This window comes from Paractinoplanes maris, from assembly GCF_023544465.1.
In the GTDB taxonomy this organism is placed as follows: domain Bacteria; phylum Actinomycetota; class Actinomycetes; order Mycobacteriales; family Micromonosporaceae; genus Actinoplanes; species Actinoplanes maris.
Genome location: NZ_JALPVL010000009.1, coordinates 224,651 through 339,993 on the forward strand (window position 1 = coordinate 224,651; position 115,343 = coordinate 339,993).

A 115,343-nucleotide genomic window follows, 5' to 3' on the forward strand; every position below is an offset into this window, starting at 1 on the left:
TCGGCGCCGCCGCGGGTCAGTTCGGCGGTCACCGCGAGCCGCAAGTTCTCGTCGTCCTCGACAACCAGCACCCGTGTCATCGGATCCTCATGTGTCTCGATGGAAGGTCGTGCCGACGGCCACCTTAGAGGCCGGCGCGACGGGGGGATGGGTCCATGTTGTTCCACGTGCTCGGACCGATCGAGGTGCACACCGCGGGGGTGCACCGCACGGTCGCCGGCAAGCCGGCCACCGTGCTGGCCACGCTGCTGCTGCACCGCGCCTGGGTCAGTCTCGACCAGCTGGCCGACGTGGTGTGGCCCGACGGGGGGCCGCCGTCCGCGGTGGCCAACCTCCGCACGTACGTCTGGCAGGTGCGCCGGGCGCTGCCGGAGCCGGGGCGGGTGGAGCGCCGGGGGGACGCGTACCGCCTGCTCCCGGCTCCGGACGAGGTCGACGCCGACTGCGCCGCCCGGGCCGCGGTGGAGGCGGCCCGGGCGGCCGACCCGGCCTGGGCGCTGGCCCGGTTGGACGAAGCGCTCGGGTGGTGGCGGGGTCGTGCGTACCCGGGTCTGGCCGCCGCCGCGGCCGCCGCCGACCAGCTCGACGAGCTCCGGCTCGACCTGCGGGAGATGCGGGCGGCCCGCCTGCTCGACCTCGGTCGCGGCGCCGAGGCGGTCACCGAGCTCCGGCAGGTCACCGCGGCCGCTCCGCTGCGCGAGGGCGCGTGGGCCGGGCTGATGCGGGCGCTGGCCGGGACCGGGCGGCGCACCGAGTCGTTGCTCGCGTACCGGCGGGCGTCCGACCTGCTCACCCTCGAGCTCGACGTGCCGCCCGGGCCGGAGCTGCGGGCGGCCCGGGCCGCGGTCCTGGCCCCGGCGACCTGACCATGGACGAGGACGAGCACGACCGCGAGTGGCAGATGCTCGGGCTGCTGGCCACCGGGCTGACCGACGAGTCGGTGGCGGCCCGCCTCGGCGTCTCCGAGCGCACGGTCCGCCGCACGATGGCCGCCGTGATGGCCCGGCTCGGCGCGCGCAGCCGGTTCCAGGCCGGCCTGATCGCCGCCCGTCAGGGGCTGACACCACCGGCTACCGTGTGTGGCTGTGCGGGTGCTGGTCATCGAGGACGACGCGAATCTGCTTCTGGCGCTGGACGTGGCGTTGCGGGGGGCGGGCTTCGCGGTTGACACCGCGGCCGATCTGCCCGATGTGGACGAGCTGCTGAGCGTCCACGCCTACGACTGCGCGGTCGTCGACCGGATGCTGCCGGCCGGCGACGCCCTCGACTACGTGGCGGCCCGCCGCCGCACCGGCTGGCGGGTGCCCGTGCTGTTCCTGACCGGCCGCAGCGTCCCGGCCGAGCGGGTGGCCGGCCTGGCCTGGGGTGACGACTACCTGGGCAAGCCGTTCGCCCTGCCCGAGTTGCTGGCCCGGGTCGGCAACCTGTGCCGCCGCGGCCCGGCCCCACCCGAGGCGACCACCGTGCGCCGGTCCGGCGTCGAGGTGGACAGCGGCCGCTACCAGGCCCGCCGCGACGGACGCCCGCTGGAGCTCACCGGCAAGGAGTTCGCCGTGCTGGAGGCGCTGGTGGCAGCCGGCGGCGACCCGGTGCGCCGGTCGGCCCTGATCGCGGCCGGCTGGGACGAGCTGGTCCCGCCGGCCTCCAACGTCCTCGACGTGGTGGTCGCCCAGCTGCGCCGCAAACTGGGCGACCCCCCGATCCTGCACACCGTGCGTGGGATCGGCTACCACCTCGGCCCCTGACCGTGCCACCTACCGGCCACCGGAGGCCAGCACATGCAGGACCGGTTCACCGGCGGCCCACTCACCGTCGTCGGCCGAGTCGCTCCGCCGGACGGTCAGGCGCGAGCAGGCGACCAGCCCGGTCTTGCCCGGACTCTCCAGTACAACCTGGAGCAGCGGTTTCGGCACCATGTCGACCTCGGCGAAGACCACGGTCTCGGCCTCCGTCGCCAGCCTCAGGGTCAGTAGCGGATAACTGCGCTGCAACTTCATCAGCTCGACGCCCTCGAAGTGGATCCCGTAAGCCGGCTCCCGCCCGTCGCCCGGTGAGCGCAGCAGCAGCTGGGAATGTCCGATGCCGTAGCGCCACACCCCGAAGCCGCGCTCACTGCGCCAGGGCAGGGTCCCGGCGTCATTCGAAGGGATTGTCAACGGGCTCACCGTCCAGATAGAACGTGACGCGATCCCAGCAGTTGGGTTCGGTGCTGATCCAAAATATCTCCCACTCGGTCAGGTGCTCGCCATCCGTCCTCGGATCCACCCGCCGACCGGCCTCGGCGGCTTTCTGGGCGATCTCCTTGGCGGTGGGAGCGTAGGGCAGACCGTCGAGGTTGACGTGGATCCGCGTCTTCCCGTCGTTCACGTACTGCTTGACCTGGTTGTACCACTCCGGTTCGGCCGGCCACTGCTGGTGGGACTGCGCACCGACCTTCTCGGCGAATTCCAGCAGCGCATCCTCGCTCTGCGGCGTCCAGTTCCGGCCGAGGGCAATGTGCCCGCAGTCCTCGACCGGGACGGGCGGCTCCTTGGTGCGGCAGGCGCGCAGACGCTCGGCCTTCTTCCGCAACCCCCACACGGTGGCGCCCGCGCCGCCCAGGTCGTAGACGAAACTGCCCAAGGTGAACGAGATGCGAGCCATCCGGAACAGCGCCACCTGCCCCGCGGTCAACGGCGTGAACGACAGCACGCTCCAGAGACAGGCCACCGCGTCGTGGTCGTAGTAGCAGGCGTTGAGGTCCGGGAGGGGTGACAGCAGGTCCAGGAAGCCGTCGCCGTTGCGCTCGAGCCAGCCCATGATGCCGCCCTCGAGCAGCGCCAGCTTCTCGCGGTAGAGGGCTTGCTCCTCCGGGCTCAGCTCGGCCAGGATGCCGTCCAGCGGGAAGTACTGCTGGGGATTCATCAACCACCGGATCTGCTGCTGGCGGTCGAGCTCCTCGTGCCGGTAGGCCGCCTTCTGCGCGTCGATCGCGTGTTCCAGCGCCCGCTCGGCCGCCACGGCGGCACTGTCGGCGGACTTGCGGGCCGCCTCGGCCGCTTTCTGAGCTTTGACCGCGTCGGCCTCGGCGGCGGTGGCCGCGGCCCGCGCCGCCGAAGCTTCCCGTTCGGCGGCGCCGGCGGCCGCGACCGCGTGATCCGCGTCGGCCTGCGCGTCCCGCGCCGAACGGCCGGCGATCGCGGCGTCGTCCGCGGCGGCGTTGGCCGCGTTGCGCGCGAGCTTGGCGTCGGCCTTGGCCTGGGCATCGGCGCGGGCCGCACTGGCCGCGGCCACCCGGGCGGCGGCACCCTCGCGGGCGGCGTCCGCAGCCGACTTCTTCGCCTCCGCGGCCGAAGCGGCCGCAGCGGCAGCGGATTGCGCCGCCTCCGCGGCGGCGGTGAAGGCCACCTTGACGTCGGTGTTCGCCGCCCGGGCGGCCTCGACCGCCACGCGCGCCGCGGCCGCCGCCTCGTCCGCGCGTTGCTGCGCGGCCGCGGCCTGCTCGGCCCCGATCACGCGAGCCTCCGCGGCCACCTGAACGACGAAGTCGGCGTCCAGGTCGGCGGTGGTGAACGGGCTGACCATCGCCAGCGCCGCGTTGTGCGGCTGGGCGATGCCGGCCGACGAAGCACGCGCGGCGGCGGCCGCGGTCAGCGCGATGTCGGCCTGCGCGGACGCGGCGACCGCCTCGGTGGTGGCCGACTCGGCCTCCTGCTGGGTGCGCTGAGCCGACCACAGCGCCTGCACCGACTCGTTCTGCGCCTGTTCGGCCAGCCGGACCGCGGCCCGGGCCGCCTCGGCGGCGCGAGCCTCTTGCGCGGTGGCCTCGGCGGCGCGAGCGTCGGCCTGCAACCGGGCCTGATGAGTGGCCTTGGCCTCGGCCTCGGCCCGGCCGGCGGCGGCGTCGGCCCGGGCCGCGGCGGCAGCTGCCGCATCAGCAGCGGCACGGGCCCGGGACGCCGCCCGGGTGGCCTCGGTGGCCGCCGCCCGGGCGTTCCCGGCCGCGCCGGTGGCGGTGTTCGCCTCCGACCGGGCGCTCCGGGCAGCCGTGCCGGCAACCCCGGAGTCGCGGGCCGCCTGGTCCGCCTGGCGTTGCGCCTCTTCCTTCTCCGCGCCACTCGCGGCGGCGGCCACCCGGGCGTACGCCTGCGCCCGCGCGACCTGGACCTGTGATTTGGTCTCGGCCTTGAAGGCGTCATCCCGGGCTTTCTTGGCCGCACCTTCGCGGGCCCAAGCGTTCTGCTCGGCGTTGGCGGCGGCGCCCGCGGCCTGCTGGCTGCGCTGGGCGGCCGCCCGCGCGATGTCGGCCTGGGCCGTCGCGTTGCGCCGGGCGTTCGCCGCCACCGCGGCCTGCCCCTCCGCCTCCTTGCGCTTGTCGCCGGCGGTCTTGCGCTCCTTCTCGGCGATCAGCCGCTGCTGCCGGGCGGTGGCCGCCTCGGCCTCGGCGGTGATCCGGTGCTGCCGGGTCCGCTCGGCGGCGGCCCACGCCCTCGCCTCGGCGGCCTGGGCCTGTTCGCGGGCCGTCTTGGCCCGAGCCGCGGCGGTCTTGGCCGCCTGGGCCTGTGCCTTGGCCGCGGCGGCCAGCTTGGCCGCCGCCGCGGCGTGCTCGAGGGCATGCTCCTTCCATTTCGCCGCCTGCTGCTGGTGGGCCTGGGCCCGCTCGGCGGCGCTCTGGGCGTTGTTCGTGGCGATCGTGGCGTCGACCGCGTGCGCGGCCGTGGTGGCCGCACCGACCGCCGCCACGGCGGCCTGGTGCATGCCCTGGACGATCAGCGACCATTCGGCGCCGTATTCCAGTCCGGTGTCGATCAGCGTGTCCGCCGCGGCGACGGCGGCCGCGGCGGCGGCCTGGGCGCGCTGGGCGGCCTGCTGGGCGGCACTGAGCTGGGCCGCCGTCTCGGTGCGGGCCGCGGTGAGCTGGGTGCCCTTGTCGGCGCCGGTGCCCCCGCCGGCCAGGATGCGCTCGGCCGACCGGGCGGCGTTCGCGGCGCCGCCCATGGCGTTCGCCGCGCGCTGCAGTTCCCGTACGGCGTTGCCGTGCGCCACCAGCAGGAGCCGGCGAGCCTCGGCGGCCCGGGCCGCACGCCGGGCCAGGTCGGTCAGGTCGTCGGCGGCCTTGGTGCGGGCCTCCAGATCGGCCAGGTACTGCTCGCGGGCGGCCGCGTCGGTGGTGGCCGCGGTCAGGTAGCCGCCGTTCCAGAAGGCCGCCACGGCGTTGTCGTCGCCGTCCTTCGCGGCCTCGGCCGCCCGTCTCATCTCGGAGCCGTCGGGGGCGGCGGCGGCCACGGCGGTCAGCCGCTCGCGCAGCACCCGGCGCCGGTCGGTCTCGGCCGCCGCGATCTGCTCGTCGCGGGTACGGGCGATCGTCGCGCCGTAGGCCAGGAACGCGGCCCGGTCGGCGTCGGTGCCCTTGAGGACCCGGGTGACCTCGGCGTTGAAGTTCGCTCCGCCGGTGCCGGCCATCCCCCGGATCGTCTCGAGGTTGCGCTGCGCAGTGGCCTTCTTCCGGTCGGCGATCTGCTTCTCGAGCGGCTTGTGCGTCTCGGCAAGGTAGCGCTGGACGGCGCCCGGCTCGGTCGAGGCCAGCGCGGCCGCCGCGGCCTGCCTGATCTCCGGCTCCTCGTTGAGCTCGGCGATGTCGACGACCAGGTTGCGCAGGAACGGGTCGTCGGGGAAGGTGACGCCGGATCGGCCGTCCCAGGGCTGGGTGACCAATGGCGGCACCTCGACCGGGGGTCCGCTCGACTGCCTGACCGCCGCGGGTGGGGCGGCGATCGCCGGAGCGGCCGGCGCGACCAGGAGGCCGGCCGCGACCAGCAGCGCGGCGCCGAGGGTGCCCAGCCGGCGTCTCATGCCGCACCGCCGGTCATCCGCTGCTCGCCGGCCAGTGCGTCGGCCAGCAGGTCCGACCAGTACGCGGCCTGGGCGGCGGCCTGCTCGCGCTCGGCCCCCCACGACTCCGCGGTCGTGCCGGCGCTGCCCAGGATGACGTTCCAGTTCAGGCCGCCGGCGCCACCGGCCGCGGCGGCCACCCGGTGCCAGGCGGCGGCCTGCTCCTCGGCCACCCGTTGGGCGTCGGCCCACACCACCCGGGGCGAGCCGGTCTGCGCGGCCACGGCACCCCACTCCCGTGCGGCGGCCGCGCGGGCCTGCTCAGCGGCCTCACCCGAGAGCTCCCGCGCCTGGGCCTCCGCGGTCCGGGCGGCGGTGACCAGGCGGGCCACGCCGGCCCGCCAGCGCATGTCCTCGTCGGTCACCCGGAGGCGGAACGCCTCCAGGTCGAGGCCGGCCGCGTTGGCCCAGTCGTAGGCGAAGAACTCGACCAGGTCGGCGTCGGTGGCGGCCGGCCGCAACGCGTAGGTCGCCGCCGCCCGCACCTGGGGGCCGGGGTCGTTGTCGCGCAGCAACACCACGAACTCGCGGTCGAACGGCTCGAGCGCGGCCGCCTGCTCGCCGGTGGCCTCGCGAGCCTGACGGTCGCGGGCCTTCGCCGCGGCGTACCCGGTGCGGGCGAATGCCTCTCGCTCGGCGACGCCGTTGTCGAGGGCCCATTGCGCGGCCGCGTGCACTTCCGGCGCGAACTCGGCGGTGTGGGTGGCCAGGACCCGGAGGCAGAAGTCGGTGTTGCGGGCGTCGTTCAGGGCGGCGCGCTTCTTGGCGTAGTCGAAACCGCTGGTGATGAAACGGGCGACCGCCGCCTCCACGTTGGTGCTGACGAGTGCGCCCCAGGCGGCGGCGCGCACCGACGAGCGCGGATAGAAGAGGGTGACCGTGCGGGTCATCGACCAGTTCGCCGAGTGCTGGTCGACGGCCGCCGCGGGCGTGGCCAGGCCGGTGCTCAGCAGGACGGCAACCGTCACGACGGACGTTCGCATTCTCGTTTTCATCGCATTCTCCACAGCAGACGACGAGGTGGCGGCGACAGACAAACATCGATGCTCAGGTGAATTGCCGAAATGGCCGGAAGCGGCCACCGGGCCCATTTCCGCGATGGAGCGGAAATGTATCGGCGTCGCTATAACCGAACTCGCCGACTCCGGGAGGAATGATGAGAACGTCGAGAACGAGACGAGTGGCGGCCGCCGCCGTCGCTCTGGTGACCGCTCTGGTGACCGCCGTCGTGACCGGGACTGCCACGGCGGCGAGCGCCGCCGACGGGCTCGAGTCCTCGCTGGAGGACCGGGTCCGCGCGGCCGCCGTGGTGGGGGAAGTCGCCCCGGACGACTGGCTGGTGCTGGGGGAGCGTGACTTCGTCTTCAAGATCTGGGAGTACGCGCAGGACCTGTCCGAGGTGCGCGGCGCGGCCGAGCTGGCCCTGGTCAACTGCACCACCACGTCGTTCGTGCAGTGCACGGTCTTCGTCGAGTCGGGCATCCACGACGCGAAGGCCCGTGACGTCGCCAGCCAGGTCCGCGATGCGACCGCCGCCCGCGAGGCGCGGCAGATCCGGCAGCAGGCGCTGATGGTGCTGGAGATCCCAGTGACGCCGGAGCTGCTCCTGCTGCCCGAACGCGACTTCGTGTTCGCCGTCTATCAGCGCGCCACCGGCCAGCGGGTGCGGGCGGCGGCGCTGGCCGCGTTCGGCGGAACCGCGCAGCAGCAGCGCGATTTCATCACCACCGGCGTCGTCCAGGCCCGCGAGCAGGACCGCATCGCCGAGATCGAGGCCGACCAGGAGCGGACCGAGGCCGAGCGGCAGGCGCTGATCGAGCGTGAGGCCCGCAAGCGGGCGGCCGCCGTGCTCGGGTTCGTGGCGACCGAGGCCCAGCTGGTGATCAGCGACGAGAACTTCGTGCGCTGGGTGTGGAACACGGCGGCCGAGCCGACCGAGGTCTACGCGGCGGCGATGGCCGCGCTGCGCAGTGCCGACCCGGTCGCCTGGAAGACGTTCATCCACACCGGGATCCATCAGGCCGACCACCGCGACCTGGAGGCCGCACTGCGCAAGAAGGGCCAGGAGGACCGTCGCCGGGTCAGCGCGATCGAGGCGGCGGCCGAGGCGGCCGGGAAGACCAACCTGGCCCGGGCCGCCCGCGACGCGCTGGCCGGCTCGGACACCGATGTCGACTACTTCCTGCGGGTCGGTCAGTACCAGATCTCCGACAACGAGTGCGCGAACCCGGTGCTGGGCACCGACACGGACGGCTGGGGAACGCTGAGCAGCAGCCTGACCGCGACCCGGCGGACGGTCACCGGGCACCCGGCCGCGCAGTGGGAACTCGCCGTGGCCAACGGCACCGCGACCACGGCCGGCATCTACCTGCCCCAGCAGCGGGTGCTGCCCGGCGCGATCTGGGACGTCGCCGCCGACGTCCGGACACCGGGTGACCCGTCCCAGGCCCGGATGGAGATCGACTGGTACGACACCGCGAGCACCTACCTGGGCCACACCAACGGCGGGTATCTGCCGATCGCCGGCGCCACCGGATTCACCCGGATCTCCGGGCGGTTCACGGCTCCGGCCGGTGCCGTGCGGGCCAACGTGCTGCTGCGGGCCACCGACCTGGCCGCCGGCGGCCTGTTCGCCACCACGGCCTGTGCCTACCGGGGGAATCCGACCCCGGACGTGAAGGTGACCGGCGTACCCGGGAACGGGACCGGATCGCTCACCTGGACCACCACCCGCACCGACATCGTGCGCTGGAACGTCGGGCGGGACGGCACGGACAGCCGCAAGAACGGGCCGTGGGCGACCGAGGTGGCGGCCGGCGTCCGCAGCCAGCAGTTCAACCTGCTGCGCAACGACGCCACGTACTCGTTCATTCTGATCCCGTTCACCGCGGCCGGCCCGCTCACCCCGGTCAGCGTGAGCGTCACCCCCAGCCTCAACCCGCCGCCGGTCGACGGGGGCGGGAGCACGGGCGACGGCGTCCAGGCGGCGGTCCGTAACGGGTGGGGCACGCCGCTGGCCCAGTACAGCGACGAGTTCGCCTACACCGGGCGGCCGGATCCGGCCAAGTGGAGCGACGCCGACGAGTGCTGGCGCAACCCGCACGCGTCCGGCGGTCAGCGTTGCGCCAGCGCGACCACGGTCGACGGCGGCAAGCTGGTGATGACCGGGGCGGCCAACGGCACGACGGGCTGGCTGCAGAACGACTGGAAGACCAAGTACGGCCGGTGGGAGGCCCGGGTCCGCTCGCGCAACACCGGCGGCAGCAACGGCCGTACCTATCACCCGCTGCTCATCGTCTGGCCGGACGGCGACAAGTGGCCCGAGGAGGGCGAGTACGACTTCCTGGAGAACAGTGCGCCCGGTGCCGCGTGCGCCGTCGCCTTCCTGCACTACCCGGTGACGCGAGGCGACACCCAGCAGGAGCGGGCCGAGGAGCGGAACTGCGGCGCGCCGCTGAGCGAGTGGCACAACGTCGCCTTCGAGTGGACCGCCGACCACGTGCGCGGATTCCTCGACGGCACCGAGTGGTTCCGCTACTCGGGCGGGGCGAGCTCGAGCCGCAAGGTCATGCAGGCCATGGCGTCCGGGCACCTGACGATCCAGCTCGACAACTTCGACGGTACGAACATGACCCCGGCCGCCTACGAGGCCGACTGGGTGCGTGTCTACCCGGTGTGATCCCCGGCCCGCGTCGCCACCGGCGGCGCGGGCCTTTCCGCTGACCAGCCTGTATTCACGTTCGTAACATTGACGAAACTCTCCGTCCTTGGTTAGCCTGCTGACACTCGGAGAGCGCTCTCTCCCCGCTTGTGCCCTCCGGGATCCCCCATCCCCAGGAGGCCTGTCCTGATGGTTCATCCTCGTTCCCGACGTCTTTCCGGCCTGCTCACGGCCGTCCTCGTCGCGCTCGGCGCGGGCGGGCTGGCGGTGGTCGCCGGTTCCGGCACCGCCGCGGCCGCCCCGGTCGGTGCCGGCAGCTACACCGAGACCCTTCCCGCCGGGCGCAGCCTGCCCACCGGCTGCGGCTCGATCTCGACCAACCCCCGGCAGTACGTGACCGGCAACGCCCCGGCCGGCCCGGTGCCCACCAACGACTGGTGGTCGTCGCTGCTCTACAAGCGGATCGACTGTCAGTTCTCCATGCCGCTGTTCGCCGGCCCCGTCGCCTACAAGCCGGGCCCGGGCGGCCTGGGTCTGTCCTATCAGACCGATGCCGCGATCAGCGGTTCGGCGACCGGAACAGGCGAATACCACTACCCGTACGCGGAACACGTGCGCGTCGGAGTCGACGGGCTCAACGCCACCCAGGCCCTGGTCGACGGCTGGAGCGACTGGACGGTCAGCACCACGCTCAGCGGCGGCGGGCGCACCCTGCGGGCCACCATCGGCCGGGGGCTGCCGCTGTCGTACTACCAGGTGACCGGCGGCGACGCGGTGATCACCACGACCGGGCCGGGCACCGCCTGGTCGACCGGCGGCAACCGCATCGGCTTCTCGATCGGCGGGCACGACTACGTGGCCTGGGCCCCCACCGGGGCGACGTGGTCGATGAGCGGCACCACGATCCGCTCCACCCTGGCCGGGCGCGGCTATCTCTCGGTGGCGGTGCTGCCGACCACCAGCGGCACCAGCACGGCCGACAAGATCGCGCTGGCCGACCGGTTCACCCCGTACGCGCACAACCACGTCACCGGCAGCCGCCTGGCCTACAGCTACAACCAGGCCAACGGCACCGTCAGCACCACGTACGCCCTGACCACCACCGCCCGCGAGGGCAGCGGGACCGGCACGGTCATCGCGCTCTATCCGCACCAGTGGCGCTACCTGACCGGGTCGACCCCGCTCGCGCAGAGCTACGTCTCGCCGCGCGGCGCCATGCGGATCCTCACCGGCACGCAGTTCACCACGTCGATGAAATACACCGGCGTGCTGCCCGAGATCCCGGCGGTGGGCGACTCGGCCGGCGCCGACCTGACGACGGTGAGCAACTATCTCAACGCCGAGCTGAACAACCCGGCCGACTTCCGCGGCGACGACACCTACTGGACCGGCAAGGGCCTCGGCCGGGCGGCCCGGATCGCCGAGATCGCCGACCAGCTGAACCTGACCGCCGTACGGGATTCCGCCCTCACCGTCATCCGCACCCGCCTGACCGACTGGTTCACCGCGTCGGCCGGCAAGACGTCCCGGGTCTTCTACTACGACCGCAACTGGGGCACGCTGATCGGCTACCCGGCCTCGTACGGCTCCGACCAGGAGCTGAACGACCACCACTTCCACTACGGCTACTTCGTCGCGGCGGCGGCCACGCTGGCCAAGTTCGACCCGGCCTGGGCCTCGGCCGGGCGCTACGGCGGCATGGTCGACCTGCTCATCCGGGACGCCAACAACTACGACCGCAACGACACCCGGTTCCCCTACCTGCGCGACTTCGACATCTACGAGGGTCACGACTGGGCGTCCGGGCACGGCTCGTTCGGGGCCGGCAACAACCAGGAGTCCTCGTCGGAGGGTCAGAACTTCGCCAACGCGCTGATCCAGTGGGGTCAGGCCACCGGCAACACGGCCGTGCGCGACGCCGGCGTCTGGATCTACACGACCCAGGCCGCGGCGATCAACGAGTACTGGTTCGACGTGCGCAACGAGAACTTCCCGGCCAGTTGGGGCCACAACTACACGGCCATCGTGTGGGGCTCGGGCGGGGCGTACGCGACCTGGTTCTCCGGGGAGCACGAGATGATCGTCGGCATCAACATGCTGCCGATCACCGGCGGCCAGTTCTATCTCGGTGACCACCCGGCGGCGGTTCGCAGCACGTACGCGGAAATGGTGCGCAACAAGGGCGGTGAACCCACGATCTGGCGCGACATGCTCTGGCAGTACCTGGCTCTCGGCGACCCCGACGCGGCCATGTCCAAGCTGCGCGCGGCGGGCAACTACACGCCCGAGGAGGGGGAGAGCCGGGCCCACACGTTCCACTGGATCCGCAATCTCCAGGCGCTGGGCCAGGTCGACTCCACCGTCACCGCCAACTCCCCGCTGGCCAAGGTCTTTGTCAAGAACGGCGCCAAGACGTACGTGGCCTCGAACATCACCAACGCGGCCCAGACCGTGACGTTCTCCGACGGCCGCATCCTGGCCCTGCCGGCCGGCAAGACCGTGGCCAGTGGCGCCACCAATTGGTCGGGCGGCAACGCCACCGGCGGCGGCACCACCCCGCCGCCGACGACCCCGCCCCCGACGACCCCGCCCCCGACGACGCCGCCGCCCACCGGCTGCGGCACCGGCACCCTGGCCTCCCAGGGCCGCCCGGTCACCGTGTCGTCCGTCGAGGCCGGCTTCCCCGGCGCCAACGCGGTCGACGGCGACGCCGGCACCCGCTGGTCGTCCGCCTTCGCCGACCCGCAGTGGCTCCAGGTCGACCTCGGCTCGTCCCGGGCCCTCAACCGGGTCGAGCTCAGCTGGGAGGCCGCGTTCGGCCGCTCCTACCGCATCGAGACGTCGGCCAACGGCACCACCTGGAGCCCGGCCGTCACGGTCACCGGCACCGGAGCCGGCGGCCAGACCACCCACGCCCTGAGCGGCGACGCCCGCTACGTGCGCATGTACGGCACCGAGCGCGGCACCCCGTACGGCTATTCGCTCTGGGAGTTCCGCGTCTACGCCTGCAGCTGACCCATCACCGCCGCCGCCGTCTCTCTCTCGGGAGGCGGCGGCGGACGTCTTGCAGCTCCAGGCCGAAATCCCAGGCCGCGAGCTTCGTCCGGCTGCAGCCCGGCCCCAGGGGATCACGCCAGGCCTGGTGAGTAAGCCCAGGTCGTGGGCAGCTGCAGGTCCGGGGTGGTCATCGCGAGGTCGTAGTCCTCCACCCGCCACCCCCGGCGCAGCAGCTCACCCACCATCGGATGGGGGCCCGGCAGCCGGACGGTGACCTGCGAGCCGCCGACTCGCGCGAGAGCGGCGACGACGGCGACGGCATCCTGGTCCGCGCCGGAACAGGTCAGGTGGGTCAGTTCGTCGTGGCGGCCGGCGCCGGCCGCCACGAGGCGGTCGCCGTCGTGGACGAGCAGACCGGTGCCGCCCGATCCGGCCCAGTACCGGTAGTCCGCGGTTCGTTCCCGGTTCGTGGTCAGGTGGGCGTCCGCGGCGGCGGCCTGGTCGGCGCCGACCACCGTCGCGCGCATGGCCGGCACAACCGGTAGGTGCTGCGGATCTCCCGTCAGGTACAGCAGAGGCCATCGAGGCAGCAGGCCGGCCTTGGCATACAGCGGAAGCGCGGACGGGTGCCGGGAACTGAACGTGAACCGCCCCGGCGTCCCGGGCCGGCCGGGCCACAAACGACGCAGGAGGCGCCCGCCCACGCCCCGTCCGTGCTGACCCGGATCGACGAACAGATCGCTGAGCATCGCGCCGACCGGCGTGGGGCGGGCTGCTCCCCAGCCGGCCACCACCCCGTCGGGCTGGACGGCGACGACGACAGATCCCTGGCCCAGCACCAGGTTCGTGTAGCGGGCGTCGGCACCGGAGTCGGTCGCCGGCTGACCGGCGGCCAGCGAAACCGTGGCGATGGCCTCCAGGTCGAGCGTGGTGGCGTCCCGGATGATCACCTAGAGGTATTCGGCCAGGGTGGTCGCGACCTCGGCCCTCATCGGGTCCGGGTCGGCCCAGCTCCAGTTGGGGTGGGCCCGGTTGGTCAGCAGCGACACCACCAGCTTGTGCTGCGGGGCGACCAGCAGGGACGTGCCGGTGAAGCCGGTGTGGCCGAACGTGGTGGGGGACGAGAGCGAACCCATGAACCACGGCTGGCGCAGCGTCACCCCGAGCCCGTGGTCGGACGGGCGGCCCGGCCGTTCCGGGTCGATCGCCGGCAGGCCGGCGTTGTGGTTGGTCAGCATGTCCTTGACGATCGCGGCCGACAGGATGCGCTTGCCGCCATAGACGCCGCCGGCCAGCAGCATCTGGCCGAGCAGGGCCACGTCGCGGGCCGTGCCGAAGAGGCCGGCGCTGCCGATCACGCCACCCATCTGGGCCGCGATGTCGTCGTGCACCGTGCCGCGCAACAGGCCGCGGGCCGTACGGGTGTCGGTGGCGACCAGCCGGGCCGCCTGGTCGGCCGCGGTGAGCCACTTGCGCGGGTTGAAACCCATGTACCGCGCGCCCATCGGCGCGGTGATGCCGTTCTTGACGGCGACGTCGAGGGCGGTGCCGGTCACCTTCTCGACGAGCTGACCGGCGACCATCAGCCCGGCACTCGAATAGCGGAACGTCCTGCCCGGGACGGCCCCGCTGACCAGCGGCGTGGCCAGCACCTTGGCCCGCTGGGCGGCGACTGTCAGGCCCTTGACCCCGGTGACGCCGACCGGCAGCCCGCTCGTGTGGGTCAGGAGCATCCGTACGGTGACCTTGTCCTTGCCCGTGCCGGTGAACCCGGCCAGGTAGCGCGCGACCGGCGCGTCCAGGTCGACCTTGCCCCGGTCGACCTGCTGGAGCAGCGCGACCGAGACCCACACCTTGGTCAGCGAGGCCAGGTCGAAGATGGAGTCGGTGCGCATCGCCACCCGCTTGGCCGTGGCCAGCTCGACCGGCCCGGCCCCGTAGCGCAGCGCGTGCCCGACCGCGAGGTTGGCCGTGGTCGAGTTGTTCACCATCACGACCAGCGCCGCCCCGGCGTAGGTGGGGTGCTTGGGGTTGGCCGTGGTGGACTTCAGGTATTTCGTCAGCACCGCCTTGAGCGGCGCGACATAGGCCGGGACCGCCGCCGCGGCCGTGCCTCCACCGCCGGTGCCGCCACCGGCCTGCCCGTCGACCCAGCCCGAGTCTCCCCGGCCGCAGCCGGCGACGGCGGCGGTGAGCGCGGCGGCTCCGGCACCCAGGACGTGGCGGCGAGTCAGCGACATGGCCGAGATCATGCCAAGACCGGCCACGGATCGACAATCGGCGGTGTGTCTCTGGACACGAATTCGTCATTCGGTCGTCACCTACCGTTGTTCGCCCGTAGCTTTGATCGCTGCCCCGGGCGGCTCGACGCCGTACGCCTGGCGACGTTGACCTTGTGGTGGAGATGGAGCACGCCCGGTGACCGCGACGACCGCTGACCTGCGACTGATCGGCCTGCCCGAGATCGACGCGGCGCCCGGGGCACCGGCCCTGTTCCGCTCCCACTCGGCCCCGCTGCGGCGCACGCTGGTCGACATCTTCGACGCGACGGTGCAGGCCCACCCGGGCGCCCCGGCGATCGACGCCGGCGGCACCGCCCTGACCTACCGTGAGGTGGCCGACGAGGTCGAGAGTCTGCGGGTCACGCTGCGCGGCCACGGGATCGGCCCCGGCGACCGGGTCGGCATCCGGGTCTCGTCCGGGTCGGCCGAGCTCTATCTGGCGATCCTCGGCGTGCTGGCCGCGGGCGCGGCCTACGTCCCGGTCGACGCGGACGACCCCGAGGAGCGGGCCGAGCTGGTCTTCGCCGAGGCGGGCGTCCGCGCGGTGCTCGGCGACGGGCTGAGCGTCTCCCCGCGCCGTGCGCCGGAAGACCGTACGCCGGAGGACCGTACGCCGGAGGACCGTACGCCGGAAGACCGTACGCCGGAAGACCGCGACGTCCGGCCGGGCCCGGCCGACGACGCCTGGATCATCTTCACCTCGGGGTCGACCGGCACCCCGAAGGGGGTCGCCGTCACGCACGGCGCCGCCGCCGCGTTCGTCGACGCCGAGGCGCAACTGTTCCTGGCCGACGACGACGCCGAGCCGATCGGCCCGCACGACCGCGTCCTGGCCGGGCTGTCGGTCGCCTTCGACGCGTCCTGCGAGGAGATGTGGCTCGCCTGGCGGCACGGTGCCTGCCTGGTGCCGGCCGCGCGCTCCCTGGTCCGCAGCGGTGTCGACCTCGGCCCGTGGCTGGCCGAGCAGCGCATCACCGTCGTCTCCACCGTGCCCACACTGGCCGCGCTGTGGCCGGTCGAGACGCTCGACGAGGTGCGGCTGCTGATCTTCGGTGGCGAGGCGTGCCCGCCCGAGCTGGCCGAGCGGCTGGCCGTCGAGGGGCGCGAGGTCTGGAACACGTACGGTCCGACCGAGGCCACCGTCGTCGCCTGCGCCGCCCGGCTGACCGGCGAGGGCCCGGTGCGCATCGGGCTGCCGCTGGCCGGCTGGGAGCTGGTCGTGGTCGACGCGGCCGGCCGGCCGGTGGCCATGGGCGAGACCGGCGAGCTGGTCATCGGCGGCGTCGGCCTGGCCCGCTATCTCGACGCGGCCAAGGACGCCGAGAAGTTCGCGGCGCTGCCTTCGCTCGGCTGGGAGCGGGCCTACCGCAGCGGTGACATCGTGCGCGCCGAGCCCGAGGGGCTGCTCTTCCTGGGCCGCGGCGACGAGCAGGTCAAGCTGGGCGGGCGCCGGATCGAGCTCGGCGAGGTCGACGCGGCCCTGCAGGCGCTGCCCGGTGTGGCCGGCGCGGCCGCCGCGGTCAAGCGCACCGCGGCCGGCAACCAGCTGCTCGTGGGTTACGTCGTGCCCCGCGAGGGCTTCGATGCCGCCGCCGCGGCGCTGCGCATCCGCGAGCAGCTGCCGGCCGCCCTCGTCCCGTTGCTGGCCGAGGTGGAAGCGCTCCCGACCCGGACCTCCGGCAAGGTCGATCGGGCCGCCCTGCCGTGGCCGTTGGCCAGTGCCCCGGCCCCGGGTGCGGCCGAGCTGACCGTGACCGAGGCCTGGCTGGCCGGTGGCTGGGAGGAGATCCTCGGCCTGCGCCCCGCGGCGCCGGACGCCGACTTCTTCAGCAGCGGGGGCAGCAGCCTCAACGCGGCGCAGCTGGTGGCCTGGATCCGCCGGGCCCACCCGCAGGTCGCGGTGGCCGACGTCTACCAGCATCCGCGGCTCTCGCAGATGGCGGCCGCGCTCGACGCGCTCGTCGTCACCGAGACGGTGCGCCGCGAGGTCCGGCCGACGCCGCGGCGGGCCGGGCTCGGGCAGGCCCTGCTGATCGCGCCGATGCTGGCGCTGGTCGGGCTGCGCTGGCTCACCGTGCTGGCCGCGCTGGCCAACCTGGTGTCCTGGGCCCCGCACGTCTCGTGGTGGTGGATCGCGGCCGGCTGGCTGGTGCTGTTCAGCCCGCCCGGGCGGATTGCCCTCGCGGCCGGCGGTGCCCGGCTGCTGCTGCGCGGTGTCGGCAAGGGCAACTATCCCCGCGGTGGCGGTGTGCACCTGCGGCTGTGGGCGGCCGAGCGGCTGGCCGAGCTGAGCGGGGCGACCGGCGTGACCGGCGCCAGCTGGATGATCACCTATGCCAAGGCGCTCGGCGCCCAGATCGGCCCGGACGTCGACCTGCACTCCGCCCCGCCGGTCACCGGCCTGCTCAAGCTGGGCCGCGGCGCGGCCATCGAGCCCGAGGTCGACCTGTCCGGCTACTGGGTCGACGGCGACGTCGTCCGGGTCGGCAAGGTCCGGGTCGGCGCCGGCGCCCGGGTCGGCTCGCGCAGCACCCTGATGCCGGGCGCCCGGGTCGGCAAGGGCGCGCACGTCAGCGCCGGCTCGACCGTGACCGGTGCGGTCGCGGCGGGCAAGCGGTGGCCCGGCAAGTCGGACGGGGTGGCCTGGCCCGCGCAGCGCCCGCCGCGCCGGTCGCGCCTCTGGGTGGTCGCCTACAGCCTGACCGCGCAGCTGATGGGCCTGCTGCCGGTGGTGGCCGTGCTGCCCGCCCTGGCCCTGCTCGGACTGGCCTTCTCCGGCGGCTTCGACCTCGGCGCCGCGCTCCTGGTGGCCCCGGCCGGGGCGGTCGCCTACTTCCTGACGTACGCGTTGCTCGTGCTCCTCGCCGTGCGGGTGCTCGGCCTCGGACTGCGAGCGGGCTACCACCCCGTCCGGGGCCGGGTGGCCTGGCAGGTCTGGGCCACCGAGCGGCTCATGGGCCTGGCCCGGATCGCCCTCTTCCCGATCTACGCCAGCCTGTTCACGCCGGTGTGGCTGCGCCTGCTCGGTGCCAAGATCGGCCGGAACGCCGAGCTGTCCACGGTCCTCGCGCTGCCCACGATGACCACGGTCGAGGACGGCGCGTTCCTGGCCGACGACACGATGGTGGCCACCTACGAGCTGAGTCACGGCTGGCTGCGGGTCGCCCCCGCCCGGATCGGCAAGCAGGCTTTCCTCGGCAACTCGGGGATGGCCGCACCGGGCCGGTCGGTCCCCAAGCGGGGCCTGGTCGGGGTGCTGTCGTCGGCGCCGCGCAAGGCCAAGAAGGGCTCGTCCTGGCTCGGCGCGCCGCCGATGCCGCTGCGCCGCACGGTCGAGACCGGCGACAGCGGACGCACCTACGACCCGCCGCTGCGCCTCAAGGTGGCCCGCGCGGCGATCGAGCTGTGCCGCATCGTCCCGGTGATGCTGGCCGGTGTCCTGGCCGTCCTGGTGCTGGCCGCGGTCGAAGGCATCTGGCAGGCGGCCGGGCTGGGGGCGGCCGCGCTGGCCGCCGGCCCGGTGCTGTTCGCCGCGGCGCTCGCCGGCGCGCTGCTCGCCACGGCCGCGAAGTGGCTGCTGGTCGGCCGGTTCCGGGTCACCGACCACGCGCTGTGGACGTCGTTCGTCTGGCGTAACGAGCTGGCCGACACGTTCGTCGAGGTGCTGGTCGCGCCGTGGCTGTTCCGCTTCGCGACCGGTACGCCGCTGCTGAGCATGTGGCTGCGGACGCTCGGTGCGAAGATCGGCCGGGGCGTCTGGCTGGAGACGTTCTGGCTGCCCGAGTACGACCTCGTGCGGCTCGGGCCGGGCGCCACCGTCAACCGGGGGTGCGTGGTGCAGACCCACCTGTTCCATGATCGGATCATGAGCATGGACGAGGTCACTCTGGGCGCGGGCGCCACGCTCGGCCCGCACGGGATCGTGCTGCCCGGCGCGAGCATCGGCGCCCGCACCACCATCGGCCCGGGCTCGCTGGTCACCCGGGGCGACGCCGTGCCCGAGGACAGCAGGTGGCTGGGCAACCCGATCGCGAACTGGGCATGACCCCAGCGGGCGCCGGCCACTCGCCCGACCCGTACCTCCCCGGGCACGGCAACGGCGGTTACCGGGTGCTCCACTACCACCTCGACCTCGACTACCGCGTGGTGTCCAACCGGCTGGCCGGGCGGGCGACGATCACGGCGCAGGCTGTGCAGTCGCTGTCCCGGTTCAGCCTCGACCTCGGCCAGTTCCGGGTGCAGGACGTGCGGGTCGACGGACGCCGGGCCAGCTGGACGCACCGGGCCGGCAAGCTCCGGGTCAAACCGGAGAAGGCGATCGACCACGGCACCACAGTCAAGATCGAGGTCCGGTACGCCGGGACGCCGGTGCCGATCTCGGGCCGGTGGGGCGACATCGGCTGGGACGAGCTGACCGACGGTGTGCTGGTGGCGAGCCAGCCCAACGGGGCACCGTCGTGGTTCCCGTGCAACGACCGCCCCGACGACAAGGCCACCTTCCTGGTGTCGATCACCGCCGCCTCGCCGTACACGGTGCTGGTCACCGGCGACCCGGTCTCCCGGCGTCGCGGGGCGGGCACCACCACCTGGGTCTACGAGCGGACCGAGCCCACCTCGCCCTATCTGATGAGCGTCCAGATCGGGCGGTACGAGATGGTCGAGCTGGCCACCGGCGGCGTGCCGCAGAAGGCGGCCATCCCGCCCCGGCTGCGCACGGTCTTCCGCCACGACTTCGGCCGGCACGGTGAGATCATGACGGCCCTGGAGCGCCTCTTCGGCCCGTACCCCTTCCGGGAGTACGTCGTGGTGGTGGCCGACGACGACCTGGACGACCCGGTCGAGGCCCAGGGCATGGCCGTCTTCGGCCGCAACCACCTCGACGGCCGGCGCACGCATGAGCGGCTGGTCGCGCATGAGCTGGCCCACCAGTGGTTCGGCAACAGCCTGACGGTCGCCGACTGGCAGCACATCTGGCTCAACGAGGGCTTCGCCACCTACGCCGAGTGGCTGTGGTCCGCCGTCTCGGGCGGCCCGTCAGCCGACATACACGCCACCCGCTGGCACATCTGGCTGCTCTCCCACCCCGCGACCGTCACCGTCGGCAACCCCGGCGTCGACCGCATGTTCGACCCCCTGGTCTACAAGCGCGGCGCCCTGACCCTGCACGCCCTGCGCACCACCATCGGCGACCCGGCGTTCTTCGCCCTGCTGCGCTCCTGGGTCGCCGAACACCAGCACCGCACCGTCACCACCGCCCAGTTCCGCACCCATGCCCAGCGCTTCTCCGCGGTGCCCCTGGACGACCTCTTCACCGCCTGGCTCGACCGCCCGGCCCTGCCCCCACTGCCGCGTTCGCTCTGACCATCGATCAGTCCGGGGGCCGCCGCCCCGGCTCGGTCATCAGAGGCTCTGCGGGATCTGGCCCAGCTGTCACCTGATGCCCATGCGGAGGGTTGCGCGTGAGCCGTTCGGCCGACTTGGTCGCGGTAGCGGCTGAAAAGCACCCGTCTGGCGGGCCCCTTGCTGCGGACCCGGCCGGTGGCATGGAAGATGGTTCTGATGCTCGCGTCGATGGAAGCCGTTCGCCGGCTCATGGATCTCAGGCACCGCGGGCGGGCTGAGGACCTGCCGGCGGTGCTGGCGGCGGCTGCGCCCCTGCTCGACGCGGAGACGGCCACCGTTCTGCTGGTCGACTACGCGCAGGAGGCGCTGCACCCGCTGCGCGGGACGGTCCCCGACATGACGACCGGCTTCACCGTGGACGGCACGCCCGCGGGCCTGGCGTTCACCACCGCCCGCCAGCAGTGGGACGGCGAGAGCCTGCTCTGGTTGCCGCTGCTGCACGGTGCCGAGCGGCTCGGCGTCCTCGAGTTCCGGGTCAAGGCCTATCCGTCCGACTCGGACCGGCACGACCTCGAGGTGATCGCCGCCCTGGTCGCGGAGTTGATCGCCAGCCGCCGGTTCTACGGCGACGCGGTCGAGCACACCCGGCGCCGGCTGCCCATGCAGCTGGCCGCCGAGATCATCTGGAACCAGCTGCCCCCGCTGACCTTCGCGGTCGACGGCACGATGGTCACCGCCGTCCTGGAGCCCTGTTACGACGTCGGTGGCGACGCCTTCGACTACGCGGCCAACGGCGACGTCCTGCACGTCGCGCTCTTCGACACCGTCGGGCACGGGATCAGCGCCAGCGCCCTGACCACGCTGACGTTGAACACGTACCGTAACGCCCGCCGGTCCGGGCTCTCGCTGCCCGACACCTATCGGTCCATCGACAAGTGGATCCGGGCGCAATATCCGGGGGCCTTCGTCACCGCGCTGCTGGCCGAGCTCGACATGGCGACCGGCACCTACCGGCGGATCAGCGCCGGCCACCCCGCCGAGCTCTTCCTGCGCGGTGACGGGGCGCTGCCGTCGCTGCCCACCCCCAACGCGCTGCCGCTCGGTCTCGGTCACATGGTCGCCCGGCGGCCGGGGGTCGTCGAGCAGCAGTTGGAGCCGGGCGACACCCTGGTGCTCTACACCGACGGCATCACCGAGGCCCGGGACGCGTCGGGGGCGTTGTTCGGCCCCGAGCGGCTCAGTGAGTTCCTGGTGGATGCGCTGCGGGACGGTGCCTCGGGTCCGGAGACGATGCGCCGCCTGATTCAGACGATCATCTCGTACGAGGCGGGCGAGCTCCGCGACGACGCCACCGCCGCGATGCTCCAGTGGCGGCGGCACACCACGACCTCCTGAGACCGGCGTCAGGCGTCGAGGAACATCAGGACGGCCAGGACCCGGCGGTTGTCGTCGTCGGACGGCGGCATCCCGAGCTTGGCGAAGATGTTGTTGATGTGCTTGCTGACCACCTTCTCGGTGATGAACAGCCGGGCCGCGATGGCGGCGTTGGAGCGGCCCTCGGCGATGTGCCGCAGCACCTCGTGCTCGCGGGCGGTCAGCCCGGCCAGCGGCTTACGGCGGGCCATCATCTGGGCGACCACCTCGGGGTCGAACGCGGTGCCGCCCGAGGCCACCTGATGCACCGTGGCGACGAACTGCTCGACGTCGGCCACGCGCTCCTTGAGCAGGTAACCGACGCCACCGGCGTGGTCGGTGAGCAGCTCCCGGGCATAGAGCGGCTCGACGTGCTGGGACAGCACCAGCACCGGCAGCCCGGGGATCTCGGCGCGGGCGGCGATGGCCGCCTTCAGGCCCTCGTCGGTCTGGGTGGGCGGCAGCCGGACGTCGACGATGGCCACGTCCGGCCGGTGCCGCAGCAGGGCGGGCAGCAGGTCCGGACCGTTGTCGACCGCCTCGACCACGTCGAAGTCGAACGCCTGGAGCAAGCGGGTCAGACCGTCCCGCAGCAGCATCAGGTCTTCGGCGAGGACAACGCGCACGGCAGCTCCAGGGTCACGACGGTGGGTCCGCCGGGCGGGGACGAGACGGCCATCGTCCCATCGAAGGCGTTGAGCCGGCGCTCGATGCCCAGCAGGCCGGTGCCGCGCCCGGGGTCGGCGCCACCGTCGCCGTCGTCCCCGATCTCGACGAACAGCACGCCCTCGGTGTGCCGCAGGCCCACCCAGGCCTTCCGGGCATTGCTGTGCCGGGTCATGTTGGTCAGCGCCTCGGCCACGGCGAAATAGACCGCCGACTCGACCGGTGTGTCGAGGCGCCCGGGCAGATGCGACCTGACGTCGGTGGGCACCGGGAGCATCATGGCCAGCGCCTGGACGGCCCCCTCCAGGCCGCGCTCGGCCAGGACCGGGGGATGGATGCCGCGGACCAGATGGCGCAGCTCGACCAGCGCGGTGGTGCTGGCCGCGCGGGCCTCGGCGAGCAGCTTGAGCGCGGCGGTGGGGTCGCGGCGGACGAGTCGCTCGGCGAGCCCGATCGTCATCCCGACCGACACCATCCAGGCCTGGGCCCCGTCGTGCAGGTCGCGCTCGATGCGGCGCAGCTCGGCGGCCTGCGCGTCGATCGCGTCGGCCCTGGTCAGGGTCAGGCGGGCGACCCGCAGACGGAGCTCGGCGGAGCGGGTCGGCGCGAGGAACAGCCGGCTGAAGCGCAGGTGGGTCGCCCGGGTCAGCGGGGTCACCGTGAGCCCGACGGCCAGGATCGCCAGGCCCTGGGGGAGGGCCAGCATCCCCTCGACGTCGTTGGCGGTCGGCCAGAACAAGCCGTACCCGACGTGCACCCCGCCCAGGACCAGCCACAGCGGCACGAGCAGGGCACCGGTCAAGCCGTAGACGGTGATGGCCAGGGCGATCAGGCTGAGCACCATCGCGATCAGAGCGCCCGGCAGCAGCCAGGCCGCGTCGCGCCAGGTGGCCGGGTCGGTGATGATCCAGCGCAGCCAGCGCCGGCTGCCCACCTCGGCCCCGGCCGGCGCGGGCAGATAGGGGCGGCGGATCGGCACCCCGGCCCGGGTGCTCAGGCGCCGCTCGAGGTCGGCCCGCCACCGCACCACCCTGGTGGTCACCCCGAGCAGCTCGGGACCGAGCGCCGGGACCGGGCTGAGCACCAGGCCGGCCAGCCAGAACGCGAGCATGGCCGGGTTGAGCAGCCCGAGACCGATGGCGAACAGAGCGTCCGGGGTGGCGCTCAGGCTCGCGGCCAACCGGCCTCGGAGTGTCATGACACCATTCTCGCTCGGCGGCCCGGCACGGCGGACGAGCCCCCGCAAGGGGTGCTGGCACCCCCAGGCCGGTGGGGTCCCGCACTCCTGATCTCGGGGCCCGCGGCGCCGACAATCAATGCATGACGGCAACCACAGTGCGACCACGAGCGGCCGCCGGAAGTGACTTCGCGGCCTTGAACCGGCAGGTGAGCGGGGCCGGCCTGCTGGAGCGGCAACCGCGCTACTACGCCCTGCGGATGACCGTCGTGGGCCTGATGGTGGCCGGCGGCTGGGCCGCCTTCTTCCTGGTCGGGTCGTCCTGGTGGACGCTGCTGGTGGCGGTCTTCCTCGCCGTCACCTTCGCTCAGCTCGGCCTGGTCGCGCACGACATCGCCCACCGGCAGGTCTTCCGCACCAAGCGCCCCAGCGAGATCTTCGGCCGGATCGCCGCCAACCTCGGCGTGGGCATGAGTTACGGCTGGTGGATGGACAAGCACACCCGCCACCACAACAACCCGAATCACGACGACCTCGACCCCGACGTGCAGCCGGAGGTGCTCATCTGGGCCACCAAGTCGGCCCTCGGACGCCGTGGTCTGGCCGCCTTCGTGACCCGCCACCAGGCCGGGCTCTTCTTCCCGCTGCTGACCCTGCTCAGCACCGACCTGAAGGTGTCCAGCATCAAGGCGTTGCGGGCCGGCGTGGTCAAGCGGCCCGTCCTCGAGGCCGGACTGCTGGTGGTGCACGCGGTGGCGTACCTGTCGGCTGTTTTCCTCGTGCTCTCGCCGCTGCAGGCGGTCGCCTTCCTCGTCGTTCACCAGGGCTTGTTCGGTCTCTACCTCGGCATGACGTTCGCGCCGAACCACAAGGGCATGCCGCACCCCGACGGCACCGAGGACTATCTGCGCAAGCAGGTGCTGACCTCGCGCAACGTCCGCGGCGGGTGGTTCACCGACCTCGCCCTGGGCGGCCTCAACTACCAGATCGAGCACCACCTCTTCCCGGGCATGCCGACCCCCAACCTGCGGACCGCGCAGAAGATCGTGCGGGAGTACTGCGCCGAGATCGGTGTGGCCTACGAGGAGACGAGCCTGGTCGAGTCGTACCGGCAGGCGTTGCGGCATCTGCACGAGGTCGGCGCCCCGTTGCGGGTGGCCCACCGCGGCCGGGCAGCGGCGCGCCCCTGAGTGCCCCGGTCCGTAGAGTTGGCCCATGGCAATCGAATTCGCCCCATCGGAGAGATCGCGCCTAGGGGTCGAGTGGGAGATCGCCTGTGTCGACCGGCGCAGCGGTGAGCTGTCGCCCGCGGCGCCCGAGCTGCTGTCCCGGCTCGGCGCCGCGTCGACGTTCCCCCACGTGACGAACGAGTTGCTGACCAACACGATCGAGATCGTCAGCGCGCCGCACCATCGGGTGCGGGACGCGGTCGCGGATCTCACCCGGCTCGTCGAGCGGGTCCAGCGATTCGCCGAGCCGATGGGCGTCGACCTCATCTCGTCGGGGACGCACCCGTTCAGTCAGTGGTTCCAGCAGCAGGTGACGCCGGGCAAGCCTCGATACGACACCCTGATCGACCGCACCCGGTGGTGGGGCCGGCAGATGATGATCTGGGGCGTCCACGTGCACGTCGCGGTGGAGGACCGCCGCAAGGTGCTGCCGATCATCGACGGGCTGCTTACCTATCTGCCGCACTTCCAGGCGCTCAGCGCGTCCAGCCCGTTCTGGAGCGGGGAGAACACCGGATACGCCTCCAACCGGGCGCTGATGTTCCAGCAGCTGCCCACGGCCGGGTTGCCGCCCCAGTTCACCGAGTGGGCCGAGTACGAGCGACTGGTGGCCGATCTGCTGCACATCGGCGTGATCGAGGAACTCAACGAGCTGCGCTGGGACATCCGGCCCTCGCCGAAGTGGGGCACGATCGAGGTGCGCACGTTCGACGGCATCCCCACCGCGGGCGAGATCGCGGCGGTCGCGGCGCTGACCCAGTGCCTGGTCGAGCACTTCTCCCGGGAGCTGGACGCGGGCCGCGCCGTGCCGACGATGCAGCCCTGGTTCGTCCGCGAGAACAAGTGGCGGTCGGCCCGCTACGGCATGGAAGCGATCATCATCCGGAACGCCGACGGCGACGAACGGCTGGTGACCAAGGACCTCGAGGAGTTGCTGCCGTTCCTGGCGCCGATCGCGGAGTCGCTGGGCTGCGGGGCCGAGCTCGCGCGGGTCCAGGACATCGTCGACCGGGGCGCGAGTTACCAGCGCCAGCTCCGCGTGGCCGCGGCCAGCGACGGCAGCCTCAAGGCCGTCGTGTCGTCCCTGGTCCGCGAACTGCGCGACGGCCAACCGCTGTACTGAACTCGGTGGACAACGCCTGCTTCATCGACCAGGGTCGTTGAATCAGCGCAGCGATGCATCGGCGTACGACGATGCCGAACGCGCGGAAATGGGCGCGCTCCCACGGCGGACTTTCCTTTGGAATGCCTTTACTTCCATTGATGAGCGTCATAAGTTGCTCACATCAGACCGAAGTTTTGATTTCTCTGAGAAAAGTCCGTAACACGTGCCCGGCGGCCATGGCGGCGACCGGCCGGCACGTGGGCGGAGCCGTGCCGGGAGCCCGGTCTCCGCGGGACACCCGCCCGCCCACCTCACGACAGCATGGCGTACCGGCTCGGCCGGCGGCGCCGGAGGACGCGCATGGACGACAACGTTGTCAATCCGGACGGTGAGCAGCATCTCCGCCGCCGGTCACTGCTCGCCGCGGCCGGGGTCCTCGGACTGACCGGCGGAGCGGTCGCGGTGACCCGGGGCGCTCCGGCCGAGGCCGCCGCGGGCGTGACCAAGAAGGTCACCATCTATGCCGAGGCGCTGCCGGGGGGCCAGTTCGGCTACGGGCTGACCCGGGGCGGGGCCACCATCCCCGGTCCCGTCCTGGAGATGTACGAGGGCGACACGCTCGAGATCACCCTGGTCAACACGACCACTCAGCGGCTCTCGATCCACCCGCACGGCGTCGACTACAGCACCGAGTCGGACGGCGCGCCGTTCAACAACTCATTCAACGCGCCGGGCGAGACCCGTACGTATGTCTGGCGCTCGCACGAGATGACCGCGGCCGCCGGTCGCCGGTTCATGCCCGGCAGCGCCGGCTACTGGCACTACCACGACCACGCGATGGGCACCGACCACGGCACCGCCGGGCTCATCAAGGGTCTCTACGGCGCCCTGATCGTGCGGCGGCGCGGCGACATCCTGCCCGACAAGCAGGTCACCGTCGTCTTCAACGATCTGCTGATCAACAACAAGGCCGCGCCGGACACCCCGATGTTCGAGGCCAGTCTGGGCCAGCGGGTCGAGTGGATCGCGATCGGGCACGGCAACTTCTTCCACACCTTCCACCTGCACGCGCACCGCTGGGCCGACAACCGGACCGGGATGCTCGAAGGCCCGTCCGATCCCAGCCAGGTGATCGACAACAAGGACCTCAACCCGGGCAGCTCGTTCGGGTTCCAGGTGCTGGCCGGCGAGGCCGTCGGGCCCGGCGCGTGGATGTACCACTGCCACGTCCAGTCGCACTCGGACACCGGCATGGCCGGGATCTTCCTCGTCCGCAACGCCGACGGCACCATGCCGCCGGGCGCGCAGGAAGCGATCGACCGGTTCCAGGGCCACCAGCACACCGCGGCGGCCGCGAAGACCCACCAACACGGAGGGACTGGCTCATGAGGCTGAGACAAGCCGTGGCCACCGCCATGGCCGCTCTACTCACCATCGGCGCGGCACCGCCCCGGGAGGCCACAGCGGCGCAGGCGGCCGCGGCGGCACCGGCGAAGCCGGGCATCCTCGTCTTCTCGGGCGCGGCGGCCGGGCAGCAGGATCCGGTGACCCGGGCGACCCAGACCATCAAGGAACTCGGCACGGCGCAGGGCCTCGACGTCACGGCGAGCACCGACGCCTCGGTGTTCAGCGCGAGCGGCCTCGCTGCCTACCGGGCGGTGGTCTTCCTCTCGGCCGACGGTGTGGCCCTGAACGCCGTACAGGAAGCGGCTTTGAAGGGTTTCGTCAACGCCGGCGGCGGTTTCCTCGGCATCGGCGACGCGGCCCGGGCCCAGCTCGACTCGACCTGGTTCACCGGCCTGATCGGCACCCGCCCGGCCGGGGCGATCCCGGTCGCCCACCCGGTCTCGGCCGTGACGGCGAGCGGCGAGAACCCGCCGAACGAGACCGCGGCCAAGCTCAACGACGGTGACGCCAACACCAAGTGGCTGGTGCGCACCCCGGCCGCGTGGGTCCGATACGAGCTGGCGGCGCCGGCCCGGATCACCGGGTACGCGCTCACGTCGGCCAACGACTCGTCGGGCCGTGACCCCCGGGACTGGACGCTGCAGGGCTCGGCCGACGGCCAGACCTGGTCCGACGTGGACCAGCGCGCCAACCAGACCTTCCCGGACCGCTACCAGATCCGGCGGTTCGACGTGACAACGCCCGCCGACCACAAGTTCTATCGGCTGAACATCACCGCCAACAGCGGCGAGCCGCTGACCCAGCTGGCCGATCTGCGCCTGTTCACCGGCACCACCGAGACGCCGGCACCGCCCGCGGTGAACCGGGCCGTGGTCGACATCCTCGACCGGCAGCACCCGGCGACCAAGGACCTCGCGCTGACCGTGACCCGCGAGGACCGTTGGTACAACTGGGATCCGAACCCGGTCGGCGCCGTGCACACCCTGGCCCAGGTCGAGGAGCGCCACTACAACGCCGGTCTGGGCGCGAACGGGCCGTTCCACCCGGTCTCGTGGTGCCGTGACTACGACGGTGGCCGCTCCTTCTACACCGGCATGGGGCACACCGAGGGCTCGTACGGCGAAGAGGCCTTCCGCAAGCACCTGACCGGCGCGCTCGGCTGGACCAGCGGCATCGTCCGCGGCGACTGCCAGGCCACGATCGCGAGCAACTACAAGGTCGAGCGCCTCACCGCGGCCAACAAGACCGGGGAGCTCGACCAGATCGGCGAGCCGCACGGGCTGACCATCACGCCCGACGGCACGGTCTTCTACGTCGGCAAGGCGGCCTGCCCGAGCGGCCCGGTGGTCAGCTGGGACAACCCGAACGTGGGCCTCGGCTGCGGCACCATCCACTCGTGGAGCCCGACCACCAAACAGGTCAAGCTGCTGACCACCCTGCCGGTGATGGGCAACCGCGGCAGCGGCGACGAGCTCGTCAAGAACGAGGAGGGTCTGCTGGGCATCGTTCCCGACCCGAAGTTCGCCGAGAACGGCTGGCTCTACGTCTACTGGATGCCGCACGCCTCGATCGACCGCCAGAAGCGGGTCGGGCAGCGGACGGTCTCGCGCTTCACGTACGACAAGGCGGCCCAGACCATCGACCAGGGCACCCGCAAGGACCTGCTGAACTGGCCGGTGCAGATCCACAGCTGCTGCCACGCGGGCGGGGGCATGGCCTTCGACAACAAGGGCAACCTGTACGTCGGATCGGGTGACAGCAACTCGTCGGGCGGTTCGGACGGCTACTCCGGCAACAACTGGACCCAGGCCTACGAGGGTCTGTCGTTCCAGGACGCCCGGCGCACGGCCGGCAACACCAACGACCTCAACGGAAAAATCATCCGGATCCACCCGGAGGACGACGGCACCTACACGATCCCGTCGGGCAACCTGTTCGCCCCGGGCACCGAGAAGACCCGCCCGGAGATCTACGTGATGGGCGTCCGCAACATCGCCCGGCTCCAGATCGACCCCAAGAAGCAGTGGCTGACCGCGGGCTGGGTCGGCCCGGACGCCTCGGCCCCGAGCCCGGAGCTGGGCCCGGCCAAGTACGAGACCGCCACGATCATCACCGAGGCGGGCAACCACGGCTGGCCCTACTGCATGGGCAACCGGCAGCCCTACCGCGATCGCAGCACCACCGACGCCAAGGTGCTGACCGGCTGGTACGACTGCGACCACCCCAAGAACGAGTCACCCCGCAACACCGGCCTGACCGACCTGCCGCCGATCAAGGACAACATGATCTGGTACTCGCCGGACGGCGGCGGCCCGGTCTTCCCGAAGCGCGAGGGCAGTGACATCCCGACCTACCGGGCCGCGGATGCCACGTACACCCAGCCCTACCTCCGCGGCGGCGGCCAGGCCATCATGTCGGGCCCGACCTACCACCGCGACCTGGCCGACACCGCGAGCGGCGTGGCCTGGCCGTCGTACTGGAACGACAAGTGGTTCCTGGGCGACCAGTCGAACGCGGCCAACCGGGTCGCCGTCACGGTCGACCAGCCGGGTAAGCCGCCCGCCTTCGGCGAGTCGTTGCGGGCCATCATCCCGGCCGGTGGCGGGGCGACCCAGCTGCAGTCCTGGATGGACGCCAAGTTCGGCCCGGACGGCGCGCTCTACCTGCTCGACTACGCCGGCGGATTCTTCTCCCTGCACCCCAACCAGAAGCTGATCCGGGTGACGTACCAGGGCGGGGCGCCCACCCCGGCTCCGGCCGCGACGTCGGTGGCGGTGCAGAACAAGCCGTTGACGGTGGCGTTCAACGGATCCCGCTCGGGCGGGCTGTCCTACCAGTGGACGTTCGGCGACGGTGGCACCTCGACCGAGGCCAACCCCACCCACACGTACGCCAAGGTCGGCTCCTACACAGCCACGCTCACCGTCACCTATGCCGGCGGGGAGAAAGCGACCGTGCGCACCACCGTCACGGCCGGTTGCACGGTGGCTGATCCGGCCACGACCGTACGGCTGGACGGGACCGACACCGGGGTGCCCAACCGGGTCGTGGGCCAGGGCTGCACGATCGACGACCTCATCGACGACGAGAGCACGTGGGCGACCCACGACGCGTTCGTCCGCCACGTGACCGCCGTGGCCACGTCGCTGACCGGCGACAAGGTGATCAATGCTCGCGAGGCGGGCGCCCTGACCCGGGCCGCGGCCGCCTCGCCGATCGGCAAGGAAGGCCACACCGGCTACGTGTCTCTCTACAACGGCACGCCGGAGTCGCTGCGGGACTGGGCCCAGGCGCCGACCGGGCAGTTCACGATCCAGCCGGACGGGTCACTGCGGCCCAGCGGCGGGCTCGGAATGCTGTATTACACCAAGCCGTTCAAGGATTTCTCGCTGACCCTGCAGTTCCGTGATGTCGCCCCCGGTGACGCCCGCGGCAACAGCGGAGTCTTCACCCGGTTCCCCGACCCGCGGATCCCGCTTGACCAAAGACCGGCCGGCAGCTGCGGCACGGTCGGCTCGGCGCGCACCTCACAGGCCTGGGTGGCCATCTATTGCGGGCACGAGGTGCAGATCTACGACGGGGAGACCGGTGAGACGCAGAAGACCGGGTCGATCTACAACTTCGATCCCAACCCGATGAGCGCGGCCGGGGCCACGGCCAAGAACGTGTGGAACCGCTACGAGATCCGGGTGACCGGCCAGCACTACACGATCATCCGCAACGGCACGGTCATCAACGAGTTCGACAACACGCCGGGCAAGCAGTCCTCCCGGGCCGGTGACCCGCCGACCGACCTACGACAGTTCGCCGAGGGGCTGATCGGTCTGCAGAACCACAGCGACACCGACCTGGTCGACTTCCGGGACATCCGGGTGCGTGCGCTGTGAAGCGGCTCGTAGCGCTCGTTTGCGCCGCCCTTCTCGTACTGGTCGCCGCGCCCGCACCGGCGGTCGCCGCCCAGACCCTCACCTGGACGGCCGACAACAGTGTGACCGCGTACAGGTCGGTGCCGACCCAAGCCGTCGCCGGTCAGACCACCGTCGTGTTCGAGAACAGCGAGGCCACCGGCAACACGACCGGCATGCCGCACACGCTGACCTTCGACACGTCGACCGAGGGCTACAACCACGACGTCAACCTCAACATCCTGGCCAACCCCTTCGACGCGAACAACGGCCGGCACGAGGCCACCATCACCCTCACGCCGGGCCGCTACCGCTACTTCTGCTCGATCCCCGGGCACCTCACGATGGTCGGGGAGCTGGTGGTGACCGACGGCGGCACCACTCCCGACACGACCCCGCCGACGGTGGCGGCCCAGGCGGCCGGGACCCGGGACGGTGACGGCAACTACGTGGGCTCGGCGAGCGTCACGGTCACCGCCGCCGACACCGGTTCGGGCGTCGACACCATCGAGTACGCGCTGGACGGCGCCGCCTTCCAGCCGTACACCGCGCCGGTCACCGTGACGGCGGTGGGCGAGCACGCCGTGCGATACCGGGCCACCGACAAGGAGGGCAACGCGTCCGCCGAAGGGTCGCTGGCCTTCCGGGTGGTCGAGCCGGCTCCCGACGAGGACACCACACCGCCGACGGTCACCGCGCAGCTCGCCGGGGACCGGGACGGGGACGGCAACTACCTCGGAACGGCCACGGCCACCCTGACGGCGGCGGACGACGACTCCGGCGTGGCCCGGATCGAGTACTCCTTGGACGGGGGAGCCTTTACGGCGTACGGGAATCCGGTCGTCGTCAGCACGGCCGGGATGCACATGCTGCACTACCGGGCGACCGACAACGCCGGGAACACCTCGGCCGAGCAGATGTCGCACTTCACCGTGGTGGCCCGGGACACCACCGCCCCCACGGTCTCGCTGTCGGTCGCCGGAACCCAGAACGGCGACGGCGCCTACCTCGGACTGGCCACGGTGACCGTGACGTCGTCCGAGGCGGGCCGGATCGAGTACGCGCTCGACTCCGGCGCCTGGACGACCTACAACGCGCCGGTCGAGATCCGCGGACTCGGCGCCCACACCGTGCGGGCCCGGGCCACGGACGCCGCCGGCAACACCTCGGCCGAGAAGACCGCGACGTTCACCGTGACCGGCTCGGGTACGGGCGCCTGCCCGGTCCCCGACACCCGGGCCACGGTGGTCATCGACGGATTCGACACCACCGTGCGCAACTACGCACTCAGCGACGGCTGCACCGTCAACGACCGGATCGCCGAGTACGACGACTACGCCGATCACGCGGCGTTCGTCCGGCACGTCGAGACGGTCACCGCCGCGCTGGTCACCGGCGGCACGCTCACCAAACGGCAGCAGGGCACGATCGTCCGCGCCGCCGCCCGTTCGGACATCGGATCATGAGAGGCCTCCCCATGCACAAGCGTGTCCCGTTCTTCGTCGCCGCCGGTGTCCTGGCCGGTGTGTTCTCCGCCGTCCCGGCCAGCGCGGCGCTGGTCACCCACTGCATCGGCACCGGCGGCGCGGTGACCGTGCCCAACGACCTCTACGTCCCGGCCGGCGAGTCGTGCGCACTGACCGGCACGATCGTCACCGGCAACGTCAGCGTGGCCGCGGGCGGCAACCTGGTCGTCACCGGCGGCCGGCTGGCCGGCGACGTCCGGATCGCCGGCAACGGCTACTTCGACGCCTCGGACACCGAGGTCTCGGGCCCGGTCGTGCTGGCCGCCGGCGGGTACGGGGTCTATCTGAGGGAGGCGACGAGCGGCGCGGTGACCGTACGCGCGAAGGGCGCCACCACCGTCGACAGCTTCCTGTACGCCGAGGGCAGCACAGTCACCGGCAGCGTGAACGTGCAGGCGGGCGAGGTCCGCCTGGACGGCAACACGTCGGTCACCGGCAACGTCAGCAGCACCGGCACGTATTACACCGACGTCCACGACTCGTTCGTCGACGGCACGCTCTCGGTGCTCAACAGCGCCACCGGCAGCGTGGTCTGCGGCAGCTCGATCCGCGGCAAGGCCACGTTCGCCGGCAACCTGGGCGGCGTCCAGCTCGGCCCGAACGGCCCGCTCGACTCCTGCGCGTCGGGCGGCTTCTGGGGCAAGGACGTCAGCGTCACCAGCACCACCGGCGGCGTGACGGTCGACGACAACATCATCGACGGCACCCTGACCGCGACCGGCAACACCCCGGCCGCCCAGATCGCGGCCAACAACCGCATCCGCCGTGGCGTCGTCACCGACCCGCCCGCAGCCGCAGCCGCAGCCGCAGCTCGGTCGGCCGCCCGGTCGGCGGCTCCGCGGACCGATGACACCGGCAAGGCCGACGCCCGCCGGGCCGACGCCGTCCGGGAGGCCGTGGTCGCCGGTCCGGCCGACCTCTGACCGGTGGCGGTGGCCCCGGGCTCCGGCTCGGGGCCACCGGATGCCGTGCGGCTCTTGCCCCGCGGTGGCGGGGGCTCTGAGATGGGACCATGACTGAGCCGTCCGCCGAGCGCCGGATGTGGGCGCTGTTCGAGCCTTTGCACGCGGTCACCTACTTCGCGCCACAATGCGGGCCGGCCTTCGAGGAGGCCGGGCTGACCGGCTTCTGGCGGCGCTACTTCGCCGGGCGGGCCGCCGCCCTCGGGCCGATCGGGCCCGAGCCGGTGACGGCGGCGTTCTTCGGGTTCGCGCCGGCCATGGTCGCGCGCGCCCTGCCCGGCGTCTGGTCACGGATCACCCCGTCCGCCGCCGTCGCCGCCCGCACCGCCGGGGCCACCGCCGCGCTGACCGAACTCTTCGCCGGCCCGCCGCCCGCAAAAGCCGGTCCGCCGCTCGGGGAAGCCGGCATGTCGCCTGATCGAGCTGGCTTGTCTTCCGTTCAGATCGCGGAGGCGGCCGATCTGCTCGGTGAGGCGGCGCGGGCGGTCGATCTGCCCGGGCGGGTGCTGGCCGCCGCCCACGCCGGTCTGCCGTGGCCGGCCGATCCGGTGGCCCGCCTGTGGCACGCCGCCACCATCCTGCGCGAGCACCGCGGCGACGGCCATGTCGCCGCCCTGCTCACCACGGGCGTCGACGGCGCCGAGTCCCTCGCGTGGCGGGCTTCGCTGGAGGGCGGCCGCCTGCGCGAGGTGACCCAGCCGGCCCGGGGCTGGACCGACGAGGAGTGGGAAGCCGCCGCCGCACGACTTTGCGACCGTGGCTGGGTTGCCGCCGACGGGTCGGCCACGGCGGCCGGGCGGGAAGCGTACGCCCGGGTCGAGACCCTGACCGACCAGCTGGCGGCGGGGCCGTGGGCCCGGCTGGGAGCGGCCGCGACACAACGGTGCGCGGAACTGCTGGCCCCGCTGGCCGACCGCGCCCGGCAGGTGATCCCGGACGACAACCCGATTCCGCTGAGGCGCCACTGATTCCTGGGCGCCGTTGAGGGGCCGCCACAGCGAACCGGGACGGTGGCCGGTACAGTTCGCGCGCCGGAAGGAGGCCTGGGCGATGAATCCGTTTCCGGGACCGGGCGACGCCGATTTCAACGTGTCGGGGTGGATCGCCCGGCTGACCGCCGACGAGCAGCTCGCCGAGCAGGTGGCCGCCGCGCTGTCGAGCGACCCGCTGATCCGTGGCCGCCGCTTGGAGATCATCGTGCAGGACGGCGTCGTGATCCTGCAGGGCGAGCTCGACTCCGAGGAAGCCCGCGAAGCCGCGCGCCACCGGGTCTGGACTCTTCCCGGCGTGCGCGACTTCTGCGACGCCTTCACCCGGCCCTGAGCCACTCGCCGGCCCGGCTTGAGCCGTTCGCCAGGCCGGCCCTGAGCCGCCGGCCGGGCCGGTCTCGAGCCGCTCGCCGGCCCGATCGGACCGGCGAGCCTCGGCTCGAAGGGGCGCCGCTACACGGTCGTACAGGTGGTGCCGTTGAGGGTGAAGACCTGCGGGAAGGCGTTGGGCCCGCTGTAGGAGCCGACGAAGCCCACCGAGGTGGTGGCGCCGGCGGCCAGGCTGCCGTCGTTCGTCACGCGGACCGTGCGGCCGGTCTGCTCCCACGTCGCGCTCCACCCGCTGCTCACGCTCTGCCAGGCGGTGGGCCAGGTGTAGGTCAGGGTCCAGCCGGTGACCGCGCTCGCCCGGTTGTTGGTGATGTCGATCGACCCGACGAAGCCGTTGCCCCAGTCGTTGGTGTCGCGGAACTTCACCGTGCAGGCCGCGTCGGCCGGGGTGCCGGTGGTGAAGGTCAGCGGCGGCGACGGGGGTGACTGGCGTCCGGCGTTGTCCCGGGCCACCACGTTGACCGTGTAGCGGCGGCCCGGCTCGAGGTTGCGCACCGTCAGCGACGTACCCGTGGTCTCGCCGAGCAGTTCCGAGGTGCCGCCGTTCTGCCGGTACACCTCGTATTTGACCCCGGCGGCGGCCGCGGGCCAGGTGATCGTCGCGGTGCGGTCGGTCGTGGTGGCCGTCGGCTTGGCCGGTGCGGCCGGCGCGCCCGCGGTGCTGCGGGCCGGGTGCAGCGTGACCAGCTTGATCGAGTACGGGGCCAGGGTCTGCGCCCCGGCCGTGCCGTCCGTCCCGGTGCTCACCGCGTCGTCACCGTTGGCGAACGTGGCCACCGCCGGCGTTCCCGACGCCGGCGTGAAGCCCTGATAGTTCAGCTTCACCGTCCGCGCGTTCGCCGGATCCTTGTTGATCAGCAGCACCGCGACATCCCCGTCGCCCCGGCGGACAGCGTGCGCACTGACCAGAGCGTCATCGGTCCCGGCGCCGACGAACTGGTCGCCGGTGCGCGCGAAGTCCCCCATCAGCGACAGCGCGTGGTACGGCGCGAACGGCGTGTTCAGCGGCGGCTGGCACACCGAGCCGTCGGCCGTGCAGTTCCCGCTGGAGAGCAGCCCGAAGTCGTCGTAGTCGGTCTGCCCCTCGACCGTCGACACATCGCCGATCCCGTTGTGCACGTTCCACCAGTGCACGGTGAAGACACCCTGGGCGAGCAGGCCGCTGTAGGCGTCGGCCAGGAACAGCGCCCCCGGCTGGGTGTTGCGGCCGACGTCGACGTTCGTCTCGGTCATGCTGATGCCGATCCGCCCGGCCGGCCCGCCCGCGTACTGGTCGATCTGCTGCCGCAGCAGCTGGGTGGCTTCCCCGATGTGCGTGGTCTTGGTCAGCGTCTCGGCGGGCGTGCTGCCGCCCGGATACCAGTGCACGTCGGCGAAGTCGATGACCGCGCCGGCCCGGGTAAGCACCTCCTGGTTCCAGCTGCCCTCGTCGCCCGCGCCGACGATGCCGTCCGGCCAGTTGCCCGGCATGGTCAGCACCGCGCCGATCTTGATCGTCGGGTCCACGGCCTTCATGGCCCGCGCGTACGCGACAACCGTGGCCGCGTACTCCTTCGGGCTCTTGTCGGCGTGCTCGTCGGCCTCCCAGGCCGACCCGTAGTGCCCGTTCCCGTAGTTCTCGTTGCCGATGGTCCAGTACTTGGCGCCGTACCCCTTGGTGACGTTGGCGTAGCGGACCCAGTCGGCCGCCTCCTGAGCCGTCCCGGTGCCGTAGTTGGCGATGATCATCGGCTCCGCCCCGGTCCGCTCGGCCCCCGCCATGAACGTGTCGAAGTCGGTCCCCGGCGCCACATAACCACCCGGTGCGGTGTGGTCGCGCCAGTGGTAGATGTCGGCGTAGGAGCCGCCCGGGTACCGCACCATCTGCACCCCGGCGTCGCGCAGAAGGTCGGAGACGGCCGGTTTGCCGAGTTCGGCATCCCAGATGGCGTGGTTGACGCCGAGGGCGACGTCGCCCACGGTGGCCAGCCCGGCCCGCACGTCGATGTCGACGCGGGTGTCGGGGGGAGCGGCATGGACAGTGGACGGGACGGCGACGGCGGCAAGCAGGACGGTGCTTGCCAGGGCACACCGCATCAGCAACGGCTTCATCGGATCTCCACGGACGGGCGGACTGGGAGCGCTCCCATCCTCCGGCCCGGCAGTGAAGGATGTCAATCTCCTATTACCGGGCCCGCGCCCGGGGTAGTCAGGTGTCGTGAGAGCCGATTCCGCGTGGGCGCCGTTGCGCATCGCCGTCTATCGCAACCTATGGCTGGCCCTGCTGGCCAGCAACATCGGCACGTGGATGCAGACCGTCGGGGCGCAGTGGCTGCTGGTCGAGCAATCCGGTACGGACACGCTGGTGGCCGTCGTGCAGACGGCCAGCACGTTGCCGATCGTCCTGCTCGCCCTGCCCTCCGGGGCGCTGGCCGACACCCTCGACCGGCGGCGGCTGCTCATCGCCGTCCAAGCGTTCCTGGTCGCGGTCGGCATCCTGCTCACCGCGCTGACGGTGACCGGCCACATGCCGCCGGCCCTGCTGCTGACGCTCACCTTCGCGCTGGGGGCGGGTCAGGCCCTGACCGCCCCGGCCTGGCAGGCGCTCATCCCCGACCTGGTGCCCCGGCCCCAGCTGGCCTCGGCGTCCGCGCTCGGGGCGATCAGCATGAACCTGGCCCGCGCGGTCGGCCCGGCCGTCGCCGGGGTGCTCATCGCCCGCACCGGCCCGGGCGTGGTCTTCGCCCTCAACGCCTGCACTTTCGCCCTGTTCACCTGGGTCCTGTGGCGCTGGCACCCACCGGCGGCCGACCTGGCCGGCGTGCCCGAGCGCTTCGCCGCCGCGGTGCGTGCCGGTGGGCGCTACGTGCGGCACTCGCCGGTGGTGCGCCGCATCCTGTTGCGGGCCACGCTGTTCCTCGTGCCCGGCAGTGCCCTGTGGGCGTTGTTGCCGCTGGTCGCCAGCCGGCGGCTCGGTCTCGGTTCCGGCGGGTACGGGCTCCTGCTCGCCGCCGTGGGCGTCGGCGCGGTGGCCGGCGCGCTGCTGCTCCCGCGGTTGCGCGCCCGCTGGTCGATCAACACGCTGCTGCTCGTGGCCGGTGTCCTGTTCACCGCCGTGTTCGCCGTGCTCGGGCTGGTGCGCTCGGAGGTCGCCGTCGTGCTGGCCCTGCTGCCGGCCGGTGTCGCCTGGGTCCTGGTGTTGTCCAACGTGAACGCCGCCATGCAGCTCTTCCTGCCCAACTGGGTGCGGGCCCGCGGCCTCGCCGTCTATCAGATGGTTTTCGCCGGAGCCCAGGCCGCCGGAGCCCTCGCCTGGGGCGCCCTCTCCGACGCGGCCGGCCTGGTCGTGGCGCACGTGGCCGCGGCCGCGGTGATGCTGGCCGGCGTGGTCACCTTGCGCTGGTGGCCGATGCTGGACACGGCCGCGATGAACCGGGAGCCGGCGTCCTACTGGCCCGAGCCCCATCTCGAGCTGGACCCCGACGACCACGACGGGCCGGTCCTGGTCACCGTCGCCTATCCCGTACGGGCGGAGCACGAGCAGGAGTTCGTCGGGGCGATGGAGGCAGTGCGCCGCAGCCGGCTGCGCACCGGCGCGGTGCAGTGGGGCCTGTTCCGCGACGGCGAGGAGCCCGGCCGCTTCGTCGAGGCCTATCTCGTCCCCAGCTGGGACGAGCACCATCGCCAGCACACCGGCCGGCTCACCGGCGCCGACCGCCTGGCCGAGGAGCGCGCGCTGGCCCTGGCCGACGGCCCGCCGCACGCGACGCACCTGCTGTCGGCCGGTCGCGGGCCGGTGTGAGACGGCCGTCCCGATGACCGATCTACTTGCGCCTCGTGCGGAGACGGTCGATTTGCTCACAAACCCGATGGTCGACAAGCCATGATGAACTCACCGCGGTCCGGCCACGCATCCGGACCGCGGGTGCCATGGCTCGCGTCCGGAGGCGAGCGTTTCCTATTCCACTGGACGGGAACCGCCGGATTCGTCCACCCCGGGGCGGCCAGTGATGACTTGGTGGGCAGACGAAGCCGTCGGCGTCATCGTCCGGGTCAGCTGAGCGGTCAACTCGCGCAGGGCGGCGGTCAGCCTCTCCTCCAAAGCGGCCGGCTGATAGCGGTCGACGGACTCAGCGGCGTCGCCCAGGACCAGTGTTCGTACGGCCGGAGCCGGCAGCAGGCCCTCGAACACTACGCCGGACACGTCGTTGTCGGCCGGCGCGAAGTGCGGCGCCACTGCTCCGGTCAAGCCGTGTCGGCCGCGCTCGTCGGCGATCTCCGCCCATGCCTCGATGATTGGTCGCCGCGACTCGGCCGCCGCGTCCTCCACGGCACTGTGGAAGTCCTGCCACGCCGCGGTGAGCTCGCCCAGCTCGTGGCGGGCCGCGGTCTCGAGCCGGGTCATCTCGTCCCTGCTCCCGGTCAGCTCGGCGCGGGACTCGACATCCCGGTCCATGAACGGGTTGTGAGCGCTGGCTTTGAACGCGATGGCCGAGACGGTCAACAGGACGAGCAGCGCCACCAGTGGGCCCTGGAGCCGGCCGTCGATCAACCCGTCGCCCCGGAACCAGGCCCACATGCCCAGAACCCCCAGCAGCACCAGCAGAAAGCCGACGGGCAGCGGCCAACTGGGCCATGGCAGGTCGTCGGGGCGACGGCTGTCCGGAGTGGGCCGCCACCGCAAGAAGGTGCGGGACAGGACGACACGCCAGTTGAGCCGCCCGCGCATCGTCCGCCGCTCGGCTCGCGAGCGGTGCCGCAGGAGCGGAATCGCCAGCCAGCTACCGGCCAGGATGAGCGCCATCGCGATGCCGAACCCGGGGATGTACGAGATGGCTTTGTGCCACCATGGGGCGTCCGGTGGCATGTCGAGTGCCGTCTGGAACGTACTGGCGAAGAAGGCGGTGTCGTACGCCGCGCTCACCAGGATGAGCGGCCAGACCATCCACCAGCTCAGCCATCGCGGCCGGGCCCGCCTGTCCTCGGGACCGTCACCGGCATGCCGGTCGAGGACACGCCGGCGCGACCGGCCGGCTTCTCCCAGGCGGTGGCCGGCGGCGAAGTCCTCAACCTGCCGCACCGCGGTCTCACCGGAGTGCCAGGCGGTCACCAGGCGGCGGAAGCCCTGCCGGATGCCCCCGCGGGCTGCCGTGATGACGGCATCGGCCGCGATCGCCGCCCGGGTCAGACGGGCCGACTCGGCGTACGACAGCTCACCCTTCTCGTACTTCTCCGGCCTGGCCGCGACCTGCAGCAGCGGGAGCGTTGAGGCGAGCCCGGCCGGGCACGGCGTGCTCGGGTAGCGACGGCCGTTCCCGGATTCGTCGGATCTGATCGTCTCGGTCATCAAGCCGGCCCGCCCTTCACCTTCACCGCGATCTCGACGCGCCGGTCACGTTGCAGGCAGACCTCGTCCCACGATCCGTCCGAGAGCTTCGCGCGCGTACACAATGGATCTTCTTCACCGCTCCCGGTGCTCGATACGTTCGGAAGACCGGCTTGGGCCAGCACTCCTGAGACCCGCTCGGCGCGCCGCCGGGACAGAACGAGGTTGTGTGCGACGGTGCCTCGGCTATCGGTGTGCCCGACCACCTCGATCGACACCGGATCCCGTCGACCGATCTCCGTGGCCAGCAGTCGCAACCGTTCCTGCGCTCCTTCGCGCAACACGTCCGAGTCGAGGTCGAATAGTTCTTCCGAGGAAAGGTTGAAGACCGGACCCGGAGAGATCGGCGGTGGGCCGGAATCCGGAACGAAGGTGACCACCGGGTCGACCGGTCCTGCCTTCTCGGTGCCGTCGGTGCGCGCGATGGGCGCGGTCGACACCTCGCACGACAGCGCGCGGGCGGCCAGGCAGGTGCGCTGCCACAATCGCTCCAGGAACTCCACGCTGCCGGTCTCCAGCGGTGCAACATTGTCAGCGGGCTGCCCCAGACCAAGCATTACCAGGCTCTTGCCCGCCAGAGCGGCGGGCCAGCCGGACTGGGCCGGACATTCGCCGACCAGGTCGTCGATCCAGCGTGACCGTCCGGCCGACGGGGAGAGCAGGCTGAGGCAGCCGGTGTTGCTGAGCCCGTCGGTGGCGATGACGACGGTCAGAACAGCTGCGCGCGGCGCGGCCGCCGCACCGACGCCGATGGCTCCGGCGATGTCTGTCTTGCCGATCTCGGGCGTCCGGGCGGCGGCCTGCCGGGCGGCGTCGGTGAGACATTTCTTGAATGCCTCACGGAGCAATTTCTTGTTGGATTCCAGATTGGCGTCGGCACGGGTCAGCCGATTCTCGGCGGTCCAGCGGACGGTCGACGCCGATCCGTCGAACGACCCGATGAAGACGAGATCGCCGCGGCCGATGGCCGCCTCCAGGTAGCCGCCGATCGCGGTGGCGTAGTCCGGACCGGTCCGGCCGTCGCGCACCGACGTGGTCACGTCGGTCAGCAGGATCGTCGCACCAGCCTGGGCGGGGTCCCGCCCTTCCATCTGGTCGCACAGGTCGGGGTCGGCCCCACAGGCCGTGACCAGGCCGTAGGAGAGCAGAAGCAGCAGCGCGGCTGACGTTCCCAGGCATCTCATCGCGCTGGCTCCGCCGGCTCGATGTCCATCACCTTCCGGATGAACTCACTGTCCTGAACTTCCATCTGCCGCTGGAACGCGGCGATGGCGGACGCGTACAGCTCCACGAACTCGTACATTCCGAGTTGGCCGTGGTCCTTGGCAGCTTCGCCGAGCACCTCGACTAGCTGCCTCGCGGTGAGCCGGCGGTCGTCCGCCAGGCGTCCGAGTTCAGCCGCGAAGGCCGGGTCGGCCAGCGCGGCGGAGCTGAGCTGCACCGGGCTGACACCCAGATCGGTCAACAGCTCGGACCAGCGTGTGGTGATCTCCCGTACCGACTCGACGCGCTGCCGGGCCAGGACCGCCTCCCGGTCGACGTCGATCTCTCTCAACAGGTAAGGCGTGAGGTGCTCGCGTACTCGTCCGTCCGGCGTCACCCGGAAGTAGGTCGTGCACCGGACCTGGCCGTCCTCAGTGTCGTAGCACATGGTGCCGAGCGCACGCTGGATCGCATCCTCCGCCTCGGCGGCCTGATGCGGGCCGTAGGACCGGGCGATCTGCCAGATCCGGCGGCGGTGCGTGTCATCTGCGCTGGTCCGGTATTTGTCCGCCTGTTTGATCAGCGTGTCGTACGGCATCTTGTCCGCGGTCCATTCGGTGTCGAGGCTGACCTGGAACTCGTACACGTCGCCCCGGCTGAGGGCGACGAGCGGACTGCGCTCACCGGCCGGCCGGTAGCTGACCGGCTCCAATTCCGCCGGCTGGCCGGGCTCGCCGAGGAACCAGTCCTTGATCCGGCGGAAGAGGGATCTCCGGGGTGGCTCGAGGGTCTTCATGTGGGGTCTCCAGGGGAGTCGGGCCAGATTTCGGCGAGCAACCGGGCGGCGGTGGCGCTGGTTCCCCGCCACTGCCTCAGGTAGAAGCGGCTCCGGCCCGTGGGGGAGCGCCGGCCGGCCGTGGTTGTGTGCGGCGCAAGAATCTGCCGGCCGAGCGCCACCATGCGGTCCTGCAAATCCGGATCCGCATCTGCCCACTGCAGCCAGTTGCGGAGTTCCTGCCACGCGCGTCGCATGGTGGTCGGGTCGGTGAGCGCGGCCCGCCACAGGTCGACCAGATCGTCGGCCCCGGCGGGCCCGTCGGCTCCGTCGGTGGACAACCCGTCCGCCAGGAGCCGGGGCCACTGCTGCCGTGGTGGCCGTCCGGTGAGCCGGGCCAGCAGGATCAGCGACCGCGCGGCGTGGACCCGTAGCCGGTACAAATCGGCGTCGGTCCAATTGACCAAGGCCTCCCGGGTCTCGGCCGGCGCGCCGACGTAGAGAAACTTCATCGCGTACGCGACCGAGGCGCTCTGGTTGAGGTCGTCCCGGCTGGCCAGCAGGTGGAGCGCGGCCAAGGCTTCGGAGACGGACTTCTCCCCGAGAGTCGTGCCGTAGCTGCGGGCTGCCGAGTCGTGCAGTTGCGGGTTGCGGCTACGCGCCCAGTCCCGCACCAGCGAACGGACCAGCCAAAGCAGCCGGCCGTCGCGGGCGATCGCGTCCACCGCCCAGGCTGCGGCCTGCCGCACGGCGCCACTGCCGGCGCCGGCCCACTGCCGGATCAGCAGCCGCCACACCTCTTCGAAGTCCCGCGTGGCCAATGCTCCAGCGGTGTAGGCGGCGCGCCGCCGGATCGCGGGACGCCCGGTGAGTACCAGCCGGTGGAGCCAGAACAGCAGAGGTACACGCACGCTGTCGAAGTCGTTCCAGACGACGTCGAGCACCTCGGCGGCGAACCCGGGGTCGAGGAAGTGTGCCCGGCGCGGCGAGTCGGCACTGTCCGTCCGGGTAACCACGGTGCCGTCGGACAGGCGCAGCATCTGGTCGACGCCGGCGTCGAACACCGCCCGGGTCGCGCGAGCCTCGCCGTCCTGCAAAGCGTGCAGGATGTCCAGCAACTGTTGCCCGACCTCGAACACGTCGGCCAGGGAATGCCCATCGAAGGCGGCGTGGGCGATCTGTACCGCCTGCCGCCGTGGCGTGGCCGGCGAATCGTTCACGTCGCCCTCACCGCAGACGAGACGGGCCGCGAGCTCGCGGATTCGTGCTCTGATGCGGTCGAGCGCGCGGGTCAGGTTCTCGTCGGTCCCGTCCCACGCGGCCAGGGCGCGGGCCAGGTCGGCGGCCGAGCCGGGATGCCGGTCGGCGGCGAGCCGGTCTTGGACCTCCTCGCGCCCCAGACACCGCTGGACGAAAGCGTCCGAGTCGGCGCCGGCGACCGGCAGCCCTTGCTTGATCCGGTCGTCCAACTCACGGATCAGGTGTTTACGCAGGACGGCCTCGGGGTCCACCGGTTCGATGAGGGCGTCATAAGGATGCAGGGCCTGATCGAGGGTCGCACTCCAGTCGCCGAGCACGACCAGAGCCGTCTCTGCCTGCTTGGCTGTGGTCTGCAGGGCGGCCAGCACCGACGGGGTCACCGCTCCCGGAGCGGCCAGCTCGAGGACGATTCCGTAGCCTTCGATGTCGGCGAACAACCCGTTCTCACCGGCCAGTGCGGCCAGCGACACGTCCGTCTGGCTCACCTGCATGCCGACCACTCGGTCTGGACCGACCACAGTTCTGAGCAGCATCTCGGCGAAGAAACGCCGGCCACTGCCCGGAGCGCCACGGAGGAACAGCAGCCGTGCATTGGCCAGCGTCTGGTAACACGTCTGGTGGTTGTCCGGATGGACGAAGGTGTCTTCGGCCCGGGTCATCCAGTCGTCGCCGCGGTGATAGCGCAGAACGGTGATCTCGCGGCCGTTCCGCAGGTTGTAGACGTACATGCGCGAACCGTCGCCGACAGTTGTGTAGCCACCGTCCGCCTTCACCTGATAGGCGGTGTCCGGGCCGAGGTCCGCGTCGTCCGACCCGCCGTGCCAGCTCGCGTCGGGACCGGCCGGCTTGGTGTCGGCAGCCGCGCTCGCTTGCGCGAACTGGTCGTAGTCTTCTTTGACGCCGTCGTCAGCCGGCCGCGAATTGTCGGTCGCGGGCTGATCCGGTTGGTCCTTCACTTGCGGCTCGGGCTCCGGTTCCGCTCGTGGCGGGTCCGGGCGCTCCTCGGGCGGCGGATTCTCCGGGCGGCTTTGCTCGGGCGGTTCGTCAGCGGCCATAGCGGTAGTTGTTCTGCTCGTTGTTGTCGCCGACCTGAATACCGTCCGAGTTGGTGATGGAGATCCCGTACTTCGATCCGGCGGTTGCCCTTGACGTGGCGGCCGGTGACGGCGAAGAACTAGGCGCCGGCGTGGCCGATGGGGTGATCTGCGGTGGGTAGGTGCGAGGCAGGTACAGCCAGGCGGTGGTCGAGATGCCGTTCACATCCACCGTGATCTCTCGGAACTGCCGCCGGTCGAAAGCTTTGGCGCCATGCGGAACGACGCGCTGATAGACGTCGTCCGCCAAGATGACAGCGATCGGTGCGTCGGGAAGAAGTCGCATCGCCTCGCGCGCCGCCGCGGAATTCTGCAAACGGGCAGCGACGACGAGCGCGTCGCCGCCTCGTGGCACACCCTCCTCGATAAGGACGTCGCCGCCGGCGATACCGACTCGCAGGCGCAGTCGGTGGTCGTCCTTGTCCTCCCGCCGCTTGTTGCGGTTGTAAGCCACCGCACCCTCGTACAAGGCGTCGACGAAGTCGCCGAGCAGCCAGGCCGCTGGGATCGAGCCCGGAGCAACGGTCACTTCGCCGTCACCCCGGCTGCTCCGGGTCCAGGCGTCGGGGACGGGCGACTTCAGGATGGCCTCGGTGATCAGAGACTCAGCGGTGCGGCCGAGCTCGCCGTGCCGCGGGTACCCTCCAGCGCTGGAGTCGACGATGTCGGAATTGAGAACGACGCCCGCGAGGGGCAGGTTGCCGGTCATGTATCCGCCTTGATCTATTAGTGAGGGATTCCACTGTGAGTGAGATATTCGGTGTCCGGCCAACTGATCTACATCAGGCGATGCATAGTTGTGCGGGATCCGGCGACCGCTGCCAGTCCCTCAAAATCGAGGATGACGATCGCTCGATATTCGGTTCGCAAGCAGTCGCGACCAGCTAGTTTTCGCAAGGCTCGATGAATTGAGACGGTGGAGGCGTCGATCATCTGGCCGAGTTCGCGCTGGGTGCGCCGCACGATCAGGAGCCGTTCCTGCCCGTTGCCCTCCGTAGTCGCCAATTGGCAGATGGCCGCAGCCAAACGCGATTCCACGTCGCGGCCGGTCTCCAGCTGCCGGCTGTCCGAGGCGCGCAGCCGGTCGACCAAGGTCTTGACCAAATGCCGATACGCGTCGGGGCACTCCTCGAAGAACCGGTTGAAAGCCTCCCGGGGCAACCGATGCGCAATGACCGGACCGTCAGCCATCGCCGAAGCGGATCGCGGACGGGCATCCATGAAGGCCATCTCGCCGAGAACGTCACCCGCTACGCGTACGGCGATGCGTTGCTCGCGCTCCCGCCTGTCCCGCATGAGAATTTCCACGCGCCCGCTGATCACGACGAAGACGCCGCGGCCGGCCTCCCGCTGCCGCAACAGGAAATGTCCGCCGCGAAAGCTCTGCCGCGTGCCCAGCCGGAACAAGCTCGAGCGTTCCTGGAGGGACAGATGACCGACAAATGTGCCGACCGGCCATTTCTGCCGAGCGTCCACTGTCCTTCCTCCTCTCTCGGGCAGCCGCCATCGCCCGTCGGGCGGTTGCCGCCGACGTCCGGTGTGCTTTTCTGGTCGTGTCAGATCACGGTGAGCAGGACCAGTACCCCGGCCGAGGCGCCGAGGACAGTGCCGATCCGGATGTAGCGGTACTTGATCGCGGCGAGCCGGCTGAGCCAGCACAGTTGAGTGACCAGGGCCGGCATGGTGTCCGCAGCGGCTTCCTCCAGGTGGCGTCGGACGATCCGGGGGTCCTTGATGCGGTTGACGTGCCCGAAGTAGGCCACGTGCGTGATGTCCGCGCCGCCTGTCGTGCGCGGTAGCAAGGCGAGCGCGTGGGCGATGACAGCGGCCGTGGCGCAGATGGCGGCGGCCACAGCCAATGTCGTCGAAGCGCCGGCATCTTGCCACGGCATGGCGCGGTCCGCTGTCCACGACGCGAAGATCGTCACCGAGCCTGCGCTCATTGCGGCGACCCACTGGGTGGCTCGAGCATCGGCTCGGCGCAGCTCCTCCCGGGTCTCGCCGAGGAGACGCTCGGCGAGGCGTACGGCGGGGGCAGGATCGACGGTGGAGGGAATCGTCATGGTCACTCCTGGATCGGGGTGGTGGCATCGATCAGGATCCGGCGGATCGCGAGTGGGCGGGTGGTCAAGTATCACGAGGCTTCTGTCGACATCGACACAGAAAGCGCGAGCACCCGCAGCAGGTCCGGCCGCCGCACCACGACTCGGCGCCGGTGCGTCGCAACGATGCCTCGCTCGCGCAGCAACCGCATGGTGCGGGCTGCGACCTCACGCGAGACACCGACCGACGAGGCCAGATCCTTTTGAGACAGGGGCAGGTCGATCGCCATGCCTTCGGCGACCGGAATACCGTGCCGCGTGACGAGTTCGTGCAGCATCGCGGTCAGCCGGGTGTCGCCGTTGCTTTGCCCGTGTAGCGCTCGCCGCCGGTCGGACTCGCGCAGGTTGGCCGCGAGGTGCCGCAGCAGCGCCCGTGCGACCGGCCAGTTGCCCATCAGGAAAGTCTCGAACCGCTCAGCTGACAGAATGGTCGCCGTCACTGCTGTGAGCGTTGTTACGGTTGCCATTCGCGGCTCCGCATCCAGTCCGGACAGCTCGCCGATGATGTCGCCGGCGCCTCGGATGGCGAGCAATGTCTCCCACCCGTTCCGGCCTGTGACGGTCGCCTTGACCCAACCTGACTCCAGCACGATGACATGTTCGGATGGGTCTCCGTGGTGGACCAACGCGATTCCGGCGCGGTATTGCCGCGTGCTGCCGGCTCTCGTCAGTCCATGGCGCTGGGTCTCGTCGAGCTGATGCAGGAAGGTGCCGGGAAGCGGTGTGCTGCTGGCGATGTCCACCGGTCGGGAGGGCACTTTTGTCACCTGGGGCATTCGTTGTGAGGCGGGCTTGTGCCCCATTTCTTACCGTCGTCGACGTCACACGAGGCATCAGCCGTTTGGATACCACAGGTAACCAAATAATATCTATACGTAGTTGTTGATCGGTGAGTGTGCGGCTCAGGGGCTCTCGTTGTGGCCCTAGCATGCGGTGTGACCCCAGTCACACTCGACATTCGTCACCCGTGCCGTGGTTCGGAGGAGCCGTTTGTCGTACCTCTCCAGAGGCACGACACAATGGGTCGATGGCGGAGTTACGAAGCGAGATCGAAGGTGGGCACTAAGGCGCCGACCGCCTGGCCGAGGAGCGCGCGCTGGCCCTGGCCGACGGCCCGCCGCACGCGACGCACCTGCTGTCGGCCGGTCGCGGACCGGTGTGAGACGGCCGTGCTGGCCGATTCACGCGGGTCTTGTGCGGAAAGAGTCGGTCCGGGCGAACCGTCCTGGCGGCCGCCGGGCGCGCGACCCCACAATGGGTCGATGGCGGAATTACGGAGCGAGATCGAACAGGTGGGCACCAGGACGGTGGTGCACCTGGACGGTGAGCTCTCCGTCCGGACCGCCTCCGAGGTTCGTCTGACCTTGCTGAAGTGCCTGATCGATCAGCCCGACGCCCTGGTCGTCGATCTGGCCGCGCTGACCGTGCGCGAGCCGGTCGCCCTGCTGGTGTTCCGGGCGGTGGCGCGGCAGGCCGCCATGTGGCCGGGCACGCCCATCGCGCTCAGCGTTCCCCAGGCCGAGCTGGCTCGGCGGTTCTCCGGGTACGGCCGGCTCGCCGTCTTCGCCTCGGTCGAGCGGGCGCTGGCCGCGCAGCCACGGCAGGGGCTGCCCTCGCTCGGCGACAGCCTGCTGCCCATCAGTGGCGCCCCGGCCCGCGCCCGCGAGCTGGCCGCCGAGGTGTGCAGCCGCTGGGAGCTGCCGCACCTGAGGCAACCGGCCCAGCTGGTGACCGGCGAGCTGGCCACCAACGCGATGGTGCACGCCCACACCATTTTCGACGTCCGCATCACCCTGGGGCGTCGCCACCTGCTGATCGCGGTGCGCGACGGTTCGCCCGAGGTGCCGCGCCTCGACTTCGGTACGCGCGACGACCCCGCCACCGGGCGGGGCCTGATGCTGATCGACGCGGTCGCCGAGCGGTGGGGAAGCCGCCCGGTCGACGGGGGCAAGGTGGTCTGGGCCCACCTCGGTCTGCGGCTGCCCCTCGCTTGACCGGCTGAAATGTCTCGTTCATTTGGGTGACCACGACGCAATCCGGCTAGCAGCTGTCGCACAATCTGTGATGACGAGCCCGTCGGTGGTCTCGCGAAGGGACGAAAATGGCCGGGCCGTTCGAGGCGCGCAAGTACGACGAGGGCTCAGGAGTCGTCCGGATCGCGGTCCGGGGAGAGATCGACCACGATGTGGGCGCCGCGCTCGCGGTGATCATCCGGAACGCCGCCGATCAGGACGGGCTGTGTGCTCTGGTCGTCGATCTGGAACGAGTCAGTTTCATCGCCGCCGCCGGTGTCCGGAGCCTGCTCGACGGCCGGCAGGCGACGCTGGTGCGGGGCTGCTCCTACCTGGTCGTCAACGCGGCCGGCATCGTCCAGGAGGTGCTGGCTGTGGCCGGGGTCCTCGACCTGCTGTGCGGTTCCGGCGGCGCCCGGCTGGCCGGGCCGTCTGTGACCCTTGACACACCATGGTGGGCGCGGCAAGGGTAGGAGACCCGATCGAGGAGCTGCCGTGGCGACTTCCGACGACCTCAGCAAGGTGACCCGGGCCTTTCCCACCCGCTATCTGCCGTCCCCTCAGATCCGCGACATGCCCGAGGAGCCCCGCGACCGCTGGCGGCTGATCGGTCCCGGCATCATCGCCGCCGGGGTCGGGCTGGCCTCCGGCGAGTTCGTGCTCTTCCCCTACATCGCCTCACAGGTCGGGCTGGTCTTCGTCTGGGCCGCGCTCGTCGGCCTGATCACGCAGTACTTCCTCAACATGGAGATCGAGCGCTACACCCTGGCCACCGGCGAGACCGCGCTCACCGGGTTCAGCCGCTACTGGCGGCACTGGGGTCTGGTCTTCGCGCTCCTGACCTACTTCGCGAACCTCTGGCCGGGGTGGGCGACCAGCTCGGCGACCCTGACGACGTACATCTTCGGCGGCAACCGCACGGTGATCGCGGTCGGCATGCTGATCGTCATCGGCCTGATCCTCACGCTCGCGCCGGTCGTCTACGTCGCGCTCGAGAAGGCCCAGATGGTCAAGGTGGCCGCGGTGCTCACGTTCTTCGTGATCGCCGCCATCTTCGCCGTCGGCGCGGCCGCGTGGAGCGACCTGCCGCAGGTGGTGACGCAACCGCGGCTGCCGATCGACGAGCTCGGCTTCGCGCTGCTGCTCGGCGCGCTCGCCTTCGCCGGCGCCGGCGGCGGGCAGAATCTGGTGCAGAGCAACTGGATCCGCGACAAGGGCTACGGCATGGGCACCTATGTGCCCCGCCTGGTCAGCCCGGTCACCGGTCAGCCCGAGGCCGAGCCGAGTACGGGCTACGCCTTCGAGCCGACCTCCGAGAACCTGCGACGCTGGCGCGGCTGGTGGAAGTTCGCCAACATCGAGCAACTGACCACCTTCGTGCTCATCACCTTCATCACCATCTTGTTCACGTCGTTGCTCGCGTACTCCACCGTGTTCGGCCGCGACGGGCTCGAGAACGGCATCGGCTTCCTCGAGATCGAGGGTCAGGTGCTGGCCGACCGGGTCGGCTCCTGGTTCCAGTACCTGTTCTGGATCATCGGCGCGTTCTCGTTGTTCGCGGCGGCGCTCGGCATCGTCGACTACACAAGCCGGCTCGCGGCCGACGTCATCAAGACCTCGTACGCGCGCCACGCCAACGAGAGCAAGGTGTACGCCGGTCTGGTGTGGGGTCTCGTGCTGATCGGCATCCTGGTGCTGATCGCCGGCTTCAGCCAGCCCATCGTCCTGCTGGTGATCTCGGCCGTCGTCGGCGGTTTCATGATGTTCCTCTACTCGGGCCTGCTGATCCTGATCAACCGTCGCATCCTGCCCGGGCCCATCCGTGTCCGCGGCCTCCGCCTGGCGATGCTGGTGTGGTCGTTCCTGCTGTTCGGCGTGCTGTCCCTGCTCACCTTCCAGGACCGGATCGGCGACCTCTTCGACTGAGTCGCGCCACATCGGCCGCGGGGGCGGCATGCCCGCAGGCAGTGCCGCCCCCGGTGAGCCTCGTCAGCCGATGCAGCGCAGCACGAGCATGGACCGGGAGGGCACCCGGAGGCCCTCCTCGGCCTTGACGTTGCTGCGCGTGGCCAGCAGCGGGTCGGCGGTGTCGATGGCCACCTCCCAGATGTGGCCGTAGGCCTGGTCGGGCAGGGTGAACTCGACCTCGTCGGGCGACGGGTTGAACAGGGTGAGGAACGAGTCGTCGACAATGGACTCGCCGAGCGCGTCCGACTCGGGGATGCCGTGCCCGTTGAGGAAGACGGCCACCGTCCGGGTGGCTTCGGGTGACCAGTCCCCGTCGCGCATCGGCGTGCCGTCCAGCCGCAGCCAGGCGATGTCGGGCAGGTTCGAGTCGCCCGCGGGCGCGCCGGTGAAGAAGCGGCGCCGGCGGAAGATCGGGTGGTCGGCCCGCAACCGGGTCAGCTGCCGGGTGAAGACCGTCTGCACGTCGTGGTTGCGGGCGTCGGCCCAGTCGATCCAGCTGATCTCGTTGTCCTGGGCGTACACGTTGTTGTTGCCGCCCTGGGTGCGGCCCAGTTCGTCGCCGTGCGCGATCATCGGCACGCCCTGTGAGAGCAGCAGGGTGGCCAGGAAGTTGCGCTTCTGCCGCTCGCGCAGGCCGATGATGTCCGAGTCGTCGGTCGGGCCCTCGGCTCCGCTGTTCCACGACCGGTTGTGGCTCTCGCCGTCGCGGTTGTCCTCGCCGTTGGCCTCGTTGTGCTTCTCGTTGTAGGAGACGAGGTCGTTGAGCGTGAACCCGTCGTGGGCGGTGACGAAGTTGATGGACGCGATCGGGCGGCGGCCGTCGATCTCGTACAGGTCGGAACTGCCCGCGAAGCGGGAGGCGAACTCACCCAGCGAGGCCGGCTCGCCGCGCCAGAAGTCCCGCACGCTGTCGCGGTATTTGCCGTTCCACTCGGTCCAGAGCGGCGGGAAGCCGCCGACCTGGTAACCGCCGTCGCCGACGTCCCACGGCTCGGCGATGAGCTTGACCTGCGAGACGACCGGGTCCTGATTGACCAGGTCGAAGAACGCGGCCAGCCGGTTGACCTCGTGGAAGTCGCGGGCCAGGGAGGCGGCCAGGTCGAACCGGAAGCCGTCGACGTGCATCTCGGTCACCCAGTAGCGCAGCGAGTCCATGATGAGCCGCAACGACTCGTGGTGCCGCACGTTCAGGCTGTTCCCGGTGCCGGTCGTGTCGTAGTAGTACTGCTTGTCCTCGTTGACGAGCCGGTAGTACGCCGGGTTGTCGATGCCCTTGAACGACAGCGTGGGCCCCATGTGGTTGCCCTCGGCGGTGTGGTTGTAGACCACGTCCAGGATGACCTCGATGCCCGCCGCGTGCAGCGCCTTGACCATCGACTTGAACTCCTGCACCTGGCCGCCGTCCCCGCCGAACGACGCGTAGTCGTTGTGCGGGGCGAAGAAGCCGATGGTGTTGTAGCCCCAGTAGTTGCGCAGCCCGCGCTCGACCAGGTTGCTGTCGTGCACGAACTGGTGCACCGGCATCAGCTCGACGGCGGTGACGCCCAGGTCCTTGAAGTGCTTGATCATCGCCGGGTGGGCCAGGCCCGAGTAGGTGCCCCGGACGTCCTCGGGGATCCTCGGGTTGCGCGCGGTCATCCCCTTGACGTGGGCCTCGTAGATCACCGTCTGGTGGAACGGGATGCGCAGCGGCCGGTCGTTGGCCCAGTCGAAGAACGGGTTGATGACCACCGACCGCATCGCGTACGGCGCGGAGTCGTCGTCGTTGTAGGCGTCCGGGTCGTCGAACCGGTACGAGAACAGCGCCTCGTTCCAGTCGTTGTGTCCCTCGATCGCCTTGGCGTACGGGTCGAGCAGGAGCTTGCTGGGGTTGCAGCGCAGACCGTTGGCCGGGTCGTAGGGGCCGTGCACCCGGTAGCCGTAGCGCTGCCCCGGCACGATCCGCGGCAGATAGCCGTGCCACACCATCGCCTCGCGCTCGGGCAGGTCGATGCGCGTTTCGGTGCCGTCCTCGTCGAACAGGCACAGCTCGACCCGCTCGGCGACCTCCGAGAACAGGGCGAAGTTCGTGCCGCCACCGTCGTAGGAGGCACCCAGCGGATACGGCGAACCAGGCCAGATCTTCATGGTGCGACTACTCGTCTCTCTCAGTGATGGAGAGAGAGCGTTTACCCACTTCCAGCCACCTCAGACTCCTCCCGAACGAGGCGCTCACCACTGCAGAGTGATTTTCAGCGCCCGAGATGGGACGAGCGCGTCATCCACGTCGACTACCGCCAGCAACCGCACCCCGTCCGAGGTCACGTCCCGGACGGCCAGGCCTTCCACCTTGGGTGCTGTGCCGTCGACGGCCGGAAGCTCGGCCACCGCCACGACTGCCTCGTCGTCGAGCAGGGCCAGCGCCGCGCCCACGACCGGCCCGTCGTCCACCGCGTTGGGCGTGTCCTCGGCGGCCGCGCTGACCAGCACCCTCCCGTCGGGCAGGGCCACCGCGTCGGTGACGGCCAGCGCCACGCCCCGCACGAAGCCGAGGTCGTAACGACGTACGCCGGAAACGCCGACCCGGTCGGCCGGGAACCCCGACACGGCGGCCAGCAGAGCGGGCAGCTCGACGTCGACCGAGGCGGTCGGCACCCCGGCCGCGGAGTTGCCCCGCTGGAACCACCGCATCCGGTCGCCCACGAGGCAGGCACCTTCGAGGTTGAGCAGGCCGACCGGAAGCCCCAACCGGGCCGCGACCAGGGCGTAGAGCGGGCTCAGATCGGCCCCTGCCGTCCCGTCGAGGGTGACCAGCGCCACCCGCATCCGCGCGGCCGTCGAGCCGGAGCCGAGCAGGAGGACGCCCCGGGACGGGATCGGGCACGCCGCTTCGAAGTCGGGCTTGAGGTGCTTGGTGCCGGCGGCCGAGCTGAACACCTCCAGACCCTCGACCGCCTCGACGACCCGCACCGGCGTGACCGAGCCGTCCCGCACCCAGGCGGCGTGGGTGGCATCGTCCTGGACGACCAGCCAGCCGTCCCCGAACGGCGCCACCGCCGAGGCCGCCCGCACCGGCGTGCCGTCGTCGAAGGTCAGCGTGGAGGCTTGCTCCACCCGCAATCGCATAGGCGCATCATCCACGACCGCGCCGGACAAGGGCCGCGACGCGCGGCGGGATCGGGCCGACGCCGGAGCGGCGGCCGGGGCGCAGCTGGGCGTGCACCTGGCCCGGGCCCGGTCCGTCGCGCTCGGCGAGGGCGTCGGCCACGGCGCCGGTGGTGAAGCCGTAAACGGCCTTGTGCAGCACGTCCACGACCAGCTCGCGGCGCGGCCAGGTCTGAGGTGGCGCGCCGGCGCCGGTCGCGTTCTCCAGGATCTGGTCGGTCGTCAGCCGCACGACCGTGAACATGCCCGAGGCGACCGGTCCGCGCAGCCCGGACTGGGCCATCACGCTCCGCACGATCCCGACCAGCGCGGCCTGCCCGTAGTGCATGGTCAGGTTGCGCCAGAGCGGCTGACGACCCGGCCGTTCCGGCAGCCCGATCAGCCGGCTCAGCACCCGCGCCGGCATATAGGAGTCGGGGCGCCCGGTGAACCGCTGTTCGACCTTCTCGGCGGCGGTCATCACCGCCGCTCCGGCCAGTCCGGCGATCATCCCCTGCCATACGGCTCGTGTCAGCATGGGCGGCGGCTACCCCCGTCACCGCCGGAGAAACGCGGCCGCCCGGCGCTTTTCAGGGCGCCGGGCGGGCCGGATGCGAGGTCGGTGCGCAGGTCGCCTGAAGGCGAGTGGCGCGACGCGGTTCCAGCCGGACGGTATTCCGCGAAGGCAATGGGTGAGGCCCTGGGACACTGGGCGCACCGACTACTCAGTCAACCGGCTGTGGGTGCACGGCATTCCCGTCGGTCACGCCCTCTTTCCGTACGGGATTAAGTCGCCGGACCGCCGCGGTCAGGAGCTCCGCCGGGCGGGGGCGGTGGCTGATGAGCTCGGTGAACGGGCTGCTCCGCAGCACCCGGCCCGGGAAAGTGCCCCAGATCCGGCCCGGGCCGTCGAGCGGCGCGTCGAGGTTGTCGACGCCGTTGTCAGGGCGGTCGGTGTGCTGGGAGCCCGCGCCCAGCCGGCGGATCGAGAGCACCGCGTCGGTGAGGGCGGGGGAGAGGCGCTGGGCGAGGGCGAAGGCCGCGGCGGCCCCACCGACCATGATCTCGCGGCGCGGGTGGGCGGCCGCGAACACGATGCTCCGGGCGACCACCTCGGGCGCGTAGACCGGCGGGGGCGGCTTGGCCATGCTGCCGAGCCGGCTGCGGGCGTGCTCGAAGAACGGCGTCGCGACCGAGGCGGGCAGGATCGAGGTGACCCCGATCGGCACTCCCTCCTGGGCCAGCTCCATCCGCAGGGTGTCGTAGAACCCCCGCAACGCGAACTTGCTGGCCACGTACGGTCCTTGGAGCGGGACGGCACGGGCGCCCTCGGCCGAGACGACGCCGATGATCGCGCCACCCCCGGCCCGGCGCAGAGCGGGCAGTGCGGCGTGCACCCCGTGCACCTGACCGAGGAAGTTGACCCGCATCACCCGCTCGAACTCCTCGTCGGTGATGTCCTCGACGCGGCCCCACACCCCGACGGCGGCGTTGTTGACCCAGGTGTCGATGCGGCCGAAGGTCTGCTCGGCCAGGTGCGCCAGCGCCCGCACCCGCGCCGGGTCGGCCACGTCGGTCGGCGCGGCGACCGCCTGCCCGCCGTCGGCGCGGATCTGCTCGACGAGCGTGTCCAGGGCCGCGGCCGACCGGGCGGCGCACACCACCTTGGCCCCGGCCGCGGCGAAGGCGAGCGCCGTGGCGCGCCCGATCCCACTGGAGGCCCCAGCGATGACAACAACCTGGTCCGACACGGGTTTGGCCATGCCGTCGCCACTACCCGGGGACGGACGCTTCTAACGGGGCTGCTTGGCCGCCGAGCCGCGGGCGGCCTCCACGGTGTAGCGGCGGGCCGAGTCGGCGAGCTTCTGCCGGGCGGCCTCGGCCAGGTCGAGGCCCAGCACGTCGGCCAGCCGGGTCAGATAGATCATCACGTCGCCGATCTCGGCCCGGACCCGCGGGCCCAGCTCGGGGTCGGCCATCACCTCGCGGGACTGCTCAGGGGTGAGCCATTGCAGCTCGGCCAGCAGTTCGCCGACCTCACCGGCCAGGGCCATGGCCAGGTTCTTGGGGGTGTGGAACTGCTCCCACTCCCGTTCGACGGCGAAGGCCCGCACCAGCTCGGTGAGTTCCCTGAGATCCCCGTCAGCCGCCATGACCAGGCAGCCTACGCGGCCCGCCGGGCCACCCGAATGGGATGCGGGTGCCCGGCGGGCCTGTGGGATGCGGGCGTCCGGCGGGCCTGCGGGTGCCCGGCCGGCCTGTGGAATTCGGGTGCCGGCGGGCCGTGGGATCCGGGTGCCCGGCCGGCCGGGCACCCGGATGCTCCGCGTGGCTGCCGCGGGCGGGATCAGCCGGCCGGTTCTGTGCCGGGCCGGTCGATCGCCGCCGGGCCGCCAGGCTGCTGGCCGCCAGGCTGCTGGCCGGCCGGTTGCTGGCCGGCGGGCTGCCGTCCGGCGGGCTGCTGGCCGGCCGAGAAGAGGCGTTCCTCGTCCAGGGCCGACGTCTGCACGACCAGGACGTCGCAGACGGCATTGCGGACCACGGCGGCCGGGACGGAGCCGAGCAGCTGGCCCTGGGAGGCGCCCAGGCCCCGGTTACCGACGACGATGAGGTTGGCCGGGTTGTTGCCGACCGTGTCGAGCAGCGCCTGCGCCGGGTCACCGCGGACCAGCAGCTGCTCGATGTAACGGGCGCGCTCGCGGGTCAGGCCGGTGACCGAACCGCTCAGGGCCTGCCGGGCCGGGCCGGCGCCGTAGAGGTCGCGGTGTACACCCTCGGCGGTGGCGGCCGGGGCGTCGTCTTCGTCGCGGTAGGCGGTGACGACCACCAGGCGGGCCTGGGCGGCTTGAGCGACCTCGGCTGCGCGATCCACCGCGTACAGGGAAGTGGCCGTGCCGTCGGAACCGACCACGACCCGGTCGTAGACGGTGATGCTGCGCCGGCCGCCCAGCGGGACGATCGGGGACTCGTCGGCCTCGGCGGGCGGGTTGACCCACAGCATCGCGATGGCCCCGATGCCCAGCAGGACGCCGGCCAGCGTGATCGCGTTGCTGCCCTTGCTGTCCAGCCAGTGCTCGAAGATCCAGCCGAAGGTGAGCGTCTGCACCAGCATCGGCACGACGATCATCATGTTCAGGATGCCCATGTAGACGCCGGTCCGCTTGGCCGGCACCATGCTGGCCACCATCAGGTACGGGATGCCGACGGCGCTGGCCCAGAAGATGCCGACGCCGATCATCGGCACCAGCGCGGTGTACTGGTTGTCGATGCGGGCCAGCCAGACCAGCGACAGCGCGGCCAGGCCGAGCGCGATGGCGTGCACCCGCTTGGCCCCAATGCGCTGCGCGAAGCCGACCAGGAACAGCGCCGAGACCATGGTGACGAAGTTGTAGGCGCCGTTCTCGAGGCCGCTCCAGCCGATCGCGTCGTCCCAGGCGGCGCCGCCCTGCTCGGGGTTGGCGCCGAACACCGTCTCGCCCAGGCTGACCGCCAGGAACTGCCAGTAGATGAACATGGCGTACCACTGGAACGCGAACACCACACCGATCTTGTGCATGGCCACCGGCATCGTGCGCACCGCGTCGGCGATCTCGCGCACCGCGGGTCCGAGGCCCTTGGGCGCGGCCTTCATCTCGGCCAGTTCCTCGTCCGACGGCTTGATCTCTTTCGTACGGGCCATGGCCGTGAGCACCGTGAGCAGGATGCACACCGTGCCGATCATGAAGCAGACGAACATCCAGTACGGGACCCCGTTGCCCGCCTCCTCCTGCAGCGCCGAGACCTTCTGGAGCGCGAACAGCGATACGTTGGCCAGCACCGCGCCGGCACCGGTGAACATGCTCTGGGTCAGGAAGCCCCGGGCGAGCTGTGATTTGGGCAGCCGGTCGGAGATGAAGGCCCGGTAGGGCTCCATCGAGGTGTTGTTGCCCGCGTCCAGCAGCCAGAAGCAGATGACGCCGAGCCAGAGCACGCCGACGAACGGGAACAGGAACAGGATGACCGCGCAGAGCAGCGCGCCGGCGACGATGAAGGGCCGTCGCCGCCCCCACCGGGGATGCCAGGTGCTGTCGCTGATCGCGCCGATCAACGGCTGGATGATCAGGCCGGTGACCGGGCCGGCCAGGTTGAGGATGGGCAGCTGCTCGGGGCTGGCGCCGATCAGCAGGAAGAGCGGGTTCACCGCGGACTGGGTCAGGCCGAAGCTGAACTGGACCCCGAAGAAGCCGAGGTTCATCAGCAGCAGAGCCCGGCCGGTCATCAGTGGCTTGTGCTCGGCCCCGGATTCCGTCGTGACGGTGTCCGATGTGGTCGTGGTCATGGCGCCGACCTCCCGGTTCTCACTGGAGGTGATCTAGATCACACACTCCGTCACCGACGCTAAACCGATCCGCCAGGCCTCGCAACCAGAGATGTCGATACGCGCATCTGCCTGCGGTTTCCCCGATGGGCGTTGATTAGGCCGGGCCGGCGTCCTGTAATCAGCAACGGAGGTGACGCCATGAGCGGATGGACGACCATCGTGGTCGGCGTCGACGGGTCACCCGGCAGCCGCAAGGCTTTGACCTGGGCGGCGGCCGAGGCCGCGGATCACGGTGCCGAGCTGCTCGTGCTCAACGTCTGGGAACACACCCTGCTGCCGCCGGCCGGCAGCGTGAGCGTGTCCGAGCGGATGGTGCCCGAGCCGAGCCAGACCACGACTGAGGAGCTGCTCCAGGTGATCAAGGAGGAGCTCGGCGAGAGCCCGCCGGTGCCGGTCAAGGCTCACGTACGGCAGGGCCGGCCGGCCAAGGTGCTGATCGACGAGTCCGGGGGTGCCGACCTGCTGGTGGTCGGGCATCGCGGTCACGGCGGCTTCTCCGGGCTGGTGCTCGGCTCGGTCAGCCAGCACGTCGCCGCGTACGCGAAGTGTCCGGTCACCGTCGTGCGGTGAAGGCCGGTCCACAGCAGCAAGAAGGGAACCGTCCGCTACACGCGCACCTACGACGGCCTGCGCGTCGCGGGCGGTGACCTGGTCATCCGGACGAAGACCGACGGCACGTACGCCGGGGGCCTCGGCCGGTCTGATCAGGCCGCTCAGCCTGGGCACCGAGCCGTCGTTCACCGACGCCGACAACCAGTGCGGCAGCGGGGCCGCCACCGACCGGCAGTCGGCCGCGGTCGACGCGCACTTCGGGCCGCGGTCACCTTCGACTACTTCCGGGACGTGCACGGCCGCAACGGCATCTTCGGCGACGGGCGCGGTGTGCCGTCGCGAGTGCACTACGGGAGCAGCTATGTGAACGCGTTCGGGGACGGCGCCCAGATGACCTACGGCGACGGCACGGGCACCTGGCCGCCAAGACCGCGAATGGCACCTGGACCCTGCGGGTGCAGGACGCCGCCTCAGCCGGCACCGGCACCGTGACCGGCTGGACGCTCTCCCTGTAAGCCCGCCGGCGGCGACCGCTCGCCGGTGGCTGTGCCTCCGGCCGCGGTGGCCGCATGCGGGTGGCGGTGGCTCGGGCCGTGGTGGCTGCTTGATGGTGGCTGTGCCTCAGCCGTGGCGGCTGCGTGCGGGTGGCTGTGCCTCGGGCCGTGGTGGCTGTGACGGCTGCTGTGGCGCCGGTGGGGTGCCTGCCTCTCGGGTTGGTGTGACCCATACCGCGGTGTTCGTCCTTCGGGCGGGCACCGCGGTCGGCGGTCCAGGAGGTGGTGCCCGGCTCAGGCAGGCGGGCCGTCGCCCCTCATGGGAATCGTCTGGCGGCTCCGGCGTGCTGATTCCCGGCTTGGTCGGCCAGTCGTCGGGTATGGAGATGCCCGGTGACTGTGGGTGCTCGTGGTGCGCTCGTCATTGCGTACGGGAAAGGTTTGGGTGGCTGTGGGTGCTGATCTCGGCTTGGCCGGCCCGTTATCGCGTACGGGAAGGCCTGGTCGCTGTGGGTGCTGATCCTCGGCTTGGCGGGCCCGTCATCGCGTGCGGGACAGGCCTGGTGGCTATGGGGCTGACTTCTGATTCGGCCGGCCTGTCGCTGCGTACGGGAAACGGCTCGTGGGGGTGGATCGCGGCCTGGCTGGTCCGGGGTGGTTGCGGGATTAGGGTGAGTTCATGGATCGAGCGACCGACCTGCGTTGGTTCGACGCGATGCGGGAGTTTCTGGCCGGGTCCCATCTGTGGCGCCCCGAAGGAGTCGCCCCGGCGCTGGACGAGGTGATGGCGAGGCTGGGGCTGCGGACCCGGATCTGGGTCATCAACTACGAGCAGACGTCGCTGACCCCGCTGCCGCAGGCGGGTCCGGCGCCGGACGCCCTGCCGGTGGAGGGAACTCTGGCCGGTCGCGTGTTCACCCGCGTCCGGTCGGCGCCCGCCGGCGACGAGGCGGCCCGGCGATGGTGGTTCCCGATGCTGGACGGCACCGACCGGCTCGGGGTGCTCGAGATCGTGGCTGACGCGGACGTTGACACCCGGGAGGCCGGGTTCCGGGAGCGGTGCGAGCTGTTCGCCGGGCTGGTCGGGCACCTCGTGGCCAGCACCAATGAGCGCGGGGACCAGCTGGAACGAGCCGGCCGGTCGCAGCCGATGTCGACGGCGGCCGAACTGTTGTGGTCGATGCTGCCGCCGCTCACCGTCAGCTTCGACCGGGCTGTGCTCAGCGCGATCCTGCAACCCTGCTACGACGTGGGCGGCGACGGCTTCGACTACGCCGTCGACGACGAGGTCATGCGCCTGGTGGTGCTCGACGCGGCCGGACGCGGGCTGGAGGCCGGGCTGACGTGCGCGGTCGCACTGGCCGCGATGCGGGCGACCCGGCGGGCCGGCGGCGGGCTCATCGACCAGGCGCGGGCGGTCGACACGGCGCTGACCGAGCAGTTCCGCGACAGCCGCTTCGCCACCGCCGTGCTGGCCGAGTTGCACCTCGACACCGGGCGGGTGCGCTACATCAACGCCGGGCATCCGGCACCGATCGTGCTCCGCGGCGGCCGCGCGGTGCGCGAGCTCGGGGGCGGGCGCCGCCTGCCGCTGGGTCTGGGTGACCCGGGAGCCGAGGTGGGGGAGGAGACGTTCGAGCCGGACGATCGGCTGTTGCTCTACACCGACGGCGTGACCGAGGCGCGGACGCCGTCGGGCGACCGATTCGGTGTCGAGCGCATGGTCGACCTGGTGGAACGCAACGCGGCGGCCGGTCTCCCCGCACCCGAGACACTGCGCCGGCTGGCCCAAGCGGTGCTGCGGCACCAGGGCGGCCCATCCACCGACGACGCGACACTCCTGCTGGTGGAGTGGTCGTCGGCCGCTGCGTTGAATACAGTGCCGACGGCAGCGCAGCCGGACGGAGACGAGGCGCCATGACGGAACAGCTGACAGTGACCGCGAGTAACCCGGACGGCCGGGTGACCGTGCTCACCGTGAGTGGCGAGCTCGACCGTGACAGCGTGCACGAGCTCGAGCAGGCAGGTGAGGCGGCGCTGAGGTCCGGGGCCGAGCGCCTGGTGCTCGATCTGCACGGCCTGACATTCTGCGACTCCAGCGGCCTGCGCGTCTTCGTCCACCTGCACCGCCTGGCCGACTCCGAGGGCGCCTCCCTGCGCCTGGCCGGCGCCACCCCACCGGTCTCCGCCGTGATCGGGGTAGTCAACCTCGACCGCATGCTCACCCTGCACCCCACCGTCAACGACGCCCTGTCCTGACCGCACCACCTTTCTTCCCGGCCGCCGTCGGACTCCTCCCCACCCACCTCGCGGGCGCGGGAGCTTCTTTCAGTCCGTCTCGTGGGCCGCTGCGGTCCGCTTTGTCCGGGTCGGCTAGCTGCTCAGCGGGGCCGGCGAGGTGGCCCAACTCGGCGCCGGTGAGGGAGCTGGCCCAACCCGGTACGCGTCGGGGGAGTAAGCCCAGCTCGGCGCGGGTGAGCGAGCTGGCTGAACTCGGCAGTGGTCGGGAAGTAGGCCCAGCTTGGCGCGGGTGAGGGAGTGGGCTCAGCTCGGCGCGGGTGAGGCAGCGGGCGCAACTCGGCGGGGTTAGGGAGCTGGCTCTACTCGGCGCGGGTCAGGGAGTCGGCCCAGCTCGGCGTGGGTCGGGGGAGTGGGCCCAGCTCGGCGCGGGTGAGGGAGCGGGCTCAGCTCGGCGCGGGTGAGGCAGCGGGCGCAACTCGGCGGGGTTAGGGAGCTGGCTCTACTCGGCGCGGGTCAGGGAGTCGGCCCAGCTCGGCGTGGGTCGAGGGAGTGGGCCCAGCTCGGCGTGGGCCGGGGGAGTGGGCCCAGCTCGGCGTGGGTCGGGGAAGAGGGCCCAGCTCGGCGTGGGTCGGGGGAGTGGGCCCAGCTCGGCGTGCCAGGGAGTGGGCGCAGCGCGGCGGAGGTCGGCGCGGGTCGGGGAGTGGGCCTAACTCGGCGGGGTCAGGGGGCTGGCCCTGCTCGGCGCAGGTCAGGGAGTCGGGCCGGCTCGGCGATGGTCTGGGATTGGGCCGTCTTCAGCGTGGGTCGGTGACGCGGCCGAGGAACAGGATGGTGCCGGTGTCGCGGTCGGAGATTGTGAACAGGAACGGGCGGTCGACCCGGAAGTCCATGGGGTTCGCCAGGGCCGACGTGGTCATCACGCCGCCCGTGACGGCGGCGGCCTCCGTGCCTCGTTCGTCGACCTTGATGTACGTCTTGTGGACGACCGAGCTCAACGCCGGGGCGGCCGGGGACATCGGGCGGAAGTCGGCACGCTCCGGTTGGAACGCGGTGGGCATGCCGAGGCGTTCCAGCGGTTCGTTCAGCTCGGCCGACCAGCGCAGCTCGAAACGGGGCAGGGCCAGCTCGTCGATCTTTGTGGGGACGAGGCTGTCGACGGCGGCGTGCCACTCGGTGGCGTCGATGTCGCCTGTCGCGCCCGGCTCGGGCAGGACGATCTCCATGCCGAAGCGGCCGTCCTCGCCGTAGGGCAGGCGGACCATCCGGTAGCCGTCACGCTGCGTATGAAGAAAGCTCTCCCCGGTGAGGTGCATCGTCGGCACGTCGACCGGGCCGCCCGGCGTGGTGAACGGCGCCGGACGGGTGTCGTCCTCGTCGAAGCTGGTCGTCCACTCGCCGAGGAAGTAGACCGTGTTGAGCAGCACCAGGACGGCCTGCGGGTCGGGCAGCCCGAGTTCAGCGGCGATCTTGTCGATGCGGCCGTTCGTGTTCTCGCCGACCCAGTCGTCGATCGCCCGGGCCGCCTCGGCCGAACCGAGGTCGGCCTCCTTCAGGGTCGCGCCGAAGGTGCGGCGGACGAAGCTCACGTAGTCGTCCTCGAGCGGCCCGTCGCTGTAGAGCGCGTTCGCCACGGACAGGGTGACGTCCTCGGTGTCGGCGAGCTTCCGCAGGAGCGCGCCGACCCGGGGATCGCCGCCCTCGCGCAGACCCAGAACGTCGGCCATCTCGGCCGCCGTGTCCCCATCGGCGCCGGCCGAGATCATCGCGAGCAGCACCGCCACCGAAAGCGGCGACGTGATCACGTTAGGTCCGGTTTCAACAGCTTTGTCGCGAGGTGAGGCAAGATCGTCGAGGAGGTCGAAGGCGAAGTCGTCGACGGCCCTCGCCGCCGCCGTGGCGTCGGCCGGAACAAGGGCGGCGACCAGGTCGGCGTCGATGCGGGAAGCGTCGCCGGGCGGGGTCCGGCCGCCGCAGGCGGCGGTCATCAGCAAGCCGCTGACCAGGCCGGCAGCGATTAGGAGGCGGATCACATTCCTCCGACTCCGGCCGATCTTCGATGGTTCCTTCGTCGCTGAGAGCATTTTCACCTTTGGGGCCTCAGGCTTGGCCGCACGGGGGCGACCGTGGTTACCGTCGGCCGGTCCGCGTTCGTGGACGCCCCGGGCGGAACGCCGAATCCTGCCGCCGCCCGGCGGGACCCAACCCAAGGCACGGAGCGGGGGAACCACATGTTCCTCGGCGCGCTGATGCGCGCCTCGGGGTGAAGCCGCCACGCGCGGCCGGGCACCTCAGCCCGAACCCGACAGCTCACCTCGCAGGCGTGGAGGTAGCACTCTCATGGCATTTGCACAGAAGACCCGGATCGCTCTCGGTCTGACCGCGGCCGGTGTCGCCGGCGCAGTGGGCCTGCTGGGCCCGGCCTCCCCGGCCGAGGCGGCAGTGAACTGGGACGCGATCGCCCAGTGCGAGTCCAGCGGCAACTGGAGCATCAACACCGGCAACGGCTATTACGGCGGCCTGCAGTTCAGCCGCAGCACGTGGAAGGCCTACGGCGGCACGAAATACGCCTCGACCGCCGACAAGGCGTCCCGCGCCGAGCAGATCAAGATCGCCGAGAAGGTGCTGAAGGGCCAGGGCATCGGTGCCTGGCCGACCTGCGGCAAGAAGGCCGGCTCGACCAAGTCCTACAAGGCGAAGAACACCAGCGGCGCCAAGTCGGTCACCAAGTCGTCGGCGAAGAAGGCGACCACGAAGAAGGCGACCACGAAGGCGTCCTCGGTCAAGGCCACCGGCAAGCACTACGTCGTCCGCTCCGGCGACACCCTGGCCAAGATCGCCGCCAAGAACCACGTCAAGGGCGGCTGGAAGACCCTCTACCAGCTCAACAAGAGCACGCTCGACAACCCGAACGTGATCTACCCCGGGCAGCGCCTCGCGCTCTGACCGGCCCCGTCCAGGCCCGGCCGAACCGGCCGGGCCTGGACGCCCACGTCCCGTCACAGCAGGCGCCGGACGTCGCCGTAGGCGCGATAGAAGCCGCCCCGGCTCGCCTCGCGAACACCGGTCACCACATAGCGGCTGCCGCGCTCGCGGATCCCCTTGGGGAACTGCACCTGCCAGTCGCCGTGGTAACCCGACGACACAACCCGGATGCGCAGCCGCCCGGCCTCCTCGACGCACTCGACGACCACGCCACCGGCGACGTCGTGGACAACCTCGACCGTCGTCGACGGCACGACCGCGGGCATGCGCGGCGGCGCTTTCACGTCGATCGGCTCGGGGATCGTGCCACCGACCGCCGAGCGGATCGCCGCCTCGCCGGCGTCGATGCAGGCCAGGGAGCCGTCGGTGGTGACGATGTAGAGGCTCTCGTCGCGATACTGCATCGAATAAGCCGAGCCGCACCCCGTGGCCAGTTTCCACAGCCGGGTGCCGTCCACATCGAAGCAGTAGATCGACGAGCTGCTGTCACCGGCGAACACGTAACGGCCGTCCTCGGCGGTGGCACAGGAGAAGACCTGCGCGTCACAGGAATACGTCTGGCGGTGTGACCCGTCCTTGCCGAGCTCGACCACCTGCCGCCGCGCGGTGCCGGCGTAGAGGGTGTCGCTTTCCTGCCACCCGAACAGCACCGGGCCGGTCCTCGTGTTCCACAGCTCGCGTCCCGTCCGCCAGTCGTAACTGGTGACACCGTTGGAGTGACCGTGGTGCACGGCGTCGGTGTCGCACCGCACCATCCAGGCCGAGAACCCGTGACCCTGACGGCGCCACAGGAACTCGTCCTCGTGATCGAGCGCGGCGATGCCCCCACCGGAATCCGAGACCCCGAGCACGCCGTCGTGGATGTCGAGCCAGTAGATGTCGATGTCGGGCGCGATGCGGTAGGCCAGCCGGGGCACCTTGCCCGACAGGTCGTACACATTGCCGTCGTCGCAGCCCGCATAGATCCAGCCGTCATCGGCGACCAGGCACTTCACCCCGTCGGGCAGCCGGAACTGCTGGACCACCTCGGCGTCGTGGCTCAGCGTGGTGATCAGCCCGCTCTCGTTGCCGACCATGCACACGTCGCCGTCGACGAAGATGCCGAACGCGGGGGAGCCGGATTTGTAGCGCCAGAGCATCGGGGCCCGGGTGCTGGCCGTCGAGCGGGTGCTGACGATCTGGCGGCGCGAGATCGAGCGTCTCTCCCGGCCACCGGGCACCGCGGGCGCGTAACCCTTGCGGACCTTCTCCCCGATCTTCTTGGCGGCCTCGGTCTTCGCCTTGTCGGTGGTGGTGAACGAGGACTGCTTGACCTGGCCACGGTCGCCGATGCGTCCATAGCGGACGGTCACGTCGGTGCCGTCGACCGTCACCTCGTAGAACTTGTGGGCGCTGCCGGAGTCTTCGGAGAGCTCGAGGTAAGTCGTGTCGGCCGGCATCCGTGCCACCATCCCCTTCAGAGGCGATTCGATGGCGCCGAAGGTAGCGGGGGCCTACGACATTTTTCCCCAAGCTCGGTTGACACCTTCTGGGAGCGGTCCCACACTCATGGACACCTATCTATGTGAACGATAACAAAGGAGCGGCGATGTCCCGACGACGATGGACCGCGGCCCTGGCCGTCACCGTGCTCGCCACGACCGGCGCTCTCGTCGGCCTCACCCGGGCCGAGGCGGCGACGGTCAGCACCTCCGCCTGGTATGTGCTGGTCAACCGCAACAGCGGCAAGGCGATGGACGTCTTCGACCTGGCCACCAACGCCGGCGCCGGCATCGCTCAGTTCACCCGCAACGACGGCAACTGGCAACAGTGGCAGTTCGTCGACGCCGGCGGCGGCTATTACAAGATCAAGAGTCGGCACAGCGGATTGCTCCTCGAGTTGCCCAACGCCACCGACGGCACCCAGCTCATCCAGAACACCGACAACGGCACGACCCGCCAGCAGTTCACCCTCAAGGACTCGGCCGGCGGATACGTCCGGCTCCTCAACCGGCACAGCGGCAAGGCCGTGGAAACCTGGGAATGGTCCACCGCCGACGGCGGGATCGTCGCGCAGTACGGCGATCTGGACGGCGCCAATCAGCAATGGCAGATGGTGCAGGCCGGCACCGGCGGCGGCTCCGCGAGCGGATGCGGATCGGGCACCTTCCAATCCGAGGTGACCGCCAGCGGAAGCACGTGGACGGCGCGCAATGCGTCCGGTGCGAGCGTTTACAGTGGCACCGATTTCCGTGCTGCCGTGCAGGCCGGCATCGGCAGCCTCACTTCCGGCCGGGCGTCCATGCAGCGAGTCGTGGTGCGGGGCAACGGATCGATGGCCGCGGGCAGCCGGATCTCGCTGGCGTCGTACACGTCGTTGTCGGTCTGCGGCACGATCAATGTGACCGGATCGGGAAGCGGTGACTACGCGCCCATTTACGCGCGCGGGGTCAGCAACATCGAAGTGCCCTATCTGAACGTCACCGGCACACCGATCTACGGCATCTTCCTGCGCAACGTCACCAGCGTCTGGCTCGGTCAGATCGACATGCGCCTCAGCGCCGGCCTGGGCGTGCGAATCGACAATCGCGGCGACACCAGCCAGTGGACCCGCAACGTCAAAGTCGACACCGTGTACGTGTCCGGAGCCTCCTCGCACGCGATGGAGACATACGGCGTGGACGGCCTCACGGTCGGCACGGTGACCGCCCGCAACGTCGGCGAGTCGGGTCTGCTGCTCAATCAGACCATCAACGCCACGGTCGGCACCGTCGACGCCGAGAACGCGGGCGCCGGAACGGGTTATGCGGCTTTCCGGATGGCCAACCGCAACGGCCGGGTCGGCAACGCCTACCCCAGCAACATCAGGGTCGGAACGGTGAAGGCCCGCGGCGGCGGCCGGGGCGTCTTCTGTGTCTCGGAGAGCGGCGGCGCCACCATCGACCGCGTCGACATCGCGGGCGCCGGCAACAATTCCGTGCTGATCGAGAACTGCTACAACGTCGTCGTCGCCGGCGTCTCGGGCACGATCAGCGGCGGGGGAGAGGTCCGCATCGCCGCCCGCTCGGATTTTCCGCCCTCATCCGGCATCCGTTTCCAGAACCTGTCGGTCTCCGGCACAAATGTCACCTGGAGCCCGTGCACGGGAAGCAACAACACGATCAGCAACGTGACTCGCACCAATTCCACCCTCACCTGGTGCTGATGGAGGCTGCGTTACTTCTCCTGGTAGGACGGATAGCCCAGACGCTCGACCAGGTTGCCGGTGGCCTTGGTGAAGGCCTCGTAGATGTCGTCGTCGAAATGGTTCTGCCAGTCGCCGGCCTGGCCCTTGCGGTAGTGGGAGACCGCGGCGGTGCCCTGGCGCTCGTTCATCTTGGCGAAGCTGTATTTGTCGAGCGTCTGGGCCAGCTCGGCCGGGGGCAGGTGGATGCCGCAGTGCTTCAGCAACTGCTCCATCTCGTCGGCCTGGCCCTCGCCGGTGAGGTCTTCATACCGCACGAGTCGCACCTCGTCCGACGGCGGCACGTCGATCCACGACCGGAGCACGTTGAACCGGCCCTTCTTGGCCAGGTCGTCGATCAGCCAGAGCAGGCCCTCCTTGCGCGGCAATTCGAGCAGCATCCGGCGCTGCTCGAGCACGTCGCCCATCGGCCCGTGCGAGTTGCGCGTCGAGAAGTAACTCGAGACCACCATGTCGCGCGGGTCGCGCATGACGAAGAAGGCTCGGTATTTCTCGGGTTTCGCCATTTTGTCGAACCGGGCCCGCGGGATGAACATCGACAGCCCGATGCGGCCGCGCGGGACGACGTGCGGGTGCTTCCAGCCGTAGAAGCGCGGGTCGTAGGTCAGCAGGCCGGAGTGGCGGTAGACGACGGGATCGCTGAACACCGCCTTGATCCACTGGCTGGCGGTCTTGCGGACGGCGCAGTGGTAGACGTTCTGGAACTCGCTGCGCGTGGTGACGGGCACGGTGACCCGCAGCCGGGCGTTGTAGGCCTCGAGCATGGTGCGGCGGGCCAGCACGCGCACCGATTCCGGAGCGTTCTGCTTGGCGAACATGACAGCGCTGTTGAACATCGTCCGATCCCGTGTCCTTTACCTGCGAAATCGCGGGAGACGCTTTACGACAGTTGGAGTTTTGCGTTCGCCTGGTCAAGGCAGCCACGAGACGCACCGACCGGGGGATGAGGAAATGATCTTGCGTCGCGGCGTGTGCACGGACTTTACAACAAATCCGATCAACATCGTGAGATTGCCGGCTGGGAGGTTCCTGAGTGTGCCGGTGACGCCATAGGGGATAAATCGACGCTGAGGACGGCGTGCAGGCCCGCCACGTGCACGGGGAAGGCCGGCCCCGTGCACGTTCGTCGTCCGGCGGTCAGCCCCGGGCGCGGATCATCCGGCGTAGCTGGTCGGCGTGTTCCAGGACGGTCTGGCGGATCACCGGGGCGGCACCGGCCACCGCCTTCTCAGCCTCGGCCGGGAAGTCGGCGGTGGTCGCCACCCGGGGCAGCAGGCGGCCGGAATAGACCATCGACGGGATCATCCCGCCCCGGGTGAAGCCGGGCAGCAGGGCCAGGTACTTCTCGCCGTACGGGGAAAGGATGTCGTCCTGGCCGGGGCGCCAGAAAGCGCCGGCGACCACGCCCATCGAGCCGATCGGCACCGACCGGTCGACGGCCAGCGCCTGCCACACCGCGGCCTTCTCCCCGGCGTCGGGCCGGGCCGCGCGCACCGCCAGGGCCCGGAACGTCGCGTCCGGATCGGGGTCGTGCTCGAGCAGGTCGCGCACCTCGGCGTCGGTCTCGCCGCCCAGTTCGGCCGCGCGGAGCAGACAGCGCCAGCGCAGGTCGGTGTCGGCGTCCGGCGCCTCCCGCAGGCGCTCCACGGCCTCGAGATCGGGTGCCGAGCGGGCCATCCCGCGCAGCGCGACCTGGCGGCGGCCCGGCTGCTCGGCCAGCCGCGCGCACGTCGCGTAGACCTGAGCCAGCAGCGCCGGACGCTCGTTGTCGCCGGCCCAGAACTCCGCGGCGTCGCCCGCCCGGCGCAGATAGGGCTCGATCACCGTGTCCGACGTCTCGACCGCCAGCACCGAGGTCAGACAGCGCACGGCCTCGGCCGGAGTCGCCTCGCCGTTGGTCAGCATGTCCCACACCGTGGCCACCGCGACGCCGCGCGACACGGCTGACGGCAGCGAACCGGCGTCGTTGATCAGGGTCTCGCGGTCGGCCGCCGAGGGCCGGGTCGTGGCGAATGTGAGGTCGTCGTCGTTGACCAGATAGAGGCCGGCGCCGGCGGGCAGCGGCACCGCGGTCTCGGGCCCCTGCACGTCCACGCGCGCCAGTCCGGTGCGGGTCAGACCCTCAGGCCCCTTCTCGTACGCCCCGACCGCGAGCACCTGCGGCCGCGGGGGACCGGCCGGGCCGCGCCCGGTCAGCGTCAGCCCGGCGAGCGTGAACCGGTCGACGCCCGCGGTCTCGAGCCACCCGGCCCGCCACGCGTTCAGGTCACGGCCCGACGTCTCGGCCAGGGCGTCGATCAGATCCTGCAGGGTGGTGTTGCCCCACGCGTGCCGGGCGAAGTAGGTCTTCATCCCGGCGACGAACTGCTCCTCACCCACGTACGTCATCAGTTGCCGCAGCACGGCGGCGCCCTTGGGATAGGTGATCGAGTCGAAGATGGACGCGGCCTCGGCCACATCGGGCACCGGCTGGCGGATCGGGTGCGACACCGGACCCTGGTCGGCCAGGTACGCCGTGAGCTTGTCGGCGGCGAGCATCCCGACCCAGGCATCGGTGTAGCGGGTGGCCCGGGAGGCTGCCCAGTAGCACGCGAACTCGGCGAACGCCTCGTTCAGCCACAGATCGTCCCACCAGCGCATCGTCACGAAATTGCCGAACCACATGTGGGCCATCTCGTGCAGCAGCACCAGGGCCAGCGTCTCCTGCTCGGCCGGGGTCGGCTCGGCGCGCTCGAGGAACGAGTCCTCCCAGGTCACGCAGCCCCAGTTCTCCATCGCGCCGCCCAAGTCGGGCATGAACACCTGGTCGTACTTGCGCTGCGGGAACGAGAAGCCGAAGACGTCGCCGAAAAACGCCAGCCCCTGCGCGGTGACCTCGAAGATGTGGTCGGCGTCGCGGTCGAGAAGCGGGGCCAGCGAGCGCCGGCAGAACAGGCCGAGGTCGTGCCCACCGGCCTCGCGCCGCACCTCGTGCAGCGGGCCCGCGTTGACGACGGTGTTGTAGGTGGCCAGCGCGGGCGTGTCGGGGAAGGCCCAGCGACGTACGCCGGAAAGGTTGTCGATCCGGGGGTCGCCGCAGTTGGAGGTCACCGTCCAGGCCTCGGGCGCGGTCACGGTGAAGGCGTGCGGCACCTTGAAGTCGGGCTGGTCGAAGCAGGCGAACAGATAGCGTGCCTCGTCGGGCTCGAAGGTGGTCCAGACATACACCTCACCGTCGGTCAGATCGACGGATTTGTGCACCGCCGGGCCGTCCGTGGTGTCGGCCTGAACCGTCTCGACGCGCAGCGTGTTGTGCTCGGCCAGCGCCGGCAGCGGAATGCGCCCGTCGACGGCCGGCGGCAGCTCCTCGCCGTTGAGGGTCGCGGAGACGACCGGAGCCACACAGTCGACGAAGGACGACGCCCCCGGCTCGCGGCAGCCGAAGGTGATGGTCGAGACGCAGACCACGGCGGAGCCGGTGGGCAGGTCGGTGAGGTCGATCGAGATGTCGTAGCGCTCCACGGCGAGGAGCGCCGCTCGCTGCTCGGCCTCGACCTGGGTAAGACTCCGAGGGCTCATCCGCCCGATCGTAGGGGTCCCGCTCCCGGTTCGCGCCCCGGATATTCGCCGGCGTAGCTCAGAGCGCTTCCCGTACGGGGGGTGACACTGACCCCCAGCCGGCCCGCGGCCGGCATGGCGGAACGGTAAGCGGTTCGTGACAGCCGTCGCACGTGACGGTCGTCCCTCTTTCCGGGAGGAAAGGCGATCCGGGGGTAGATGCTGAGGCATGAGCGCCGTCACCGCACCCACCAGCCCGCCCGGGCTCACGCATCGCCAGGTGCTGCAGGTCCTCGGGGGCCTGCTGCTCGGCCTGTTCCTGGCCGCCCTCGACCAGACCATCGTCGCCTCCGCGATCCGGACGATCGGCGACGACCTGCACGGGCTCAGCGCACAAGCGTGGGTCACCACCGCCTACCTGATCACCGCGACGATCTCGACGCCGCTCTACGGCAAGCTGTCCGACATCTACGGCCGCAAGAAGTTCTTCCTGGCCGCGATCGCCATCTTCGTGGTCGGCTCGGCGGCCAGCTCGTTCGCCACGTCGATGTATCAGCTGGCCGGCTTCCGGGCCTTCCAGGGCTTGGGCGCGGGCGGTCTGTTCTCGCTGGCGCTGGCCATCATCGGCGACATCGTGCCGCCCCGCGAGCGGGCCCGCTATCAGGGCTACTTCCTCGCGGTGTTCGGCACGTCGAGCGTGATCGGCCCGGTCGTCGGCGGGTTCTTCGCGGGCGCGCCGAGCATCCTCGGGATCACCGGCTGGCGCTGGGTGTTCCTGGTGAACGTGCCGATCGGGATCCTGGCCCTGATCGTGGTGGCCAAGGTGCTGCGCATCGACCAGGTGCGGCGCGCGCATCGCATCGACTGGTGGGGGGCGGTGGCCCTGGTCGTCGGGCTGGTGCCGCTGCTGACGGTGGCCGAGCAGGGCCGGGAGTGGGGCTGGGGCTCGGCGCGGGCGCTCATCGCGTACGGGCTCGGGATCTTCGGTCTGGCCCTGTTCGTGTGGGCCGAGCGGCGGATGGGTGAGGACGCGCTGATCCCGTTGCGCTTCTTCAAGAACCGCACGTTCGGGCTCACCGCGATCGGCGGCTTCATCGTCGGCATGGGGATGTTCGGCGGGCTGGCCGTGCTGCCGCTCTACCTGCAGATCGTCCGGGGTGCGTCGCCGACCGAATCCGGCCTGCAACTGCTGCCGCTGACGGCCGGCCTGATGATCGGCTCGGTGGTCGCCGGTCAGATGATCAGTCGCACCGGCCGCTACAAGATCTTCCCGGTTCTGGGCGCGTTGCTGTCCGCGGTCGGGCTCTTCCTGCTGCACACGGTCGGCGTGTCGACGGCCTTCTGGCGTACGGGGATCTTCATGGCCGTCCTCGGGCTGGGGCTCGGCCTGATCCTGCAGCCCATCACGCTGGCCGTGCAGAACGCGATGTCACCACGGGAGATCGGCGTGGCTACGTCGTCGGCCACATTCTTCCGCCAGATGGGCGCGACGGCGGGCACGGCGCTGTTCCTGTCGCTGCTGTTCTCCACGGTGGGCGGCAACATCACGACCGCCTTCCGGACCGCCGGGCCGGCGTTCCAGCAGGCCGTCAACGATCCGGCGGTGGCCGCCGACCCGGCCAACCAGCCGGTGATCGAGGCGTTGCGGGGCGGCGGACTGGACTCGTCGGCCGTCAACGACACGTCGTTCCTCAGCCACGTGAACGCCGCCCTGGCCTACCCGTTCAAGGCCGGCTTCTCCACCTCGATGGACATGATCTTCCTGGTCGCCTCAATGATCATGGTTGTCGGGCTGCTCGTCTTCCTGTTCCTGCCGGAGATCCCGCTGCGCACCAAGGCGGGCGCGGCGGCGCTGGAAGAAGAGGCCGCCGCGGAGAAGAAGTCGCCGCCGCCGGCCGCTGCCGCCTCGAGCACTGACCCGCACACTCCGGAGGTCGCGGCCGCGGACCGGTCGACGCCGCCGTAACCCGATTGGCACGCACCCGCCTGTGGACAACCGAAAGCTACCCGTAGATGAGTCGGTTGACCCGGACCAGGAAGTCCTCACCGAGCTCGCTGGTGGGGTCGCCCATCAGCTCGGCGATGACGTGCATCGCCAGGTCCCGGCGCTTCGGGGAGCGTTCGGCGACGGCCGCGCCGAGTGCGCCGGGCATCTCCTCGGCGGTGCGGTCGGTGCAGTAGACCGGGCTGCCTGGCTGCTGGCGCCACGAGTCGGTGATGGTGCCCGCGTCGAAGCCCTCGAAGCCCGTCTGCTCGACCAGCGACATGCCCAGGGCCCGGTCGTCGTCATCGTCGGCGGCGACGGGGATCGCGATCCGGCCGGGGGTACCGCTCGGGCCGGCGTGGGCGGCGAAGGACTGTGCCGTGATGGCGTTCCACGCTTTGACGACGTGGCGACCGAGGTGCTCCTCGACCCAGCGGCTCTCCACCTGCCCGCGATCGAGGGCCGCGATGTGCCCGTCGCGGGCCGGGTAGTAGTTCGAGGTGTCGATGACGACGGCGTCGACCGGCAGGTCGATCAGCAACGGCTTGAGGCCGGGCACCCGGATGAGGGGGACCGAGGTGATGAGGACGTCCACGTCCGCGGCGACCTCGCCCGCCGGCACCGCCCGGGCGCCGGTGGCGAGGACCTCGGCGGGGATCGTCTCAGGCCCGCGAGAGTTCGCGATCTTGACCTGGTGGCCGTGGGCGCTCAGCCGCAGGCCCAGCAAGCCACCGATGCTGCCGGCCCCCATGATGCCGATTTTCATGATCTCCTCCTGCGAGATGTGCTGTGTTTCGTTCATGTGCGTGTCCGACGGACGAAGAAGGCGCCCACCAGCACGAGCAGGCCGATGACCCAGGCGGTCAGGAAGGCGGCGTGTCCGGCCGACGTGGCCTGGGGCATGCTGAGCACGCCGGCGTCCCGGGCACCGGAGCCGACGGTGTAGGCGGAGATGAAGACCGCACCGAAAGCGGCACCGGCGAGCTGCTGCGCGGCGGCGAAGGCCGAGGCGCCGTGCGGGTACAGCTGGGGGCGCAGGCCGCCCATCGCACTCGTCGTGAGGGTCGCCCACATCGCGGCCTGCGCGCTGGTGAACACCAGCCACGCGACGATCAGCGTGACCACGCTCGTGCTCTCGTCCACCCGGCTCAGGAACCACAGGACGGCCAGCCAGACGACCGCAGCGGGGATCATCAACGGGCGTGGGCCGAAGCGGTCGTACACCCGGCCACTCGCAGCGGCCACGATCGAGATCGCCGCCCCGCCCGGGATCAGGAAGAGGCCGAGCTGCAGGGTGCTGAGGCCGGTGACGTTGGTCAGCACCAGCGGGAGCACGACCAGCAGGCCGATCCCGTTGCCCGCGACGAAGAGCATCACCAGCAGCGGCGCCGTGAACGACCTCCGGAGGAAGATCCGCAGGTCCAGGAACGCGTTGTCGCGACGCTGCAGGGGAATCTGCCGCAGGACGAACGCCAGCAGGCCGGCCAGACCCACCGCGACCGGCAGGTACGGCGAGATCGGGGTGTGCCCGGAGGACGCCTCGCCGATCAGGGAGAGTCCGTAGACCAAGCCTCCGAACCCGAGCGCGGACAGCAGCAGCGACGGCACGTCCAGAGCCACCGGCTCGGGGGTGGTGGTGTTGGGCAGCTTCCACGCGCCCAGGGCCAGGGCCGCGATGGCGATCGGCAGCATCAGGATGAACAGCCAGCGCCAGCTCAGTGTGGACAGCACGAGACCGGACAACGCCGGCCCGACCGCCGGCGCCACGGCCGGGACGGCCGTCGTGATCGCCATCATCCGGCCCCGGCGACCGACCGGGACCAAGCGCATCGTCGTGGTCATCAACAGGGGCAGGAAGACGGCGGTGCCGAACGCCTGAATGACCCGGCCGGCCACCAGGACACCGAACGCCGGCGCGATCGCGGCGAGCGTCGTCCCGACGATGAACAGTGACAGCGCGACCAGGAAGACCGTTCGCAGGTGGAAGCGCCGCATCACGAAACTGCTGGCCGGGATCAGCACTGCCATGGTCAGCAGGAAGCCGGTCGTGACCCACTGCCCGGTGCTCGGGGTGACCCCGAAGTCCTCGATCAGCGTCGGGAGCGCGACTCCCAGGAGCAACTCGTTGAGGAAGACGATGAACGTCGAGACGATCAGGATCCCGATGACCAGGGCGACGCCCGGCGGGAGCCGATCGCCGGAGTGGACCGTCGGTGCCGGCGCGGCGACGTCGAATTCCGATGAGGTGCTCATGGGCGTGCTCGCGGGCGGCATCGGGTGAGGTTGTTGGTCCCAGACATGCGACGATCGTGCAACCTTCACACGATGTGAATGTCAACTCTGAGCGACGAGTGGTCCCTCACAGCCAGCAAACCTTGACATCACTGTAACGTTGCCTCAGGAGGTGGTCATGAAGATCGGCGAGCTGGCGAAACGCACCGAGGTCCCGACGCGCATGCTGCGCTATTACGAGGAGCAGGGGCTGATCACGCCGCAGCGGCAGCAGAACGGCTACCGGGAGTACGACGAGTATCTGGTGGATCGGGTGAAGAAGATTCGCGGTCTGCTCGACTCCGGCATTCCCACCCGCATCATCGGTGACATGCTGCCGTGTCTCAACCAGCCGCAGGAGATCGTTGTCGCCGATCCCGACCCTGAGCTGCGCGAGTTGCTTGTGCGGGAGCGCGACCGGATGGCTGAGCGCATGGCGCTGCTGGAGCATCATTGCCACGCGCTCACCCAGTACATCGCCGCCATGGACCGATCCATCGATGCCACGACGGTGTCCCGCCGACCGCGATGAAGAGCCGCATGCCGACGACCCGGACCTGATCTATGAGCAGTGGCGGGTCACGGGGGAGAGCCAGCCGGTCAGGGTGGGGCCGAGGGTCTTGTCGATGTCCTTCGAGGTCTTGATGGCGCCGAAGAACTTGTCGTCGGTCGACTTGCTGTGCATCTGGGTCGCGGCCTTCTTGCCGGCGGCCTTGAGGTCGGCGTCGTCGCTGGTCGCGGTGGCCTCCTGGACTGCGGTGGCGAACGCGGCGAGGGACTGCTGCGCGGCGGCGATGGTCTTGCGGTCGGCCACGAACTTGGTCAGCGACTCGGCCAGGGGCGCCATGTTGGTCTGGTAGGCCCGGCCCAGCGCCTCGCAGGTGTTGCGGATCGCGGCCGGCGGCGTCGAGGCGGCCGCGGCGGACGGACCTCGCGCGGCGGACGGAGCCTGCGCGGTGCCCGGCGGCGGCTGAGCGGTGCCACACGCGCCGGCGCTCGAAAGCATGCCCACCACTACGAGGGCGCCCACGATGCGGCCGGTTCTTCCCGTACGCCGTTCCGGACGCGGCCGGGATACCGGGCTCGCGACCGTGAGGAGGGCTGCGGTGGCCGGGGAGGTGGGGTGGGTCTGGTTCAGGATGTGGCGCACGGTGGGAAACCCCCTGGGGATGAGGCCGGGTCGATGGGAGCGCTCCCATCGACCCTGCACCCTACGGCGTCCAGAGACTCCTGTCGATCAGTCGCGGTTGGGGAGGCGCTCGGTGATCTCCTGCAGCAGCCAGCCGTTGCCGTCCGGGTCGGCGAACGACGCGTAACTGCCGTACGAGCGACCGCCGGGATCGGGACCGGGCTGGCGGGAGCTGGTGTCCAGACCGCGCAGTCCGTGCCAGGTCTCGCTGACCTTGACGCCCCGGCTCAGCAACTCGTCGCGGGCGGCTTCGATGTCGTCGACGATGAGTATCAGATCCTGGGAGGAGCCGGCGGGTGCGGCGGTCAGCCCCGTACCGAATTGGATCGAGGCTTTGGAGCCGGGCGGCGTGAGCTGAACGATCCGCAGGTTGTCGTTGATCGGGAAGTCGGCGTCCAGACGCCAACCGAGGGTCTCGTAGAAGGCCTTGGCCCGGTCGACGTCGGACACGGGCAGGACGGTGACCTCGAAGCGGAAGTTGACTGTCATGACTACAGGCTCGCCCCGGACCGGCCCCGATCGCCCCAGGGCAACGCCCTGGTGTGCACCCTGGCCCGCAGGCAGCTCGCTCGCACCGCGCCCCCCGGCACGCCGTCAGGTTCGCTGGGCGCCGGGTCGAGGCTCGGGGGTCCAGCTGCTGAGCAGCGGAAGCACGCGCGCGGTAGGCGAGCCGACCTCGACGGTGTAGATCACCAGGCGCTGGTCGGGGCAGTGCGGCAGCGTGACGGCTTCGATGTCGAACTCGAGCTGTCCGGCCGCCGGGTGGGCCAGGCGCTTGGTGACCGACGACTGGTCGGTGACCCTGTGGTCGTCCCACCACTCGGCGACCTGCGGTGCCCCCTCCCGCAGCTGGCCGACGAGCTCGGTCAGTTTCCGGTCCTGCGGATGCCGCCCGGTCTCGTACCGCAGCCCGCCCACCGCCGCCCGCGCGAAGTCCTCCCAGTTGAGGATCCGCTCGCGGGCGGCCGGGTCGAGCAACAGCCACCGCACGAACGACGCTCCCGGCTCGAACGTCTGGCCCAGCACCGTGTCGAGCAAGGCGTTGCGGGCCAGCACCTCGGCCCGGCGTCCGAGCAGCAGAGCCGGCAGGTGGTCGAGCGCGGTCATGACCCGCAGCAGCCCTGGCTCCGGGCGTTGCGGGCGTTCCCATGCGACTCCGCGCGGCGCGGGCTTGGCCAGCGCCCGCAGGTGCCGGCGTTCGATCTCGTCGAGGCGTAGCGCCCGGGCCAGCGCGTCGCACATGTCGTCGCTCAGCGTGGTCTGCCGGCCCTGTTCGAGGCGGCTGTAGTGGTCGGGGCTGATCCCGGCCAGCACGGCGAGCTCGTCCTTGCGCAGACCGGGGACGCGCCGGGCCCCGGGGAACGGCGTGATGCCGGCCCGGGCCGGGGTCAGCCGGTCGCGACGGGATCGCAGGAAGGACCCCAGCGCGGCGTTGGGGGTGCGGGTGGCCACTTCGCCATCGTAAGAGGTCGTTCCGCCTTGAACCTGGTCACGCCGTGACCAGGGACAGCTCGACCTGGCTGCCGCACCGCCGGGTCCGTTGACTGAGCTCCATGAGCGATTCGCGTACGGCATCGGTCACCGCCGGAACCCCGGCCGGCCGGGCCGGCACACCGCACGAGGTCGCCTGGATCGTGTCCGACCGCGCCGCCTACCCGCACGGCGCCGAAGTTGCCGTTGACGGCGGCATCACCGCCACCAAGCTGTTCTGAGAAAGAGGGATCGCCATGGAAAGCAGACAACTGCGGGTCGGCATCATCGGGGCGGACACCAGCGCCAGCTGGGCCCAGGTGTCCCACATCCCGGCCATCCAGGCTCTTGCGGGCGTCACGCTGGCCGCGGTGGCCACCCGGCGCGAGCAGAGCGCCCGGCAGGCCGCGGCGGCGTTCGGCGCCGGGAAGTGGTTCGCGGACCCGTACGCGATGATGCGCGACGACGCCGTGGACGTCGTCACGGTCGCGGTCCGGGTCCCCGCCCATCACGACCTGGTGCTGGCCGCCCTCGACGCCGGCAAGATCGTCTACTGCGAGGCGCCGCTCGGGGTGTCGCCCGCCGAGACCCGGAAGCTCGCTTCGGCCGCAGGCTCCCGGCCCAGCGCCATCGGCTTGCAGGGCCGGCTCAACCCGTCCGTGCGCCGGGCCGCGCAGGTGGTCGCCGGGGGCGGCATCGGCCGGCCGCTGACCGCCCGGGTCGTGTCCACCTCGTCGGCGTTCGGGCCGGTCACCGCCTCGCCGTACGAGTATTTCGAGCGCGCCGCGTCCGGAGCCAACCTGCTCACGGTCACGGCCGGTCACACCCTCGACATCGTGGAGGCGGTGCTGGGCGAGATCACCGAGGTCGACGCGCGGGCCGAGACGCTGTGGCCGCACCCCACCCTGGCCGACACCGGGGACAAGGCGACGCGGGAGGTTCCCGACCACGTCGACGTCCTGGCCCGCACCGCGACGGGAGCGGTGCTCACCGCCGGCATCTTGGGCGGCGTGGCACCCGGGGACGCCACCTTCCGGTTCGAGCTGCGCGGCACCGACGGGTGGCTCACCCTCACCGGCGGCACGTTGTTCGGCGTTCAGGCCGGCGATCTGACTTTGACGTCGAGTGCCCCGTTCGAGGCGCCGGACCGGCCGGTCGCGCCGGTCACCGGGCCCGCGATCAACGTGGCCGAGATGTACGCCGGCCTGGCCACCGGCTCCCGCGCCGTCCCGGATTTCGCGCTGGCCCGGCACAACACCGAGCTGATGTCCGCGGTCGCCGCCGCCGCGGCCACCGGGCAGCGCGTTCACCTTCCGGTCTTGCCTGGATGACGAACGCATTAAATACTGTCGATGGGAGCGCTCCCAAGCTGTCGATGGCAGCACACACTCCGATCTCCGGGAGTACATGTGTTCCGTACCCGAGTGACCACCTGCCTGGCCGCCGTGCTGGGCCTGACCCTGGCCCTGCCCTCGACGGTTGCCGCCGCCGCGGCCGATCCCCCCACCCGGGCCGCCGCACCGGCGGCGGCCGCGGCCGCCCCGGCGACCGACTGGCTGCATGTCAACGGCAACCAGATCGTCGACGCCGCCGGCAACCCGGTCTGGCTCACCGGCGTCAACTGGTTCGGCTTCAACGCGTCCGAGCGCGTCTTCCACGGCCTGTGGTCGGCCAACATCACCGACATCACCAAGTCGATGTCCCAGCGCGGCATCAACATCGTGCGGGTCCCGATCTCGACGCAGCTGCTGCTGGAGTGGAAGAACGGCCAGGCTGCCGCGCCCAACGTCAACACCTACGCCAACCCGGAGCTGGCCGGGATGAACAGTCTCGAGATCTTCGAGTTCTGGCTGGCGCTCTGCGAGACGTACGGAATCAAGGTCCTGCTCGACGTGCACTCGGCCGAGGCCGACAACTCCGGGCACATCCACCCGGTCTGGTACAAGGGCGCGATCACGCCGGAGCTGTATTACCAGGCCTGGGAGTGGGCCGCGACCCGCTGGAAGACCAACGACACGGTGGTCGCCTTCGACCTCAAGAACGAGCCGCACGGCACGGCGAACGACCCCATCCGCGCCAAGTGGGACAACTCGACCGACATCGACAACTGGAAGAACACCGCCGAGACCGCGGCCCGGCGCATCCTCGCCATCAATCCCGAGGTGCTGATCCTGGTCGAGGGGCAGGAGATCTACCCGCGCGAGGGCAAGACCTGGAGTTCGCCCAACACCAACCCCGACCTGTCGCCGAACTACTACAACAACTGGTGGGGCGGCAACCTTCGCGGTGTGAAGGACTACCCGATCAACCTCGGCGCGAATCAGGACCAACTGGTCTACTCCCCGCACGACTACGGCCCGCTCGTCTACAACCAGCCGTGGTTCGACAAGCCGTTCGACAAGGCTTCGCTGACCAACGACGTGTGGCGCCCGAACTGGTTCTACCTGCACGAGAACGGCACCGCGCCGCTGCTGATCGGCGAGTGGGGCGGCCGGCTCGGCCAGGACGCGCGGCAGGACAAGTGGATGACCGCGCTGCGCGACCTGATCGTCGAGAACAAGCTGCACCAGACGTTCTGGGTGCTCAACCCCAACTCCGGCGACACCGGTGGCCTGCTGCTCGACGACTGGAAGACCTGGGACGAGCAGAAGTACGCCCTGTTGAAGCCCGCGTTGTGGCAGTACAGCAACAAGTTCGTGAGCCTCGACCACCAGGTGCCGCTGGGCGGCTCGGGCATCACGACCGGCATCAGCCTGGGCCAGCGCTACAGCACCGGCGGTGGCGAGAACGACGCCACCGCACCCAGCGTGCCCGGGCAGCCGGCCGCGACGAACGTGACGGCCACCGGCGCCACGCTGACCTGGGCCGCCTCGACCGACAACGTCGGCGTCACGGCGTACGACGTGCTGCGCGGCGGTTCGGTCGTCGCGACGGTGTCCGGCACGACCTACAACGCGACCGGTCTGACCGCCTCGACCGCCTACACGTTCAGTGTTCGCGCCCGCGACGCGGCCGGTAACGTCTCGGCGGCCTCGACCGGACGCACCGTGACCACCACGGCCGGCGGTGGCAGCAGCGACCAGGGTTGCACCGCCACCTACAAGACCACCAGTTCGTGGACCGGGGGATTCCAGGCCGAGGTCGCCGTACGCAACACCGGCACCACCGCCGGCGCGCGGTGGACCGTGTCCTGGACGTACCCGAGTGGCACGACCGTCGCCTCCCTCTGGAACGGCGTGCTCACCACCCCGGCCGTGACCGTGCGCAACGCCGACCACAACGGCGCCCTGGCCGCCGGGGCCGGCACGTCGTTCGGCCTGGTCGGCACCGGCCCGGCCGCCACCCCGGCGGTCAGCTGCACCCTGGCCTGACCGCACCGGGGAAAGCGACTGGCGTGACGGGACGTTGCTCGGGCCCACAATGCGGGCATGAGCAACGTCCCGATCGCCCAGCACGCGCTGCTGTCCGACTGCCACTCCGCGGCCCTCGTGACCACCGGCGGCTCGGTGGACTGGTTGTGCTTCCCGCGCTTCGACAGCCCGTCGATCTTCGGCCGGCTGCTCGACGACGAGGCGGGGCACTGGCGCATCGGCCCGGTCGCCGCGCACCGGTCGGTGCGGCGCTACCTCGACCGTACGATGGTCCTGGAAACCGACCTGACCACCGCGACCGGCTCGGTGCGGGTGACCGACGCCCTGGCCCTCAGCCCCGGAAACCGTGGACACGAGCTCGGCCGGGGCTCGCCGCACCTGTTGATCCGGTCGGTCACCGGCCTCACCGGCTCGGTCGAGGTCGAGATCAGCTATCGCCCGCGGCCCGAGTACGGCATCGTGACGCCGCTGCTCGGTCACGTCGACGGTGGCGTCACGGCGCGCGGCGGCGCCGAATGGCTGGTGCTGTCGACGCCGGTCCGGTTGACGCTCGAGGACGGGGTGGCCACCGCGCGCTTCATGGTCGAAGACGGCGAAACGCGCACTTTCGCGCTGCACCGCTCGACCCTCGAGGAGCACCCGGCCCAGGTGTGGAGTGAGGCGGCTCTGCGGGACAGGCTGGCCGACACCGTGGAGGGCTGGCGATCGTGGTCCGACCTCCATCAGACCTACGACGGGCCCTGGCGCGATCTGGTGCATCGCAGCGGCCTCGTGCTGCAGGCCCTGACCTTCCGGCCCAGCGGCGCGATCGTCGCGGCGGCCACCACCTCGCTGCCGGAGAGCGCGGGCGGCGGACGGAACTGGGACTACCGCTATTCGTGGGTGCGCGACGCCAGCTTCACGATGGAGGCGCTGTGGGTCGCCGCCTGCCCCGACGAGGCCGGCGACTTCTTCGCGTTCATGACCACCGCCTCCACCCCGTTGCAGATCATGTTCGGCGTGGGCGGCGAGCACGACTTGACCGAGCGCGAACTGCCCCACCTGCGGGGCTGGCGCGACAGCCGCCCGGTGCGCATCGGCAACGGGGCGTGGCGTCAGGAGCAGATCGACGTGTACGGGGAACTGCTCGCGGCCGCCGACCGGCTCGCCGAGCAGATCACGACCATGGACGACGACGTCCGGGCGTTCCTGATCGCGATGGCCGACGCGGCGGCCGCCCGGTGGCGCGACCCCGACCGGGGCATCTGGGAGATCCGCGGTGAGCCCCGGCATTTCGTCCACTCCAAGGTGATGTGCTGGGTCGCCCTGGACCGCGCGATCAAGCTCGAGTCGCTGCTCGAGGCCGGCGACGTGGCGCGCTGGAAGGCGGAACGGGACGAGATCCGCGAGACCGTGCTGCGCGAGGGGGTGACGGCTGAGGGCATCTTCACGCAGTCGTTCGGCTCGGCCGAGCTGGACGCGTCGCTGCTGATGCTGCCGATCGTCGGTTTCCTGCCGGCCGGCGACCCACGCGTGCTGGCCACCATCGAGGCGATCGGCGCGCGGCTCACCGACGAGCGCGGCCTGGTCTACCGCTACCGCGCCGGCGACGGACTGGCCGGTGACGAAGGCACGTTCCTGCTGTGCACGTTCTGGCTGGCGCAGGCGCTCGCCCTGGCCGGCCGGGACGAGCGGGCCCGCGAGGTGTTCGAGCTGGCGGCCGGCCACGTCAACGACGTCGGCCTGCTGGCCGAGGAGATCGACCCGCGGACCGGCGAGATGCTCGGCAACTTCCCGCAGGCCTTCAGCCACATCGGCCTGGTCAACGCGGCCTGGGCGATCGCGTCAGTGCGGTGTGGGCACCCGTGAGTGCTCGGGGACGGTGAACCAGAAGACGCTGCCGCCGCTCGGGTTCGCCTCGACACCGACCTGGCCGTGATGGCGCTCCACGATGCGGTGCACGATGGCCAAGCCCAGACCCGTGCCGGGGTAGTTCTCGCTGCCACCGACACGGGTGAACGCGTCGAACACGGCCGCCCGGTCGCGGTCCGGGATGCCGATCCCGTTGTCGGTCACCTCGCAGCGCCACCGCCCGCCTTCGACCGGCTGGCAACCCACGCGGACGTGCGGCTCCCGGTCCGGAGGCGTGTATTTGATGGCGTTGCCGATCAGGTTGTCGAGCACCTGGCGCAGCAGCGTCGGGTCGCCGTAGATGGTGGGCAGCTCCCCGACCTCGATGCCGGCGGCCCGGTCGGCGGCCCGGTCGCGGGCGATCTCCTCGGCCAGGCGGTGCAGGTCGACCGGGACGTTGGCCATCGGCCGGTTCTCGGCGGTGGCGTAGTCGAGCAGGTCGTCGATCAGCACCCGCATGTTGTCGGCGCCCTTGCGCAGCCGGGCCAGGAAGTCGCGCTGCGTGCTGTCGAGCTGGTCGAACGCCTCCTCGTGCAGGAAGTCGGCGTACCCCATGATGCGGGCCAGCGGGCTGCGCAGGTCGTGCGCGACCACCCCGGCGAAACCGACGAGCTCGCTCTCGCGCTGCCGCAGCCGGTGCTCGACCTCCTCACGCTGGGCGATGTCGCGGCGCAGCGCGGCGGTGGCCTCGTCGACCCGGCGCAGGGCCCGGTCGCGCGAGGTCACGATCGAGCCGGTGAGCGCGACCAGCAGGGCGGTGAGCACCAGACCGACCAGCCAGGCGATCCGGTCGAGGCCGCGGTCGGTGCCGGCCAGCAGCCGGTCGGTGGCCGCCACCCGCAGGTTCCAGCTGCGCTGGGCGACCGGCACGGTGATCTGCAGCGCCTCGACCGAGGTGTCCAGCGGCGCCGGCGGCTGCCAGCTGGCCATCGGGATGGGATCGCCCGACCCGTCGTCGATCAGGGTGACCGCCACCCCGTCGCCCGCCGCGTCGGCGACCGCCTCGCTCAGGAAGTCCCCGCCCCGCGTGCCGAGCACCAGCCATCCGCGGAACCGGCCGGCGTCGGGGGCGCCGGGGGAGGAGGCGAAGACCGGTGCGACGAAGACGAACGACAACTGGCGGCGCTCGGGCGGCAGCCCGGAGTCCTTGAGCAGCCGGTAGGTGCGGCTGACGGTCACCCGGCGATCCTGCTCGGCGATGTCCATGGCCTCGACCGCCTGGGCCGACGGGGACAGATCGACCCCGGCCGACGATCCGGTGTTGTCCAGTGACTTGTCGAGCACGGCGAAGCGGTGCGTGCTCTCGCCGATCGGGCGCAGCTTCAGGCTGGGTGAGCCGCGCCCGCGCCACTCGGACTCCAGCGCCGCCGTTTGGGCGTGCTTGACCGGTACGACGAAGACCAGGCCGGTCGCGCCGGGCAGCCGCTGCCGGTCGACGCCGGCGGTGATCGCGGCGAACTCGGCCGTCTCGAGCCGGGACTGCGAGCCGACGGCCGCGGCCAGATCGGTCAGCGAGGCCGAGTACCGGTTGACCTCGGCCGTGATGGCCTGCTTGATCATCGTGGTCCGCTGGTTGAGGGCCCGGTTGAGGCGGTCCTGCTCGACCCCGTTCAGGGTGAGAGCGGACAGGGCCGTGCCGGCCAGCCCGACCACGCCGACCAGCACCAGGGCCAGGACGGACCGGCGCACCCCGACCCACCGCTCGCGGTGGTCGGTGGCGCTGCGCATCACATTTTCTGACGGTACGCCGGAAATGCGAGTTCCACTCCAGGTTCGGTCAGGCCTTTTCGCGGGTATTGCCGCGAGCATGGCTCGACCGATCTGGACCGGCGCGATCACCTTCGGCCTGGTGTCCGTCCCCGTGGCGATGTATTCGGCCACACACGAACACGAGGTGAGCTTCCACCAGTTCGAGAAGGGCACGTCGGACCGCATCCGATATCGGCGGGTCAACGAGCGTACGGGGAAAGAAGTCGACTTCGACGACATCGTCAAGGGCGCCGACGTCGGCGGTGGCGACTACGTGCTGCTCGACCAGGACGAGCTCGACTCGGTCGCGCCCGGCCGCTCCCGTAGTCTCGACATCCACCGTTTCGTCGAACTGGCCGACATCGACCCGCTGTACTACCAGAAGACGTACTGGCTGGGCCCCGGCAGCGACGAGACCGCCAAGGTCTACGGCCTGCTGCGCGACGCCATGGCCGACACCGGCCGGGCCGCCGTCGGCACGCTGGTCATGCGGGGCAAGGAATACCTGACCGCCATCCGCGCCGACGGCCCCTTGCTGGTCCTGCAGACGATGTTCTTCGCCGACGAGGTGCGGGACCCGAAGGAGCAGCTGGACGAGCTGCCCAAGCGCAACACGGCCAAGCCCGCCGAACTGCACATGGCCCAGCAACTGATCGACTCGATGTCCGGCCCGTGGAAGCCCGCCGACTTCCGCGACACCTACACCGACCGGGTCAACAAACTCATCAAGGCCAAGCAGAAGGGTAAGGAGGTCACCACGGCCGACCCCGCCCCCGAGCCCACCGCCGCCTCCGACCTCTTCGAAGTCCTCCGCCGCAGCGTCGAAGCCGCCTCCAAGCGCCGCTCGGGCGCCGACGCCCCCGCCGCCAAGCCGGCCAAAGCAGCCAAGCAGGACAAGGCCGCCCACCCGGCCAAAGCCGCCAAGCCCCGCAAGACGGCGAAGGCCGCCAAGCCCGCTCGCGCCGGGAACGACCTCGCCGACCTGTCGAAGACCGAGCTGACCCAGCTGGCCCGCGACCTCGACATCCCCGGCCGCACCAAACTGACCCGCCCCGACCTGGAGAAGGCCGTCCGCAAGGCCCAGCGCAAAGCCGCCTGACAGCGAGCCGCCGGCGGTCACAGCCGCGGGTGAGCCTCTTCGATGGCGTCGACACGGAGATAGGTGAGGAACAGGTCCCGGTCGCCCGGTGGCAGTTCTGCGAAGGCGGCGTACGCGGTCTCCCGGGCCCGCGGCGTCTCGGCCGCGAGCAAGCCGGTGATCGCTGCCCAGGCCAACGAGACGTACCCATGCAGTCGATCGCCCCGCAGAACCGGGAGCCGGCTCAACTCTCCGAGTGCGTCCACCGCCCGGTCGTCCTCCCGCGCCCGCGACGCCAGCTCGAACACCGACTTGGCCCGGTAGACATCGCCCCGCTCCACCAATGCGCGTAGTTCACCCACGGTCATGTCGCGGACGGGAGGCTCCGGCGGCAGGGCCGGTGGTGGCGGAATCGTCACGGTGCCACTCCAAAGATGTACTCGTACTCCTGCCGCAGCAATTCGTGCAGCCGGTCCACCGACTCCTGGTCGCCGATCGACCGGGCATAGTCGATCTCCTGCTGGTAGGCGCGGGCTTCGTTCTCGTACCGTGCTCGTGGATCGCCCATCGCCGCGGCCATGCCCGCCCATCCGGCGTCCCGATCGTCGCGCAAGTGTGACATCTCGTGCAGCAGCGCCCCGTAGGAGGCGTCCGGGTCCAGGATCATCTGTCCCGGATTGCCGGCCGAGGGTGCCGGCCCATACGCCATCGCGCCTTCGCGGACGACGACCTCGACTCCCGCCGCCTCCGCCTCCCGCATGGCGGCATCCCATTCGGCGGGGTGTGTCTGCCTCGCGGAGCCGTGCCTGCGCAGCGGATCTGCTTCGGCGTGGAACAGGTGAGTGCCCCGTGCGGGTGCCGCTCCGCCTGGGTCGGACCGGCCCAGCCGGCGTAGCAGGCCTTTGATGTCCGCAATGGTCTTCTCCAGGCCCCGCATCATCGGCGTCAGGCGGCGCAGGCTGCTGACCAGACCATCAAGCAGCTTGGTGATGCGGGCGACCCACTTGCCGACCAGGGTGGTGACCTGCGCGATCACCCACGGCGTGCCGAGGCCGAGGGTGATGCCGGCCTCGGCCAGCCACTCCCACAGGCGGACGGCGAGCACCGAGACGAAATCGGCGATCAGGTCCCGCACCATCATGCGGACGGTGGCGACGAGCATGCCCGCGCCGGCGGTGATCTGCCCCAGCGCGGTGGTCGCCTTGGCCAGCGCCTGAAGCGCGGCCTCTTGCTCGCCCGCGATGTGCCGGTACGACCGTGCGGCGACGCCCGTCCATCCACTGATCTGTCTTGCGGTCCCGTCGTGCAGGGTCGTCCCCGCGGAGGCCATGGCTCCGGTGACGTTGCTCCAGGTCCGGGCGTACGCGTTGATCTGATCCGGATCGCCGGCGAGCGCGTCCAAGGCGTCCGACAGCGGCTTCACGTGTTCGATCAGCCAGCCCACGCCCCAGGAGACCAGTTGGCCGAGCGGGTCGGTGACGAAGGCGAGGGCGTCGAGGCCGGCCGCGATGCCACCGATGGCCGGATCGATCCAACCGCCCCCGTCGAAGGACGCCATGAGCGAGTCGACGTCCTCGGCCAGGAAGACGCCGCTGAACCAGCGGGTGCTGTCCTCCCGCGGCGCGATCAGCGGGTTGGCGAGGTCGCTCACGGTCCGTTCCCGCCGCGGAAGGCGCCGGCCGTTCGCTCGTCCGAGCCGGTGTACGCGCGGGCCGTCGTACGCAGATCGTCGGCTGACCGTTGCAAGGAGTCGGCCGCCTCCTGAAGGGCGTCGACAGTCGCCTCCTGCAGTGGATCGAGCAGGGCCGGGATCAGCTGACAGAGGAAGCCGTACGCGTCCCGGCCGATCGTGACCGCTGAGGCGGCGGACCGTCCCTGGATCACCTGTTCGGCGACCTCGTCGACCGTCGCGGCCTGTCGCCCGACGGCGTCGGCCTGCACCTCGAAACCGGACTCAGCGCCCATCGTCATCCTCGGCCGAGGTGCCCGGGAATCGGGCCTCGAAGCCGGCGACGACGGCCCGCCCGGTGGGGCTGTCGACACCGACCGTCTGCTCGGCGATCTCGGCCACCCGGCGGGTGAGGCGCACCTGAGCGGCACGCATCGTCCGCAGGATCACGTCGGCCAGTTCGGTCATCCCGAAGTGAGCAGCCTGCTGCTCGAGGCGAAGATCGGTGACGCCGCCGGAGCCGTCCACCGTGACCGTGACGTGGTGTTCCGGGTCGGAAGCGGTGACGGTCAAGCGGCTGACCTGATCGGACAACGACTGGGCCGCCGCGGCTTGCTCCGAGACCGATGCCGACCAGGATCGGACCCATTGCTCCGCATCGTCGGCAACGTCCGGCATGACCGACCTCCAGGTGTCTTCGACCGGTCCACGACGATATCGATGCCCGGCAACACGCCGGAGTCAGCGCTCGGTCAGGCGGCCGTCGGACTCGGTGTATTCGGCTCCGGTCTCGGGGCACAGCCAGGTGTTGTCGTCCTTGGGGGTCAAGGGGTGACCGGCCCGGCCCACCCAGCCGATCCGGCGGGCGGGGACACCGACCACCAGGGCGAAGTCGGGGACGTCCTTGGTGACCACCGCGCCCGCGGCCACCAGGGCCCAGCGGCCCACGCTGACCGGGGCCACGCAGACGGCGCGGGCGCCGATGGCGGCGCCCTCGGCGATGGTGACGCCCACGGCTGTCCAGTCGTCGCCGGTTTTCAGGCGGCCGTCGGGGGTCACGGCCCGGGGGTACTCGTCGTTGGTCAGCACCGCGGCCGGGCCGATGAAGACGCCGTCGCCCAGGCGGGCCGGTTCGTAGACCAGCGCGTGGTTCTGCAGCTTCACGTTGTCGCCCAGGATGACGCCGGGGCCGACGTACGCTCCGCGGCCGATGGTGCAGTTGGCGCCGACTGTGGCATTCTCGCGAATCTGCGCCAAGTGCCAAATCCGAGTACCGGCACCGATTTCGGCGCCTTCCTCCACATCGGCCGTCGGGGCCACGGTGATCGTCATGGGCGGTCCTTTCCGGACATTCGCGAGCGGGCGAGCCTCCTGACCGCAACGCCTCCGGCGACATCGGACCATCGACACTTCGGCTCACTCTGACCGATGGTCGTCGCCCGCTCCGGCCGACAGGCGGGCCCCGATGACCGAAGGTACCGGATCCCTCACGGCTTCCGACGGATTTCCGCCACGACTCTGGCGGCGGACCGGACCGCGTCGATAGCTTCCGGTCGAAGAGAGCGTCCAACGTGCACCGAAGCGAAGAACGGAACAGATGTCCGTGACTCCTCCACCACTCGCGCCCGGCGAGCCGATCGGCGTCGCCGTCATCGGAGCCGGCTACTGGGGCCCCAACCTCGTCCGCAACTTCCAGGCGTCGCCGGCCTTCCGATTGCGCCGGCTGTGCGACCTGGACGTCGACCGGGCCCGCCGCGTCCTCGGTGCCTATTCGACCGTCCAGGTGACCGCGAGCCTCGACGAGGTGCTGGCCGACCCCGAGGTGCACACCGTCGCCATCGCCACCCCGGCCGGCACGCACTTGCCGGTGGCCATGGCCGCGCTGCGTGCCGGGAAGCACGTGCTCGTCGAGAAACCCCTCGCCGCGACGTACGCCGAAGGCCTGGAACTGGTTGAGGAGGCCGACCGGCGCGGCCTCACGCTCATGTGCGACCACACCTACTGCTACACCCCGGCCGTGCTGCGGATCCGCGAGCTGCTGCACTCCGGCGAGCTGGGCGAGCTGCATTTCCTCGACTCGGTGCGGATCAACCTGGGCCTCGTGCAGCGCGACATCGACGTGGTCTGGGATCTCGCCCCGCACGACCTGTCCATCCTCGATTTTGTGCTCCCGCCGGGCGTACGACCGGTGGCCGTGGCCGCCCACGGCGCCGACGGCATCGGGGCCGGCCGGGCCTGCGTGGCCTACCTGACGCTGGAGCTCAACAACGGCGCGATCGCCCACATCCACGTCAACTGGCTGTCCCCGGTGAAGATCCGGACGGCCATCGTCGGCGGCTCCAAGCGCACCCTGGTCTGGGACGATCTCAACCCGAGCCAGCGGATCGCCATCTACGACCGCGGTGTCGACGTGGCCTCGCCCGAGGAGCTGGGCGACGAGCAGCGCCGCGACATGCTGGTGTCGTACCGCTCGGGCGACATGGTCGCGCCCGCCCTGGTCGAGCGGGAGGCCTTGCGCACGATGGTCGACGAGTTCGCGCGGGCCATCACCACCGGCACGCCCGCGCTGACCGACGGCCGCGCGGGTCTGCGCGTACTGGAAATCCTGCAAGCCGCCTCGGTCAGCCTGGCCTCGGGCGGCACCATGGTCAAACTCGACGAAGGGCACATGGCGTGACGGGCGTACAGATCGAGGGCGCGCGCGCTCTGGTCACCGGCGGGGCGGGCACGATCGGCTCACACGTCGTCGACGAGCTCGTCCGGGGCGGTGCGGCCGAGGTCGTGGTGCTCGACAACTTCGTCCGCGGCCGCCGGGAAAACCTGGCCTGGGCCACGGAGAACGGCCGGGTCACCACGCACGACGGGGACATCCGCGACCGCGATCTGGTGCGCCGCCTCACCGAGGGCCAGGATCTGGTCTTCCACCTGGCCGCCATCCGCATCACGCAGTGCGCCGAGGAACCCCGGCTGGCCAACGAGGTGCTGGTCGACGGCACGTTCAACGTCGTCGAAGCGGCCGCCGGGGCCGGCGTCAAAAAGGTCGTCGCCTCGTCGTCGGCGTCGGTCTACGGACTGGCCGAGCAGTTCCCGACCACCGAGCGCCACCACCCCTACAACAACGACACCTTCTACGGCGCGGCCAAGGCGTTCAACGAGGCGACGCTGCGCAGCTTCCACGCCATGAAGGGCCTCGACTACGTCGCCTTGCGCTACTTCAACGTCTACGGCCCGCGGATGGACATCTTCGGGCTCTACACCGAGGTGCTGATCCGCTGGATGGAGCGCATCGAGTCGGGCACGCCACCGCTGATCCAGGGCGACGGACTGGCCACGATGGACTTCGTGCACGTGGCCGACATCGCCCGGGCCAACATCCTGGCCGCCCGGGCCGAGGTCACCGACGAGGTGTTCAACATCGCCAGCGGCACCGAGACCAGCCTGCGCGAGCTGGCCCAGGCGCTCAGCGACGTGATGAAGAGTGACCTGGAGCCGGAGTTCGGCCCGGCCCGCGCGGTCAACGGCGTCACCCGGCGCCTGGCCGACACCGGCGCGGCCGCCGACCAGCTGGGCTTCCGCGCCGAGCTGAGCCTGCACGAGGGTCTCGGGGGCCTGGTCGACTGGTGGCGGTCGTCCCGATGATCCCGGTGATGATTCCCCTGCTGGGCGAGGAAGAGGCACAGGCCGCGGCGGACGCGGTCCGCTCCGGCTGGGTGGCTCAGGGCCCGCGGGTCCGGAGCTTCGAGCAGGATTTCGCGGCCACCGTCGGCGCGACCCACGGCGTGGCCACCAGTTCCTGCACCACCGCCCTGCACCTGGCCCTGGTGCTGCTCGGCATCGAGCCGGGCGACGAGGTTGTCGTACCCTCGTTCTCGTTCATCGCCACGGCCAACGCGGTCCGCTACGTGGGTGCGACGCCCGTCTTCGCCGACGTCGATCTGGCCACCGGCAACGTCACCGTCGAGACGGTCGACGCGGTGCGCACCCCGCGCACCCGGGCGGTCATCGCCGTGCACCAGGGTGGCGTGCCGTTCGACACCGCGGCGCTGCGCAAGGCCGCGGCCGGGTGGGGGGTCGAGCTGGTCGAGGATGCCGCGTGCGCGGCGGGTTCCTCGGCGTACGGGCAACCCGCCGGCGCCGGAGCAAAGGTGGCCGCGTGGTCGTTCCACCCGCGCAAACTGCTGACCACCGGCGAGGGCGGCATGCTCACGCTGGACGACCCCGAGCGGGCCGCACGTCTGCGCCGGCTGCGCGAGCACGGCATGAATGTCTCGGCCGCCGACCGGCACGCCAGCTCCCAGCCGGTGCTCGAGGCCTACCTGGAGACCGCCTACAACTACCGGATGACCGACATCCAGGCGGCGATCGGGCTCGTGCAGCTCGGCCGGCTGGCCGGTCTGGTCGCCCAGCGGCGCGAGCTGGCCGCCCGCTATCACGAGCTGCTCGCCGGCGTCGGCGGTCTCGTGCCGGTCCGCGACCCGGCCTACGGCCAGACCAACTACCAGTCGTTCTGGGTGCTGCTCGACGGCTTCCCGGCGGCCCGCGACGAGGTCCTGTCCGAGCTGGCCGCCCAGGGCGTCTCCGCTCGGCGCGGCATCATGGCGGCCCACCTCGAGCCCGCGTACGCCGATGTCTCGCCCGCACCGCTGCCGGTGACCGAGCGGCTGACCCGCGATTCGCTGATCCTCCCGTTGCACCACAAGCTCACCACCGATGACCAGGAGCACATCGTCGCCGTGCTGCGCAGGCTCTCCCGGTGACCGATCTCGTCATCGTCGGCGCCGGCGGTTTCGCCCGGGAGACGGCGGCCGCCGCCGGGGGTTTCCGCGTCCTGGGCTTCGTCGACGACGACCCGGCGCTGCACGGCACCCACCGCTCGGGCCGGCCGATCCTGGGCCCGGTCGACAGCGTGCGGGCCATGCCGGACGCCCAAGTCGTGGTGTGCGTGGGCAATCCGCGCAACTTCACCGCCCGGCGCGCCATCGTGGAGCGCCTCGGCCTGCCCGACGACCGGTACGCCACGGTGGTGCACCCGCTCGCGTCGGTCGGCGCGGGCAGTGCGATCGGCCCCGGCACCGTGCTGCTGGCCGGCGCGGTGCTGACCGCCGACGTCAGTGTCGGCGCGCACGTGGCCGTGATGCCCCAGGCCGTGCTGACCCACGACGACCACGTGTCCGACTACTGCACCATCGCCTCCGGCGTCCGGCTCGGCGGCGGGGTGGTCCTCGACGAGGGCGCCTACGTCGGGGCCGGCGCGCTGGTCCGCGAGGGCATGAAGGTCGGCGCCTGGTCCCTGATCGGCATGGGCGCGGTCGTGCTGCACGACGTGCCGGCCGGCGAGGTCTGGGCCGGCAACCCGGCCCGTCTGATCCGCCCACTCACGAGGAGCTGACGCATGTCCCGGATCCCGCTCGTCGACCTGGCCGCCGCCCACGCGGAGGTGGCCGAGGAGGTCGAGGTCGGCTTCAAGCGCATCATCGCCGAGACCGCCTTCGTCGGTGGTGCCGAGGTGGCCGCGTTCGAGCAGGAGTACGCGGCCTTCAGCGGCGTCCAGCACTGCGTGGGGGTGGCCAACGGCACCGACGCGCTGGAGCTGGCCTTCCGTGCGGTCGGGGTCGGTCCCGGCAGCGAGGTGATCCTGCCGGCCAACACGTTCATCGCCACGGCCGAGGCGGTCGCCCGCGCGGGGGCCCGGGTCGTGCTGGTCGACTGCGACCCTCGTACGTACCTCATCGACGTCGAGGCCGCGCTCGCGGCCGTCACCCCGGCCACCCGGGCGATCGCGCCTGTCCACCTCTACGGCCAGATGGCCGACGTGGAGCGCCTGCGCGAGAGCGGTGTGGCCGTCGTCGAGGACGCCGCCCAGAGCCAGGGCGCGACCCGCAACGGCCGCCCGGCGGGCTCCGGCGGCATCGCGGCCACCAGCTTCTATCCCGGCAAGAATCTCGGCGCGTACGGCGATGCGGGCGCCGTGGTCACCTCCTCCGCGGAGTGGGCCACCACGGTACGCACGCTGGGCAGCCACGGCGGCCTGACGAAATACCGGCACGACCTGATCGGCGTGAACAGCCGCCTCGACGGCCTGCAGGCGGTCGTGCTGCGAGCCAAGCTGGCCCGCCTGGCCGACGGCAACAACCGGCGTCGCGCGGCGGCGGCCCGCTACGACGAACTGCTGGCCGGCCTCGACGTGGTGACCCCGGTGACCGACGAGGGCAACGAGCACGTCTGGCACATCTACTGCGTCCGGGTGCCCCGCCGCGACGAGGTGCTGCGGAAGCTGAACGCAGCCGGCATCGGCGCGGGCATCCACTACCCGGTGCCGGTGCACCAGACCGGCGCTTTCGCCCACCTGGGCGGCTCGTTCCCGCACACCGAGGCAGCTGCCGGCGAGATCCTGTCGCTGCCCATCTACCCACAGATCACGCCCGGCCAGCAGGCCCGCGTGGCCGAGGCGCTGGCCGCCGCACTCAGACCGGGAGCTACTGCATGACCAAGGGCCGCCGGAGCCGGGCGCTGGTGGCCGCGGCCACCAGCCTCGTCCTCACCGCCGCCGCGCTGATCGGCACCGGGGGTGCGGCGGCCGCCGACTGTTCGGCGAACCCCGTGGTATGCGAGAACGACGAGCCGGGCGCCTCGCCGGACGAGTGGGAGATCGGCCTCGCCGGTGACGGATCGCTGCAGGGCTTCGCCACCGACATCAGCGTCGACGCCGGTCACACGATCGACTTCAAGGTCCAGGCCGAGCACGCGTACACCATCGACATCTACCGGCTGGGCTACTACGGCGGCGACGGCGCTCGCAAGGTGACCACGCTGCCGGGCACCTATCCGGTCCAGAATGTCGAGACAGCCTGCGTCACCGACGACGACACCCAGGTCTACGACTGCGGCACCTGGGCGGTGTCGGCCAGTTGGCCGGTGCCCGCGACGGCCGTCTCCGGCGTCTACTTCGCGAAGATCGCCCGCACCGACGATCCGCGCCGCCGCAGCCACATCACTTTCGTCGTCCGCGACGACGCCGGCACGTCGGACGTCATCTTCAAGACCTCCGACGCGACGTGGCAGGCGTACAACGCCTACGGTGGGCCGAACTTCTACGGCGGTCCGGGCGGCCGGGCCACAAAGGTGAGCTACAACCGGCCCTTCGCCACCCGCGGCGCGTACTGGGGCCGGGATTTCCTGTTCAGCAACGAATACCCGATGATCCGCTTCCTCGAGCGCAACGGCTACGACGTCAGTTACCTGACCGACGTCGACGCCGACCGGCACGGCGATCTCCTCGACAACCACGAGGTGTTCCTCTCCGTCGGCCATGACGAATACTGGTCCGGGGCCGAGCGCGCCAACGTCGAGGCCGCCCGCGACGCCGGCACGAATCTGGCCTTTTTCAGTGGTAACGAGGTCTACTGGCGCACGCGCTGGGAGAACAGCAAGGACGGCGCCGGCGACCCTCACCGGACCCTGGTCTGCTACAAGGAAACCTGGGACGGCATCAGGAGCGACCCGTCCGGTGAGTCGACTGCCACCTGGCGTGATCCCCGCTTCCGGCCGCAGTCCGAGGGCGGGGGCCGGCCGGAGAACGCGTTGACCGGGACCGCCTTCATGGCCAACAGCGACGACCTCACGCTGGCCGTCCCGGCCGCGCAGGGCAAGAACCGCTTCTGGCGCCACACCGACGCGGCGGAGCAGGGGCCGGGGGAGACCGCGGAGCTGGCACCGCACACCGTCGGCTACGAGTCCGACGAGGATCTCGACAACGGCTTCCGCCCGGCCGGGCTGATCCGGCTGTCGACCACAACCGGCGCGACACCCGAATACCTGCAGGACTTCGGGCTCGAGGTCGAGGCGGGTACCACGACCCATCACATGACCCTCTACCGCGCGCCGAGCGGCGCGCTGGTGTTCGGGGCGGGAACGGTCCAATACGCGTGGGGGCTCGACGAATACCACGACAGCGCGGCCGCGCAGGGCGAACCGGCCGACCCGCAGATGCAGCAGGCCGTGGTGAACCTGCTGGCGGACATGGGTGTGCAGCCGTCCACCCTGATGGGCTCACTGCACCCGGTGACCGCGTCCGCGGACGCGACCGGGCCGGTCGCGACCATCGTGTCACCCGCGGCCACCTCCGTCGCCAACGGCGCCAAGATCACCGTCGCGGGCACGGCGAGCGACACCGGCGGCGGGGTGGTGGCCGGCGTGGAGGTCTCGCTCGACGACGGCCTCCGCTGGCACCCGGCCACGGGCACGACGGCCTGGTCGTACGCCGGGAATGTGACCGGCGACGGAGCCGTGACGGTCAAGGTGCGGGCGACCGACGACAGCGCGAACCTCGGTGCCGTCGCTTCCCGGACGCTGACGCTGACCGGATCGACGTCGATCTTCGGCGCTCGGGTGCCGGCCACCCAGGCCGTCACCGACAGCAGCGCCGTGGAACTCGGTGTGAAGGTGACTCCGCAGACCGACGGGTTCGTCAAGGGTGTGCGGTTCTACAAGGGCAGCGGGAACGCCGGTCCCCATACGGGCAGCCTGTGGTCCGCCGACGGCGAGCTGATCGCGAGTGGCACGTTCGACGACGAGACCGCGCTCGGCTGGCAGACGATGCGGTTCCCGACCCCCGTCCCGGTCGTCTCGGGCCGCACCTATGTCGCGTCCTACAGCGCGCCGAGCGGGCGCTACGCGGCCGAGCCGTGGGCCTTCGCGTACGGCCCCCGCAAGGCGCTGCCGCTGATCGCCGCGAACGGGGTGCATGGCCGGATCGGGCACTTCCCCGAGGAGCCGTTCGAGAGCACCAACTACTACGTAGATGTCGTGTTCGACTCCATGGCGCGGACCGCGCCCGGCGTCACGGCCGTCTCACCGAAGCCGAACGCGCGCTACGTGGCCACGTCGGCCCGGCCCGCGGCGACCTTCAGCAAGGCGATCGCCCCGGCCACGGTTCAGTTCACCGTGACCGCAAGCAACGGCATCCCGGTTCCGGGCACCACGGCGTACGACGCCGGTTCCCGGACAGTCTCGTTCGTGCCGTCGGCCGCCCTGCCCGCCGGGCAGAGGCTGTCGGTCGCGGTGACGGCCACCGACACCGATGGCAACACGCTGCCGGACGACGAGACCTGGTCCTTCCACACCGATCCGGGTTCGACGACGGTCAACGGACTCTTCCCGGCCACCGAGGTGCCGGCGGATCCGGCGGTCGCCGAGCCGTCCCCGATCACGGTGGGCGTGCGGTTCACTCCCGATGTGAGCGGCACAGTGACCGGTATCCGTTTCTACAAGGGTCCCGGCAACGGCGGCACCCACTCCGGCAGCCTGTGGTCGTCGGCCGGGTCCCGCATCACCTCGGCGACCTTTGCCAGCGAGTCGGCGAGCGGCTGGCAGGAGGCCTACTTCGCGACACCGGTGCGGGTGACGGCCGGCGCCACGTATACGGCGTCCTACTTCGCTCCGCGCGGGCAGTACGCCGCGACCGGTGACTACTTCACGGCGGCACGCACCGTGGGACCGTTGAGCACACCGGCCGGAGCGGGTGTCTACACCTACGGCTCGGACACCTTCCCGGAGAGCTCGTGGTCGGGCAGCAACTACTGGGTCGACGTCATGTTCGTCGCCGACCCGGCGCCCACACAGCCGGCCGTTCCCGCGGGCGCGACGACCGTCTTCGCGGCGTCGGCGACACCGGCTAACCCGAGCTGGAACGACACGGACGCGCTCGAGGTCGGTCTGGCTTTCACCTCGGATGTGGCCGGCGAGGTCAACGGGGTGCGCTTCTACAAGGGCGCCGGGAACAGCGGCCCGCACACGGCCACACTGTGGTCGGCGTCCGGGAGTCCGATCGCGAGCGGCGGCTTCGTCAGCGAGTCCGGCACCGGCTGGCAGACCATGCTGTTCGACGAGCCGGCCCCGATCGTGGCCGGCACCCAGTACGTCGTGTCCTATTCGGCACCGGGCGGGCACTACGCCGTCGATGTCGGTGGGCTGGCGTCGCCGGTGGTGAGGGCGCCGCTCAGGACGGTCGCGAACGGGGGGCGGTACCACTACGGCGCCGGTTTCCCCGCAAACGCGGCCGGCCACAACTACTGGGTCGACGTCGTCTTCACGCCGGCCGGCTGAGGCTGCGGAGAAACCGTGTACGTGAGTCTGCGCGACCGGCCCGGATCGGATGCCGGATCCGGGGCCGGGCGCGTCGCCCGGCGGGTCTCCTCGACTGTGTTCCTGCTGGGCACGGTGAGCCTGCTGACCGACGTCTCCTCGGAGATGGTGGCGTCGGTGCTGCCGCTGTATCTCACCGCGTCCGTCGGGCTCAGCCTGTTCGCGTACGGCTTCCTGGACGGCATGTACCAGGGAGTCAGTGCCGTCGTCCGGATCGCCGGCGGCTTCGCCGGTGACCGGGGCGGACAACCCAAGTGGGTCGCGGTGCTCGGGTACGGCGCGTCCGCGCTCAGCCGGCTCGCGATGCTGCCCGCGGCCGGTTTCGCCGCGATCACCGCGGTGGTGACCGCCGACCGGCTGGGCAAGGGCTTGCGGACGGCGCCGCGCGACGCCCTGATCGTGGAGGCGTCGGACCCGGCGCTGCTCGGCCGCTCGTTCGGCGTGCACCGCGCGCTGGACACGGTCGGAGCCGCGCTCGGGCCGTTGGTGGCGTTCGCCCTGCTGGCGAGCGTCCCCGGCAGCTACGACTCCGTCTTCGTGGTGTCGTTCGCGTTCGCGATCGTCGGCGTCGCGGTTCTGGTGCTCTTCGTGCCCAATCTGCGTACCGCCGGCAGCGCCGCGAAGATCGGGCTGCGGATGGCCCTGAGCGAGATCAGTGGCCGCCGGTTGCGCCGACCGCTGGTGGCCGCCGGACTTCTGGGGCTGCTGACCGTCGGGGACGGCTTTCTCTACCTGACGCTGCAGGAGCGCGACAACCTGACCGCGGTCTACTTCCCGCTGCTGTATGTCGGTACGAACATCGCCTACCTGGCGCTGGCCGTACCTCTGGGCCGGCTCTCGGACCGGATCGGGCGGGCCCGCGTGCTCGTGGCCGGGCATGTCGCCCTGCTCGGCTGCTATCTGCTGGCAGCCCTGCCGGCCGGGGGTGTCGCGCTGACCGCCGGCGTCCTGCTGCTGCTCGGTGTGTTCTACGCGAGCACCGACGGGGTCCTGCCGGCCCTGATCGGCCGGTTGGTCCGGCCCGAAGCGCGCGGCAGCGGCATCGCGGCCGCCCAGACCGTCGTGGCGCTGTCCCGGTTCGCGTCGTCCTTGCTGTTCGGCCTCCTGTGGACGTTCCAGGGGCCGGGGCGCTCGCTGCTCCTGTTCGCCGTGGTGCTGACGGTGGCTGTTCCGGCGGCCGGGTGGCTTCTGCGGGACAGTGACCGATGACCCGGCGGTTCCGTGCCCTGGTCTTCGCCGCGATCCTGGTGCTGGCCGCCTTCGGCGCCGGGGGCTACGTCTGGAACACGCGGCAGAGCCAGGCCCAGAGCCGGGCCGAGGCGCCTGCCGTCGCGCAGGGCGGCGACCTCGCCTCTCTGCGCTCGCAGCCCCATCTGGTCTTCCGCAGCACGGCGCTGGGCGACGGCTACGGCAAGGTCGCGGTCGTGCCGTTGTCGGCGCCGACCGGGCCCCGCGCCTTCACACCGGCGTCGTGCGAGCGGGTCTACGCCACCGCCGGCGACGCGATCTGCCTCTACGCCGACCGTGGACTCGTCACCACCTATCACTCCCGGCTGCTCGACAGTTCCTGGGCGTCCGTGCACGAGCTGCCGCTGACCGGCCTGCCCAGCCGGGCGCGGCTGTCCCGGGACGGTTCGCTGGTCGCCACCACCACGTTTGTCTACGGCGACTCCTACGCCGATCCGGGGCAGTTCTCGACCCGTACGGTGGTGACCCGTGCCGGCGGCGAGCTGGTCGGCGACATCGAGAAGTTCCGGCTGATCGTCGACGGCCGGGTGGTGACGGCGGCCGACAAGAACCTGTGGGGTGTCACGTTCGCCGACGACGACCGCTTCTACGCCACCGCCGCTTCCGGCGGGAAGACCTGGCTGGTCGACGGCAGCCTCAAGGCCCGTACGGTCACCGCGCTGCACGGCGATGTCGAATGCCCGTCGCTGTCGCCGGACCGCACCCGCGTCGCCTACAAGAAGCACGGCGACCTGCCGCCGGGCCAGTGGCGGCTCGCCGTCTACGACCTGCGCACCGGCCAGGAGACGATGCTGGCTGAACCCGGCAGCGTCGACGACCAGGCGGAGTGGCTGGACGACGCCACCGTCGTCTACGGCCTGTCCCGCACAGCCGGCAACGGCGCCGCCACGAGCGACGTGTGGCGCGTGCCCGCCGACGGCAGCGGTAGCCCGCAACTGCTGGTCCCGGACGCCTGGTCGCCCGCGGTCGTGCGGTGACCAGGCCCCCGGCGATGCCCCACGAGGAACCGGAGAAACGGTGAAGAAGATCGTGATCGACCTGGCCCGACGAGGGGTCGGCCACTATCGGCGGGCCACCGACCGGAAGGCGCGGCAGGTCCCGCGGTTCGGGGTGGGAGCGCCGACCGCCACCGGGCCCACGGTCTACTACCTGGCTCCCGACAACGATCGCCCCAGTGGCGGCGTGCGGGTCATCTACCGGCACGTCGACCTGCTCGGCGAGCTCGGCATCCGGGCGGCGGTCGTGCACGAGAAGGCCGGCTTCCGCTGCTCATGGTTCGCGAACGAGACGCCGGTCGTGACCGCCGCCGCCGTCGTCCCCGGCCGCGCCGACGTGCTCGTCGTCCCCGAGTGGTACGGCCCGGCCATGGGGCAGGTGCCGCGGGAGCCCCGCCTGGTCGTGTTCAACCAGAGGGCGTACGACACCTTCGACAGCGTCCCCTACGACGGCACCGCGCCGGGAGCGCCGTATTCCGAGCCGCACCCGGTCGCCCTGCTGGCCGTCTCCGACGACAACGTCGAGCTGCTCCGATACGCGTTCCCGCGGATTCCGGTGCACCTGACCCGCAATGTCATCGACGACCGGATCTTCTTCCCGTCATCCGCGCCGCGCCGCCGGCTCCTGTCCTACGTCCCGCACCGCCGGCACGCCGAACGCGAGCAGTTGCTGCACATCCTCCGGTCCCGCGGGGTGCTCCGCGGCTGGGACCTGACAGCGATCAGCGGCCGCACCGAGGAGGAGACCGCCGCCATCATGCGGGACAGCGCGGTCTTCCTGAGCCTCAGTGAGCGCGAGGGCTTCGGCCTGCCGCCGGCCGAGGCGATGGCCTGCGGGTCGTACGTGGTGGGGTATCCCGGTCTGGCCGGCCGGGAGTTCCTGGACCCCGCGTATTCGGCGCCGGTGGCCGACGGTGACCTGCTGGCCCTGGCCCGCGCCGTGGAAGACGCCTGCGCCACCTTCGACAGCGACCCCGCGGTGCCGGCCAAGAAGGGGGCGGAGGCCTCCCGGCAGGTGCTCTCCCGGTACTCGGCGGACAACCTCCGTGCGGACCTGACCGCTTTCTACGGCCCGCTTCTGCCCTTAAGGCGTGTTTCATGACTGGGGCCGGCCTGCGCCGAGGCCCAGATTCCGCCTGCGCACGTCCCGCGAAAGGCCGGTTACAACACCGGTAGCCTGCCTTCCCCGGGCCGCACGCAGACGAAATCTGGACCGCACCGCAGGCCGGCCCCAGTCATGAAACACGCCTTAGATGCCCTGCTCCACCCACCGGCGGTGGTGGGCGTCGTTGCGCAGCCTCCGGTAGACCTCCCAGGCGAAGAAGGTCGGCACGACCGGTGACAGCTTCGCGCCGACCCGGCGACGGGCCGCGAGCCGCCGCCAGTCCTTGAGCTCGCGCGCTTGCGGATAGACGTCGAGCGCGAAGGCCACGTACTCGTCGATCGGCTCGACCTCGGTCAGCTTGCGGTCGTAGGCGTGGTAGCACGCCTCGAGTGCCTCCACGGCCAGGGCCCGCCGGGCCGCGTCGTGCAACTCGGTGGCCCGGGGGAGCTTGCCGCCCGGGCCCTCGAAGACGGCGTCGAAGGCGACCTGCCGCTCGCGCAGGTCGAGCAGGCGTCCCGAGCCCGCGTTGACGCTCAAACTCGCCGCGTGCTCGCGGTGCAGAGCCTGGACGGCGCCGTCGATGCGGGCCACGTCGGACACGGCTGACACCCGCATCCAGGCTTCCATGTCGCAGGCGTAACGCATACGGGTGTCCCAGGGGCCGACCTCGGCGTAGACGCTCGCCCGCACGACCGCCTCCGGCGTGGTGATGCAGTTGACCCCGGTGCGGCATCGCTCGGCCAGCCAGTCCTCGCCCGACCACACCGTCCAGCCCGTGATCTCCGTACGGGGAGAGGGAGGTTCTTCGGTGTGGAAGTGGAGCGGACGACCGTAGACCAGGCCGACCTCGGGGTAGGCGTCGAAGACCCGCACCGCGCGATCCAGACTGCCGGGGGTCAGCAGATCATCGGCGTCGAGGCGGACGACGAACTCGCCGGTGGCCCGCTCGAGGCCGTCGTTGAAAGCCAGGCACGGCCCGTGGTTGACCGGGTTGCCGACCACGACCACCCGGCTGTCGCCCCGGGCGAGTTCCTCGGCGACCGCCAGGGTGTCGTCCGTGGAGCTGTCGTTCACCACGACGACCTCGGTCTCGACGCCTTCCTGGGCGAGGACGCTGCCCACGCTCGACGGCAGGAAGTGCCCGTAGTTGTACGTGGGGATCACCACCGACACCCGCGCCGACGGCCGCCCGGCTGCCTTGCTTCCCCGGTACGGAACGACAGCCTTGGCCCGAAGCCTGCTCATCTCAACCCCTCGTCGGCACGGCGAGCGCCGCCTCTTCGATATCGGTGGTCACATCCGGGCTCCGGGCGATCGTCCGAAGCTCGCCGAGCCGCCGTCGCAGCCACGGCAGCAGGGGGACGACGTAGACGGCTGTCGCGACCGCGCCGCCCATCAGAAGCTGAGGCACGGCGCCGGACACCATGGAGACCGCCCACCGGCCCGCGAGGACCGCCGGCACGGCGACCAGGACGGGTGCCACCAGCCGCGCGGTGAAGGTGCCCAACGGGACATGATGGTGGCGCAGGAAGACCGCGTAGAGCGGCAGGATCAGGACGGCGCAGGCGACCACGTGCGCCCAGCCCGCGCCGGCCAGCCCGAACTCCCGCTGGCCGACGATGACCGCGGGAAAGAGCACGACCAGCCAGACGGCCTGGACGATGAGAACCGGGCGGGTCGCGCCGACCGCGATCAGGAAGGTCGCGATCAGGTCGAAGAGCACGCGGAGGGCGCCGAAGAACGCCAGTCCCGCCAGCGCGGCCGCGGCCAGGGACCAGCGTTCGCCGTACAGCAGGGGCACGACCACGTGGGCCAGGGCGGACAGCCCCACCCCGACAAGCAGGGCGATGCCCCAGGTCAGCGCGGCGGCCGCGACGAAGCCGTCGGCCCGGCGGGAGCGGTCGTCGGTGCCGGCGAACGCGGGCAGGGCGACGGCGCGAATGGCCATGCCCAGCGCACTCATCGGCCAGGTCGAGATGTTGAAGGCCAGCGTGTAGAGGCCGAGCATCACGGTGCCGGCGACGGTTCCGACGGTCAGGTGGCCGACGTTCATGACCACCCAGGACAGCACGTTGGCCGCCGCCAGCGGGACGCCGAACAACAGCAGTTGCCGGGCGACTCCCCGGTCGAACCCGAAGACCGGCCGGGTACGGGTGAAGACGAACTGCAGCACCGTCACGACACCCTGGGCGACCACGCGGGAGAGGGCCAGCGCCATCGCGCCCATGCCGAGGAACACGAACCCGACGGTGAGCGCCGTGCCGAGCACGAAGCTGGTCGTGTCGAGGCCCATCTGCGCCGACTGGCGGTATTCGCGCTGCATGATCGCGTACGGCACGACCGACAGGCCGCTGAGCAACAGGGTGAGCGACATGACCCGCACCACGGGCGCCGCCTGCGGGCTGCCCATCGCGTCCGAGACCGGCCCGGCGGCCAGGCACATGCCGGCCGTCAGCACCGCGCTGGTGAGCATCGACAGCGTGGTGACCGTGCCCGCGCGGCCCTGCACGCCGTGCCGCACGATGTCGGCGCTCATGCCCAGGTCGGCGAGGGCCATGACGATCGCCAGGGCCGTCATCGCCACCGCGAAGACGCCGAACTCCGCGGGGGACAGGAGCCGGGCCAGCAGAATGCCGACGGCGAGGTTGCCGACGCGCAGGACGATGTTGTTGACGGTGCTCCAGGCGAGTGCCCGCTTGACCGTGGTGGCCGTGGCCATCGGGATTCCTATCGCGCCCGGCGCTGACGCGCCAGGTGCATCTTGAAGTTGATCAGGTGTGCCGTCGGATGGGCGAGGGCCACGGCCCGGCGCACCAGATTGCCGGGCGGCCGCAGCGCGCCGGCGTAGATCTCGAGCTGCCGCTGCGAGGCCGCCTCCAGGCTGAAGCGGTCGACGACCGCCGACCGCCCCAGCTCGCCCAGCTGGGCCCACCGCCCGCGATCGCGGCTGAGCTCGTCGAGGGCGGCGGCCACCCGGGCTGTGCCGTCGGTGCCGTCGCCGACGCCGTAGAAGCCCTGGTCGAGAAAGATCGGCAGGGTCTCGGGCGTCAGCGTCAGCCAGAAGCCGCCCTCGCCCTGCACGATCAGCGGCTTGGCGAACGCCATGGAGCGCAGCGCGGACATGCCCATGCCGATCATCACGTCGGCGGCGGCGTAGGCGTCGTGCGGGTCGAGCATGGCCCCGGTCAGCGTCACGACCTCGGCGCCGCGCCGGGTGTTGACCTCGTCCGCCTCGGCTTGAACCTCGGCCCGGCAGGGGCCGTCGCCCACGATCAGCAACCGGACCCGCAGTGCCGGATCGAGCGACCCCACCGCGCGCGTCGCGGCCAGCAGCCCCTCGAGCTTGAGGGCCGCGGCCAGGCGGGAGACCGACACCACGGCGATCTCGTCGTCACCGAGCCCGAGGTTCTTACGGGCCTGCCGGTTGTCGGTGACCGGGGCGTTGGCCTCGGTGTCGACCGGCGGCTCGATCACGTGCAGGTCGGGACGCAGGTCGCGCTCGCGCTCCGCGATCTCATGGGTGCCGACCACGAGCGGGAGATGCTTCGGTACCCACGCCGGCACCTCCATGGAGAGCACGGTGGTCACGAGCGGCACGCCACCCCGCAGGTAGGCGCCGTAGGCCGATTCCAGGCTGGGCGCCCACTCATAGGCATGGATCAGGTCGACCTCACGCCGCCGCGCCACCTCCGCGATGGCGGCCACGTTGCGCCGCGACGGCGGTTCACCTTTCGGCGGAGCCTGCACGAACTCCAGTCCGAGCCCGGCGACCATCGTGCGCAGCTCACCGTCGGGTCCGTAGATGATGACCTCGTGGCCGTACCGGGCCACGCCGGCCGCGATCTCGATGGCGTTGATCTGGCTGCCGCCGATCTCCATCGTGTGCAGGCAGGTCAGGACGCGCACGGGGTGCCTCCGTCGGGTCGGCCGGGCGGATGCCGCACGGATCGGGCCGTCATCGGTCGGCCTTCAGCGGCGCCGAGGTGCGCACGGTGCGGGCCGGATGCGTGAAACGCCAGAGGGCGCCGCAGAGGCCGAGCATGAGCGCCAGAATCGTTGAGTAGGTGCTGAAGCTGAACGCGTCGAAGGTGGCGTTGGCCAGGATTCCGGTCAGCACCACCGCGATCAGACAGGCGCAGAGATGCCGCTCCGCGACCACTGCGGTGCGGCGTAACGCCAGGCCGGCGAGCCAGACGGCGCCGATGTACAGCGAGGCCAGGGCGGCGACACCGACCCAGCCGTTCTGCAGCGCCGTGCCGAGCCACTGGTTGTCGAGGTATTGATATTGCGGCGAGACCCACGTGCCCGTGCCCCGCCCCAGCCACGGCGTCTGGGAGAAGTACTGGCCGACCATCTCGTACCGTTTGGTGCGCGCGGTGACGCTCGGATCGTTCTCGGCGTCGAGGAAGATGGCCGTGATGGTGTTCATGACGTCCGGCTTGGCCACCGCCATCGCGGCCAGCAGCCCGACACCGACGACGAACATGTTGTAGCGCAACCGCCATCCCCACACCGGGAACAGCACGGCCAGCACGACGGCGAGCGCCAGGAAGCCCGTGCGCGACATCGTCACCGGCACCGCGCCGGCGATCAGCAGCGCGGCCACCGCGAACAGGTGCCGCTGCCGCGGTGTCGGCGCGAAGCGGGCGAAGTGGATGGCGAACGGCAGGGCCATCACCATGATGAGGCTGAACTCGATGTAGTGGAACGCGGTGCTCGCGACCCGGACCCCGCCGCCGCGCACCTCCAGCCCGACGATCCACCCCTTCGGCTGGAGTCCGGGAATCAGCAGCTGCTGGGTGAGGTCGATGTAGGCCAGCGCCTGGACCAGCCCGATCACGGCCATGAAGCAACTGCACCAGACGAAGACCCGGAGAACGCCCTGCAACCGCTCCCAGTTCGGGATGCCGTCGGCCGCGATCAGCATGACCCCGAGAAAGGCGATGGCGCCGAGCATCGCCCGGTCGGCCGCGTTGACCTCCATCGTCGTCAAACCCCGCAGAAACCCGACGGCATAGGAGATCAGGAGCGAGAGTACGTAGACCAGCGCCACCCAGCGGATCGGCTGCGGCCCGACCATCATGAGCCGGGGACTCAGCCGGGCGATGATCCACCAGCTGCCGAGCAGGAACGCCACGACCAGGGCGGGACGGCCGAGGTCGGTCATGCCGGGAACGATGAGATAGGCGGGGAAGAGCGTCAGCAGGCAGATCGTGAGCGACAGCACCGCCGGAGCGTCGACCGTCGTGAAGCGCCGCCGGGTGACATAGGTCCGGTCGGCGATCAGCGACGGGTCGAAATCGGCGAGGTGGGCGCTCGAGGTCAAGGCCGCGGGTCCTTGCCGTTGTGCCCGGCGCCCGACTCGCTCGGCTGGCTGCCCGGCGTGGGCAGCACGATCGTCGCCTCGCCGGGGATGCGCAACGCGGACCGCTGGGCGGGCCTCAGCCGGACGGTCCGGTCGCCGGGCTCGTCGTCGAGCGCAGAGGAGGCGTACTCGCGGCCCGCGGGCTTGGCGGTGGACGCGGCAGCCGGTGAGACCGGTACGACGGCCGAGGCCGAGGCGGCCGGCGGGCCGCTGACCGGTGCCGGCTCACTGCCGGCCTCGGCCTGGGCTCCGATGCGCCGGGTGCGGCGCCTCAGCAGCGCGTCCACGCCGATCGTGACGGCCGTGCTGAACAGGACCCCGGCGCCGAGGACGGCGACCAGCGCCCGCTTCACCTTGGAGTTCTTCTCCTCGATGTTGACGCCCTGGTCGAGGCGTCGCGTCGTGGCGTAGCTCGTCTTCTTGGCGCCGTACTCGGCCTGAAGCTCCTGGACGGCGCCGCCGAGCCGCTTGACGACCTCCTCGGTCGTGGCGCCGGCCTGCTCCTTCGTGGTGCCGACGGCCTCGACCGTGATGACCGGGGACTGGTCGTCGATGGTGATGACAACAGTGTCGGAGAGGCCCTGCGCCTCCAGCTGCTTGAGGACGGCCGTGTCCGACACCGTCAGCACCGCCGCCTGACCGAGCGACTTGAAACCGAGCGAGAGCCAGGGGTTGACCGGTCCCAGGTCTTTCCTCTTGGCCGGATCAGTCAGCGGCACTTCCGGTGCCGTCGGCGGAACAACCTGGACATACGACGTGGCGACGTAGTCGGGCTTGATGGTGGAACCTGTCCAATAGGCCGCAAAGGCCGTCAGCAACAGGAACGGCACTGTGAGGTACCACCGCCGGAGCAGCACCTTCGTGAGGTCCCAGAAATCCACGTCGTCCTCTCAACTCCCGCGCTGTCCTATGTGTGCAGCAAACAGGATGTTAGTGGTGAACACCGCGGCCGGTCCTGGATCCGACAGGAGGGCCGACCGGTCGGTCCGCGAGTTCCGGCCCGACGGTGATGCCGGTCCGTCGATCGGCTCTCACGGGGTGACTCGGTAGATGTGATAGGAAGACTCGCGACTGAAAGTGTCATGCAGGTTGCCGTCGGTGATCGGGATGGTTCTGTTCTCGAACATCACCTCGGCCTGGGATCCGGCGATCCCGGGTGGAAGCTTGAGCGTCTGCTCGCCCGTGCCGCCCTCGCGGCCCGGCATCGCGAAGATGTAGTACGAGCCGTCACGGGCCTTGAGCATGGTGTCCACGGCCGGGTTGAAGGTCCACTGGTACGACTGGGTGTTGAGCACGGGCGCGAGCTCGGTGATGCGGCGATTGACCTCGGTGACGGCCGGCCGGACAGCGTCGCCGCACTTCTCCCTCAGGACGTGCTGGGAGACGCAGGGCCCGCCGAAGTTGTGGTTGAAGTAGACGATGCCCCGAGCCTCGTGGATCACCGAGCTCATCACCGCGCCCGCGACCTGCTCGCCGGTGATGGTCGGCGAGGACGAGTCGTCGATCGGGTGGCCGACCTCGACGAAGTTGAAGACGGGCTGATGCTTGCCGTCGGCCGCGTCGAGTGTGCGCATGCGGTCGACGGTCAGCCCGTAGTTCGCCGCGCGCCGGCAGTTCCCCTCCTTGACCCCCAGGACCGGTCCCTCATGCGGGGCTTTGCACACGTTGCCGTCGGTGTACCAGTAGATGTCGTTGGAGACGACGGCCGAGTAGTCGTTGACGAATCGGGCGGCGTCCTCGTCGGACTCCCAGAACATGACGCCTTTGCCGTAGTTGGCATAGGGCATCCGGCCGTCATCGGGCAACCGATCGCGCAGCTTCTTCTGGATGTCGAAGCCGCAGCCCGCTGTGGCCGGCGTGCAGGTGTCGCCTTGGCCGGGCCACTTGCCCGTCCACCGGCCCGGGCCGGCCTTGCCCCACATGTCGGCCTCGTCGGCGAGGACCCAGCCGACGCTCTCGTCGCCCCGGTCCTGGTGATCCTCGGCGATCATCGCGGACATCCCGTTGTCCTTGATCAGCCGGAGATTCGAGTCGGCGGTCACCATGATGTACGTGTTGAGGCCCATCGCCTTGTCCGTGGTGACGTCCTGCCGGCTGCTGACCTGCTCGTACCAGACGGCGAGGGGGAAGAAGGACTCCTTGTCCCAGCCCGACTTGCGGGCCTGGGGGAACGACTTGTAATACGACGGCCCACCCTCCCACGGGATGCGGGGGAGGCTCATCGCCGCGGCCTCCGCCGGGGCAGCGGCCGAAGGCGCCGCTGTCGCCGATCGGAAGACGACGTCGACCCAGTAGTTGCTGGCCTGGTAGGACAGGGCCGGCAGCGTGCCCTCGTTGTAGGCGAAGACGCCGGCGTCGCCGGCTGCGCTGAGCGGCCCGGCCTGCGCCGGTTTGCTGAAGAAGCCGGTGCTCGCCCGGTATCGGTCGGCCTGGTAGGAGACCACGTATTGCTCGCCGGCCTCGATGGCCACCGGCGCCGACAGTGGCACCTCCTGCCAGCCGGTCAGCGTGGCGCTGGAGTCCGCACTGGCGAGCTTCTTGCCGCCCCGCACGCTCCACACTGTCACCGGGTGACTGCTGCTGTCGTTGTGGGCGCGCAGAAAGCGTACGGCCGCCAGGGTGCCGTCGATCGTCGACGAGAAACGCAGCCCGATCTCGACCGGCGCCTTCTCCTCGGTGGTCTGCACCTCCGAGGTGTCGTCGTCGGCGAAGAAGGAGAACGTCTCGGATGCCGCGCTGGTGGCGGCGGCGGCCGTGCGCGGCGCGGCCGGCGCGTTGCGGTTGGCGAGAACGACCGACACGACGCCCGCCACGATCAGCAGCGTGATCACCGCCGCGACGGCGATCAGACGCCGCCGGTCCGTGGTTGTCACGCGCACGAGTCAGACCCTTTCGCTGTCGCTGGGAGTTCGCGGCCGGGGCACTGTGACCGCCGGACGTCCCCAGCCGGATCGAACGTCCCAGGAGGCCGAGCGCCGCTTGCGCTCGGCCAGGATCACGACCGTGACGTAGACGACCGCCGAAGGCAGCAGCCACGGCCGGCGCAGGACCACGTCGCGCAGCCAGGAGGTCGAGTCGGGCTCGGCCGGCGTCGCGACGCCCTCGGGATGCGCTTGGAGGTAACGCCCGAACTCGGCGTTGCCGTCACGGGCCCGGGCCACCCGGCGGACCAGGTCGCCCGTCGTGCGCGGGGCCACGACTCGTACCGGAATGTCGATCTCGGCTTTCTCGCCGGGAGCGACGACCGCGTCGAGGAACATGTCGTCCGCGGTGATCTCGGGGAACCGGGCGAAGCGGGACCGGGCCCGCGAGGACACCGCGATGACCCCCCGGCCGAACAGGTGGCCGCGGAAGACCGGCAGCCGGCTGTTGACCGCGTAGAAGGCCCGCACCGGCCAGGTGCTGGCCGAGGTGTCGACGGCCGGCCGCGGCACCGCCGCCTCGATCCCGGGGCGCGCCACCTCGTCGGCCAGGCGTTGCAGGAGGACCACGTCGACCGGGACGTCGGCGTCCAGATAGACGAGGACGTCGCCGGTGGCCAGCTCGTCGGCCGCGTTGAGCGCCGCCGTCTTGGACGGGGTGGCGATCTCGACGACCCGGACGCCGTAGGCCCGGGCGACCTCGGCCGTCCGGTCGGTGCAACCGTTGGCCGCGACGACGATCTCGAGGTCGTGCTGGGTGGTGTCGGTCAATGCCTGCAATGCCGTGCCAATACCGGCTTCCTCGTTGAAAGCGGGCATGATGACGCTTATTCGCACACCGTGATGCTTCCGGGCCGGACGGGCCTCCAGCAACCGGTCGAATGGACAAGTTGCGATCGCATAGTCGACAGCCGTTGGGGCCATTCGGTTCTCTGTCCACAGAGTCATCGATCGGTAGCTTCCACAGAATGCCGGTGTCTCGAAGCGTGCCCCAACCCCTTGTCTCCCAACGGAAGACGGTCAGCCTGGCCGGTGTCCAGTTTGACCCCATGAGCGAGCAGCAGGTGGTCGACCGGGTTCTGGCGGAGTTGTCCGACGGGCGGGGCGGGCAGATCATGACCCCCAATGTGGACATTCTGCATCGAGTCACGCGAGATCCCGAGTTGCATGGACATCTCGCAGCATCCGAGATTGTCGTCGCTGACGGGAAACCTCTCATTTGGGCCTCGCGAATCGCCGGAAACGCCCTGCCGGCCCGGGTCCCCGGATCCGATCTCATCTGGAGCCTCTCGGCCGCGATGGCCGGCGGTGGGCGATCGGTCTACCTGCTCGGTGGTGAGCCGGGCACGGCCGAGCGGGCCGACGACGTGCTGCGGGATCGGTTCCCGGATCTCAAGCTGGCCGGGCATCTCAGCCCCTCGTTCGGCTTCGACACCCGCCCCGGGGAGTACGACGAGGTGTGCGACGAGGTTGTCGGCGCCGCCCCCGATCTGGTGTTCGTCGGCTTCGGCTTCCCCAAGCAGGAGCGGGTCATCGCCCGGCTGCGCGTCCGCCTGCCGCGCACCTGGTTCCTCGGCTGCGGCGCGGCCATCGGCTTCGTCGCCGGCGTGCATTCGCGGGCGCCCGGCTGGATGCAGGACAACGGCCTGGAGTGGGTGCACCGGCTGTATCGGGAGCCGCGGCGGCTGATGCGCCGCTACCTCGTCGACGACGCACCCTTCGCCGTCCGCCTGCTCGCCGGCAGCGCCCGCGAGCGTCTGCGCCCGGGAGCCGCCCGATGAGCCCCCCCGACGTCTCGGTCGTCATCGTCTCGTACAACACCCGCGAGCTCACGCTGGACGGGCTGAGGCGGCTGCTGGACAGCCGCACCTCGGACGTCGGCTTCGACGTCACCGTGGTCGACAACGCCTCCTCCGACGGGTCGGCCGACGCCATCGCCGCGGAGTTCCCCGAGGTGCGGCTGCTGCGCGTGCCGGTGAACGTGGGGTGGGGCCGGGGCGTCAACCGGGGCGTGGCCGCGAGCACGGGCCGCTACGTGCTGTTGCTGAACCCCGACGCCGCGCCGGTCGGCCACCCGGTCGACGAGCTGTTCCGCTTCGCGCAGGCCCACCCGCGTCACGGCATCTACACCGGCCGGACCCTGCACGCCGACGGCACCGACGACATGTACTGCTGCTGGGGGCTGCCGAGCCTGCGGGGCTACGTCGGCTTTGCCACCGGCCTCGGCTCGGTGTCCGGCTGGTTCAACCCCGAGGGCCTTCCCGGGTACGACCGGCAGAGCGTCCGTGAGGTGCCGGCCGTCTCGGGTTGCTGCATGCTCGTCGAGCGCGGCCTGTTCGACCGGCTCGGCGGCTTCGACCCGATCTACTTCCTCTACAGCGACGACATCGACCTGTGCACGCGGGCCGCGGCGCTGGGTGCCAGTCCGGTCGTGGTGCCGTCCGCCTCCGTCATCCATGTCGGTGGGGCGTCGTCCAGCTCCGAGGGTCAGCGCATCAAGATCCTGCGAGGCAAGGCGACCTACGTACGCCGGCACTGGTCGCCCGCGAAGGCCCGGCTGGCCCTGGGGCTGATGGCCACCGGCGTGGGCCTGCGAGCCGCCGCCAAGACCGTGCTCGGGCGCGACCGGTCCCGCGGGGTCGACTGGACGGCCGTGTGGCGTGCGCGCCGCACCTGGCAGGCCGGCTGGCCCGAGGTCGACGAGCCCCGGCCCCCGCACAGCGCCCTGCTCGAACAAGCCCCGACTGCCATGTGAGGCGGTACACCATGCCCAAGCCGTTGCGGTCCTTCCTTGCCCTCGCCCTGGTCACGGCCGGGCTCCTCGTGCCCGCCCCGGCCTCGGCGGCCGATCCGTGCACCCCGCTCGTCAACCCGGTCGCGTGCGAGAACAGCAAGCCCGGCACCCCGTCCTCGACCTGGGAGGTGGCCGGGTCGGGCAGCGCGGCGATCCAGGGCTTCGCCACCGAGATGAGCGTGAATGTCGGCGGGACGCAACGGTTCAAGGTGAAGTCGACGGCGGCGTCGTACCGCCTGGACATCTATCGGATGGGTTACTACGGCGGGGCCGGCGCCCGGCTGATCACGACAGTGAACCCGGTCGGCCGGCAGACCCAGCCCGAGTGCCTCACCGCCCCGGCGACCGGGCTGGTCGACTGCGGCAACTGGGCGGTGTCGGCCTCCTGGGCGGTGCCCGCCACCGCGGTCTCCGGCATCTATTTCGCCCGGCTGACCCGCACCGACGGCACGTCCGGCGCGAGCCTGGTCGTCTTCGTCGTCCGGGACGACGCCAGCCGGTCGGACCTGGTGTTCCAGACCGCGGACACCACCTGGCAGGCCTACAACCAGTACGGCGGCAACAGCCTCTACGTGGGCTCTCCGGCCGGCCGGGCCTACAAGGTGAGCTACAACCGCCCGGTCACCACGCGGGGCACCGGCGCCGAGGACTCGGTCTTCAACGCCGAATACCCGATGGTGCGGTGGCTGGAGGCCAACGGCTACGACGTCAGCTACCTCTCCGGCGTCGACACCGACGCCCGGGGCTCACTGCTGACCAACCACAAGGCGTTCCTGTCGGTCGGCCACGACGAGTACTGGTCGGGGCGGCAGCGGGCCAATGTCGAGGCCGCCCGCGACGCCGGGGTGCACCTGGCCTTCTTCAGTGGCAACGAGGTGTTCTGGAAGACCCGGTGGGAGACGTCGATCGACGGCTCGGGCACCCCGTACCGGACTCTGGTCGCCTACAAGGAGACCCACGCCAACGCCAAGATCGACCCGACCGCGGAGTGGACCGGGAGCTGGCGTGACCCACGGTTCAGCCCGCCGTCCGACGGCAACCGGCCGGAGAACGGGCTGACCGGCACCATTTTCAAGGTCAATGCGGGCACGGTGAGCCTCAAGGTGCCGGCCGCGGACGGCAAGCTGCGGTTCTGGCGGGGCACCACCGTGGCCACCCAGGCGGCCGGCGCCACCGCGACGCTGGGCACCGGCACGGTCGGCTACGAGTGGGACGAGGACGCGGACAACGGCGCCCGGCCCCGCGGGCTGATCCGGCTCTCGACCACCACGGCCGGCGGCCTCGACGTGCTGCAGGACTACGGTTCGACGTACGCCACCGGAAGCGCCACCCACCGGCTGACGCTCTACCGCGCGCCCAGCGGCGCCCTGGTCTTCGGCGCGGGCACGGTCCAGTGGTCGTGGGGCCTCGACAGCACCCACGACCGGGGCTCCGGCGCCGCCAGCACCCCGATGCGCCAGGCCACGGTCAACCTGTTCGCCGACATGGGCTCCCAACCGGCCACCCTGCAGTCCGGCCTGACCGCCGCCTCGGCATCCACCGACACCACCGGTCCGAGTGCCGTCATCACCTCGCCGGCCGCCGGCGCGACGGTGCAGTCGGGCTCGCCGGTGACCATCTCGGGCACGGCCACCGACACCGGCGGCGTCGTCGGCGGGGTCGAGATCTCCACCGACAGCGGTGCCAGCTGGCACCCGGCCACCGGCCGCGCCGCCTGGACGTACTCCTGGAACCCGACGGCCAGTGGGCCGGCCACGATCCGGGTCCGGGCGACCGACGACAGCGCCAACGTGGGGGCGGACACGACCGTCGCCGTCACCGTGGGGGCGCGCACCTGCCCCTGCAGCATCTGGGGCTCGGGCGTCACCCCGGAGCTGGCCGCCGACCCCGACACGACCGGCACCGAGGTCGGCACCAGATTCCGCGCGGACGTCGCCGGCCGGGTCACCGCGATCCGCTTCTACAAGAGTTCGGCCAACACCGGCACCCACGTCGGGCACCTGTGGTCGGCCTCGGGCTCGCTGCTGTCGACCGTCACCTTCACCGGCGAGACGGCCTCCGGCTGGCAGCAGGCCACCCTGGCCACGCCGGTGACGCTGACCGCCGGGACGACGTATGTGGTGTCCTACTACGCGCCGAACGGCCGGTACGCCGCCGACACCGGCTACTTCGCGACGCGGGGCTACGACAACGAACCGCTGCACGCCCCGCGGGACGGGACCGACGGCGCGAACGGCGTCTACCGGTTCGGCACCGGCTTCCCCACCCTGGCCTGGGAGTCTGCCAACTACTGGGTCGACGTGGTGTTCAGCCCGGGCGGCGGCACACCGGACACGACCGCGCCGGCCGTGGTCACCCGGACGCCCGCCCCGGGAGCCACCGGCGTCGCCCGCACCGCCACCGCGGCCGCGACGTTCAGCGAGCCGGTGACCGGCGCCCTCATCGCGGTCACCGGTGTCGCGGGAGCCACGACCTACGACGCGGGCACCAGCACCGCGACCTTCACCCCCTCAGCCCCGCTGGCCGGCTCCACCAGCTACACCGTCACGGTCAGCGGTGCCCGCGACGCCGCCGGCAACCTCATGGCCGCCACCTCGTGGTCGTTCACCACCGCGGCGAGCACCCCCAGCGGCTGCCCGTGCTCGATCTGGGCCGCCACGGTGACGCCCGGCACCCCGGCCGAACCCGACTCCGGCGCCGTCGAGGTGGGCACGAAGTTCCGGTCGGACGTGGCCGGTCAGGTGACCGGGGTGCGGTTCTACAAGGGCGGCGGCAACACCGGCACGCACGTGGGCCATCTGTGGAGCGCCAGCGGGACCGCCCTCGGCACGGTCACCTTCACCGGTGAGTCGGCGACCGGCTGGCAGACGGCGACCTTCGCCACGCC

General features: G+C 71.0%; 89 protein-coding genes, 3 pseudogenes and 1 riboswitch (2 of these 93 running past the window's edge). Of the genes and pseudogenes, 47 read left to right on the top strand and 45 right to left on the bottom strand.

Going from position 1 to position 115,343, the window contains the following annotated elements; genetic code table 11:
• Nucleotides 1-80 carry the start of a response regulator transcription factor gene (locus tag NAG42_RS26460; protein WP_250034088.1) on the bottom strand. 595 nt of this gene lie to the left of the window's left edge, so the window shows 80 of its 675 coding nt (coding positions 1-80); the start codon lies at nt 78-80; the stop codon falls past the left edge of the window.
• A 75-nt stretch (nt 81-155) separates the two neighbouring features.
• Here NAG42_RS26460 and NAG42_RS26465 point away from each other — a divergent pair, with 75 nt between their 5' ends.
• Genes NAG42_RS26465 through NAG42_RS26475 form a run of 3 tightly spaced genes read left to right on the top strand, consistent with a single transcriptional unit; the run spans nt 156 to nt 1,745 of the window.
• Nucleotides 156-866, top strand: a complete 711-nt coding sequence (locus NAG42_RS26465) for an AfsR/SARP family transcriptional regulator (RefSeq protein ID WP_250034090.1) — start codon at nt 156-158, stop codon at nt 864-866.
• 2 nt (nt 867-868) lie between these two features.
• Entirely contained in the window at nt 869-1,168 is a 300-nt protein-coding gene (locus NAG42_RS26470) for a helix-turn-helix domain-containing protein (protein WP_250034092.1), read from the top strand.
• Entirely contained in the window at nt 1,086-1,745 is a 660-nt protein-coding gene (locus tag NAG42_RS26475) for a response regulator transcription factor (protein ID WP_250034094.1), read from the top strand. The genes NAG42_RS26470 and NAG42_RS26475 overlap by 83 nt, the downstream gene beginning before the upstream one ends.
• A 9-nt stretch (nt 1,746-1,754) precedes the next feature.
• Here the strand turns inward: NAG42_RS26475 and NAG42_RS26480 are convergent, their stop codons facing one another.
• The 3 genes from NAG42_RS26480 to NAG42_RS26490 are packed head-to-tail and all read right to left on the bottom strand — an operon-like array spanning nt 1,755 to nt 6,854.
• Nucleotides 1,755-2,156 (bottom strand): hypothetical protein, encoded by a 402-nt coding sequence (locus NAG42_RS26480; RefSeq protein ID WP_250034096.1) that lies wholly within the window; start codon nt 2,154-2,156, stop codon nt 1,755-1,757.
• Entirely contained in the window at nt 2,137-5,832 is a 3,696-nt protein-coding gene (locus NAG42_RS26485) for a hypothetical protein (protein ID WP_250034097.1), read from the bottom strand. Before NAG42_RS26485 ends, NAG42_RS26480 begins: the two co-directional genes overlap by 20 nt.
• A complete protein-coding gene (locus NAG42_RS26490; protein ID WP_250034099.1) occupies nt 5,829-6,854 on the bottom strand; it encodes a hypothetical protein in 1,026 nt (341 codons plus the stop codon). Before NAG42_RS26490 ends, NAG42_RS26485 begins: the two co-directional genes overlap by 4 nt.
• Before the next feature lie 173 nt (nt 6,855-7,027).
• On the opposite strand from NAG42_RS26490, the gene NAG42_RS26495 reads away from it, so the two are divergent.
• Together NAG42_RS26495 and NAG42_RS26500 are read left to right on the top strand one after the other, a co-directional pair.
• Entirely contained in the window at nt 7,028-9,550 is a 2,523-nt protein-coding gene (locus NAG42_RS26495) for a glycoside hydrolase family 16 protein (RefSeq protein WP_250034101.1), read from the top strand.
• A 171-nt stretch (nt 9,551-9,721) separates the two neighbouring features.
• Nucleotides 9,722-12,547 (top strand): glycosyl hydrolase, encoded by a 2,826-nt coding sequence (locus NAG42_RS26500; protein WP_250034102.1) that lies wholly within the window; start codon nt 9,722-9,724, stop codon nt 12,545-12,547.
• A gap of 113 nt (nt 12,548-12,660) precedes the next feature.
• Here the strand turns inward: NAG42_RS26500 and NAG42_RS26505 are convergent, their stop codons facing one another.
• Nucleotides 12,661-13,479 carry a GNAT family N-acetyltransferase gene (locus tag NAG42_RS26505; protein WP_250034104.1) on the bottom strand — a complete coding sequence of 273 codons (819 nt, stop codon included), beginning with the start codon at nt 13,477-13,479 and terminating at the stop codon, nt 12,661-12,663.
• Nucleotides 13,480-14,769 (bottom strand): serine hydrolase domain-containing protein, encoded by a 1,290-nt coding sequence (locus NAG42_RS26510; protein ID WP_250034106.1) that lies wholly within the window; start codon nt 14,767-14,769, stop codon nt 13,480-13,482.
• Nucleotides 14,770-14,947: 178 nt separating this feature from the next.
• Between NAG42_RS26510 and NAG42_RS26515 the strand changes: the two genes are divergently transcribed.
• The 3 genes from NAG42_RS26515 (at nt 14,948) to NAG42_RS26525 (ending at nt 21,549) form a co-directional block, all read left to right on the top strand.
• The gene (locus NAG42_RS26515; RefSeq protein WP_250034108.1) at nt 14,948-18,856 is read left to right on the top strand and encodes a Pls/PosA family non-ribosomal peptide synthetase; all 3,909 of its coding nucleotides are present in this window, start codon (nt 14,948-14,950) and stop codon (nt 18,854-18,856) included.
• The gene (locus tag NAG42_RS26520) at nt 18,853-20,172 is read left to right on the top strand and encodes a M1 family metallopeptidase (RefSeq protein WP_250034541.1); all 1,320 of its coding nucleotides are present in this window, start codon (nt 18,853-18,855) and stop codon (nt 20,170-20,172) included. The genes NAG42_RS26515 and NAG42_RS26520 overlap by 4 nt, the downstream gene beginning before the upstream one ends.
• Before the next feature lie 210 nt (nt 20,173-20,382).
• Nucleotides 20,383-21,549, top strand: coding sequence for a PP2C family protein-serine/threonine phosphatase (locus tag NAG42_RS26525; protein ID WP_250034111.1), 1,167 nt, complete (start codon nt 20,383-20,385; stop codon nt 21,547-21,549).
• An 8-nt stretch (nt 21,550-21,557) separates the two neighbouring features.
• Here NAG42_RS26525 and NAG42_RS26530 read toward each other — a convergent pair whose 3' ends face one another.
• Nucleotides 21,558-22,193: a response regulator transcription factor gene (locus NAG42_RS26530; RefSeq protein ID WP_250034112.1), complete on the bottom strand. Its 636-nt coding sequence runs from the start codon at nt 22,191-22,193 to the stop codon at nt 21,558-21,560.
• Nucleotides 22,166-23,431 carry a sensor histidine kinase gene (locus NAG42_RS26535; protein WP_250034115.1) on the bottom strand — a complete coding sequence of 422 codons (1,266 nt, stop codon included), beginning with the start codon at nt 23,429-23,431 and terminating at the stop codon, nt 22,166-22,168. The genes NAG42_RS26530 and NAG42_RS26535 overlap by 28 nt, the downstream gene beginning before the upstream one ends.
• 122 nt (nt 23,432-23,553) lie before the next feature.
• Between NAG42_RS26535 and NAG42_RS26540 the strand changes: the two genes are divergently transcribed.
• The 9 genes and pseudogenes from NAG42_RS26540 to NAG42_RS26575 all read left to right on the top strand — a co-directional run bounded on the left by NAG42_RS26540 (nt 23,554) and on the right by NAG42_RS26575 (nt 34,867).
• Nucleotides 23,554-24,600: a fatty acid desaturase family protein gene (locus tag NAG42_RS26540; protein WP_250034118.1), complete on the top strand. Its 1,047-nt coding sequence runs from the start codon at nt 23,554-23,556 to the stop codon at nt 24,598-24,600.
• A gap of 25 nt (nt 24,601-24,625) precedes the next feature.
• Nucleotides 24,626-25,762 carry a glutamate--cysteine ligase gene (locus NAG42_RS26545; protein WP_250034120.1) on the top strand — a complete coding sequence of 379 codons (1,137 nt, stop codon included), beginning with the start codon at nt 24,626-24,628 and terminating at the stop codon, nt 25,760-25,762.
• Nucleotides 25,763-26,104: 342 nt separating this feature from the next.
• Nucleotides 26,105-27,133, top strand: a complete 1,029-nt coding sequence (locus NAG42_RS26550) for a multicopper oxidase domain-containing protein (protein WP_250034122.1) — start codon at nt 26,105-26,107, stop codon at nt 27,131-27,133.
• Entirely contained in the window at nt 27,130-31,038 is a 3,909-nt protein-coding gene (locus NAG42_RS26555; protein ID WP_250034123.1) for a ThuA domain-containing protein, read from the top strand. Before NAG42_RS26550 ends, NAG42_RS26555 begins: the two co-directional genes overlap by 4 nt.
• 155 nt (nt 31,039-31,193) lie before the next feature.
• Nucleotides 31,194-32,063, top strand: a pseudogene (locus NAG42_RS45540) (cupredoxin domain-containing protein); the annotation flags it as partial.
• 21 nt (nt 32,064-32,084) lie between these two features.
• Nucleotides 32,085-32,522 carry an OmpL47-type beta-barrel domain-containing protein gene (locus NAG42_RS45545; RefSeq protein WP_438872453.1) on the top strand — a complete coding sequence of 146 codons (438 nt, stop codon included), beginning with the start codon at nt 32,085-32,087 and terminating at the stop codon, nt 32,520-32,522.
• An 11-nt stretch (nt 32,523-32,533) separates the two neighbouring features.
• A complete protein-coding gene (locus tag NAG42_RS26565) occupies nt 32,534-33,505 on the top strand; it encodes a hypothetical protein (RefSeq protein WP_250034136.1) in 972 nt (323 codons plus the stop codon).
• Between the two features lie 89 nt (nt 33,506-33,594).
• Nucleotides 33,595-34,512: an SCO6745 family protein gene (locus NAG42_RS26570; protein ID WP_250034139.1), complete on the top strand. Its 918-nt coding sequence runs from the start codon at nt 33,595-33,597 to the stop codon at nt 34,510-34,512.
• Nucleotides 34,513-34,594: 82 nt separating this feature from the next.
• Nucleotides 34,595-34,867 (top strand): BON domain-containing protein, encoded by a 273-nt coding sequence (locus NAG42_RS26575; protein WP_250034142.1) that lies wholly within the window; start codon nt 34,595-34,597, stop codon nt 34,865-34,867.
• 119 nt (nt 34,868-34,986) lie between these two features.
• Here NAG42_RS26575 and NAG42_RS26580 read toward each other — a convergent pair whose 3' ends face one another.
• Complete coding sequence (locus NAG42_RS26580; RefSeq protein ID WP_250034167.1) at nt 34,987-37,014, bottom strand: cellulose binding domain-containing protein; 2,028 nt, start codon at nt 37,012-37,014, stop codon at nt 34,987-34,989.
• A 106-nt stretch (nt 37,015-37,120) separates the two neighbouring features.
• On the opposite strand from NAG42_RS26580, the gene NAG42_RS26585 reads away from it, so the two are divergent.
• Complete coding sequence (locus NAG42_RS26585; protein WP_250034169.1) at nt 37,121-38,704, top strand: MFS transporter; 1,584 nt, start codon at nt 37,121-37,123, stop codon at nt 38,702-38,704.
• 156 nt (nt 38,705-38,860) lie between these two features.
• Here the strand turns inward: NAG42_RS26585 and NAG42_RS26590 are convergent, their stop codons facing one another.
• From NAG42_RS26590 to NAG42_RS26625, 8 genes are all read right to left on the bottom strand, one after another.
• Complete coding sequence (locus NAG42_RS26590; RefSeq protein ID WP_250034171.1) at nt 38,861-40,249, bottom strand: hypothetical protein; 1,389 nt, start codon at nt 40,247-40,249, stop codon at nt 38,861-38,863.
• Complete coding sequence (locus NAG42_RS45080; protein ID WP_308201194.1) at nt 40,249-41,379, bottom strand: OmpA family protein; 1,131 nt, start codon at nt 41,377-41,379, stop codon at nt 40,249-40,251. The genes NAG42_RS26590 and NAG42_RS45080 overlap by 1 nt, the downstream gene beginning before the upstream one ends.
• Before the next feature lie 89 nt (nt 41,380-41,468).
• Nucleotides 41,469-42,287 (bottom strand): hypothetical protein, encoded by an 819-nt coding sequence (locus NAG42_RS26600; RefSeq protein WP_250034174.1) that lies wholly within the window; start codon nt 42,285-42,287, stop codon nt 41,469-41,471.
• Nucleotides 42,284-44,482, bottom strand: a complete 2,199-nt coding sequence (locus tag NAG42_RS26605; protein WP_250034177.1) for a hypothetical protein — start codon at nt 44,480-44,482, stop codon at nt 42,284-42,286. The genes NAG42_RS26600 and NAG42_RS26605 overlap by 4 nt, the downstream gene beginning before the upstream one ends.
• 88 nt (nt 44,483-44,570) lie before the next feature.
• Nucleotides 44,571-45,329: an RIP homotypic interaction motif-containing protein gene (locus tag NAG42_RS26610; protein ID WP_250034181.1), complete on the bottom strand. Its 759-nt coding sequence runs from the start codon at nt 45,327-45,329 to the stop codon at nt 44,571-44,573.
• Nucleotides 45,330-45,397: 68 nt separating this feature from the next.
• Nucleotides 45,398-46,096, bottom strand: coding sequence for a Crp/Fnr family transcriptional regulator (locus NAG42_RS26615; RefSeq protein ID WP_250034183.1), 699 nt, complete (start codon nt 46,094-46,096; stop codon nt 45,398-45,400).
• Nucleotides 46,097-46,176: 80 nt separating this feature from the next.
• A complete protein-coding gene (locus NAG42_RS26620; RefSeq protein WP_250034186.1) occupies nt 46,177-46,683 on the bottom strand; it encodes a Pycsar system effector family protein in 507 nt (168 codons plus the stop codon).
• A 71-nt stretch (nt 46,684-46,754) separates the two neighbouring features.
• Complete coding sequence (locus NAG42_RS26625) at nt 46,755-47,465, bottom strand: Crp/Fnr family transcriptional regulator (protein ID WP_250034188.1); 711 nt, start codon at nt 47,463-47,465, stop codon at nt 46,755-46,757.
• Between the two features lie 519 nt (nt 47,466-47,984).
• Between NAG42_RS26625 and NAG42_RS26630 the strand changes: the two genes are divergently transcribed.
• From NAG42_RS26630 to NAG42_RS26640, 3 genes are all read left to right on the top strand, one after another.
• Nucleotides 47,985-48,716 (top strand): ATP-binding protein, encoded by a 732-nt coding sequence (locus tag NAG42_RS26630; protein ID WP_250034190.1) that lies wholly within the window; start codon nt 47,985-47,987, stop codon nt 48,714-48,716.
• A 107-nt stretch (nt 48,717-48,823) separates the two neighbouring features.
• On the top strand, nt 48,824-49,207 hold the full coding sequence (locus NAG42_RS26635; RefSeq protein WP_250034192.1) for an STAS domain-containing protein: 384 nt from the start codon (nt 48,824-48,826) through the stop codon (nt 49,205-49,207).
• Nucleotides 49,208-49,229: 22 nt separating this feature from the next.
• Nucleotides 49,230-50,660 (top strand): Nramp family divalent metal transporter, encoded by a 1,431-nt coding sequence (locus NAG42_RS26640; protein WP_250034193.1) that lies wholly within the window; start codon nt 49,230-49,232, stop codon nt 50,658-50,660.
• 63 nt (nt 50,661-50,723) lie between these two features.
• On the opposite strand, the gene glgX is transcribed toward NAG42_RS26640, so the two are convergent.
• The 6 genes from glgX to NAG42_RS26670 form a co-directional block, all read right to left on the bottom strand.
• A complete protein-coding gene (gene glgX / locus NAG42_RS26645) occupies nt 50,724-52,829 on the bottom strand; it encodes a glycogen debranching protein GlgX (protein WP_250034195.1) in 2,106 nt (701 codons plus the stop codon).
• A gap of 84 nt (nt 52,830-52,913) precedes the next feature.
• Nucleotides 52,914-53,807, bottom strand: a complete 894-nt coding sequence (locus NAG42_RS26650; protein ID WP_250034197.1) for a DUF6910 family protein — start codon at nt 53,805-53,807, stop codon at nt 52,914-52,916.
• A 7-nt stretch (nt 53,808-53,814) separates the two neighbouring features.
• Nucleotides 53,815-54,363, bottom strand: a complete 549-nt coding sequence (locus NAG42_RS26655; protein WP_250034199.1) for a hypothetical protein — start codon at nt 54,361-54,363, stop codon at nt 53,815-53,817.
• Nucleotides 54,364-54,550: 187 nt separating this feature from the next.
• Nucleotides 54,551-55,588: an SDR family oxidoreductase gene (locus tag NAG42_RS26660; RefSeq protein ID WP_250034200.1), complete on the bottom strand. Its 1,038-nt coding sequence runs from the start codon at nt 55,586-55,588 to the stop codon at nt 54,551-54,553.
• Between the two features lie 30 nt (nt 55,589-55,618).
• Entirely contained in the window at nt 55,619-55,978 is a 360-nt protein-coding gene (locus NAG42_RS26665) for a nucleotide pyrophosphohydrolase (protein WP_250034202.1), read from the bottom strand.
• Nucleotides 55,979-56,172: 194 nt separating this feature from the next.
• Nucleotides 56,173-58,143 carry an MFS transporter gene (locus NAG42_RS26670; protein WP_250034204.1) on the bottom strand — a complete coding sequence of 657 codons (1,971 nt, stop codon included), beginning with the start codon at nt 58,141-58,143 and terminating at the stop codon, nt 56,173-56,175.
• Between the two features lie 180 nt (nt 58,144-58,323).
• Here NAG42_RS26670 and NAG42_RS26675 point away from each other — a divergent pair, with 180 nt between their 5' ends.
• From NAG42_RS26675 to NAG42_RS26695, 5 genes and pseudogenes are all read left to right on the top strand, one after another.
• A complete protein-coding gene (locus NAG42_RS26675) occupies nt 58,324-58,755 on the top strand; it encodes a universal stress protein (protein WP_250034206.1) in 432 nt (143 codons plus the stop codon).
• A gap of 57 nt (nt 58,756-58,812) precedes the next feature.
• Nucleotides 58,813-59,094, top strand: a pseudogene (locus NAG42_RS45550) (hypothetical protein); the annotation flags it as partial.
• Nucleotides 59,095-59,192: 98 nt separating this feature from the next.
• The gene (locus NAG42_RS26685; RefSeq protein WP_250034545.1) at nt 59,193-59,252 is read left to right on the top strand and encodes a hypothetical protein; all 60 of its coding nucleotides are present in this window, start codon (nt 59,193-59,195) and stop codon (nt 59,250-59,252) included.
• A 658-nt stretch (nt 59,253-59,910) separates the two neighbouring features.
• Complete coding sequence (locus NAG42_RS26690) at nt 59,911-61,152, top strand: PP2C family protein-serine/threonine phosphatase (protein WP_250034208.1); 1,242 nt, start codon at nt 59,911-59,913, stop codon at nt 61,150-61,152.
• Nucleotides 61,149-61,490 (top strand): STAS domain-containing protein, encoded by a 342-nt coding sequence (locus NAG42_RS26695; protein WP_250034216.1) that lies wholly within the window; start codon nt 61,149-61,151, stop codon nt 61,488-61,490. Before NAG42_RS26690 ends, NAG42_RS26695 begins: the two co-directional genes overlap by 4 nt.
• A gap of 776 nt (nt 61,491-62,266) precedes the next feature.
• Here NAG42_RS26695 and NAG42_RS26700 read toward each other — a convergent pair.
• Nucleotides 62,267-63,502 (bottom strand): serpin family protein, encoded by a 1,236-nt coding sequence (locus NAG42_RS26700; RefSeq protein ID WP_250034218.1) that lies wholly within the window; start codon nt 63,500-63,502, stop codon nt 62,267-62,269.
• Nucleotides 63,503-63,631: 129 nt separating this feature from the next.
• A riboswitch (cyclic di-AMP (ydaO/yuaA leader) is annotated at nt 63,632-63,807 on the top strand.
• A 2-nt stretch (nt 63,808-63,809) separates the two neighbouring features.
• Here NAG42_RS26700 and NAG42_RS26705 point away from each other — a divergent pair.
• Nucleotides 63,810-64,415: a LysM peptidoglycan-binding domain-containing protein gene (locus NAG42_RS26705; protein WP_250034219.1), complete on the top strand. Its 606-nt coding sequence runs from the start codon at nt 63,810-63,812 to the stop codon at nt 64,413-64,415.
• Nucleotides 64,416-64,468: 53 nt separating this feature from the next.
• Here the strand turns inward: NAG42_RS26705 and NAG42_RS26710 are convergent, their stop codons facing one another.
• Nucleotides 64,469-65,893 (bottom strand): WGR domain-containing protein, encoded by a 1,425-nt coding sequence (locus NAG42_RS26710; protein WP_250034221.1) that lies wholly within the window; start codon nt 65,891-65,893, stop codon nt 64,469-64,471.
• Between the two features lie 149 nt (nt 65,894-66,042).
• On the opposite strand from NAG42_RS26710, the gene NAG42_RS26715 reads away from it, so the two are divergent.
• Nucleotides 66,043-67,638, top strand: coding sequence for an RICIN domain-containing protein (locus NAG42_RS26715; protein ID WP_250034222.1), 1,596 nt, complete (start codon nt 66,043-66,045; stop codon nt 67,636-67,638).
• A gap of 11 nt (nt 67,639-67,649) precedes the next feature.
• Here NAG42_RS26715 and NAG42_RS26720 read toward each other — a convergent pair whose 3' ends face one another.
• Both NAG42_RS26720 and pepN read right to left on the bottom strand, forming a co-directional pair.
• Nucleotides 67,650-68,513, bottom strand: a complete 864-nt coding sequence (locus NAG42_RS26720) for a sulfotransferase domain-containing protein (RefSeq protein WP_250034224.1) — start codon at nt 68,511-68,513, stop codon at nt 67,650-67,652.
• Nucleotides 68,514-68,814: 301 nt separating this feature from the next.
• Entirely contained in the window at nt 68,815-71,235 is a 2,421-nt protein-coding gene (gene pepN / locus NAG42_RS26725) for an aminopeptidase N (protein WP_250034225.1), read from the bottom strand.
• 208 nt (nt 71,236-71,443) lie between these two features.
• On the opposite strand from pepN, the gene NAG42_RS26730 reads away from it, so the two are divergent.
• Nucleotides 71,444-73,180 (top strand): MDR family MFS transporter, encoded by a 1,737-nt coding sequence (locus NAG42_RS26730; protein ID WP_250034227.1) that lies wholly within the window; start codon nt 71,444-71,446, stop codon nt 73,178-73,180.
• A 37-nt stretch (nt 73,181-73,217) separates the two neighbouring features.
• Here the strand turns inward: NAG42_RS26730 and NAG42_RS26735 are convergent, their stop codons facing one another.
• Both NAG42_RS26735 and NAG42_RS26740 read right to left on the bottom strand, forming a co-directional pair.
• Entirely contained in the window at nt 73,218-74,000 is a 783-nt protein-coding gene (locus NAG42_RS26735) for an NADPH-dependent F420 reductase (RefSeq protein ID WP_250034229.1), read from the bottom strand.
• Nucleotides 73,997-75,451: an MFS transporter gene (locus tag NAG42_RS26740; protein ID WP_250034231.1), complete on the bottom strand. Its 1,455-nt coding sequence runs from the start codon at nt 75,449-75,451 to the stop codon at nt 73,997-73,999. The genes NAG42_RS26735 and NAG42_RS26740 overlap by 4 nt, the downstream gene beginning before the upstream one ends.
• Nucleotides 75,452-75,608: 157 nt before the next feature.
• Between NAG42_RS26740 and NAG42_RS26745 the strand changes: the two genes are divergently transcribed.
• On the top strand, nt 75,609-76,001 hold the full coding sequence (locus NAG42_RS26745; RefSeq protein WP_250034233.1) for a MerR family transcriptional regulator: 393 nt from the start codon (nt 75,609-75,611) through the stop codon (nt 75,999-76,001).
• A gap of 30 nt (nt 76,002-76,031) precedes the next feature.
• On the opposite strand, the gene NAG42_RS26750 is transcribed toward NAG42_RS26745, so the two are convergent.
• The 3 genes from NAG42_RS26750 to NAG42_RS26760 all read right to left on the bottom strand — a co-directional run bounded on the left by NAG42_RS26750 (nt 76,032) and on the right by NAG42_RS26760 (nt 78,110).
• On the bottom strand, nt 76,032-76,619 hold the full coding sequence (locus NAG42_RS26750; RefSeq protein ID WP_250034234.1) for a hypothetical protein: 588 nt from the start codon (nt 76,617-76,619) through the stop codon (nt 76,032-76,034).
• Between the two features lie 87 nt (nt 76,620-76,706).
• Nucleotides 76,707-77,147, bottom strand: coding sequence for a VOC family protein (locus NAG42_RS26755; RefSeq protein ID WP_250034236.1), 441 nt, complete (start codon nt 77,145-77,147; stop codon nt 76,707-76,709).
• A 105-nt stretch (nt 77,148-77,252) separates the two neighbouring features.
• The gene (locus NAG42_RS26760; RefSeq protein WP_250034237.1) at nt 77,253-78,110 is read right to left on the bottom strand and encodes a helix-turn-helix transcriptional regulator; all 858 of its coding nucleotides are present in this window, start codon (nt 78,108-78,110) and stop codon (nt 77,253-77,255) included.
• A 101-nt stretch (nt 78,111-78,211) separates the two neighbouring features.
• Here NAG42_RS26760 and NAG42_RS26765 point away from each other — a divergent pair, with 101 nt between their 5' ends.
• From NAG42_RS26765 to NAG42_RS26780, 4 genes and pseudogenes are all read left to right on the top strand, one after another.
• Nucleotides 78,212-78,370: a hypothetical protein gene (locus NAG42_RS26765; RefSeq protein WP_250034238.1), complete on the top strand. Its 159-nt coding sequence runs from the start codon at nt 78,212-78,214 to the stop codon at nt 78,368-78,370.
• A 15-nt stretch (nt 78,371-78,385) separates the two neighbouring features.
• Nucleotides 78,386-79,459 carry a Gfo/Idh/MocA family protein gene (locus NAG42_RS26770; protein WP_250034240.1) on the top strand — a complete coding sequence of 358 codons (1,074 nt, stop codon included), beginning with the start codon at nt 78,386-78,388 and terminating at the stop codon, nt 79,457-79,459.
• Between the two features lie 78 nt (nt 79,460-79,537).
• Nucleotides 79,538-81,499, top strand: a complete 1,962-nt coding sequence (locus tag NAG42_RS26775; protein ID WP_250034242.1) for a cellulase family glycosylhydrolase — start codon at nt 79,538-79,540, stop codon at nt 81,497-81,499.
• Between the two features lie 54 nt (nt 81,500-81,553).
• Nucleotides 81,554-83,347: pseudogene (locus NAG42_RS26780) on the top strand (glycoside hydrolase family 15 protein); the annotation flags it as partial.
• Here the strand turns inward: NAG42_RS26780 and NAG42_RS26785 are convergent.
• Nucleotides 83,324-85,117, bottom strand: coding sequence for an ATP-binding protein (locus NAG42_RS26785; protein ID WP_250034547.1), 1,794 nt, complete (start codon nt 85,115-85,117; stop codon nt 83,324-83,326). The pseudogene NAG42_RS26780 and the gene NAG42_RS26785 overlap by 24 nt on opposite strands.
• 79 nt (nt 85,118-85,196) lie before the next feature.
• On the opposite strand from NAG42_RS26785, the gene ku reads away from it, so the two are divergent.
• Nucleotides 85,197-86,237: a non-homologous end joining protein Ku gene (gene ku, locus NAG42_RS26790; protein WP_250034246.1), complete on the top strand. Its 1,041-nt coding sequence runs from the start codon at nt 85,197-85,199 to the stop codon at nt 86,235-86,237.
• A gap of 17 nt (nt 86,238-86,254) precedes the next feature.
• Here ku and NAG42_RS26795 read toward each other — a convergent pair whose 3' ends face one another.
• The 5 genes from NAG42_RS26795 to NAG42_RS26815 all read right to left on the bottom strand — a co-directional run bounded on the left by NAG42_RS26795 (nt 86,255) and on the right by NAG42_RS26815 (nt 89,217).
• Entirely contained in the window at nt 86,255-86,635 is a 381-nt protein-coding gene (locus NAG42_RS26795) for a hypothetical protein (RefSeq protein ID WP_250034247.1), read from the bottom strand.
• Complete coding sequence (locus NAG42_RS26800; protein WP_250034249.1) at nt 86,632-87,867, bottom strand: WXG100 family type VII secretion target; 1,236 nt, start codon at nt 87,865-87,867, stop codon at nt 86,632-86,634. The genes NAG42_RS26795 and NAG42_RS26800 overlap by 4 nt, the downstream gene beginning before the upstream one ends.
• A complete protein-coding gene (locus NAG42_RS26805; protein WP_250034259.1) occupies nt 87,864-88,181 on the bottom strand; it encodes a type VII secretion target in 318 nt (105 codons plus the stop codon). Before NAG42_RS26805 ends, NAG42_RS26800 begins: the two co-directional genes overlap by 4 nt.
• Nucleotides 88,171-88,563 (bottom strand): YbaB/EbfC family nucleoid-associated protein, encoded by a 393-nt coding sequence (locus tag NAG42_RS26810; protein WP_250034261.1) that lies wholly within the window; start codon nt 88,561-88,563, stop codon nt 88,171-88,173. Before NAG42_RS26810 ends, NAG42_RS26805 begins: the two co-directional genes overlap by 11 nt.
• Before the next feature lie 63 nt (nt 88,564-88,626).
• A complete protein-coding gene (locus NAG42_RS26815) occupies nt 88,627-89,217 on the bottom strand; it encodes an acyltransferase (protein WP_284045901.1) in 591 nt (196 codons plus the stop codon).
• A gap of 265 nt (nt 89,218-89,482) precedes the next feature.
• Here NAG42_RS26815 and NAG42_RS26820 point away from each other — a divergent pair, with 265 nt between their 5' ends.
• From NAG42_RS26820 to NAG42_RS26860, 9 genes are read left to right on the top strand one after another with little or no spacing between them, the layout of a single operon-like run.
• On the top strand, nt 89,483-90,562 hold the full coding sequence (locus NAG42_RS26820) for a Gfo/Idh/MocA family protein (RefSeq protein ID WP_250034265.1): 1,080 nt from the start codon (nt 89,483-89,485) through the stop codon (nt 90,560-90,562).
• The gene (locus tag NAG42_RS26825) at nt 90,559-91,524 is read left to right on the top strand and encodes an NAD-dependent epimerase/dehydratase family protein (protein ID WP_250034267.1); all 966 of its coding nucleotides are present in this window, start codon (nt 90,559-90,561) and stop codon (nt 91,522-91,524) included. The genes NAG42_RS26820 and NAG42_RS26825 overlap by 4 nt, the downstream gene beginning before the upstream one ends.
• An 8-nt stretch (nt 91,525-91,532) precedes the next feature.
• The gene (locus NAG42_RS26830) at nt 91,533-92,642 is read left to right on the top strand and encodes a DegT/DnrJ/EryC1/StrS family aminotransferase (protein WP_250034269.1); all 1,110 of its coding nucleotides are present in this window, start codon (nt 91,533-91,535) and stop codon (nt 92,640-92,642) included.
• Nucleotides 92,639-93,274 carry an acetyltransferase gene (locus NAG42_RS26835; protein WP_250034271.1) on the top strand — a complete coding sequence of 212 codons (636 nt, stop codon included), beginning with the start codon at nt 92,639-92,641 and terminating at the stop codon, nt 93,272-93,274. The genes NAG42_RS26830 and NAG42_RS26835 overlap by 4 nt, the downstream gene beginning before the upstream one ends.
• Nucleotides 93,275-93,277: 3 nt before the next feature.
• Complete coding sequence (locus tag NAG42_RS26840; protein ID WP_250034272.1) at nt 93,278-94,372, top strand: DegT/DnrJ/EryC1/StrS family aminotransferase; 1,095 nt, start codon at nt 93,278-93,280, stop codon at nt 94,370-94,372.
• The gene (locus NAG42_RS26845; RefSeq protein WP_250034275.1) at nt 94,369-97,989 is read left to right on the top strand and encodes a DUF4082 domain-containing protein; all 3,621 of its coding nucleotides are present in this window, start codon (nt 94,369-94,371) and stop codon (nt 97,987-97,989) included. The genes NAG42_RS26840 and NAG42_RS26845 overlap by 4 nt, the downstream gene beginning before the upstream one ends.
• Before the next feature lie 15 nt (nt 97,990-98,004).
• Entirely contained in the window at nt 98,005-99,237 is a 1,233-nt protein-coding gene (locus tag NAG42_RS26850; RefSeq protein ID WP_250034276.1) for an MFS transporter, read from the top strand.
• Nucleotides 99,234-100,253 (top strand): TolB family protein, encoded by a 1,020-nt coding sequence (locus tag NAG42_RS26855; RefSeq protein WP_250034284.1) that lies wholly within the window; start codon nt 99,234-99,236, stop codon nt 100,251-100,253. Before NAG42_RS26850 ends, NAG42_RS26855 begins: the two co-directional genes overlap by 4 nt.
• Before the next feature lie 40 nt (nt 100,254-100,293).
• The gene (locus tag NAG42_RS26860) at nt 100,294-101,373 is read left to right on the top strand and encodes a glycosyltransferase (protein ID WP_250034286.1); all 1,080 of its coding nucleotides are present in this window, start codon (nt 100,294-100,296) and stop codon (nt 101,371-101,373) included.
• A gap of 147 nt (nt 101,374-101,520) precedes the next feature.
• Here the strand turns inward: NAG42_RS26860 and NAG42_RS26865 are convergent, their stop codons facing one another.
• The 7 genes from NAG42_RS26865 to NAG42_RS26895 form a co-directional block, all read right to left on the bottom strand.
• Complete coding sequence (locus tag NAG42_RS26865; RefSeq protein WP_250034288.1) at nt 101,521-102,621, bottom strand: glycosyltransferase family 2 protein; 1,101 nt, start codon at nt 102,619-102,621, stop codon at nt 101,521-101,523.
• Between the two features lies 1 nt (nt 102,622).
• The gene (locus tag NAG42_RS26870) at nt 102,623-104,095 is read right to left on the bottom strand and encodes an oligosaccharide flippase family protein (RefSeq protein ID WP_250034290.1); all 1,473 of its coding nucleotides are present in this window, start codon (nt 104,093-104,095) and stop codon (nt 102,623-102,625) included.
• Between the two features lie 8 nt (nt 104,096-104,103).
• Entirely contained in the window at nt 104,104-105,282 is a 1,179-nt protein-coding gene (locus NAG42_RS26875; protein WP_250034292.1) for a glycosyltransferase, read from the bottom strand.
• A 49-nt stretch (nt 105,283-105,331) separates the two neighbouring features.
• Nucleotides 105,332-106,702 (bottom strand): O-antigen ligase family protein, encoded by a 1,371-nt coding sequence (locus NAG42_RS26880; protein WP_250034293.1) that lies wholly within the window; start codon nt 106,700-106,702, stop codon nt 105,332-105,334.
• Complete coding sequence (locus tag NAG42_RS26885; protein ID WP_250034295.1) at nt 106,699-107,622, bottom strand: YveK family protein; 924 nt, start codon at nt 107,620-107,622, stop codon at nt 106,699-106,701. Before NAG42_RS26885 ends, NAG42_RS26880 begins: the two co-directional genes overlap by 4 nt.
• A gap of 150 nt (nt 107,623-107,772) precedes the next feature.
• Nucleotides 107,773-109,614 (bottom strand): DUF4082 domain-containing protein, encoded by a 1,842-nt coding sequence (locus tag NAG42_RS26890; RefSeq protein WP_250034296.1) that lies wholly within the window; start codon nt 109,612-109,614, stop codon nt 107,773-107,775.
• A gap of 9 nt (nt 109,615-109,623) precedes the next feature.
• On the bottom strand, nt 109,624-110,610 hold the full coding sequence (locus tag NAG42_RS26895) for a glycosyltransferase family 2 protein (RefSeq protein WP_308201195.1): 987 nt from the start codon (nt 110,608-110,610) through the stop codon (nt 109,624-109,626).
• A 20-nt stretch (nt 110,611-110,630) separates the two neighbouring features.
• On the opposite strand from NAG42_RS26895, the gene NAG42_RS26900 reads away from it, so the two are divergent.
• The 3 genes in view from NAG42_RS26900 to NAG42_RS26910 are tightly spaced (at most 11 nt apart) and all read left to right on the top strand, a layout consistent with a single transcriptional unit that may run on beyond the window.
• Complete coding sequence (locus tag NAG42_RS26900) at nt 110,631-111,443, top strand: WecB/TagA/CpsF family glycosyltransferase (RefSeq protein WP_498370595.1); 813 nt, start codon at nt 110,631-110,633, stop codon at nt 111,441-111,443.
• Nucleotides 111,440-112,417 carry a glycosyltransferase family 2 protein gene (locus NAG42_RS26905; RefSeq protein ID WP_250034301.1) on the top strand — a complete coding sequence of 326 codons (978 nt, stop codon included), beginning with the start codon at nt 111,440-111,442 and terminating at the stop codon, nt 112,415-112,417. The genes NAG42_RS26900 and NAG42_RS26905 overlap by 4 nt, the downstream gene beginning before the upstream one ends.
• Nucleotides 112,418-112,428: 11 nt before the next feature.
• Nucleotides 112,429-115,343, top strand: the 5' portion of a protein-coding gene (locus NAG42_RS26910) for a N,N-dimethylformamidase beta subunit family domain-containing protein (protein WP_250034302.1). It continues 241 nt past the right edge of the window; only the first 2,915 of its 3,156 coding nucleotides appear in the window; it begins with the start codon at nt 112,429-112,431; its stop codon lies off the right edge, out of view.

Coding starts and splice junctions, on each gene's coding strand:
- NAG42_RS26805 (WP_250034259.1), bottom strand. CDS start 88,181: ATGGGCGCTGAGTCCGGTTTCGAGGTGCAGGCCGACGCCGTCGGGCGA.
- NAG42_RS26635 (WP_250034192.1), top strand. CDS start 48,824: ATGGCCGGGCCGTTCGAGGCGCGCAAGTACGACGAGGGCTCAGGAGTC.
- NAG42_RS26830 (WP_250034269.1), top strand. CDS start 91,533: ATGATTCCCCTGCTGGGCGAGGAAGAGGCACAGGCCGCGGCGGACGCG.
- NAG42_RS26570 (WP_250034139.1), top strand. CDS start 33,595: ATGACTGAGCCGTCCGCCGAGCGCCGGATGTGGGCGCTGTTCGAGCCT.
- NAG42_RS26905 (WP_250034301.1), top strand. CDS start 111,440: ATGAGCCCCCCCGACGTCTCGGTCGTCATCGTCTCGTACAACACCCGC.
- NAG42_RS26740 (WP_250034231.1), bottom strand. CDS start 75,451: ATGAGCACCTCATCGGAATTCGACGTCGCCGCGCCGGCACCGACGGTC.
- NAG42_RS26705 (WP_250034219.1), top strand. CDS start 63,810: ATGGCATTTGCACAGAAGACCCGGATCGCTCTCGGTCTGACCGCGGCC.
- NAG42_RS26630 (WP_250034190.1), top strand. CDS start 47,985: ATGGCGGAATTACGGAGCGAGATCGAACAGGTGGGCACCAGGACGGTG.
- NAG42_RS26785 (WP_250034547.1), bottom strand. CDS start 85,117: ATGCGCAGCGCCACCGACCACCGCGAGCGGTGGGTCGGGGTGCGCCGG.
- NAG42_RS26900 (WP_498370595.1), top strand. CDS start 110,631: ATGCCGGTGTCTCGAAGCGTGCCCCAACCCCTTGTCTCCCAACGGAAG.
- NAG42_RS26465 (WP_250034090.1), top strand. CDS start 156: ATGTTGTTCCACGTGCTCGGACCGATCGAGGTGCACACCGCGGGGGTG.
- NAG42_RS26810 (WP_250034261.1), bottom strand. CDS start 88,563: ATGCCGGACGTTGCCGACGATGCGGAGCAATGGGTCCGATCCTGGTCG.
- pepN (WP_250034225.1), bottom strand. CDS start 71,235: ATGAGCCCTCGGAGTCTTACCCAGGTCGAGGCCGAGCAGCGAGCGGCG.
- NAG42_RS26665 (WP_250034202.1), bottom strand. CDS start 55,978: ATGGCGGCTGACGGGGATCTCAGGGAACTCACCGAGCTGGTGCGGGCC.
- NAG42_RS26855 (WP_250034284.1), top strand. CDS start 99,234: ATGACCCGGCGGTTCCGTGCCCTGGTCTTCGCCGCGATCCTGGTGCTG.
- NAG42_RS26490 (WP_250034099.1), bottom strand. CDS start 6,854: ATGCGAACGTCCGTCGTGACGGTTGCCGTCCTGCTGAGCACCGGCCTG.
- NAG42_RS26695 (WP_250034216.1), top strand. CDS start 61,149: ATGACGGAACAGCTGACAGTGACCGCGAGTAACCCGGACGGCCGGGTG.
- NAG42_RS26845 (WP_250034275.1), top strand. CDS start 94,369: ATGACCAAGGGCCGCCGGAGCCGGGCGCTGGTGGCCGCGGCCACCAGC.
- NAG42_RS26815 (WP_284045901.1), bottom strand. CDS start 89,217: ATGACGATCACCGTGGCCCCGACGGCCGATGTGGAGGAAGGCGCCGAA.
- NAG42_RS26610 (WP_250034181.1), bottom strand. CDS start 45,329: ATGACCGGCAACCTGCCCCTCGCGGGCGTCGTTCTCAATTCCGACATC.
- NAG42_RS26600 (WP_250034174.1), bottom strand. CDS start 42,287: ATGAAGACCCTCGAGCCACCCCGGAGATCCCTCTTCCGCCGGATCAAG.
- NAG42_RS26670 (WP_250034204.1), bottom strand. CDS start 58,143: ATGACCACGACCACATCGGACACCGTCACGACGGAATCCGGGGCCGAG.
- NAG42_RS26500 (WP_250034102.1), top strand. CDS start 9,722: ATGGTTCATCCTCGTTCCCGACGTCTTTCCGGCCTGCTCACGGCCGTC.
- NAG42_RS26550 (WP_250034122.1), top strand. CDS start 26,105: ATGGACGACAACGTTGTCAATCCGGACGGTGAGCAGCATCTCCGCCGC.
- NAG42_RS26470 (WP_250034092.1), top strand. CDS start 869: ATGGACGAGGACGAGCACGACCGCGAGTGGCAGATGCTCGGGCTGCTG.
- NAG42_RS26555 (WP_250034123.1), top strand. CDS start 27,130: ATGAGGCTGAGACAAGCCGTGGCCACCGCCATGGCCGCTCTACTCACC.
- glgX (WP_250034195.1), bottom strand. CDS start 52,829: ATGAAGATCTGGCCTGGTTCGCCGTATCCGCTGGGTGCCTCCTACGAC.
- NAG42_RS26620 (WP_250034186.1), bottom strand. CDS start 46,683: ATGACGATTCCCTCCACCGTCGATCCTGCCCCCGCCGTACGCCTCGCC.
- NAG42_RS26870 (WP_250034290.1), bottom strand. CDS start 104,095: ATGGCCACGGCCACCACGGTCAAGCGGGCACTCGCCTGGAGCACCGTC.
- NAG42_RS26755 (WP_250034236.1), bottom strand. CDS start 77,147: ATGACAGTCAACTTCCGCTTCGAGGTCACCGTCCTGCCCGTGTCCGAC.
- NAG42_RS26545 (WP_250034120.1), top strand. CDS start 24,626: ATGGCAATCGAATTCGCCCCATCGGAGAGATCGCGCCTAGGGGTCGAG.
- NAG42_RS26525 (WP_250034111.1), top strand. CDS start 20,383: ATGGAAGCCGTTCGCCGGCTCATGGATCTCAGGCACCGCGGGCGGGCT.
- NAG42_RS26650 (WP_250034197.1), bottom strand. CDS start 53,807: ATGCGATTGCGGGTGGAGCAAGCCTCCACGCTGACCTTCGACGACGGC.
- NAG42_RS45080 (WP_308201194.1), bottom strand. CDS start 41,379: ATGGAAGGGCGGGACCCCGCCCAGGCTGGTGCGACGATCCTGCTGACC.
- NAG42_RS26745 (WP_250034233.1), top strand. CDS start 75,609: ATGAAGATCGGCGAGCTGGCGAAACGCACCGAGGTCCCGACGCGCATG.
- NAG42_RS26865 (WP_250034288.1), bottom strand. CDS start 102,621: ATGAGCAGGCTTCGGGCCAAGGCTGTCGTTCCGTACCGGGGAAGCAAG.
- ku (WP_250034246.1), top strand. CDS start 85,197: ATGGCTCGACCGATCTGGACCGGCGCGATCACCTTCGGCCTGGTGTCC.
- NAG42_RS26770 (WP_250034240.1), top strand. CDS start 78,386: ATGGAAAGCAGACAACTGCGGGTCGGCATCATCGGGGCGGACACCAGC.
- NAG42_RS26655 (WP_250034199.1), bottom strand. CDS start 54,363: ATGCTGACACGAGCCGTATGGCAGGGGATGATCGCCGGACTGGCCGGA.
- NAG42_RS26520 (WP_250034541.1), top strand. CDS start 18,853: ATGACCCCAGCGGGCGCCGGCCACTCGCCCGACCCGTACCTCCCCGGG.
- NAG42_RS26715 (WP_250034222.1), top strand. CDS start 66,043: ATGTCCCGACGACGATGGACCGCGGCCCTGGCCGTCACCGTGCTCGCC.
- NAG42_RS26690 (WP_250034208.1), top strand. CDS start 59,911: ATGGATCGAGCGACCGACCTGCGTTGGTTCGACGCGATGCGGGAGTTT.
- NAG42_RS26580 (WP_250034167.1), bottom strand. CDS start 37,014: ATGAAGCCGTTGCTGATGCGGTGTGCCCTGGCAAGCACCGTCCTGCTT.
- NAG42_RS26660 (WP_250034200.1), bottom strand. CDS start 55,588: ATGGCCAAACCCGTGTCGGACCAGGTTGTTGTCATCGCTGGGGCCTCC.
- NAG42_RS26535 (WP_250034115.1), bottom strand. CDS start 23,431: ATGACACTCCGAGGCCGGTTGGCCGCGAGCCTGAGCGCCACCCCGGAC.
- NAG42_RS26495 (WP_250034101.1), top strand. CDS start 7,028: ATGAGAACGTCGAGAACGAGACGAGTGGCGGCCGCCGCCGTCGCTCTG.
- NAG42_RS26895 (WP_308201195.1), bottom strand. CDS start 110,610: ATGACTCTGTGGACAGAGAACCGAATGGCCCCAACGGCTGTCGACTAT.
- NAG42_RS26730 (WP_250034227.1), top strand. CDS start 71,444: ATGAGCGCCGTCACCGCACCCACCAGCCCGCCCGGGCTCACGCATCGC.
- NAG42_RS26510 (WP_250034106.1), bottom strand. CDS start 14,769: ATGTCGCTGACTCGCCGCCACGTCCTGGGTGCCGGAGCCGCCGCGCTC.
- NAG42_RS26675 (WP_250034206.1), top strand. CDS start 58,324: ATGAGCGGATGGACGACCATCGTGGTCGGCGTCGACGGGTCACCCGGC.
- NAG42_RS26575 (WP_250034142.1), top strand. CDS start 34,595: ATGAATCCGTTTCCGGGACCGGGCGACGCCGATTTCAACGTGTCGGGG.
- NAG42_RS26710 (WP_250034221.1), bottom strand. CDS start 65,893: ATGCCGGCCGACACGACTTACCTCGAGCTCTCCGAAGACTCCGGCAGC.
- NAG42_RS26720 (WP_250034224.1), bottom strand. CDS start 68,513: ATGTTCAACAGCGCTGTCATGTTCGCCAAGCAGAACGCTCCGGAATCG.
- NAG42_RS26820 (WP_250034265.1), top strand. CDS start 89,483: ATGTCCGTGACTCCTCCACCACTCGCGCCCGGCGAGCCGATCGGCGTC.
- NAG42_RS26540 (WP_250034118.1), top strand. CDS start 23,554: ATGACGGCAACCACAGTGCGACCACGAGCGGCCGCCGGAAGTGACTTC.
- NAG42_RS26840 (WP_250034272.1), top strand. CDS start 93,278: ATGTCCCGGATCCCGCTCGTCGACCTGGCCGCCGCCCACGCGGAGGTG.
- NAG42_RS26565 (WP_250034136.1), top strand. CDS start 32,534: ATGCACAAGCGTGTCCCGTTCTTCGTCGCCGCCGGTGTCCTGGCCGGT.
- NAG42_RS26765 (WP_250034238.1), top strand. CDS start 78,212: ATGAGCGATTCGCGTACGGCATCGGTCACCGCCGGAACCCCGGCCGGC.
- NAG42_RS26590 (WP_250034171.1), bottom strand. CDS start 40,249: ATGACCGAGACGATCAGATCCGACGAATCCGGGAACGGCCGTCGCTAC.
- NAG42_RS26485 (WP_250034097.1), bottom strand. CDS start 5,832: ATGAGACGCCGGCTGGGCACCCTCGGCGCCGCGCTGCTGGTCGCGGCC.
- NAG42_RS26735 (WP_250034229.1), bottom strand. CDS start 74,000: ATGAACGAAACACAGCACATCTCGCAGGAGGAGATCATGAAAATCGGC.